The sequence below is a fragment of the Acinetobacter sp. WC-743 genome, from assembly GCF_000335555.1.
In the GTDB taxonomy this organism is placed as follows: domain Bacteria; phylum Pseudomonadota; class Gammaproteobacteria; order Pseudomonadales; family Moraxellaceae; genus Acinetobacter; species Acinetobacter bereziniae.
Genome location: NZ_AMFQ01000085.1, coordinates 1 through 111,428, shown reverse-complemented (window position 1 = coordinate 111,428; position 111,428 = coordinate 1). Strand labels below are relative to the sequence as shown.

Annotated in this window: 102 protein-coding genes, 9 tRNA genes, 1 other RNA gene and 1 riboswitch; of the genes, 54 read left to right on the top strand and 58 right to left on the bottom strand. The window is 37.5% G+C overall.

Annotated elements, in window-relative coordinates; translation table 11 throughout:
- Positions 1–67 precede the first annotated feature (67 nt).
- The 3 genes from ACINWC743_RS12185 to ACINWC743_RS24330 all read left to right on the top strand — a co-directional run bounded on the left by ACINWC743_RS12185 (position 68) and on the right by ACINWC743_RS24330 (position 3,851).
- A protein-coding gene (locus tag ACINWC743_RS12185) for an IS3-like element ISAba21 family transposase (RefSeq protein ID WP_085947548.1) occupies positions 68–1,233 on the top strand; the annotation gives its coding sequence in 2 pieces (ribosomal slippage) (positions 68–326 and positions 326–1,233; 1,167 coding nt in all).
- Positions 1,234–1,776: 543 nt separating this feature from the next.
- Positions 1,777–3,183 carry an antiviral reverse transcriptase Drt2 gene (drt2, locus tag ACINWC743_RS12180; protein ID WP_009585598.1) on the top strand — a complete coding sequence of 469 codons (1,407 nt, stop codon included), beginning with the start codon at positions 1,777–1,779 and terminating at the stop codon, positions 3,181–3,183.
- A 506-nt stretch (positions 3,184–3,689) separates the two neighbouring features.
- Complete coding sequence (locus ACINWC743_RS24330) at positions 3,690–3,851, top strand: hypothetical protein (protein ID WP_009585603.1); 162 nt, start codon at positions 3,690–3,692, stop codon at positions 3,849–3,851.
- A 90-nt stretch (positions 3,852–3,941) separates the two neighbouring features.
- Here ACINWC743_RS24330 and ACINWC743_RS12175 read toward each other — a convergent pair whose 3' ends face one another.
- Positions 3,942–4,571 (bottom strand): hypothetical protein, encoded by a 630-nt coding sequence (locus ACINWC743_RS12175; protein ID WP_009585597.1) that lies wholly within the window; start codon positions 4,569–4,571, stop codon positions 3,942–3,944.
- A gap of 730 nt (positions 4,572–5,301) precedes the next feature.
- On the opposite strand from ACINWC743_RS12175, the gene ACINWC743_RS12170 reads away from it, so the two are divergent.
- The 10 genes from ACINWC743_RS12170 (at position 5,302) to ACINWC743_RS12125 (ending at position 16,345) form a co-directional block, all read left to right on the top strand.
- Positions 5,302–5,586, top strand: coding sequence for a hypothetical protein (locus tag ACINWC743_RS12170; protein WP_009585578.1), 285 nt, complete (start codon positions 5,302–5,304; stop codon positions 5,584–5,586).
- Between the two features lie 4 nt (positions 5,587–5,590).
- Entirely contained in the window at positions 5,591–5,902 is a 312-nt protein-coding gene (locus ACINWC743_RS12165) for a hypothetical protein (protein ID WP_009585624.1), read from the top strand.
- A gap of 37 nt (positions 5,903–5,939) precedes the next feature.
- Positions 5,940–6,563, top strand: coding sequence for a hypothetical protein (locus ACINWC743_RS12160; RefSeq protein WP_009585585.1), 624 nt, complete (start codon positions 5,940–5,942; stop codon positions 6,561–6,563).
- 250 nt (positions 6,564–6,813) lie between these two features.
- Positions 6,814–7,857, top strand: coding sequence for a DUF932 domain-containing protein (locus ACINWC743_RS12155; RefSeq protein ID WP_009585605.1), 1,044 nt, complete (start codon positions 6,814–6,816; stop codon positions 7,855–7,857).
- 122 nt (positions 7,858–7,979) lie between these two features.
- Positions 7,980–9,029, top strand: coding sequence for a YqaJ viral recombinase family protein (locus tag ACINWC743_RS12150; protein ID WP_009585575.1), 1,050 nt, complete (start codon positions 7,980–7,982; stop codon positions 9,027–9,029).
- Positions 9,030–9,145: 116 nt separating this feature from the next.
- Positions 9,146–10,075: a hypothetical protein gene (locus ACINWC743_RS12145; RefSeq protein ID WP_009585589.1), complete on the top strand. Its 930-nt coding sequence runs from the start codon at positions 9,146–9,148 to the stop codon at positions 10,073–10,075.
- Positions 10,076–10,171: 96 nt separating this feature from the next.
- Entirely contained in the window at positions 10,172–10,399 is a 228-nt protein-coding gene (locus tag ACINWC743_RS12140; protein ID WP_009585612.1) for a helix-turn-helix transcriptional regulator, read from the top strand.
- Positions 10,400–10,673: 274 nt separating this feature from the next.
- Complete coding sequence (locus ACINWC743_RS12135; protein WP_009585634.1) at positions 10,674–13,049, top strand: ABC-three component system protein; 2,376 nt, start codon at positions 10,674–10,676, stop codon at positions 13,047–13,049.
- Positions 13,039–13,605, top strand: a complete 567-nt coding sequence (locus ACINWC743_RS24485; RefSeq protein ID WP_009585579.1) for an ABC-three component system middle component 1 — start codon at positions 13,039–13,041, stop codon at positions 13,603–13,605. The genes ACINWC743_RS12135 and ACINWC743_RS24485 overlap by 11 nt, the downstream gene beginning before the upstream one ends.
- Positions 13,598–16,345, top strand: coding sequence for an AAA family ATPase (locus tag ACINWC743_RS12125; RefSeq protein ID WP_009585625.1), 2,748 nt, complete (start codon positions 13,598–13,600; stop codon positions 16,343–16,345). Before ACINWC743_RS24485 ends, ACINWC743_RS12125 begins: the two co-directional genes overlap by 8 nt.
- Positions 16,346–16,429: 84 nt before the next feature.
- On the opposite strand, the gene ACINWC743_RS12120 is transcribed toward ACINWC743_RS12125, so the two are convergent.
- The 3 genes from ACINWC743_RS12120 to ACINWC743_RS12110 form a co-directional block, all read right to left on the bottom strand.
- Complete coding sequence (locus tag ACINWC743_RS12120; protein ID WP_035301082.1) at positions 16,430–17,638, bottom strand: tyrosine-type recombinase/integrase; 1,209 nt, start codon at positions 17,636–17,638, stop codon at positions 16,430–16,432.
- A gap of 174 nt (positions 17,639–17,812) precedes the next feature.
- Positions 17,813–17,888: transfer RNA gene (locus ACINWC743_RS12115), tRNA-Arg, on the bottom strand.
- Between the two features lie 72 nt (positions 17,889–17,960).
- Positions 17,961–19,331 (bottom strand): amino acid permease, encoded by a 1,371-nt coding sequence (locus tag ACINWC743_RS12110; protein ID WP_009585582.1) that lies wholly within the window; start codon positions 19,329–19,331, stop codon positions 17,961–17,963.
- Between the two features lie 319 nt (positions 19,332–19,650).
- Here ACINWC743_RS12110 and prpF point away from each other — a divergent pair, with 319 nt between their 5' ends.
- From prpF to ACINWC743_RS12095, 3 genes are all read left to right on the top strand, one after another.
- Complete coding sequence (prpF, locus tag ACINWC743_RS12105) at positions 19,651–20,838, top strand: 2-methylaconitate cis-trans isomerase PrpF (protein WP_009585620.1); 1,188 nt, start codon at positions 19,651–19,653, stop codon at positions 20,836–20,838.
- 256 nt (positions 20,839–21,094) lie between these two features.
- On the top strand, positions 21,095–22,057 hold the full coding sequence (locus tag ACINWC743_RS12100; RefSeq protein WP_004828151.1) for a diguanylate cyclase domain-containing protein: 963 nt from the start codon (positions 21,095–21,097) through the stop codon (positions 22,055–22,057).
- Positions 22,058–22,211: 154 nt separating this feature from the next.
- Positions 22,212–23,123, top strand: a complete 912-nt coding sequence (locus ACINWC743_RS12095; protein WP_035301094.1) for a polyprenyl synthetase family protein — start codon at positions 22,212–22,214, stop codon at positions 23,121–23,123.
- Positions 23,124–23,224: 101 nt separating this feature from the next.
- Here ACINWC743_RS12095 and putP read toward each other — a convergent pair whose 3' ends face one another.
- From putP to ACINWC743_RS12070, 5 genes are all read right to left on the bottom strand, one after another.
- Positions 23,225–24,721, bottom strand: a complete 1,497-nt coding sequence (gene putP / locus ACINWC743_RS12090; RefSeq protein WP_035301079.1) for a sodium/proline symporter PutP — start codon at positions 24,719–24,721, stop codon at positions 23,225–23,227.
- Positions 24,722–24,904: 183 nt separating this feature from the next.
- Positions 24,905–25,759, bottom strand: a complete 855-nt coding sequence (locus tag ACINWC743_RS12085) for an SPFH domain-containing protein (RefSeq protein ID WP_004828156.1) — start codon at positions 25,757–25,759, stop codon at positions 24,905–24,907.
- 23 nt (positions 25,760–25,782) lie between these two features.
- Entirely contained in the window at positions 25,783–26,247 is a 465-nt protein-coding gene (locus ACINWC743_RS12080) for an NfeD family protein (protein ID WP_009585638.1), read from the bottom strand.
- Positions 26,248–26,383: 136 nt separating this feature from the next.
- Positions 26,384–27,301, bottom strand: a complete 918-nt coding sequence (locus tag ACINWC743_RS12075; protein ID WP_010591294.1) for a patatin-like phospholipase family protein — start codon at positions 27,299–27,301, stop codon at positions 26,384–26,386.
- Between the two features lie 59 nt (positions 27,302–27,360).
- A complete protein-coding gene (locus tag ACINWC743_RS12070; RefSeq protein WP_009585628.1) occupies positions 27,361–27,987 on the bottom strand; it encodes a 1-acyl-sn-glycerol-3-phosphate acyltransferase in 627 nt (208 codons plus the stop codon).
- Between the two features lie 186 nt (positions 27,988–28,173).
- Here ACINWC743_RS12070 and ACINWC743_RS12065 point away from each other — a divergent pair, with 186 nt between their 5' ends.
- From ACINWC743_RS12065 to ACINWC743_RS12050, 4 genes are all read left to right on the top strand, one after another.
- Positions 28,174–29,424 carry an MFS transporter gene (locus ACINWC743_RS12065; RefSeq protein WP_009585644.1) on the top strand — a complete coding sequence of 417 codons (1,251 nt, stop codon included), beginning with the start codon at positions 28,174–28,176 and terminating at the stop codon, positions 29,422–29,424.
- Positions 29,425–29,889: 465 nt separating this feature from the next.
- Positions 29,890–31,551: a phosphoethanolamine transferase gene (locus ACINWC743_RS12060; protein ID WP_009585616.1), complete on the top strand. Its 1,662-nt coding sequence runs from the start codon at positions 29,890–29,892 to the stop codon at positions 31,549–31,551.
- A 17-nt stretch (positions 31,552–31,568) separates the two neighbouring features.
- Positions 31,569–32,261: a DNA-binding response regulator PmrA gene (locus ACINWC743_RS12055; RefSeq protein ID WP_009585623.1), complete on the top strand. Its 693-nt coding sequence runs from the start codon at positions 31,569–31,571 to the stop codon at positions 32,259–32,261.
- Between the two features lies 1 nt (position 32,262).
- Positions 32,263–33,600, top strand: a complete 1,338-nt coding sequence (locus tag ACINWC743_RS12050) for an ATP-binding protein (protein ID WP_009585607.1) — start codon at positions 32,263–32,265, stop codon at positions 33,598–33,600.
- A 33-nt stretch (positions 33,601–33,633) separates the two neighbouring features.
- Here the strand turns inward: ACINWC743_RS12050 and ACINWC743_RS12045 are convergent, their stop codons facing one another.
- Complete coding sequence (locus ACINWC743_RS12045) at positions 33,634–34,431, bottom strand: hypothetical protein (protein ID WP_009585595.1); 798 nt, start codon at positions 34,429–34,431, stop codon at positions 33,634–33,636.
- Positions 34,432–34,699: 268 nt separating this feature from the next.
- Between ACINWC743_RS12045 and ACINWC743_RS25095 the strand changes: the two genes are divergently transcribed.
- A complete protein-coding gene (locus ACINWC743_RS25095) occupies positions 34,700–34,834 on the top strand; it encodes a hypothetical protein (protein ID WP_009585599.1) in 135 nt (44 codons plus the stop codon).
- Between the two features lie 181 nt (positions 34,835–35,015).
- Here ACINWC743_RS25095 and ACINWC743_RS12040 read toward each other — a convergent pair whose 3' ends face one another.
- The 3 genes from ACINWC743_RS12040 to ACINWC743_RS12030 form a co-directional block, all read right to left on the bottom strand.
- A complete protein-coding gene (locus ACINWC743_RS12040) occupies positions 35,016–35,699 on the bottom strand; it encodes a phosphatase PAP2 family protein (RefSeq protein ID WP_035301077.1) in 684 nt (227 codons plus the stop codon).
- 315 nt (positions 35,700–36,014) lie between these two features.
- Positions 36,015–37,202 carry an ammonium transporter gene (locus ACINWC743_RS12035; RefSeq protein ID WP_005030789.1) on the bottom strand — a complete coding sequence of 396 codons (1,188 nt, stop codon included), beginning with the start codon at positions 37,200–37,202 and terminating at the stop codon, positions 36,015–36,017.
- Positions 37,203–37,514: 312 nt separating this feature from the next.
- Positions 37,515–38,000, bottom strand: coding sequence for a hypothetical protein (locus tag ACINWC743_RS12030; RefSeq protein WP_009585587.1), 486 nt, complete (start codon positions 37,998–38,000; stop codon positions 37,515–37,517).
- Between the two features lie 234 nt (positions 38,001–38,234).
- Between ACINWC743_RS12030 and ACINWC743_RS12025 the strand changes: the two genes are divergently transcribed.
- A complete protein-coding gene (locus ACINWC743_RS12025; protein WP_035301090.1) occupies positions 38,235–38,846 on the top strand; it encodes a hypothetical protein in 612 nt (203 codons plus the stop codon).
- Between the two features lie 2 nt (positions 38,847–38,848).
- On the opposite strand, the gene ACINWC743_RS12020 is transcribed toward ACINWC743_RS12025, so the two are convergent.
- A complete protein-coding gene (locus ACINWC743_RS12020; RefSeq protein WP_009585571.1) occupies positions 38,849–39,472 on the bottom strand; it encodes a hypothetical protein in 624 nt (207 codons plus the stop codon).
- A 149-nt stretch (positions 39,473–39,621) separates the two neighbouring features.
- Between ACINWC743_RS12020 and ACINWC743_RS12015 the strand changes: the two genes are divergently transcribed.
- Positions 39,622–40,464, top strand: a complete 843-nt coding sequence (locus tag ACINWC743_RS12015) for an SDR family NAD(P)-dependent oxidoreductase (protein ID WP_035301087.1) — start codon at positions 39,622–39,624, stop codon at positions 40,462–40,464.
- Positions 40,465–41,140: 676 nt separating this feature from the next.
- Entirely contained in the window at positions 41,141–42,538 is a 1,398-nt protein-coding gene (gene drt2, locus ACINWC743_RS12010) for an antiviral reverse transcriptase Drt2 (RefSeq protein ID WP_009585608.1), read from the top strand.
- Positions 42,539–42,577: 39 nt separating this feature from the next.
- Here drt2 (ACINWC743_RS12010) and ACINWC743_RS12005 read toward each other — a convergent pair whose 3' ends face one another.
- Positions 42,578–45,472 (bottom strand): valine--tRNA ligase, encoded by a 2,895-nt coding sequence (locus ACINWC743_RS12005; RefSeq protein ID WP_009585629.1) that lies wholly within the window; start codon positions 45,470–45,472, stop codon positions 42,578–42,580.
- 336 nt (positions 45,473–45,808) lie between these two features.
- Here ACINWC743_RS12005 and ACINWC743_RS12000 point away from each other — a divergent pair, with 336 nt between their 5' ends.
- The 3 genes from ACINWC743_RS12000 (at position 45,809) to ACINWC743_RS11990 (ending at position 48,223) form a co-directional block, all read left to right on the top strand.
- Positions 45,809–46,504: a hypothetical protein gene (locus ACINWC743_RS12000; protein WP_009585569.1), complete on the top strand. Its 696-nt coding sequence runs from the start codon at positions 45,809–45,811 to the stop codon at positions 46,502–46,504.
- A 79-nt stretch (positions 46,505–46,583) separates the two neighbouring features.
- Positions 46,584–47,381 (top strand): SDR family NAD(P)-dependent oxidoreductase, encoded by a 798-nt coding sequence (locus ACINWC743_RS11995; protein WP_004828191.1) that lies wholly within the window; start codon positions 46,584–46,586, stop codon positions 47,379–47,381.
- 86 nt (positions 47,382–47,467) lie between these two features.
- Positions 47,468–48,223, top strand: coding sequence for a hypothetical protein (locus tag ACINWC743_RS11990; RefSeq protein WP_009585646.1), 756 nt, complete (start codon positions 47,468–47,470; stop codon positions 48,221–48,223).
- Positions 48,224–48,268: 45 nt separating this feature from the next.
- Here ACINWC743_RS11990 and ACINWC743_RS11985 read toward each other — a convergent pair whose 3' ends face one another.
- From ACINWC743_RS11985 to sdsA, 9 genes are all read right to left on the bottom strand, one after another.
- Positions 48,269–49,300 (bottom strand): agmatine deiminase family protein, encoded by a 1,032-nt coding sequence (locus ACINWC743_RS11985; RefSeq protein WP_035301085.1) that lies wholly within the window; start codon positions 49,298–49,300, stop codon positions 48,269–48,271.
- A 174-nt stretch (positions 49,301–49,474) separates the two neighbouring features.
- Positions 49,475–49,903, bottom strand: coding sequence for a YbjQ family protein (locus ACINWC743_RS11980; RefSeq protein WP_009585573.1), 429 nt, complete (start codon positions 49,901–49,903; stop codon positions 49,475–49,477).
- Between the two features lie 9 nt (positions 49,904–49,912).
- Positions 49,913–50,263, bottom strand: coding sequence for a YbjQ family protein (locus ACINWC743_RS11975; RefSeq protein WP_004828198.1), 351 nt, complete (start codon positions 50,261–50,263; stop codon positions 49,913–49,915).
- Positions 50,264–50,374: 111 nt separating this feature from the next.
- Positions 50,375–51,829 (bottom strand): multidrug efflux RND transporter AdeIJK outer membrane channel subunit AdeK, encoded by a 1,455-nt coding sequence (gene adeK, locus ACINWC743_RS11970; RefSeq protein ID WP_004828201.1) that lies wholly within the window; start codon positions 51,827–51,829, stop codon positions 50,375–50,377.
- Positions 51,829–55,008 carry a multidrug efflux RND transporter permease subunit AdeJ gene (gene adeJ / locus ACINWC743_RS11965; protein WP_009585584.1) on the bottom strand — a complete coding sequence of 1,060 codons (3,180 nt, stop codon included), beginning with the start codon at positions 55,006–55,008 and terminating at the stop codon, positions 51,829–51,831. The genes adeK and adeJ overlap by 1 nt, the downstream gene beginning before the upstream one ends.
- 12 nt (positions 55,009–55,020) lie before the next feature.
- On the bottom strand, positions 55,021–56,286 hold the full coding sequence (locus ACINWC743_RS11960) for an efflux RND transporter periplasmic adaptor subunit (RefSeq protein ID WP_004828204.1): 1,266 nt from the start codon (positions 56,284–56,286) through the stop codon (positions 55,021–55,023).
- Entirely contained in the window at positions 56,286–56,924 is a 639-nt protein-coding gene (locus tag ACINWC743_RS11955) for a phosphatase PAP2 family protein (RefSeq protein WP_009585614.1), read from the bottom strand. Before ACINWC743_RS11955 ends, ACINWC743_RS11960 begins: the two co-directional genes overlap by 1 nt.
- Positions 56,925–57,082: 158 nt before the next feature.
- Positions 57,083–59,137 carry a site-specific recombinase gene (locus ACINWC743_RS11950; protein WP_035301073.1) on the bottom strand — a complete coding sequence of 685 codons (2,055 nt, stop codon included), beginning with the start codon at positions 59,135–59,137 and terminating at the stop codon, positions 57,083–57,085.
- 15 nt (positions 59,138–59,152) lie between these two features.
- On the bottom strand, positions 59,153–60,136 hold the full coding sequence (gene sdsA, locus ACINWC743_RS11945; protein WP_004828209.1) for an All-trans-nonaprenyl-diphosphate synthase: 984 nt from the start codon (positions 60,134–60,136) through the stop codon (positions 59,153–59,155).
- 420 nt (positions 60,137–60,556) lie between these two features.
- Here sdsA and rplU point away from each other — a divergent pair, with 420 nt between their 5' ends.
- From rplU to ACINWC743_RS11910, 7 genes are all read left to right on the top strand, one after another.
- A complete protein-coding gene (gene rplU / locus ACINWC743_RS11940) occupies positions 60,557–60,868 on the top strand; it encodes a 50S ribosomal protein L21 (RefSeq protein ID WP_004828211.1) in 312 nt (103 codons plus the stop codon).
- Positions 60,869–60,887: 19 nt separating this feature from the next.
- Positions 60,888–61,142 carry a 50S ribosomal protein L27 gene (gene rpmA, locus ACINWC743_RS11935; RefSeq protein ID WP_004828213.1) on the top strand — a complete coding sequence of 85 codons (255 nt, stop codon included), beginning with the start codon at positions 60,888–60,890 and terminating at the stop codon, positions 61,140–61,142.
- 230 nt (positions 61,143–61,372) lie between these two features.
- Positions 61,373–62,068, top strand: a complete 696-nt coding sequence (gene lolA, locus ACINWC743_RS11930; protein ID WP_009585602.1) for an outer membrane lipoprotein chaperone LolA — start codon at positions 61,373–61,375, stop codon at positions 62,066–62,068.
- 232 nt (positions 62,069–62,300) lie between these two features.
- A complete protein-coding gene (locus ACINWC743_RS11925) occupies positions 62,301–63,128 on the top strand; it encodes an RsiV family protein (protein ID WP_009585592.1) in 828 nt (275 codons plus the stop codon).
- Positions 63,129–63,237: 109 nt separating this feature from the next.
- A complete protein-coding gene (serS, locus tag ACINWC743_RS11920; protein ID WP_004828219.1) occupies positions 63,238–64,509 on the top strand; it encodes a serine--tRNA ligase in 1,272 nt (423 codons plus the stop codon).
- Between the two features lie 81 nt (positions 64,510–64,590).
- Positions 64,591–65,964 carry a siroheme synthase CysG gene (gene cysG, locus ACINWC743_RS11915; RefSeq protein WP_009585568.1) on the top strand — a complete coding sequence of 458 codons (1,374 nt, stop codon included), beginning with the start codon at positions 64,591–64,593 and terminating at the stop codon, positions 65,962–65,964.
- An 82-nt stretch (positions 65,965–66,046) separates the two neighbouring features.
- Entirely contained in the window at positions 66,047–66,526 is a 480-nt protein-coding gene (locus tag ACINWC743_RS11910) for a tRNA (cytidine(34)-2'-O)-methyltransferase (protein WP_004828225.1), read from the top strand.
- A gap of 27 nt (positions 66,527–66,553) precedes the next feature.
- Here the strand turns inward: ACINWC743_RS11910 and ACINWC743_RS11905 are convergent, their stop codons facing one another.
- From ACINWC743_RS11905 to ACINWC743_RS11895, 3 genes are all read right to left on the bottom strand, one after another.
- Positions 66,554–66,973, bottom strand: a complete 420-nt coding sequence (locus ACINWC743_RS11905; RefSeq protein WP_009585577.1) for a hypothetical protein — start codon at positions 66,971–66,973, stop codon at positions 66,554–66,556.
- Positions 66,974–67,124: 151 nt separating this feature from the next.
- Positions 67,125–67,502: a hypothetical protein gene (locus tag ACINWC743_RS11900; protein WP_009585615.1), complete on the bottom strand. Its 378-nt coding sequence runs from the start codon at positions 67,500–67,502 to the stop codon at positions 67,125–67,127.
- A gap of 125 nt (positions 67,503–67,627) precedes the next feature.
- Positions 67,628–68,020, bottom strand: coding sequence for a winged helix-turn-helix transcriptional regulator (locus ACINWC743_RS11895; protein ID WP_009585611.1), 393 nt, complete (start codon positions 68,018–68,020; stop codon positions 67,628–67,630).
- 154 nt (positions 68,021–68,174) lie between these two features.
- Between ACINWC743_RS11895 and ACINWC743_RS11890 the strand changes: the two genes are divergently transcribed.
- Together ACINWC743_RS11890 and ACINWC743_RS11885 are read left to right on the top strand one after the other, a co-directional pair.
- Entirely contained in the window at positions 68,175–68,891 is a 717-nt protein-coding gene (locus tag ACINWC743_RS11890; RefSeq protein WP_009585642.1) for an SDR family NAD(P)-dependent oxidoreductase, read from the top strand.
- 39 nt (positions 68,892–68,930) lie between these two features.
- Positions 68,931–69,485, top strand: a complete 555-nt coding sequence (locus ACINWC743_RS11885) for a flavodoxin family protein (RefSeq protein ID WP_009585627.1) — start codon at positions 68,931–68,933, stop codon at positions 69,483–69,485.
- 96 nt (positions 69,486–69,581) lie between these two features.
- Here the strand turns inward: ACINWC743_RS11885 and ACINWC743_RS11880 are convergent, their stop codons facing one another.
- The 6 genes from ACINWC743_RS11880 to rpoD all read right to left on the bottom strand — a co-directional run bounded on the left by ACINWC743_RS11880 (position 69,582) and on the right by rpoD (position 76,281).
- The gene (locus ACINWC743_RS11880; RefSeq protein WP_009585641.1) at positions 69,582–70,994 is read right to left on the bottom strand and encodes an APC family permease; all 1,413 of its coding nucleotides are present in this window, start codon (positions 70,992–70,994) and stop codon (positions 69,582–69,584) included.
- A 268-nt stretch (positions 70,995–71,262) separates the two neighbouring features.
- The gene (locus tag ACINWC743_RS11870; RefSeq protein ID WP_009585601.1) at positions 71,263–72,447 is read right to left on the bottom strand and encodes an iron-containing alcohol dehydrogenase; all 1,185 of its coding nucleotides are present in this window, start codon (positions 72,445–72,447) and stop codon (positions 71,263–71,265) included.
- A gap of 3 nt (positions 72,448–72,450) precedes the next feature.
- The gene (locus ACINWC743_RS11865; RefSeq protein WP_004828241.1) at positions 72,451–72,984 is read right to left on the bottom strand and encodes a hypothetical protein; all 534 of its coding nucleotides are present in this window, start codon (positions 72,982–72,984) and stop codon (positions 72,451–72,453) included.
- A 77-nt stretch (positions 72,985–73,061) separates the two neighbouring features.
- Positions 73,062–73,751: a lipoyl(octanoyl) transferase LipB gene (gene lipB, locus ACINWC743_RS11860; RefSeq protein WP_009585580.1), complete on the bottom strand. Its 690-nt coding sequence runs from the start codon at positions 73,749–73,751 to the stop codon at positions 73,062–73,064.
- A gap of 170 nt (positions 73,752–73,921) precedes the next feature.
- On the bottom strand, positions 73,922–74,209 hold the full coding sequence (locus ACINWC743_RS11855) for a YbeD family protein (RefSeq protein ID WP_005030752.1): 288 nt from the start codon (positions 74,207–74,209) through the stop codon (positions 73,922–73,924).
- Positions 74,210–74,334: 125 nt separating this feature from the next.
- On the bottom strand, positions 74,335–76,281 hold the full coding sequence (gene rpoD / locus ACINWC743_RS11850; protein ID WP_257790587.1) for an RNA polymerase sigma factor RpoD: 1,947 nt from the start codon (positions 76,279–76,281) through the stop codon (positions 74,335–74,337).
- 328 nt (positions 76,282–76,609) lie between these two features.
- Between rpoD and ACINWC743_RS11845 the strand changes: the two genes are divergently transcribed.
- Positions 76,610–76,816, top strand: a complete 207-nt coding sequence (locus tag ACINWC743_RS11845) for a PA3496 family putative envelope integrity protein (protein WP_004722524.1) — start codon at positions 76,610–76,612, stop codon at positions 76,814–76,816.
- A 66-nt stretch (positions 76,817–76,882) separates the two neighbouring features.
- Positions 76,883–77,407, top strand: a complete 525-nt coding sequence (locus ACINWC743_RS11840; RefSeq protein ID WP_005030750.1) for a YecA family protein — start codon at positions 76,883–76,885, stop codon at positions 77,405–77,407.
- A gap of 146 nt (positions 77,408–77,553) precedes the next feature.
- On the opposite strand, the gene ACINWC743_RS11835 is transcribed toward ACINWC743_RS11840, so the two are convergent.
- The 4 genes from ACINWC743_RS11835 to ACINWC743_RS11820 all read right to left on the bottom strand — a co-directional run bounded on the left by ACINWC743_RS11835 (position 77,554) and on the right by ACINWC743_RS11820 (position 81,029).
- A complete protein-coding gene (locus tag ACINWC743_RS11835; RefSeq protein ID WP_005030747.1) occupies positions 77,554–77,823 on the bottom strand; it encodes a DUF4282 domain-containing protein in 270 nt (89 codons plus the stop codon).
- 375 nt (positions 77,824–78,198) lie between these two features.
- Positions 78,199–78,807 carry a LysE family translocator gene (locus ACINWC743_RS11830; RefSeq protein ID WP_009585622.1) on the bottom strand — a complete coding sequence of 203 codons (609 nt, stop codon included), beginning with the start codon at positions 78,805–78,807 and terminating at the stop codon, positions 78,199–78,201.
- 462 nt (positions 78,808–79,269) lie between these two features.
- On the bottom strand, positions 79,270–79,854 hold the full coding sequence (locus tag ACINWC743_RS11825; protein ID WP_009585586.1) for a DedA family protein: 585 nt from the start codon (positions 79,852–79,854) through the stop codon (positions 79,270–79,272).
- 242 nt (positions 79,855–80,096) lie between these two features.
- Positions 80,097–81,029: a rhodanese-related sulfurtransferase gene (locus ACINWC743_RS11820; RefSeq protein ID WP_009585631.1), complete on the bottom strand. Its 933-nt coding sequence runs from the start codon at positions 81,027–81,029 to the stop codon at positions 80,097–80,099.
- A gap of 232 nt (positions 81,030–81,261) precedes the next feature.
- Between ACINWC743_RS11820 and ACINWC743_RS11815 the strand changes: the two genes are divergently transcribed.
- Positions 81,262–81,744 carry a DUF1289 domain-containing protein gene (locus ACINWC743_RS11815; protein WP_004828258.1) on the top strand — a complete coding sequence of 161 codons (483 nt, stop codon included), beginning with the start codon at positions 81,262–81,264 and terminating at the stop codon, positions 81,742–81,744.
- Between the two features lie 116 nt (positions 81,745–81,860).
- Here the strand turns inward: ACINWC743_RS11815 and ribB are convergent, their stop codons facing one another.
- Positions 81,861–82,520: a 3,4-dihydroxy-2-butanone-4-phosphate synthase gene (ribB, locus tag ACINWC743_RS11810; protein ID WP_004828260.1), complete on the bottom strand. Its 660-nt coding sequence runs from the start codon at positions 82,518–82,520 to the stop codon at positions 81,861–81,863.
- A 109-nt stretch (positions 82,521–82,629) separates the two neighbouring features.
- Positions 82,630–82,788, bottom strand: a riboswitch (FMN riboswitch).
- 172 nt (positions 82,789–82,960) lie between these two features.
- Between ribB and ACINWC743_RS11805 the strand changes: the two genes are divergently transcribed.
- Both ACINWC743_RS11805 and ACINWC743_RS11800 read left to right on the top strand, forming a co-directional pair.
- Positions 82,961–84,790 (top strand): DUF2157 domain-containing protein, encoded by a 1,830-nt coding sequence (locus tag ACINWC743_RS11805; RefSeq protein ID WP_009585636.1) that lies wholly within the window; start codon positions 82,961–82,963, stop codon positions 84,788–84,790.
- Positions 84,787–85,410 carry a GDYXXLXY domain-containing protein gene (locus ACINWC743_RS11800; RefSeq protein ID WP_009585632.1) on the top strand — a complete coding sequence of 208 codons (624 nt, stop codon included), beginning with the start codon at positions 84,787–84,789 and terminating at the stop codon, positions 85,408–85,410. The genes ACINWC743_RS11805 and ACINWC743_RS11800 overlap by 4 nt, the downstream gene beginning before the upstream one ends.
- 59 nt (positions 85,411–85,469) lie before the next feature.
- Here the strand turns inward: ACINWC743_RS11800 and panD are convergent, their stop codons facing one another.
- The 11 genes from panD to ACINWC743_RS11745 form a co-directional block, all read right to left on the bottom strand.
- The gene (gene panD / locus ACINWC743_RS11795) at positions 85,470–85,850 is read right to left on the bottom strand and encodes an aspartate 1-decarboxylase (RefSeq protein ID WP_004722504.1); all 381 of its coding nucleotides are present in this window, start codon (positions 85,848–85,850) and stop codon (positions 85,470–85,472) included.
- A gap of 156 nt (positions 85,851–86,006) precedes the next feature.
- Positions 86,007–86,585: an aminoacyl-tRNA hydrolase gene (pth, locus tag ACINWC743_RS11790; RefSeq protein ID WP_004828267.1), complete on the bottom strand. Its 579-nt coding sequence runs from the start codon at positions 86,583–86,585 to the stop codon at positions 86,007–86,009.
- Positions 86,586–86,605: 20 nt separating this feature from the next.
- On the bottom strand, positions 86,606–86,902 hold the full coding sequence (gene rplY / locus ACINWC743_RS11785) for a 50S ribosomal protein L25 (RefSeq protein ID WP_009585639.1): 297 nt from the start codon (positions 86,900–86,902) through the stop codon (positions 86,606–86,608).
- 97 nt (positions 86,903–86,999) lie between these two features.
- Positions 87,000–87,953, bottom strand: a complete 954-nt coding sequence (locus tag ACINWC743_RS11780) for a ribose-phosphate pyrophosphokinase (protein ID WP_004828271.1) — start codon at positions 87,951–87,953, stop codon at positions 87,000–87,002.
- A gap of 36 nt (positions 87,954–87,989) precedes the next feature.
- A tRNA-Gln gene (locus ACINWC743_RS11775) sits at positions 87,990–88,064 on the bottom strand.
- A gap of 90 nt (positions 88,065–88,154) precedes the next feature.
- Positions 88,155–88,229: transfer RNA gene (locus ACINWC743_RS11770), tRNA-Gln, on the bottom strand.
- A 19-nt stretch (positions 88,230–88,248) separates the two neighbouring features.
- Positions 88,249–88,323 (bottom strand) — tRNA-Gln (locus tag ACINWC743_RS11765).
- A 30-nt stretch (positions 88,324–88,353) separates the two neighbouring features.
- Positions 88,354–88,428 (bottom strand) — tRNA-Gln (locus ACINWC743_RS11760).
- A 4-nt stretch (positions 88,429–88,432) separates the two neighbouring features.
- Entirely contained in the window at positions 88,433–89,260 is an 828-nt protein-coding gene (gene ispE / locus ACINWC743_RS11755) for a 4-(cytidine 5'-diphospho)-2-C-methyl-D-erythritol kinase (RefSeq protein ID WP_009585604.1), read from the bottom strand.
- 25 nt (positions 89,261–89,285) lie between these two features.
- A complete protein-coding gene (lolB, locus tag ACINWC743_RS11750; RefSeq protein WP_009585588.1) occupies positions 89,286–89,885 on the bottom strand; it encodes a lipoprotein insertase outer membrane protein LolB in 600 nt (199 codons plus the stop codon).
- Between the two features lie 8 nt (positions 89,886–89,893).
- Positions 89,894–91,606, bottom strand: a complete 1,713-nt coding sequence (locus ACINWC743_RS11745) for a hypothetical protein (RefSeq protein WP_005030733.1) — start codon at positions 91,604–91,606, stop codon at positions 89,894–89,896.
- Positions 91,607–91,683: 77 nt separating this feature from the next.
- Between ACINWC743_RS11745 and hemA the strand changes: the two genes are divergently transcribed.
- Positions 91,684–92,970, top strand: coding sequence for a glutamyl-tRNA reductase (hemA, locus tag ACINWC743_RS11740; protein ID WP_009585630.1), 1,287 nt, complete (start codon positions 91,684–91,686; stop codon positions 92,968–92,970).
- 538 nt (positions 92,971–93,508) lie between these two features.
- Here hemA and ACINWC743_RS11730 read toward each other — a convergent pair.
- Both ACINWC743_RS11730 and ACINWC743_RS11725 read right to left on the bottom strand, forming a co-directional pair.
- Positions 93,509–95,422, bottom strand: a complete 1,914-nt coding sequence (locus ACINWC743_RS11730) for a DNA primase (protein WP_009585576.1) — start codon at positions 95,420–95,422, stop codon at positions 93,509–93,511.
- A 147-nt stretch (positions 95,423–95,569) separates the two neighbouring features.
- On the bottom strand, positions 95,570–96,592 hold the full coding sequence (locus tag ACINWC743_RS11725) for an outer membrane protein assembly factor BamD (RefSeq protein ID WP_009585643.1): 1,023 nt from the start codon (positions 96,590–96,592) through the stop codon (positions 95,570–95,572).
- Positions 96,593–96,663: 71 nt separating this feature from the next.
- Between ACINWC743_RS11725 and rluD the strand changes: the two genes are divergently transcribed.
- The 5 genes from rluD to ACINWC743_RS11700 all read left to right on the top strand — a co-directional run bounded on the left by rluD (position 96,664) and on the right by ACINWC743_RS11700 (position 102,548).
- The gene (gene rluD / locus ACINWC743_RS11720) at positions 96,664–97,716 is read left to right on the top strand and encodes a 23S rRNA pseudouridine(1911/1915/1917) synthase RluD (protein WP_009585617.1); all 1,053 of its coding nucleotides are present in this window, start codon (positions 96,664–96,666) and stop codon (positions 97,714–97,716) included.
- Between the two features lie 36 nt (positions 97,717–97,752).
- Positions 97,753–98,496 (top strand): peptidoglycan editing factor PgeF, encoded by a 744-nt coding sequence (gene pgeF / locus ACINWC743_RS11715; RefSeq protein WP_009585621.1) that lies wholly within the window; start codon positions 97,753–97,755, stop codon positions 98,494–98,496.
- A gap of 123 nt (positions 98,497–98,619) precedes the next feature.
- Positions 98,620–99,171, top strand: coding sequence for a flavodoxin family protein (locus ACINWC743_RS11710; RefSeq protein WP_009585635.1), 552 nt, complete (start codon positions 98,620–98,622; stop codon positions 99,169–99,171).
- Between the two features lie 159 nt (positions 99,172–99,330).
- A complete protein-coding gene (locus ACINWC743_RS11705; RefSeq protein ID WP_009585609.1) occupies positions 99,331–100,863 on the top strand; it encodes a hypothetical protein in 1,533 nt (510 codons plus the stop codon).
- 368 nt (positions 100,864–101,231) lie between these two features.
- Entirely contained in the window at positions 101,232–102,548 is a 1,317-nt protein-coding gene (locus tag ACINWC743_RS11700) for a hypothetical protein (RefSeq protein ID WP_009585570.1), read from the top strand.
- Between the two features lie 41 nt (positions 102,549–102,589).
- On the opposite strand, the gene smpB is transcribed toward ACINWC743_RS11700, so the two are convergent.
- Entirely contained in the window at positions 102,590–103,066 is a 477-nt protein-coding gene (gene smpB, locus ACINWC743_RS11695; RefSeq protein WP_004828309.1) for an SsrA-binding protein SmpB, read from the bottom strand.
- 160 nt (positions 103,067–103,226) lie between these two features.
- Here smpB and coaD point away from each other — a divergent pair, with 160 nt between their 5' ends.
- From coaD to ACINWC743_RS11680, 4 genes are all read left to right on the top strand, one after another.
- Entirely contained in the window at positions 103,227–103,718 is a 492-nt protein-coding gene (gene coaD / locus ACINWC743_RS11690) for a pantetheine-phosphate adenylyltransferase (protein ID WP_004828311.1), read from the top strand.
- Position 103,719: 1 nt separating this feature from the next.
- Positions 103,720–103,989, top strand: a complete 270-nt coding sequence (locus tag ACINWC743_RS11685; protein WP_035301057.1) for a YfhL family 4Fe-4S dicluster ferredoxin — start codon at positions 103,720–103,722, stop codon at positions 103,987–103,989.
- A 20-nt stretch (positions 103,990–104,009) separates the two neighbouring features.
- An RNA gene (rnpB, locus tag ACINWC743_RS23560) (RNase P RNA component class A) lies at positions 104,010–104,387 on the top strand.
- A 64-nt stretch (positions 104,388–104,451) separates the two neighbouring features.
- A tRNA-Met gene (locus ACINWC743_RS11680) sits at positions 104,452–104,528 on the top strand.
- 79 nt (positions 104,529–104,607) lie between these two features.
- Here the strand turns inward: ACINWC743_RS11680 and ACINWC743_RS11675 are convergent.
- A complete protein-coding gene (locus ACINWC743_RS11675; protein ID WP_009585583.1) occupies positions 104,608–105,564 on the bottom strand; it encodes an RDD family protein in 957 nt (318 codons plus the stop codon).
- A 207-nt stretch (positions 105,565–105,771) separates the two neighbouring features.
- Positions 105,772–105,857 (bottom strand) — tRNA-Leu (locus tag ACINWC743_RS11670).
- 217 nt (positions 105,858–106,074) lie between these two features.
- On the opposite strand from ACINWC743_RS11670, the gene ACINWC743_RS11665 reads away from it, so the two are divergent.
- Entirely contained in the window at positions 106,075–107,841 is a 1,767-nt protein-coding gene (locus tag ACINWC743_RS11665) for an alkaline phosphatase D family protein (protein WP_009585619.1), read from the top strand.
- A gap of 59 nt (positions 107,842–107,900) precedes the next feature.
- Here ACINWC743_RS11665 and ACINWC743_RS11660 read toward each other — a convergent pair whose 3' ends face one another.
- The 3 genes from ACINWC743_RS11660 to ACINWC743_RS11650 all read right to left on the bottom strand — a co-directional run bounded on the left by ACINWC743_RS11660 (position 107,901) and on the right by ACINWC743_RS11650 (position 108,926).
- Positions 107,901–108,632, bottom strand: coding sequence for a hypothetical protein (locus ACINWC743_RS11660; protein WP_004828320.1), 732 nt, complete (start codon positions 108,630–108,632; stop codon positions 107,901–107,903).
- A gap of 124 nt (positions 108,633–108,756) precedes the next feature.
- A tRNA-Leu gene (locus ACINWC743_RS11655) sits at positions 108,757–108,842 on the bottom strand.
- A 10-nt stretch (positions 108,843–108,852) separates the two neighbouring features.
- Positions 108,853–108,926 (bottom strand) — tRNA-Cys (locus ACINWC743_RS11650).
- A 152-nt stretch (positions 108,927–109,078) separates the two neighbouring features.
- Between ACINWC743_RS11650 and folD the strand changes: the two genes are divergently transcribed.
- Positions 109,079–109,927 carry a bifunctional methylenetetrahydrofolate dehydrogenase/methenyltetrahydrofolate cyclohydrolase FolD gene (folD, locus tag ACINWC743_RS11645; RefSeq protein WP_009585645.1) on the top strand — a complete coding sequence of 283 codons (849 nt, stop codon included), beginning with the start codon at positions 109,079–109,081 and terminating at the stop codon, positions 109,925–109,927.
- 223 nt (positions 109,928–110,150) lie between these two features.
- Positions 110,151–110,819 (top strand): class I SAM-dependent methyltransferase, encoded by a 669-nt coding sequence (locus tag ACINWC743_RS11640; RefSeq protein ID WP_004828323.1) that lies wholly within the window; start codon positions 110,151–110,153, stop codon positions 110,817–110,819.
- Positions 110,820–110,859: 40 nt separating this feature from the next.
- Here ACINWC743_RS11640 and ACINWC743_RS11635 read toward each other — a convergent pair whose 3' ends face one another.
- A complete protein-coding gene (locus tag ACINWC743_RS11635; RefSeq protein ID WP_009585606.1) occupies positions 110,860–111,285 on the bottom strand; it encodes a hypothetical protein in 426 nt (141 codons plus the stop codon).
- Positions 111,286–111,428: the final 143 nt, after the last annotated feature.

The following is a 111,428-nucleotide window of genomic DNA, read 5'->3' as shown; positions in this document are numbered from 1 at the left end:
CTGATGTGTGCTGAGAAAACAGGAGGTTTTAACTTGGTAAACTATAGACACTCATCAGGAGTTTACCATGAGCAAGAAACAGAAGACTTACACCGCAGAATTTAAAGTTGAAGCAATAAAATTGATTGAAGCCAATCAAGGCAATGTATCGGAAACAGCCAGACAACTTGGCATTTCAATGCAAACTCTTTCAAATTGGAATAATAAAGCAAAGACTGGCACCTTAGCAGGCACTAAACAATATTCACCTGATCTAAATGCCTTACTCGAAGAAAATAAAAAGCTCAAACAACAGCTCAAAACAGCTGAAATGGAACGTGAATTTCTAAAAAAGGCAGCAGCGTACTTTGCGAAAGAAAGTCAGTAAGGTACGCCTATATGAAACAGCAAAGATATTTATTCCCGATTAGCTTTATGGCTAGATTACTTCACGTTTCAGTGTCACGATTTTATGATTGGCTAAAACGAGGCATGAATAAAAGATTGGTTCAGCGAAATCAACAGACAATTTTGGTCAAAATAGCTCATGAGGAAACTAAACAAAGCTATGGCTATATTCGATTAACTAAGCATTTACAAGCGCAAGGTATCAAAATCAGTACGTATGCTGTACGTCAAATAAAAAAGCTCAACCAGCTGTATTGTAAGCGTCATAAGCGTTTCAAAAGAACTACGAAGAGTGATCATAATCGAGCGATCTACGCAAATTTACTAGAGCAACAGTTTTCAATGACTAAGCCCAATCTTGCATGGTCAAGCGATATTACATACATTTGGACTGCTGAAGGTTGGTTATACTTGGCAGCAGTAAAAGACCTGTACACGAAACAAGTGGTTGGCTATAGCTTAAATGAGCGTATGACCGCACAACTTGTTTGCAATGCACTGACTATGGCGATTCGTAATCAAAAACCAACGAAAGGCTTAATTATTCATTCGGACAGAGGCAGCCAATATTGCAGCCATGAATATCGAAAGATACTGGAAAAATGTGATTTTCAAGGTTCAATGAGCAAACGTGGGGACTGTTACGATAATGCACCGATTGAAAGTTTCTGGGGCATACTCAAGAATGAATTAGTGCATCATTGCAACTATAAAACCAGAGATGAAGCTAAAGCAGATATTACAGAATACATTGTGTTATTTTATAATCAGCGAAGAATTCAAAAGAGTTTGGATTTTAAAACGCCAAATCAAATAGCAGAGAACTTTTATCGGTTAGCTGCCTAGCATATCCCAAGTGAAAGTCTCCTGCTAATTCAGCACATATCAGACTTATACATTTTTAGCTAAAAATGCTGTGTCGGTATCATAAGGAATTGAGCCACTACTGGCTCAATTCCTACAGGTAAAATCTAGACTCTCTAATTTAGTTAGTATTTTATTTTTTATATGAAAGATTTATATGCTAAGAAAAGCAGGAGTTTGTCTTTAGCCTAAGTAGTCCTTTTTTAAACTAAGTTTTGAGGCTTTATTTTTTGCATCAATATTGTATTTTAAAGAAAATTCACATAAAATTTGATGGCCTTCGAACTGACGTTGCGGAGAGTTGGATGTTTAAGATGTCAAGTACTTTATCAAGTACTTGCAGCACAATGTAAATCTTCGTGAGAAGTTGTTGGTTTAGCTGTTTAACTTTATTGTTAGGTATCATTAGGTACTCCTTGAGTTTATACTAAGTTGTTATATGCGTTTTGGTTTTAACTTAGATTAAGTCGTTCCCCCAGATGGATTTTTATCGGCGCGAGATATTTGCTATCTGGGGTTTACTATATGAAATATGAAGATTATTACGACGAAATATATTCAAAGAAGCATGAAAAAGTAGTTAATAATGTTAAAAAGCCAAAGAGTTTATTACATTTTGATTATGCTCTTGGGCCTAAAGAGGCATTTAAATTAGTTTCTAATCCTGAGAATGTTGAAAAACATTGGTTCCTTCCAATGCTTGGGTTTAACTTATCAATTAGAAGAACCTACCTAGAAGAGAATAAACCAGGAAATGTAGTTAAAAAAAGAAAAAATAAAGATCGACCTATTAGATATGCCTCTAATAGGGATGCATATATTTATACTTATTATTCTTACATGTTTAATAAACAATATGAGGAGTACCTTAGTGATAAAAGTTTCTATCACTCTCCAATTGCATACCGATCACTAGAAAAAAATAATATTGATTTCGCTCACACGGTTTTTAATAAAATCAAAGAAATAGGAGAGTGTACTGTCATATGTATGGATCTAACAAGTTTCTTTGATACTTTGGATCACACTATCTTATATCAAAATACATTAAAAATATTAGGACAAACTAAATTTAGGCCAGATCAAGAAAAAGTTCTTAACTCTTTAACGAAATATTCATTTTTTGATAAAGATTCAGTAATTCGTGAATTAGGTTGGACTCTTCAGGAGTTTCGAGAAATAAGGAGTTCTATCCTTTATAAAAAGGGGCTAACCCCTGATGATTCTTTCTTTAGTTTTAAGCAGATCCGGAGTAATAAGGATAGTAATGGTGAATGGATTATTAAAAAAAATCCGAATAGAGATAATAAAAAAATGGTTGGAATCCCACAAGGAACCCCTATTTCGGCTCTACTATCTAATATATATATGATAGATTTTGATCAAGAAATATTTGAATATACTGCTTCTAAGAAAGGCTATTATGTAAGATATTGTGATGATGTCTTAGTTATATTACCAGGTCAAAATTGTTATCGAGATATTGTTACAACTATTAAGGAAATTTTAGTTAGAACTGCTGGAAATAGTTTAAAAATCAATGAAGGTAAAACTGAGGCTATTCAATTTTATGTAGCCAAAGAAGGGTTAGATTATACAAATCTACTTCATCCTGAAAAGAACTTTGAGTTGCAATATTTAGGCTTTAATTTTAATGGAAAAAGAACAGTCATTCGGCATAGCAGTATTGCTAGATACTATAGAAAACTTAAATCAAAGCTTAATACTGTAAAATATCGTGCATCTAAAAATGAAAAAAAATCAACGCCTTACTTAAGAGATATTTACCAAAAATATAGCCACGTTTCTAATAAAAAAACATTTATTAGTTACGTGAAATTAGCTTCTGATGTTATGGGGGAAAAGAAAATAATGCGACAGGTGAAAAATCATATGAAGTTTATTAAAAAGGTAGCATCTGAGAAAACTTAATAATATTAAAAAGCATTTTAATTTAATTTTAGGAACTCATTCTTGATTGGTTCAGTTGTATTGAGCAATTGATGAAAAAGGCTGTATGTATCTGCTAAATGCCTGTATTAATCATTGATGCTTATTTTTTATTTATTTTTAAGAGGGTGTAAAAAATTATGAGTAAATAGAGTATTAAAATACTTAATTACACGTTTTTCAAACATGATACTAAAGCGATTTATGGCAACTTTCCAAATGGCAAAGTCTCGCTTAGAATGGCTGGATAGTGTGTAATAAAGAACTTAATTTAGAATCAAGCAAAATTTTGAGACAGTCAGAAATTAAATATTCTGAAAAATTTAGATGCTTTATTTGGGGTTACTGTTTGAAATATCAAATGTTTTGTTTTTAAATTAATATAAGATATTAAAATATATAGATAAAAATAAAAAAATATAGGTATAATGTCAATGTATCTACACTTAGCAAATAATATCATTAAAAATTTTAAGAGGGGGAGCGAAATGTCAAAAACAGCGTATATTGTAAAATGGGTTGATTCAAAAGCACCATCTTCTGTTATCAGCACACCTATTCAAGCGAGTTCAGCGCAAGAAGCTAAAGCTCTGCTTGAAGCAAAGCAAAGAGGCAAATCAATAAAAATTATTTCTGCAAATCCACAGTAATTTTTACTAATACTGATTATGTGAAAGGCTCTAAAGAGCCTTTTTGTTTTAACCAATCTTTAGTTTTTTACATACTTAAAATATAGAAGATTACTTATTGATCATTCTTTTTTTTATTTTTTCTAAATTTTTGTTTAAATTGTATAACTCTTTTTCGTAATTTTTATAATTAGTATCAATATCTGAAATTTTTTGAATAATTAAGTTTTCTTCATCAATATTTTTAAAATTTTTAATAGATTGATTAAGCTCGAATTTATCTCTTCGTAAGTTTTTCATACGTTTAGTAACTGTTTTCTTTACGGCTTCTAAAGATGAAATTTTATTTTCAATAGATTCTTTATTTTCTTCCTTATTCTGCTCTTTTGTTTGCCTATCAGCATAATTAAAACTTTTTCTATAATTATCTAAACCTTGTTTCCTTTCATTTATGTCCGATTGTATATTTTCTATGTTATTTAGATAACTTTTTGCTTTCTGCTTATTTTCTATTGTTTCATTTGGATCATTTATTACTTCTTTTGCATTTTTTTTAATTTGATCATTATTAGCCTCAGCTAAATTAAGAAGAAGTGATGGGGCTTCTTGGGCTAATTTTGTTGCTCCAGCTACAACTGTTTTTCCAATTACTTCTGCTAAGCCTAAAGTTTTATCTTTTGTTGATTCTGAATTCTTGACTTTATCATTGAATGTATCTTTTATATTTTTCCAAGAAAACATATTCTATTCCTTAAATAAATTAGCTACGTATAAATATAATTTGTATTAAGTAACTCTACAATTCTTTAAGTGGCTAAAATGACAATTTGATTAAGAAATTTCCGTAAAGTTGGCATGACATGGTATATGGAGTTATTTTTGAAGATTTGAGGAACTTGCTTAGTGTTAGCTAATTGACTTTTCTGATGGTTTATTATATTTCCCCCGTTTTCTAATTAACCAATAGATATATTGAAATATAAAACAAGCCCTATTTCTAAACATCTGAATTGACTTAAATCCACCTCACCATTATTCTTAGCATGCTGACCTACATTGTCAGTTGGTTTTGACAGACCAAGCGTATAGCGTATCAGGTACTTATATTCTTCCTGAGTATAAGTCTTGTGCGAAACCTTCTCGTCCCCCTTTGCGGTAGAACGGGAGGGGGACGCGTTCGCGCGTGCTGGTTCTATATGCCCAGTCTGTCAACCCCTTTTCGTTCTGCCACCATAATCAATTGACAGTGATTCGGTAGAACTTCTTATGCATATAGGAGTCCATCATGGTCATTCAAAACATCCCCTTGCTGTACTGAATTCTATTTCAAGCAACTGACTTTTTACCAAGCAGTTGAAGGGATTTATTCGTCTCATTTTATTCAAATTCGCACATCTTCCTGACTCGGGAGCGTTCGTCGTTGTGTCTTAAATTTTGATTTCAATACAGAACAATATTAGAGGGGAGCTTTATGAAAATTCTAACATTCAGCATGCTTGCTGTATTCCTTTTACCTGTTTTATCTGCTTGTTCATCTACGGATAGCAAAGACCGTAAAGCCTATATCGAACAATGCATGTATCCAAACGCTGCCATTAAAACCGCAGTGGAAAGTGAAGAAGCTTGTGCCTGTCGCTATGACAGTATTCGTGAACAATACGGCAAGCCATTCTTTACTGTACCAATCACCAATGATGAAGACAGACGTCGTCTGGACTTTGCTAGAGGCTATACCGTGGGCAAATGCAGAGGATAGGAATATGCAAAACAAAAAAATATTTCTGATTATTGCTGTTGCTTTGCTTGCAGGTTGTACCTCCAAACAAGAGAAAGCTTGTCAGGAAGAAGCCAATGTGGCTGAAACTGTGATGCAGGCGCGCTTGACCTACGGTGGTTTTGCCGAAGCGACGTATATGCTTGCAGGCGATAACGATGAGCTGAGAGAACAACTTAGACCCATCATTCATGATGCCTTTGAATATAGTCGAGGTGGTACAGCGACATTCGAAAAAACCAAACAAGTCTTTAAAGATAAATACTACCAACAGTGCATGGATAGACCAGCACCTTGATGTGAATGCCTAAGCATAGAGGGGAGAGGGGGGAAAGATGAAAAAGATCATGATGTTGGCAACCATAGCTATGTTGACGGTCGGTTGTGAAAAGCAACCAGAAGCAGTACAAGCACAGAATAGCGCAGTTCAAACTGAGCAAGTCAAAACAAAGGCTCAAACAGACAAGTTGACTGAGAAAGAACTACAGGACTTGGAGTCCTTAGAAAAATCGCCAAGTGAAGAAACGGCAGCCACCGCAGGCTATTATTTGAGTAATTTGGAAGTGACACCCGTTGAAGAGATCCGCGAATTTATTGCTAAGGGCTGGGATGAATGGGAAACACTAAATAGACAGGAAGCGGAGAAGGACGCACAACAATCACCATCCGACCAAGGCGATGCTTCAATGCAATATCGTATTGAAATCAAGAATCAGGTCTTTGGTGGAAAGCATGAGGTTGAAACAGCCTACCTCCATTTAATCTCATTGTCCGACAGCATTACACTGGATCGAGTGGTGGTGAATCGGGGTAACTGTAAAGCAGATTATCGTGATGGTGCCAATCCAATTCTGTACGGCAAATCCATGCGTTTCTTCTTAAATTGTGATCCACGGAATGTTAGAGAGGTGGTTGCAGTACTCAAGGATGGACGTGAAATTGTGATGTCACCGCAGTAGGCTGAGGGCTGTATTTATTCTACATATGCACCACTCACTATACTGTTGAGTTGTTGAAGCTTTTGAGCGGATTGAAAGAAATTTCACTTATATAACATAAAGATGAATCAATAGACTGAATGTGTTCATTGAGCCTATTACACAGGATTTAATAAGCACATTCACAAGACCCATCTAAATCAGGCTGCTGGACTTCATTCCAATCAAGGGATGGGGTTCAGCAGCCTTTTTGTTTATAAGGACAAAACTCATGGCACATCAAATCGAACAAATGGCGTATGTAGGTGAAACCCCTTGGCATGGTTTAGGCAACCAACTCACGCAAAACCAACCGATTGAAGTCTGGGCACAACAGGCAGGCATGGACTGGCGCATTGAATCTTCCAATGTTAGCTACATGGCGCAGAATGAACGAGGACAAAGCATCATCATGCCCTATGAAGAACAACGAGTGTTATACCGTTCCGATACTCATGCACCACTTTCTGTGGTTAGCCAGCGCTATCAGGAAGTGCAACCCAAAGAGATTCTACACTTTTACAAAGATCTGACTGAACAATCGGGCTTTGAACTGGAAACCGCAGGGGTACTCAAAGGTGGCAAGAAGTTCTGGGCATTGGCACGTACAGGACAAACATCAGCCTTAAAGGGTAAAGATGTCAGCAATGGCTATATTCTCTTAGCAACTGCTTGTGATGGCACTCTAGCGACTACAGCGCAATTCACCTGTATTCGAGTGGTGTGTAATAACACCCTAGCCATCGCCCTGAAAGGACAAAGTTCAAGTGCAGGCGTGGTTAAAGTGCCACACAGCACCAAGTTTGATGCAGAGAAAATTAAACAGCAATTGGGTATTTCAGTGCGTGCATGGGAAGAGCACATGTATGAAATGAAACAACTCAGTCAACGAAAAGTCACTCAACAGGAAGCAGCAGCCTACTTTGATGCCGTGTTTAACAATACCAGTCTGAGTATTGCTGAACAGGATGACAGCATTATTCAGTTTTATCGCAATGTTGCAACACATGCAAACTCAACAGCTGAGACCACAAAAGCCGAACCCAATGGACGAGCAATGTCTAAAGTCATGACCATGTTTAACGGGCATGGACGTGGGGCAGAACTAAGTTCAGCCAAAGACACCGCGTATGGGCTGCTATGCAGTATCACCGAATTTGCTGACCATGAACGTCGAGCCATGAGTCAGGATCATCGACTCGATTCAGCTTGGTTTGGTGCAGGAGCAGGCTTAAAGCAACGTGGCTTAGAACAGGCTTTACGCATGATTGCCTGAGCTCAAACACTTAAGCCCAACTAACCCAACAAATCAATTAACCAATACATCTTAGATAACTCACAGCCACATCTTCGGATGTGGCTTTTTTATGCCCGAAATTTACAAAATAGGAAATCATTATGAATACAGCACTAAACACGCCTCTCAATGTAACACCGAATCCAATCGTTAATATCCATGCCAATCGTCCTAAACTTTTTACCGCCAAACGCTTTGTGGATACCAAGAAACTTAGCCAAGCCGAGTGGTTAGAAGTACGTCGGCAAGGCATCGGTAGTAGTGATTGCGCTGCTGCTTGTGGGCTGAATCCCTATATGTCGATGCTGGAACTGTGGATGATTAAAACAGGGCGGATTCAACAAAACATCGAAGATGAAAGCGAGGGACATGCACCCTTGTACTGGGGTAAACAGCTTGAACCTTTAGTGGCTGAATACTACAGCATGCACACCAACTATAAAGTTCGTCGAGTCAATGCCGTATTACAACACCCTGAACCTGATAAATATTTCATGTTAGCTAACTTGGATTATTCGGTGGTGGGTGATGCCGATGTGCAAATCTTGGAGTGTAAAACCGCAGGGGAATATGGCGCCAAACTATGGCGTGATGGTGTGCCTTTATACGTGTTGTGTCAGGTACAGCATCAATTGGCGGTGACAGGCAAACAAGCAGCCCATATTTGCGTCCTCATTTGTGGGCATGAAACCCGTATCTTTAAAGTAACTCGTTCAGAATCGGTGATTCAACACATCATCGATGCAGAGCGTTACTTCTGGGAATGTGTAGAAAAGGATACCCCACCTGAAGCGGATGCCAGTGAATCGGCAGCTAAAGCCTTACAGCTCCTCTATCCTGAACATGTACCACTCAGCACCATAGACCTCACTGAAGATACGCAAGCCAATCAACAGTTTGAGCAACTGCTTCAAGCACGCAACCAAATTGAAAAGCATCAGGAGCAATTCGATCTACTCAAACACCAGTTACAAGCCAAGATACAACAGGCTGAACGTGCAACATTCATCAATGGCTCGGTGACGTGGAAAAAGGCTAAAGATTCGATCAGCTTAGACAGTAAGGCATTACTGAAACAGCATCCTGAATATCTGAATCAGTTCCCTCAAAGCAAGCAAGGTTCACGGCGTTTCAATATTTATACCGATTAGCCTAAGCAAAACATTGCACCCCCAACAACTCAAATCCCATACATCAGCGTATGGGATTTTTTTATGCAAATTTTCTTTTAACTAAGCAACACATTTAAACGACAGAGGAAAACACAATGATCAAAGGTTTAGTCATCACACCGCCTATTTTAGGGCGAATCAGTATTGGTAAAGTGGTCGAAAAGAATGGCAAACGCCTACCTGAAAAAGATGACCAATTCACCATTACCAGTCAAATTCAAGGCAAAGAAGGCTGGATTAAACATCCATTGGATGAGCAACTTCGAGCCAAAGCGCAAAACCAAAAACTTAGAACCATACCAGTGCGGATGATCTTCAATGATCCTGAACTGAATTTACGCGCAGAGTACAGTTTATTTGATCGTCAAACGGGACGACCGATCTGTGTAGGTAATGGTGAAACATGTCAGCGAATGACCAATCAAGGGATTGAACAACACCCATGTCTTTCACCTGATCTCTGTCCTTTGGCACAAGGAGGTAAATGTAAACCTTATGGACGTTTGCATGTCAATTTGGATGAGTCGGATGAACTCGGCACATTCATCTTTAGAACCACAGGTTTTAATAGTATTCGGACTTTGGCAGCAAGACTTAGTTATTACCATGCTGCATCGAATGGTTTGCTGTCCTGCCTACCTTTACAACTCACACTTAGGGGAAAATCAACCACACAAAGCTATCGAACGCCTGTGTATTATGTGGATTTAACTTTGAGAGATGGGGTTAACCTTCAACAAGCCATTCAAATGGCACAAGACATTGATCAACAAAGCAAAGCTTCTGGATTTAATCAATATGCTTTAGATCAAACTGCACGGCAGGGGTATGGTAATGCTAAGTTTGAATTGAATGCTGAAGAAGGATTGGATTTGGTGGAGGAGTTTTATACGGATGAGGTTGTTGAATCTGAACAGGTACAGTCTGAGTCTAAAGCCAAGACAAAGCCTAAATTCAATCAAGGGGATGGGTTTGTGCAGGATATTCAGAAAGGCTTACAGCAGAATGTACAGGCTGTGAATTAGACAAGGGTGGACGAGATTGGACTCGGTAAAATTTTATTGGACTGCCTTATGATCTGAGCGAATACACGCTCGCATCAATGATCAGGAGTAAACATCATGAATGCGTTCACAGGTCAAACTTTTCAGATGAATCAAATTATCAATTTGAAAGAGGTTATGCGAATTACAGGGTTAAGTCGTGCAACGATTTATAACATTATGGATGAGCGTCATAAGCAATATGATCCAACATTTCCCAAACAGACAAATTTAACTGTTGGTCGTGTGGGTTGGTCTGCTTGGGAAATCAATCAATGGATTGAGACTAAGTTGGCCAATCGTTAATAATTGGGAGCTTCGGCTCCTTTTTTTTTGGAGTACATAAAACAATATTCTGATTGACTGGGGGTACTAAGTTGCCTTTAAGTTTTAATTGGAGTTAGATTAAAGTCGATAAGTGTTTTTATTTTTTAAGAAAATAATGATGTATTATTATGATAATAAATATGAAAGTTTGAATCCATGGGATAGTAATTTGTACTATTAGCTGAAAAGTATTAGTAGAACCAACTTTATAACTGAGTTGAAACTGAATTAGAAAGATGAGCTTGAGGCTAGTATGCAGATTTTTTTTACTGAAGAGCAAAATCAAAAAGTCAGAGATGATAAATCTGCTTCACCAGAAGTCTTTGGATTTGATTGCGGTCAGTTACCATTTGAAAGAATGGGAGATGATCACTTTGAATTATTACTTGCTGATGTTTTTAGGGCCCAAGCAGATGCAGGCGCAGAAACTTGGTATGATGATACTTGTAGATTAAACGGCGGGGCAGATAAAGGGCGTGATGTTATATTGTTTTTGGATTCAGCCCCTGTTGGCCTAGTTCAATGTAAAAGATATGGCTCTACTGCTGTAACCCTACAAATGGTAGCTGAAGAAATTTGTAAATTTTTTCTACATGCTGTAATTGATCCATCCATTGCCGCTCCAGTTGGAGCAGAGTTTTCGTATATAGTTGCTATTGCTGATAAAGTTCAAGGTGAATTAGTAAGTTTTTTACAAGATAAAGGGAAGGCCCGCTTTGAAAAAGAAAGAGCCCTTTTTGAAAAAAGTGCAAAAAAAGTTCGTAATAAATATGTGTCACTCAAAGAAAATATATTACTTAAGTCATTAAATGAAAAGGATTTATGTGACTTGGTGTGGAAGCGAATTGATACTTTAAAAACTGGAATATACAAAAAAGATAATCTTTCTAGTTTGGTTAATAAATATCCTGATGTTAAATCTGTATATTTTAAACTGGAAAATGATGGTCAAAATGTATTAAATGAATTAAGAAAAATTTTAGAATCTTGCGGTACAACAGTAGCAAGTAATGATGAAAAATCTCTTTTAGAGATAAAAACTGAATATTTTAATCGGTCTATTGGGAATGCCTCCAAATATAATCTGGCCTTAATTCAAGGGACAGATGCAGTTTTATTTCTAAAGGATTTTCTTTCTTCGGGCGATTCAATTTTATGTTCAAAATTTGGATCTAATCCAGTAATAATAACATCAGGTGCAAAGTCAGTTCAGCCAGATAATTGGTATGAATTGAATTGTTTAGTAAAAGAATATTCTTATCCTTTAGTACTTTTTTTGGGATGTGGTGAGGTAACAGGTCAGCAACTTAATGATTGGAGCAAATTAGATGAGATTATCTGTCCTGATTCTAATTGGATACCAGGAAGAGATGAGCGATTTAATGCAGGTTGGTGCTGGATTACTGATCCAGATAAAGAGGTTTGGAATTGTTATTTGATTGTTGAGAATGAGCCTGAAGACGTCAAGTTAGGGAGTGGAAGACTTACTCTTCGTTTAGCTTTTGAAGATGCGATTATTTGGCCAACATTAGGTAATGATTTTATATTACCAATTACACATCCTCGGGCACATATTCGAAGAATGATAGTTAGTCAAAGTGAAGATAAAAAAAAGAGACGTAATTTAGTTATTAATTCCCAACATCTTAAAAGTATTGATAAAATTATAGAACCGCTTTCTGCTTACTATGCGCAGCGCTATCGATCAAAAGTTGCAGTTGCAATTGCTAATAGTGATACTTTTAGCGATTGCAAGGCTAAATTATATAGTGCCACAGGTATCTTTCCTTCTTCAGATTCGGCTTATAAAACTAGATGTACCCCTATTACATTTCAACCTGAGAGTAGAGTGTTAAGAAGAAGTGGTAATGGAGCTATTACTGCTACGATAAATTGGAATGATGGTATCAAAATCGGAGCTATATGGAATTTTCACAAGTTTGGTGAAGATGTTATAGAGGATTTACCTCCTGTAGCATTGGAATTTGATGAGTTATTTAATCGTCATCCTCCTTTGAATGGTTATGTGCAGTTTGCTCAAGAGGAATTGAATCAATTGCAAAAACTGGTTCAAAGTCAAGATATAACTGATATTCAAAAATTTACTTATAGTGCTAGACATGGGGTTAAGGGGGGTGAGTCATTCACTATTGATGATCTAACTTCAAATGGTGAATCATTAATGCAAGTTGTTCATGCATTAAGTTATATAGCTTCACATTCAGCATCTTCATGGTTAGTTAATTCAGATACTGAAGGTCATATAGCATATGCAGATCCTTTGCATGGGCCTAGTAATATTTTAGGTTTAGCTAATGAAAAAGTTATGGTACGTGACATAGAAAGTTCATTGTATGAATGGTCAATGCAATTAACGGCCCCTCCTAATTTAGTAGTTTTTGCACAATGTAGGGGGACTGTAAAAGAAAAACGACTTGTAAATAATAGACATAATTTTAAAGAGCACCCTATAGAAGAGCGAACATTTACTGAGGCTCAGACTCCTCGTGGAATTTATATGTTTAGTCTTTCTGACATTGAATCAGAATATGTCGATTCAGAGTCTAGTTCGGCTGATCAGTTTATGGGGGATATATCACTACGTAGGAAATATTTAGATGCCGAATGAAATCTTTAATATCCTTAATGACCGTGCACAAGCTGCCAAATTTAAGGTGGTTAAGAATAACAAGTTAGAGTTTTACGATAAGGAATTATGGCCAAGTGAATCTATAGAATCTCAGCTTGGATATTGGGAAAGTAGTTTTGCTTCACTTTTACTAGTTCAAGTACCTTGTACAACTCCCGAAGATGCACGAGCATATGCAAAAAATGCTGAACTATATCTAGATGCATCATTAGTTCGACGGGAAGCAAAAGGTACGGTAATTGATGGTTATCTGATATTGGCTCTAACAGAATTTAATAATGATTTCATCAATTTCATATCTGAGATAGAAAGAGATACTAGGTTTGTTCGGAAACATGTTGTGTATAAAAATTCAGAGGGATGGCACCGTTATGAACGTATTACTTCGATAGGTTTAGGTAGTGAATTGAGCAAAGTTAAAAACTCAAATTTTGAACCAGATGATGACTCTAGTGAATTACTTGAAAAACTTTCAGAATTAGGTAGTAAAAAGCTTGCGGAGCTTCATGGAAAAGAATGGAATTTAAATGAATAATCAGCCTATAAAATTTATTTCTGTAAGGATCAGTAATTTTCGAGGTATTCCAGATGTACTTCAAGTACCACTAGATGCACCGCTTACCATTATTCATGCTGCGAATGGTACTGGAAAAAGTACTATTTGTTATGCTCTAGAATGGCTTCTAACAGGAAAAGTTGAAGATTTATTGGGGGTCACAGATTTCTCGTGCGAATGGGGTGTAGGAAATACTGAAGTTTCTGCTTCATGTAGAATAGGAGGTATCTTTTATGAGCTTAGTCGATCAAAAACAGGTTTGTATGGAAAAAAGGAAGGCGAGAAGAAAACTCGAATGAAGGAAGCTGATTTATTGGAGTTATTAACACCTCCTTCTGTTTCTGGTAATACAGTTCAAAGTAATGCAAAAGCTAAGCGTGGTTGGCTTAGAAATAGTCGATGGCTTTATTCTAATTCATTAGCATTGTTAGTAGATAATAATCAAGCTGAAGAAAGGCAAAAGATATTTGCGGATATTTTGGGACTTGGACACTACGCAAGTACGTTGCGAGAACTAAAAGAATATAGAGCTAGGTTGCCGAGTGTTAAAGGACTTGAGGAAGAGGTTTTAAAACTAACTAAAAAAATTAGCGAGTTGGAGGGAAATTTACTTGCTGCTTCTCCATGGAAAGTACAGGCAACAGAAAATATTTTGGGAATATTAACACACTTTAAATTGGAACCGCAGTCTAAAAATCTTAGTGATAATTTTAGGCTTGCTAAAATTCATGTTGATTTGTTAGGTCAGCATGTAAGTTATACTAATTCTTTAGTTTCTTTTCTTTCTGATAACTGGCATCTTTATACAGAAAATAAGAAGCAGCTAGATGATATAAAAGCTGACGTACTGAAATTATCACAATCAAATTTGGAATTGACTAAAAAGCAAACGGAATTTACAGGAACTTTTGAAAACCTAGATAGACAATTAAACAATAATTTAACTTCAGTTAATTGGTCAAATGATTGTTTAAGTTCCTTAAAACTTTGGGATAATTTATTAGCTAATAAAGATGTTTCTCGATTTTTAACAATTGAAAGTATAACAATTGAAAATTTACAATCATTTGTTGAATTTACATGGAGTGATGATAAAAAGTTTTCATGGCTAAATGCTGTTGATTACTTGATTGAAAATACAGAATTAGTTCTACATTTAGTGCGACGAAAACAACAGTTAGATTCAAATATAATATATCCGCCCACTGATCTTGCTGAAATTTCACGTATTTTGCAAGAAGCTCAACAGAGTCGTATAAAAGCTGAATCTGATTTTAATATTTTAGCTAGTGTGCTTGAGAGATTTAAGACGATAGCTAGAGAAGTTGTTCAACCAAACAGTTCAATATGTCCATTATGTCACCACGATTGGAAGCAATCTGAACACCTTCATGAAAAGCTATATAAAGAAGAGTTTACACCAGAACTTTTAAAAGCATCACAAAAATTGGATGAGGCTAGAAGTGTTGAGAATGAACATCAACTTAGGTTTCAAATCACAACTGTTCAGAAAGCATCTTATGAAAAGTACATTGAAGACGTTCGTTCTGTAGATTCTCAGCTTGCTCAAGTTGCACTCCATACAAAGTATTTGGAAACAATGGGTGTTTCCGATTTTTCTGGATTTAGTGCCGAAAATATAATTTATTTAAAACAACGTATTAGGGCTGCAATTGATTTGAAAAAATTAATTGATACGGTAATTATGCTAGAGCAGTTTTTTAAGTTTGAAACTAGTAATTCAATGATTGGATTGAGAGTTAATGCTGTAGTTTTAAGAATTGAAGAATATAAGAAAGATTGTGAAGAGTGTATAAAAGTAATTGGGGATAACCGACAGGATATTTCTTCTAAGCTTAGTAATATACTTAATGAAATTAAGGCTAAAGCTAATGAGATTGAAGAAAAGAATAAAACATCTTTTGCTCTAACTAAGACAGTTAGTCAGTTTGATGAGCATTGGAAATCGGTGGTGGGAGATCACCCTTTTTCATTACATGCTTATCATAAAGCTCTCGAAGATATTCGTGAACAAAGTATCATATTGGATAATTTTCAGCGTTGGTTAAGTGAATGTGAGTCTATTGTTTCGACTGAAAGTGACGAAAGCTACATGCTTAAGTTGAAGTCTGATTTAGAAGAATTAAACAAGAAACTTACGATTGGAAAAAATTACATTTCACAAGCTGAGTGCACAATTAAACATTATGAAGAGTTCGTGAGAGAGGAAACAAAAGAAAGTCTTTCCCCTCTACTTTCACCTGCAAGTGAATTCTTTTCTCGAATGCACGCTAATGAAGTTTACCGTAAGTTGAGTGTTTCTGATGGTGGAGATGCACTGAAATGGACTGTATTTGCTGATGGATTTAATAATGCCTTAGATGCTGAGGAAAAGTTTAGTCAAGGTCAACGGCAGGATTTAGCATTGTCTCTTTATTTGGCTAAAGCTTGTAGTACTGGTGGGAGCTTTTTTCTAGATGAACCAATTGCACATTTAGATGATCTTAACCGTGTAGCTATGTTGGATATTTTTAGACTTTTAGCGACTGCTAAATCTGATTTAAATCTAGTATTAACAACGGCTAGTGATGGATTAGCTCGTCATCTTATACAAAAATTTTCAGGCATTAAAGATCAACATTTACTCAATATTATTCATCTTGATGGAAACCCACGTAGCGGTGTTAAAGCAACAGTACGGAAAAATATTTCAGTTTGAATAACAGATAATGAGTGTTGAAATATCAACACTCATTTATTTAATTAAGGAATCTTATTGTAATTAAATATTCAACATGTTTAATTAAATTTTCAATTCATCACAATAATCCGCCCATCTCTGCATCATCTCTTTTCTCTTCTCTAAATGCTTGGTGCGGTTATACGCACGCCCATGCATGTCTTTTACTTGATGAGCAAGTTGTTGCTCAATTAGTTCAATTGGAAACTCCAAAACCTCTTCTAAAATTGTACGTGCAGAAGCACGGAAACCATGTCCACAGGCTTGCTCACTGGTATAGCCTAAGCGACGTAACGCTTGATTGATGGTGTTTTCTGACATAGGTTTTAAGCTAGATGTCGTTGCAGGGAATACATATTCACTTTTAGCTTTTGTTATTTGAGCGAGTTCAGAAAGTAAATGAATGACTTGAGTTGATAGCGGGACAATATGTTGAACGCCTGTCTTTGATTTTGTTTTTGGAGGGGTATAACTCCACAAACCTTTTTCAAGGTCGATATCTTGCCATTTAGCATGTCTTAATTCGCCTGGGCGAACAAAAACTAGAGGAGCAATACGTAGAGCATATCGTGTGATGATAGAACCCTCATAATGATCAATATCATTTAAGAGTAAGGCAAAATCTTTAGGTTCTACCAAAGCGGCCATATGTGTCACTTTGGGAGGGGTAATTGCCCCCTTTAAATCTTGAGTGACATCGCGTTCACAAAAACCAACAGAAACAGAATAACGTAAAATTTGACCACATTTCACTTTGACCTTTTTAGCTGTTTCTAATTTTCCTTCTTTTTCGTAAATCCGACAAACCTTAAGGATATCCATAGCTTTAATCTCATGTACTGGGATTTTTCCAATATGTTGATTAATCACTTCTAATAAGCGTTGTTGTCCTTTAATTGTTGATTCAGCAAAGTCTTGCTTTGCCATCCATTCATTTGCAATATTTTTGAAAGTATTATTGTTCGTATTTAGAATCTCATTCTCAATTCTAACTTTTTCAACATGTGGGTCGATATTTTGAGAGAGAAGTGTGCGGGCTTCTTCACGTCTAATTCTTGCATCTGCTAGGGAGACTGTAGGGTATGAACCAAAGCTTAGGGAATTTCTCTTTTTGGTATAAGGACGTGAGTAATCAAATCTCCAATTCTTATCACCAGTCTTAGAGATAATCAAAAATAATCCATTACCGTCAGCAAGCTTCTGAACTTTTGTAGAGTCAGCTTTGATAGTCTTAATCTTGCTATCTGTTAGGGGTATAACGATTTTTGGCATTTTTACGGTAAGAGTATTGGGGGTGATGTATCTTACCGCAAAAAATACCGTAAAAAAATATGTATTAAGATGAGGTGTTATAGATTGTTATAGATGTTAATTTTATTAAATTATTGAATTTAAATTATTTTATTTGTTGGTGTGGATCGCTTGAGATCAAAATAAACCATAAAATGGTGCGCCCTGCGGGACTCGAACCCACGTCGGTCGCTTAGGAGGCAACTGCTCTATCCAGTTAAGCTAAGGGCGCGATAAGTCAATAATTTACCGTATATGCCTATGAAAAAAAAGCTATTATCGAGATAATAGCTTTATGTTCGTTCTATTTTTCTTCTGGTTTTATTTCATTCGGATTCAAAATATCAAATAAAATTAACATCAATGTGATCCATACCGGAATCATCAATACCGATTCTTTAAAACCTTGATCCCACATGATATATAAAACCACACCAATAAAGATAATCACCACAAAGTTACTCATTGGAGCCCATAGAGCAGGGTATTTACTGGTTTGATTGGTCAAGCTTAATGCACGTTTAAATTTTAAGTGGGTCAAAGTGATCATTAACCAGTTGAGTACTAAGGCGCCTACAACCACATACATCAAATGACTTAATGCGTCTTCTGGCAAATAGTAATTTAACGGCACACAACCTAAAATCAAGAACGCAGAAAGTAGGACTGATGGAATAGGTACGCCGTGTTTATTGGTTTTGGTAAAGATTTTAGGTGCATTTCCTTGCTTGGCTAAGCCATAAAGCATACGGCTATTGGCATACATACCACTGTTATATACAGAAAGTGCTGCGGTCAAGATAATGAAATTCACCAAGTGGGCTGCCCATGCGATCCCAATCATACTGAAAACCATGACGAATGGACTTTTGTCTAAGCCACCAAAATTTAACTGATTCCAAGGCACCAATGATAAAAGAATAATCATTGAACCCACATAAAAAATCAAAATACGAGGCACAACTTGATTGATTGCTTTCGGAATGGTTTTTTCAGGATCTTTTGCTTCAGCCGCAGCCATACCAACTAATTCGATTCCGCCAAATCCAAACATGAGGAAAGCCAGCATGAAGAATAACCCTTCAAATCCATTGGGGAAGAAACCACCATGCGACCATAGATTTGAAAAAGCGATACCTGAAGTAACATCTGCGGTAAGTATCAGATAAATACCGAAAACAATCATGGCAATAATTGCAGTGACTTTAACAATAGATAACCAAAACTCTGATTCACCGTAGAATTTAACATTTCCTAAGTTGATGAGTGTAATCAGTACAAAGAAAAACAGTACCGAAATCCAATTGGGGATTTCAGGCCACCAGTAGTTGATATATTTACCTACAGCCGTAAGTTCTGTCATTGCGACCAGAACATAAAGCATCCAGTAATTCCAGCCCGTCAAAAATCCTGGAAATTTCCCCCAGTATTTATTGGCAAAATGACTAAAAGAACCCGCAACAGGTTCATGAACAATCATTTCCCCCAGTTGACGCATAATTAAAAAAACGATCAAACCGCCAATTGCATAACCCAAAATAATGGATGGCCCAGCTTTTTCGATGACATGTGCTGAACCCAAAAACAGTCCTGTTCCAATAGCGCCACCCATGGCAATCAATTGAATATGACGATTTTTAAGTCCACGTTGTAACTGTGTAGACTCGTTGCTCAATGTATATAGCTCTATTTATACGAATTTAAATATTGTAATAGATTGGTTACTTTTAGCCTAGTATCGGATTGATTTATAAAGGAGAACTGCAAAGTCAAAAAACAGTATCTCTAAGTTTTTGTTTAATTTTCAATGCAATAAGTTTTATTTTAGTTTTTTAAATTTATATTTAAACTGGTGGATATTTATTCAATTTTCATTTTTTTATTTCATACTTAAGTCAATCAATCCGTGTTTTTTCAAAAAAAAAGGGTAATATAAAACTGAATAATGATTCATTATTTTAGACAACAAAGATAATTGAAAGGAATGCGATAAAATGAGTTTTGCACCGCAAATCAAAATCCCTGCAACCTATATGCGTGGGGGGACCAGTAAAGGCGTGTTCTTTAGGTTGGAGGACTTGCCGGAACGCGCGCAAACAGCTGGACAAGCACGTGATCAATTGTTACTTCGAGTGATCGGTAGTCCAGATCCTTATGGAAAGCAAATTGATGGCATGGGTGGTGCAACATCAAGTACCAGTAAAACGGTGATTTTGTCAAAGAGTTCACAACCTGAGCATGATGTAGATTATCTTTTTGGACAAGTTTCAATTGATAAAGCATTTGTGGATTGGAGCGGTAATTGCGGAAATCTCACTGCTGCGGTAGGTTCCTTTGCAATAAGTAATGGTTTGGTCGCAGCAGATCGAATTCCTGAAAATGGTATTTGTACTGTTCGTATATGGCAGGCGAATATTCACAAAACGATTATTGCACATGTTCCTGTAAGTCATGGTCAAGTTCAAGAAACCGGAGACTTTGAGCTAGATGGTGTAACCTTTCCTGCGGCAGAGGTACAAATTGAATTTTTAGATCCTGCGGACGATGGCGAAGATGGCGGAGCAATGTTTCCAACAGGCAATGTGGTTGATACTTTAGATGTGCCAGAAATTGGTACATTCCAAGCCACTTTAATCAATGCAGGAATTCCAACAATTTTCTTAAATGCAGAAGAGATTGGTTATACAGGCACAGAACTACAAGATGATATTAATGCTGATAGTGCCGCTTTAGCGCGTTTTGAAAAAATTCGTGCTTATGGTGCATTGAAAATGGGCTTAATTCAGGACATTAGTGAAGCTGCAAATCGTCAACATACTCCGAAAGTGGCATTTGTGTCTAAGCCTAAAAGTTATACTTCTTCAAGTGGTAAACAAGTGACACAATCAGATACAGATTTACTGGTTCGTGCACTGTCAATGGGTAAACTTCATCACGCAATGATGGGAACAGCAGCGGTGGCAATTGGTACGGCGGCAGCTATTCCACAAACCTTGGTGAATTTGGCCGCTGGAGGTGGTGAGCGCGAGGCAGTACGCTTTGGTCATCCTTCAGGAACGCTTCGAGTGGGTGCACAAGCTTTAAATGAAAATGGTCAATGGGTTGTAAAAAAAGCCATCATGAGTCGTAGTGCACGAGTGCTTATGGAAGGTTGGGTACGTATTCCTGCGGATAGTTTCTAATCTCTTTTAAGATTTAAAGCTTTATCGATTGGTCTAATTCATTTCGACAAAAAACCTTGCTTATGCAAGGTTTTGTTATTTTGTGACGTTTGTCGTCAATTGCATTATTTTTGAGTGGTGTATTGCATAATATTAATTATATTATATAGAAACTTATTTTATTGAATGCTTTTTCGACGTATTCAATCTTGTATTTAGAGGTGAATTCAACGCTGATTTCACTTTATTCAAAAATAAATCAGCTTTGAGGTGGTGTATGGAACAAGAGCTTATAAAACTACAAGCTAGCCTTGAAAGTTTGAAAGTTTTTGAATATTTACAAGATATAGATAAATTGCATTTGGTTTCGTTTATCTCGCAGATTCCTTTACCGATCGCTTTGCTTGATCAAGAAGCACGCTTTTTAGGTGTGAATCAAAAGTTTGCGGATATTTATGAAAGTGATGCACTGTATTTGTTTGATAAGTTGTTAAATACATTTTCCACAGTGGTTTTTGCCCATTTTAATGAAGCAATGCGCCATTTTGCAAAAAATCAAAATGATTTTGAGCAGGAATTTTATGTCAAAGGAAAATTCTATCTCTCTTATTTTAAAGCAATTCGTAATCAAGATAATGAAATTGAAAGGGTTGTGGTGGTTTGCTCTGATATCACGCGGTTAAAACGACGTGAAAATGTTTTATTAAATAATAATCGAAAGTTACATAATCACCTTTATTTGGATTTAGTCACAGGCTTACAAAATGCTTTTGCTTTTGATCATTACTTAAGTGAAAAATGGAAAAAGAATCAGCAAACAACAATTTCGTTCATTAAAATTGATTTAGATGACTTTAAGCGTTTTAACCAACTCAACAGTTATACTGCTGGAGATGATATTTTAATTCGGTTGGGCGCTGTACTTAGCGAAGCCATCAGTCAAACTGAAGCACAGATTTTTCGTTTAAATTCAGCAAGTTTTGTCGTTGCGATAGCGCAGTTGACTGAGTGGGCAGTCATGACACTTGCTGAAAGATTTAGATTTGCCATTACTGAAGAAAAAATATTTTTTGGAAAAAACGATGAATATCTAACGGCATCTATTGGGATTGTGCATTTAGATCCAGAACATCAAAATGTAGAAGTTGATGTTAAAAAAGAACTCGATTTCGCTGTTCGTTACGCAAAGAAAAAAGGCAAAAACTCCTTATTTTTATTTAAAAATTTAGGTTTGGATTAAATAAAGCTTTAGTTCTGTATTTCGCATATATGTATGCCAATAAATGGGTGAGAATTATAATCACTCATAGTAGAATGTCTCTGACTCATCCAATATATCCATTTTTTTGAAACTTGATTTCTAGTTTTAAAAAATTGTGCAAAACGAGGCAGATGTGACTTCAATTCCCCATGTAAATGCAGAAATTTTACAACAGGCACAAGTGCAAATTCAGCAAGATTTACAAACAGCTTTAGATGCTTTTTCTTTGCCTGAACCATTAAAATCAGCTGTGCATCATACTGTGATGTTAGGGGGAAAACGGGTTAGACCTGCTTTAAGTTATGCAACATTTCAATTAAAAGCTGATAATCCAAACTTTGCAGCAGTGCGACGAGCAGCAGTGGCAATTGAATTTATACATTGCTATTCATTGGCACATGATGACTTACCTTGCATGGACAATGATTTATTACGTCGTGGACAACCGACATGTCACGTCGCTTTCGGTGAGGACACTGCATTATTGGCAGGTGATATATTGCAATCCATGGCATTCGAGGTTTTAGGGAGTCGGCTTTTCGATCAAGGACAAACAGTAGATCAAGCCATTATTCTCAAGCAAATGCAGATTTTGGCAACAGCCAGTTCAAAAATGGTGTGTGGGCAGGTTTTAGATTTACAGGCTGAAGGCAAACATGTTGATCAGGAACATCTGGAAAATATTCATCGTAATAAGACAGGTGCACTCATTCAGGCAGCAATTATGATGGCTGCTGTGACCATTTTTTCAGGAACGGATCAGGCGATTCCGCAACTGCGTCAGTATGGTCAAGCGATCGGTTTAGCCTTTCAAGTACAAGACGATATCTTAGACGTTATTTCGGATACTGAATCTTTAGGAAAAACGGCAGGCAAAGATGAGCAAGTGGATAAATCAACTTATCCTGCGTTAATGGGTTTGGAAAATGCTCAAATTTATGCGCAACAATTACATGATCAAGCATTTAAAGCACTCGCTTATTTTGGAGAAGATGCCAAAGAGCTCAACCAAATTTCACAATTCCTGCTGGCTCGAAAAAGCTAACGGAAATATTTAAAGAGCAAGATCCATCAATACTATAGTCGTGATAATTCAGCGCATATAAAGCATTAAAATTCCCCCTTTATGAAAAGGGGGCAATAGGCTTAAACAGATTCTTTGTAAATTGCATCCGCTTTTTCAAAACGTTCAATCATATCTGTTGAAGGTGCTTTGCTGATCAAGCTAAATAGAATAATAGTGATAAAAGAACAAATAAAGCCTGGAATAATTTCATAAATACCAGTTGTTGCAAATACTGGAATATTTTTCCAAAGGATCACTACAAGCGCACCCACAATCATACCTGTAAGAGCGCCAGATAAAGTCATCCGTTTCCAGAAAACAGAAAGAATAATCAATGGACCAAATGCAGCACCAAAACCAGCCCAAGCATAAGCGACTAATCCTAAAACCTTCGCCTCAGGATTACTAGCAAGAACAATAGCAAGAACAGCAATCAGTAAAACCATTAAACGACCTACCCAGACCAGTTCTTTTTGAGATGCAGTCTTACGAATAAATGCTTTGTAAAAATCTTCTGTCAAAGTGCTTGAACACACCAATAACTGGCAACTCAGGGTACTCATGACAGCAGCAAGAATAGCCGCTAAAACGATACCTGCAATCCATGGGTTAAATAGAATTTTAGTTAATTCCATAAATACCGTTTCAGGATTGGCATTGACCGTTGCCGCTAATTCAGGATGCATTTGGAAGTAGGCAATCCCAAAGAAACCGGCAGCAACTGCACCGCCTAGACAAAGTGTCATCCAAGTCATACCAATACGACGTGCATTTGGGATTGATTTCACCGAATCTGCTGCCATAAAGCGAACCAAAATATGAGGTTGCCCAAAATAGCCTAAGCCCCATGCCAAAAGTGAGATGACAGCAATACCACTCAAATCTGCAAATAAACTATAGGCTTGAGGGCGTGCTGCGTCTAATGCTGCATTTACTGTAGTCATGTCACCTAAACTGAGTATGGCGACAATCGGGGTCAGTAATAATGCAAAAATCATCAATCCTGCTTGAATGGTATCTGTCCAACTGACAGCAAGAAATCCGCCAATAAATACGTAACTGATTGTCGCAATGGCACTGATCCAAAGTGCCGTACTGTAAGACATGTTGAACATGCTTTCGAATAAACGCGCACCTGCCACCATGCCAGAAGCACAATAGATGGCAAAGAAAATAAGAATCACAACAGCAGACACAACCCTTAAAATCTTTTTATGATCATTAAAGCGATTTGAAAAATAATCGGGAAGTGTAAGTGAGTTATTTTGAATTTCAGTGTGGACACGCAAACGACCTGCAACCAGTAACCAGTTCAACCAAGCACCCATGATTAAACCAATGGCGATCCAGACTTCAGATAGACCTGATAAATAAATTGCACCAGGTAAACCCATCAGCAACCACCCGCTCATATCAGATGCACCTGCAGACAATGCAGTAACAAAACTGCCTAAACGACGTCCACCTAAAATATAATCATCAAAACTGGTTGTGGCGCGATAAGCGACTAAGCCAATGATGACCATTGCAACTATATAAAATAGAAAGGTAATTAACGTGGGGTTAAGGGAGCTCATACGATATCCATATACGTGGAAAGATTCAGATTCAAGGTGGAATCTAAAATAACGTGAAATTTAACCACAAATTACAAAAAAATGCTGATCATTTCTTAAACGTTAAAACAGAGTGCTAAATTTCAAAGGCAAAAAAAATAGGTAACCTTAAGATTACCTATTTTGACTTTGGGGATGAGGGAGTTAATTATTTCTGCCCATAACACCACGAATGGTATTCATAATGTCGGCTGGCAACACAACTGTTTTAGCATTATTAGATTTCGCCATATCTTGCATCGCTTTTACATATTGCTCACCAAGTAGATAGGCAACAGGAACTTCTTTGTCACCAACGGCAGAGGTGACCATTTCAATCGCACGTTGAGATGATTCAGCAAGAACAACTTGTGCTTCTGCATCACGACGAGATGCTTCTAAACGACCATCTGCTTCTAAAATAGCAGCTTGTTTTTCACCATCTGCTTTAGTCACTGTTGCTCGACGTTGACGTTCAGCAGCAGCTTGAGCCTCCATGGCAGCTTGCATGGTATGAGAGGGTTGAATATCCTGAATTTCTACAGTTTTGAGGGTAATTCCCCAATCTGAAATATCATCTGAAATCGCTGCTTTTAATTTTGCTTTGATGTGATCACGCGAAGACAAAGCATCATCTAAATCCATTTCACCAACGATTGAACGGAGTGAAGTTTGTACAAGATTTTGAATTGCCCATGTATAGTTTTCAATACCATAGACTGCTTTCTCAGGTGTCGTCAGGTTGATATATGCAACAGCATTCATCACCAAAACAGCATTATCACGAGTAATAACTTCTTGTGATGGGATATCTAAAACGATATCTTTGGTTGTGACTTTATAAGCAACTTCATCGACATAAGGGATGACGAAGTTTAAGCCAGGGCTTAAAGTAGAATGATATTTACCTAAACGTTGTACAATCCATTTGTAACCTTGAGGGACAATACGAACCCCCTTAAAAATGGTTACAGCAACGAATACAAATAAGACTAAAACAACAATAGAACCAAAACCCATTTAATTTTCCTCTTTATTCTTCATTATTGAGATGATGAATGTAGCTGTACAACTAAATCATTACCTAAAATATCTGTCACACGTACACGGTCACCCACTTGTACAGGTGATAGGGTACGGCAGTTCCATTCATCAGAACCTAAAACAGGCATCGGAAAGCGCACGCGAATCTGATCATGACTGAGTCCAGTTTGAATGACCATACCGGTTTGTCCAATCGTTGCTTCACGCGGAAGCCCAGCTTTGGTTTTATCTATAGAAAGTGGTTTGACGAATTTAAACCAAGCGACAGTACAGGTGATGGATAAGATAATCCAACACACGACTTGTAAGGCAAAGCTCATACTTGGAAACAGCCAAAACAAAATACTGACCACAACTGCAGCGATACCAAACCACAAGGCAGCAAATGCAGGTAGAATAAGTTCAGATAAGATCAGCAATATGCCAAGTACAAACCAATGCCACGGTTCAAAAATAAAGTCCATAATCTACCCTAGTGATTATCATTGGTATAGATGACGAATCATCTCTACCAATGTAGCAGATCATTTTAATACTGCATATAAAAACGTATTTATTCTTATATTCAATTAGGATGAAGCGAAGTATTTCATGTTCCAGTTAAAACTTTGCTCGTGGCGCAGGTTTTAAAGCAGCAGGGGATTTTTTAAAGTTTGAGATCGCATTCTGAATTGCAATAATTTTACCTTGTGCGGCTTTTTCACCTTCTAAAATTGCCTGATTACTTGATTTAAGGTCAAGTGTTCCTAAATGCCCAACTTTAGGTTGTATCACAATATTGGCTTGAGCCAATTCATTATTGATACTTTGTTGCCCCATGATATTAATGGTTTGATCTAATAATCCCCACATATTCATTGGCTGACTACCACTCGGTCGAGCAGAAATATCAACAGCGATGACAATATCCGCGCCCATATCACGCGCAGTTTGTACTGGAATTGGACTTACTAAGCCCCCATCAACATATTTGGTGTTTCCAATTGTCGCTGGCACAAATACATTGGGAATACTACAAGAAGCACGGACAGCCTGACCTGCATTGCCCTTAATAAACTCTGCTTTCTTGCCGTTGTCTAAACGAGTTGCGACAGCTGCAAAACGAATCGGAAACTGTTCGATCGGTTTATTGGCGACATTGCGATTAACATAATCTTGTAGTTTTTGACCAAGCACGATGCCTTGGCTATTTAAAGTTAAATCACGTAAATCAGATTCTTTTAATTGTTGGGCAATTTGTTGCATTTGATAAGGGGTTTTACCACTGGCATAGATGCTACCAACAAAGCTCCCTGCACTGGTGCCTGTTACAATTTTTGGCTTTATCCCATGAGATTCTAAAACCTTAAGTACACCAATATGAGCAAAACCTTTTGCACCGCCGCCGCCAAGTGCAATGGCAATAACAGGTTCACGAGCCTTAATTGCTGTGGTTTGGGTTGGAGTTTTTGCTGTCTTGTCACAGCCAACGAGGGCTAGACCCAATAAGCCTATAAAACCAAGTTGTTTAACACGCATGGGAATTACTTTTGTCAAAAATATATGCTGCACATCTGAACAGATTGCATCTTTTTTTTCTAGCCATTTTTCCATAGTTTTTGTAAAGGAAGTGATAATAAATGCGGACGTTTAGGCGAAAAGTTTCCTTTAAAACGCGCTAAAATATCATCTAAATCTTTGTCATAGTCACCTGTAGGCTGTAGTGTGCCTAAGCAATGAATACGTTTTTTCTCATAATCTAATGAAAAGACAGCAATTGGAATACCCGCACCCATGGCGATATGATAAAAACCGCTTTTAATCCTTTCTGCTCTTTTTCGGGTGCCCTCAGGCGCAATTGCAATCCAGATTTTTTCCTGTTGTTGAATCACTTTGATAATTTGCTGTGTCAGCCCATGTGGAGAGTCGCGATGAACGGGAATAACACCAATCCACTCAAAAAGAGATTTCAATGGCGTTTTAAACAGGCTGTCTTTGCCAAAAATGGTGACTTTAACACCAATCCCTAACATCGCAAGAAAGGCATATAAACCATCATAGTTTGATGTATGGGGAGCAATAAACACCACGGCTTTAGGTAAGTTCGGAAACTCACCCTCAAAACCCCAGCCTTGAACCAAGTAAAGGTTTTTAAATATATTGCGACTGGTGGTATTGCCACGCTGGGGCACTTGATCGGGTATATTTGGAAAATTCTGTGACATCGTATTTTTATGTGACTGCTCTTGTATTGGTATTCATTTTTTGCTTAATACAACATAGACATCCATCCATTGGATATCCGCAAAATGTAAATATTACAAAATTTGCAAATTAAAGCAATATATCAAATTTAAAGTGTTCAATCATTGCAGGTGAGTCAATGTTGATGATTCTTGAGTCGAGTTAGCATGCCATATCATTATTTATTGTTATTCTCTTTATACTGGGCTCAAGGTTTACCTGTGGGATTTATGACTCATGCGTTGCCAGTGATCTTACGTGCTCAAGGCGTGTCATTGGCTCATATTGGTGGTTTTGGACTGTTAATGGCACCATGGGCAATTAAAATTTTATGGGCACCTTTGGTGGATCGTTATGGACATCACCAAGCAGGGCATTATCGTAGTTGGATTATTCCCACCCAGATTTTAACCATTGTCATTCTGGTTATTTTATCTTTCTTACCGATTCAATCTTTAAATGAACCACGGTTTTTATTTCTGTTTTTTATTGCATTGCTGTGTATGAATAGCATCGGTGCAACTCAAGATATTGCTACTGACGGTTTGGCAGTAAGAATATTAAAAGAAGAACAGCAACATTTTGGTAATATGTTTCAGGTTATTGGTTCTCGCCTAGGGTTTATTGTAGGTGGTGGAGCAATTTTATGGGCAATGGATTGGCTCAGTTGGCAGATGACTTTTCTTATTTTGGCCGCTATCGTTGCTTGCAATACATTGCCAATTTGGTTTTATCAAGAACCTGAACATCTACGTATTGCCAGCAAAAAGACATCACATCAAACAAACATAGATCGCTTTGAATGGTTTAGAGATTATTTAAGGTATTTCTTTGAAAATAAAGAATTAACAGCATGGTTTTTTGTACTTTGCACAATCAAAGTTACAGATGGATTTGCAGGTCCAATCACTAAACCGTTATTGGTTGATTTGAAATTGAGCCTTTCTCAAATTGGTATTTACATTACAATGCTGGGCGCATTTTCTGCACTATGCGGCGCTGGGTTGGCAGGATTGTTTTTAAAGAAAATAAAACGTCATCAAGCCTTATTGTTATTTTCTGTCTTGAAATTAATCAGTTTAGCAGGTTTCGTTTGGTTGGCAGTTTTATATGAACAAGCCGTTCCTGTTGCGCCGTGGATAATTTATCTGATTAATGCTTTAGAAGACATGTTTGCTGCAATGTTATTGGTGGTGATTTTAACCTTGGTGATGCAGTATAGCCGAAGCGAATATGCTGGAACTGATTTTACTTTTCAAGTTTCAATCATGGCAAGCATCAGTGGAGTCCTATATACAGTAAGTGGAATGATTGGAGATCAACTGGGGTATTTAAAATTCTTAAGTTTAATTTTACTTGTAGGTATGTTTTGTTTAATTCCAATTATATATTGGATGAGAAATATGTATGAAAAGTAATATTATTTAGATAAACAGTATTATTCTCGATTAAGATATTGATTATTGTTTTAAATTTTCTTATTTTAAAATGAATTTAAATATCAACTTAAACAATAGCATTTTATTTATGATTTAGAGGTCATTATTTTACATTACATTTAGATAAGACAAAAATTACTTTTTTGTCAATTTTAAAAGTATAGAAATTAATTCCTGTATGATTTTTTTATTGGCTCATTCTTTTGACACCGAAGAATGAGCCAATCCAAATTGAATGGGCAGAATTGATTATCTATTAGGTTATAAAATAATATGTAACAACCATTATAAATATTTATTCTAGTTTGAATTTCTCAAATAATGAGAAATTTTAAGGGATTAAAATTTGAGATTAATGCTGTTAGGTACTCAAAGAATGCTTTTAAGTTCAATTTAAGCTTCATTTTTTAACTTAAGGTCATTGAAGAGAGTATTGCTACAGTAATGTCTAATTTAATACAACGTATCAAACAACGAGAAGTCTCCATTTCCCTCACTGCCTTTAATTTTATTGTTGCAGTCTGGTTAGGGCTATGCCTGAACTTTGGTTTTCTGGGCAAAGTTCAAGCGCTTACTCCTTATCAAGGTATAAAAGCCCAGCTCTTTTTGATTGCTACAGCTTTAGTATTGATTGCTTTATACAATCTATTACTACAGCTCTTAGATTGGAAATGGACCGCAAAATTCTTTGCAATCATTCTGGTATTTATTGGTGGTTTTAGTGCCTATTTTGTCAATTCATTGGGTGTGATAATTTCACCTGATCAAATTCAGAACATGGCACAAACTGATTCTGGTGAAGTTGCAGACTTGCTCTCTTTTCAATTTTTTGCATGGACCGTTAGTTTTGTTATTTTACCTATTCTTTTGATTTTATGGATCCGTATTAAACCAGAAAAAATAAGCAAGATTGTGCTTTTTAAAGGGCTTAATATTGTGGGTTCTTTAGCTGTTATTGGTGGATTATTATTTGTATTCTATGTCGATTATGCAGCTATTTTTCGTGAGCATCGTGATCTAAAAGGTATGATTTCACCTCAAAATACAGTGGCTTCAACGCTTTCATATTTCCATAAAAAAGCACCTAAAAAGAATTTGCCTTTGATTCGTTATGGTGAAGATGCACATATCGTTGAGGATATTGCTTTACAGCATAAACCCAAATTGATGGTTTTGGTGGTGGGTGAAACAGCACGCGCAGAAAGTTTCGCGTTAAACGGTTATGCTAAAAATACCAATCCCGAACTATCTAAGCAGGCGAATATTATTAATTTTTCTCAAGTTAGTTCATGTGGTACTGCAACAGCTGTATCAGTACCTTGTATGTTTTCAGGTATGCCACGTGTAAATTATGATGAGCAACTTGCGAGTCACCGAGAAGGATTATTGGATATTGCACAACGTGCAGGGTATAAGGTGACTTGGATTGATAATAATTCAGGCTGTAAAGGTACCTGTGATCGTGTTGAGAAGTTTGTTATTCCTCAAGAATTAGAAAAGAAATGGTGTCAAGGTGGTGAGTGTCTAGATGGTATTTTGGTTGATAGTTTAAATGTATATCTCAAGCAATTACCTAAAGATGACAAACAGCCTCATTTGATTGTTTTACACCAAATGGGCAGTCATGGACCAGCTTATTACAAGCGTGCGCCGAATGAATTTAAGAAATTTAAACCAACCTGTGAAAGCAATGCGATTCAAGGGTGCTCTTCAACTGAATTAATCAACACTTATGATAATTCGATTGTCTATACTGACCATATTTTGAATCAAGTGATTGAAAGCTTAAAGCAGCAAGACAACTATCGAACTGGTTTCTGGTATTTGTCTGATCATGGTGAGTCTACAGGTGAGCGTGGCATGTATTTGCATGGCGCACCTTATGCAATTGCGCCTACTCAACAGACTCATGTCCCGATGTTCATGTGGTTTTCAGAGAACTGGAAAGCTGCATCTGCAAAACAAATTAATTGTTTAACTCAACAAAAAGCAGCAAAATTGAGTCAAGATAATTTATTTCCAAGTCTTTTGAGTTTATTGAATATTCAAACTCAGGTGATTGATCAAAAGAACAATATGTTGCACCAATGTGCAGTGAACAGTTGATTGAAAGGACATAGAGCATGACCAAAATTTTAATGATAGAAGATGATTTTATGATCGCAGAATCATCGAAAACATTGTTGAAATACCAAGGCTTTGATGTTGAATGGGTCAATAATGGCTTAGATGGTTTAAAACTCATCTCAGAAAAACAATTTGATTTGGTTTTACTCGATTTAGGCTTACCAATGATGGACGGAATGCAAGTTTTAAAGCAAATTCGTCAACGTTCAGGTTTACCTGTACTGATTATTTCAGCACGTGATCAATTACAAAATCGTGTTGATGGTTTAAACCAAGGTGCAGATGATTACTTGATTAAACCTTATGAATTTGATGAGCTGGTAGCGCGTATTCATGCATTATTACGCCGTTCTGGAGATGCTACAAAAGAGGTGATGGGGCAGTCATCGAATCTGTTAAAGAATGGTGAGATTGTTTTAGATGTTGAACAACATATCGCAACATTGAAAGGTGAACCAGTTGAGCTGTCTAATCGAGAATGGGCAATTTTGATTCCACTGATGACGCATCCCAATAAAATATTTTCTAAAGCAAATTTAGAAGATAAATTGTATGCTTTTGATAGTGAAATCAACAGCAATACGATTGAAGTTTATGTTCATCACATCCGTTCAAAATTAGGTAAAGATATTATTCGTACAATTCGTGGTTTAGGCTATCGTTTGGGGCAAGCACATAAAGCAGAATAATATGGGAACTGCATTTTCTCTAAGAAAGCGTTTAATTCGTTATACCTCTATCTTTAGTATTTTATTGGGCTGCGTATTAATTTTTTCAGCTTATAAAATTTCTTTAGAAGAAATTAATGAAATTCTTGATGCACAAATGGTTTATTTGGCGGAGCGGGTTGAACTTAACCCTCGACCTATTCAAAGCCATTTTGATGAGCATAAGCGCTATCATGAGGAGGATCTATTTATAGATGTGTGGTCTTATGCAAACCCTCAACAGGTTCCAAACACCCCTCATCATGTGATTATTGAGCCTAAGCAGAAAGCTGGGTTTTATAGTCAAGAGACCGCAAATGGGACATGGATTACCTATATTTTACCGACAGCGAACTTTCAGATTCAAATTAGTCAACAGGAAAAAGTCAGAGAGCATTTGGCTTTAGAACTTGCAGGAAGCATGTTTTTGCCTTATTTGTTGATTATTCCATTTGCTTTATTGGGCTTGGTCTATATTATTCGCCGCAGCTTAAAGCCTTTAGAGGACTTTAAATCTGAATTGGCAAAGCGTGATTCTAACTCGTTGGTGGCGATTCAAAATGCACATTATCCAGAAGAATTATTGCCTACCATTCAGGAAATGAATCATTTATTTGAGCGGATTTCTGAAGCACAACAAGAGCAGCGGCAATTTGTAGCAGATGCTGCGCATGAACTGCGAACTCCCATAACAGCATTGAATTTACAAACTAAAATTTTAATGAGCCAATTTCCTGAAGAGGAAAATCTAAAAAACCTCAGTAAAGGTTTAGCACGTATGCAGCATTTAGTGACGCAGTTACTTGCTTTGGCGAAACAAGACGCTTCGCTGAATCATGAAGTGCAGGTCACACAATTTAAACTGAATGATGTTGCACTCAATTGCGTCGAGCAATTGATGAATCTAGCGATGGAAAAAGATATTGATTTGGGTTTTATACGTAATGAAACTGTTGTGTTAAAAAGTGTCGAACATAGCCTTCATTCAATTATTTTTAATTTAATTGATAATGCAATTAAATATACACCTGTCTCAGGAATGATTAATATTTCAGTCTTTGCTGATATCCATGATTTTGCTTATGTTTTAATTGAAGACAGTGGTCCAGGCATAGATACAGAGATGTATGATAAAGTGTTAAAACGTTTTTATCGTGTGCATCATCACTTAGAGGTGGGAAGTGGTTTAGGTTTGTCGATCGTAGATAAAGCCATACAGCATTTGGGTGGCGAGCTATTACTTTCTCGCAGCGAGGAATTAGGCGGTTTAAGTGTTTTGGTTAAAGTACCTGTTCAACTCAATATTAAACCTATCGAATAATCTCAAATTCCTCAATAAATGAACCATGTCCTTTTAAATCAAAGGAAGTGGTTCATTCTTTTTCATATACTGGAAAAATGTCAGGCATTTATGCATTCTTCGCCCATCACTCCCTAATTTTTCTAAACTAAAATTTGCAACCCAATTGAGTTTGTTCCCAATTCGACAGATTTCATTATATTTCGATTTGCATGGGTAGATTTCAGCAATAAAAATATCACACGCTTGTGCAATTTCATCATCATTGAAACGGAATGCTGTTGAAAAAATAAAACATAACCAATCACGAATTTGGCAAGTTTCTAGATCTAGCATTTCGCCTGGGTCTGTTTCAAAGTCGATAAAAGTAAATTCTTTGTGGTGATTGACTAAAATATTGCGCGCAAAAGCTTCGCTGAGATAACTTCCTTTCTGGTGAACTGCTTGAATTGCTGAAATTGCTTCACGAAAGAATTCTAATTTTTTCGCTGTATTGCCCTCCATTCTAATCAATGCTTGGTCAAGTTGCATGACCTGATCACCAGCGTCTTCAATCAATAGACCTTGAGAGCAATTCGCTAAAATCTGAGGTGTGGGAATACCTAATGACTGTAACTCAGTGAGACGATGAACTTCACAATAAATTGACTTACTTCCACCATAGTTAGGAATTGGAGTTAAAGCTTCAATATTAAGAATGTGTGCAACCCATTTTAATGGCATATAAATCCATGCAGAGTGTCGTTCTGAAGCTTTTTTAAGCCACACTTTGCTGTTATCCAATTGATAAGGTTGGATATTTGAGTCTTGAGCTTTAAGGGTATTACGGAGAAATTTAGAAAAATTACTCATATTTACACGCATAACATTACTAAATTGTTTTGAGTATAATCAAAATATATTAAATTGTAAAAATTAAGATTAGTTTAATAATTTAATATTTAAATTTTGTAAAATCTCAGCCTTTTGAATTATTCATTTGATCTCGTTCATTAATTAAAATGATCGTATCTAATGAACTTTATGGTTTTTATACAAATTACTAGAAACCTTAGGGAGTCTCTATTTTATATTGTTGAGTTATAGACGGTCTTTCTATAATGGTGATATGGATGTTGCTATGTTGAATAAGGAGCGTGAACAAAACAAAGTACTGTTTTGTTTGCAGCGCAAGAATGCCGTTGAACAAAAAATGGTTGAGAAAAGTGAAGCATCACCTACGCAAATTTATTTAAACTTTAGCTGTAAAGTGTGAAAATGAAAGTTTAAAATCTTTCAATAATATTTTTATCACATTGATTTTATTGATTAAGAAAAATTATATTTTACTCAATGCGTTTTAACAGATTGACTATAATGTATAAAGACTCAAATTTATGATGATTTAGAACAGCCAAAGAGTCATCCTGCGACCTTAAACCTATAACGAAAAGTTGTTATTGGATAGCGGTTCTAAATTTATTATAGAAAATACGATAGACCAATAAATTAAACGTATAAATAATCCAACCTGTCCAAAGATTATGGCTAAGGAAATGTGCTCCACGCATCATTTGTCCCCAACCTGTAATAAAGCCAAGAACAAGCCCTAAACATAAGAAAAAATAGGCGATTTTAGGATTCGATTTTCTAAAAACAAAAAATCCTGTGAGCAGTGAAAAACCTGTACTTGCATGACCACCTGGAAAACAATGACCTTGGGTTGCAGAAAAATCCCAAACATAACCAAATGCAGTAGATTCGGTCATCGACCATGGACATGCATGTGCTGAGTGTGATTTTAATAATCCAATCAAAACAGTAGATAAAACACTGACCCAAAATAAATAACCAAGTTGCCATTTAAAGGCTTTGAGTTGATCAAACTTAAAAGAAGCAATCCATGAGAGTAGGATAATGACAAAAAAACCAATGACCAAATGTTTAATCAATTTGTGATTGATTTCTACTAAAAACCAGTTATTTTTTAATGGAAAATTTCCAGCAGAATCTATCCAAGGGTAGATTAACTGCATATCAATTGCACCACCAACTGGGAACATGAATAATAATATTAAAAATAGTATTCCCAATAATAAACTGTTTTTTAAAAAGAATTTATGCGACTCTAAAAAAGGCATGAAAAGGATCACTCAGTTGAATCATTTTAATCGTTTGCTATTAGAAAAAAATAAACTTAAATCAGACTTAATTAACCAACTCATTAAAAGAACTGACGAGTTTGATGTCTGTTCATAATAAAAATGATTCAACTTTAAGTGATTATCATTCTACTTATTATTTCAGTAAAAAGTCTCGTAAAATAGCAATCCATCATAATGAAATATTGATGATAAATAATGGGCATGGAGATTAATTTATTGTCATTTAAATAAAATATAAAAAAGCGGCTGTGAAAGCCGCTAAAAATGAAAAATAGAATAAAATGTTAAATATTAAAACATCGCATCCTCAGAGTTTGCTGAAATTTTATGTATGGATAAATCTGCTCCACGAAATTCATCTTCTTGTGATAGGCGAATACCCATAGTGACTTTGAGTATACCATAGACAGCAAATCCACCTGCAAGCGCAAGCAAAATGGCAAGCAGTGTACCAATGATTTGTGAGATCATGGATACGCCTCCGATTCCTCCCAACCATTGTTGTCCGAATAGCCCAACAGCAATGCCACCAAAAGCACCGCATACCCCATGCAAAGGCCATACCCCTAAAACATCATCAACTTTAAGTTTGTTTTGTGTATAAGTGAACAATTTGACAAAAATAAAACCTGCACAGATACCAATGAGCAGCGCACCAATTGGATGAACGACATCTGAACCAGCACAGATTGCAACTAAGCCAGCCAATGGACCATTATGTAAAAAGCCAGGATCTTCTTTGCCAAAGAAATTTGCAGAAAGTGTACCGCCGACCATCGCCATCAGTGAATTAATCGCAACTAAACCTGAAATGGCATCAACACGTTGAGCACTCATCACGTTAAAGCCAAACCAACCAACAATTAAGATCCAAGAACCTAATGCCAGGAAGGGAATTGAAGATGGTGGGTGTGCACTGACACGTCCATCTTTTTTATAACGCCCATTGCGTGCACCGAGGAGTAAAACTGCTGCCAATGCAATCCATCCACCCATAGCATGAACAACCACTGAACCAGCAAAATCATGAAATCCTGCACCAAATGTATCTGCTAACCATTTTTGCAATCCAAGGTTGCCATTCCAAGCAATGCCTTCAAAGAAGGGATAAACCAAAGCGACAATAAAAAGCGTAGCAATGGCTTGAGAGCGCATTTTTGCACGCTCTGCAATACCACCTGAAACAATTGCAGGAATAGCAGCAGCAAAGGTTAGCAAGAAAAAACAACGCATCAAATTGTAGCCGTGTTCAGCGGATAGCGTGGTGCCTGTATGGAAAAAATGCTGCCCATAAGCAATATAATAGCCAATAAAAAAATAGGCGATTGCTGAGATTGAAAAGTCAGTAATGATTTTACTGAGTGCGTTGACTTGATTTTTATGACGAACTGTTCCCAATTCTAAAAAAGCAAATCCTGCATGCATAGCGAGTACAAGCACTGCGCCAAGCAAAAGAAAGAGAAGATCAACGTTTTGCATATACGATTCTTTTTGGTGCTATATGTCACAAATTGGTTCAAGTATAACCAAGCAAATCTATTCGTGAAGTATCTGACTGTATGAAAAAATAGATCAAAAAATTCAAAATATTATTAAGACTCGATATAAAGCAAAAGCCTGCACTAAATTGGAATTATTGCACTAAGTTGATGCAATAACACAACATGGCTTAATTTTTAAGACATTGATATTTATTAAGTTAATTTTTATGGTTGAATGTTGAGTGTTAAAAATAAAATTCGCACTTAAAAACAATCCGATCAGTTGTATCAATGAAATTCAAAAAAAGTCTTACTTTTGCACTGTAGGGCTTGAACATGCTTTGTTTTTGTATTCCAAACGATCCTTTTCAAATTTTTGTCCGTTCCATTTATACACGTTAAAACATTTTGATCCATCATTGATGGCAATATCTGGCCAACCATGTCTGCCTAAAGTTGAAAGAAATTCAGGTTGACCGCGACTATTAAAAATTCGAACCCATTTCCGATCAGTTTGTTGAGTAACAATATAAAATCCAATCCCTGTGTCGGCATAGCATCCAATACCACCATCTACCACAATTGCATCAGGGCGACCATCTTTATTCAAATCACCATAATATGAAATATTGCCTAAACTACAACGGCTTTCCCAACCTAGATTGGTTTTTTTAAATTTTGCACTTTTAAAAATCTCTATTTGGATCTCTTCAGGTATTTTGGGAAGTGTGGCGTGACTCATTTGAGCCAACAATATGGACAGCATGCTTGAAATAAAAATTATGATATCTTTCATCATTTTACCTAATTATTTTGTGATTTGTTTATCATTATTTTTAAAATATGTATTTTAATCAAGCTTTTGTTGTGTAATGACAGGATTAATATAGGCTGAAAATAATTTCAACACTCAGTTTAATTTTTATCATTAATAATTTCATGTGCTTAGGAGGGTTTAGTGATGTTTTTCAGAGTTGTAAGTAAATATTTGATATAGAATTAAAGAATGTTAATGATCAATATAAAAAGCATGATTTCTCATTTTTGCAGTTATTATTTTAAAACCGTAACCTGTTGCTTTGTACTCAGCTTTTTATCTCATTCACTTTTTGCTCAAACTACCCAATATAAAACTTATCGTTCTAAAGTACTGAACTGTGGTGATGCCACATTTCAAGTCATTTCACAATGTGATGATTCAATAGATGGAGCAGAATCAGGAAGTGCGGGGCAGATACGGGACTCTTGTTCATCCAGTCAATTGCTGATCAACTGGAAAGAACAACAGAAAGTTTTGAACTTCCCAATCACCACGCCACAACAGAAAAACTTCTTAGAACATAAAGGTTATCATTTTAACTCTGTTATTCAATTTGGTGATTGGGCACCACAGAGCTTGGCATGTGGTCAAGCACAAGGTATTACAGGTTATTTTGTGATTGTGAATCAAGTCACGACCAATGATATCAATCAAGAGTATCGTGGCAAAGGTTCATTGAGTGAAGCCCCTATTGTATTAAACCTGAATGGAAGTTTTACCAGCGATTCAATCAAACAAAAAATCTATATTTTGCAAGAACAAAATAAACTTAAAATTTCTAAAGTAGTTGGTGCAAATGCGATTTTTGCCGATGAGGAATAGGATTAACACAGATAAATCCGCTTGATTCTATTGTTGTCTAAGAAGAAAACAGATGCACCACAAGTTTCTTCAATCACATTCACCTGAACACCATCGCCTTTAAATTTTAGATAGTGTTTGGGATCAATTTGCTCATCAGCGATGATGTCTCCGTTTTCACCGAAGCGATATTCTTCATCAATATAGATACCTGTTTTAGGCGCAATTTCAAAGCGTCCAAAAATATCAAGATCTTCACCTTCTTCTTCACTTTTATAGTAATAAACCTTGTCGCTGTCGGAGATCCGAAATTCAAAAAGATATTTCATGCCTTTTTGATTTGGATTTTTCAATACACGAAAGGCATCTCGTTTGCCATCTCCATTAAGGTCAACGAATAAGGGGTGTTTTAAATAAGTCGTGTCTATGTGATAGCCTTGTGGCAGTGGTGTAGGATTATTGACCAGCTGCTCTGTTGCTGATTTGGTCGGTAATGTTTGAGCTGGAGTAACAGCAGGTTTAACTTGCTGTAGATTTTTTTGCACTGCCGTTAAGTCAGTTGCTTTATCTTCTATTGACGTGGCAGGCTTTTCATGACACCCAATAAGAAAAATGATTAAAGTTCCAAGAAAAAAATGATGATTCATGTGATTTAAGTAATTTATTTATTTTCGATACCTCAGATTCTATCTTAAAAATTGCTTTTGTGAGGTCAAATGTCCTAAATTGAGCTTAGATTGTATGGTTGTTAATTCACATTTACTTAGCTTGGTTGAACAGGTCAGTGGAGAATATTTTGATTGTTTCAAATTCTGATCAAATTTTATCTGTTGTGATTACCGGTGGAACTCGTGGAATTGGTTTAGGCTTAGCGGAAGCTTTTTTAAAGCTAGGTTGGTCAGTCATGATTTCAGCACGGAATAGTACTCAACTCAATCAAGTAGTTGCTGATTTAGGGGGACGTTATTCAGCTCAGCGAATTTGTGGCGTCTGTTGTGATGTGGCTCAGTATGAAGATCTCCAAAAATTATGGGATGAAACAATTTTAAAATTTGGTCAGGTCAATGTCTGGATCAATAATGCTGGTACGTGTAATGCAGCAAGAGCCTTTACAGACATTACTCATACTGACATAGAAAATGTGATTAAAACCAATATACTTGGTACGATGCTGGGTTCTCAAGTGGCGTTAAAAGGTATGGCTCAACAAGGTTTTGGGCAAATTTTTAATATGGAAGGTTGGGGCAGCCGTGGCGAATGGAGCGCAGGAATGACGCCTTATGCAACCAGTAAGCGGGCAGTTGCCTATCTAAATCATGCATTAAATAAAGAAGCCAAACAAAGCAATATTTTGATTGGTACCTTAAGCCCTGGAATGGTGGCAACAGATTTGTTGATTTCTTCTTGGCAACAAGGTGAAGTTAAAAACTGGCACAAAATGAAATGGCTATTTATGTTTGTGATCGACCCACCTGAGCAAGTGTGTGGTTATTTGGCAAAACGAGTAAGCCAAAATAATAAGCGCAATGCGCGTATCGTCTGGATGACACCGTGGCGTTTGTTGCTTCGTTTTTTTCAACCTTATTATTGGAAAAGAAATCCTGTGCAGGGGACAGCTTTGGATCAACTCAAGGAATAGTGATTTTGCTTTGATGCATTCTTGGAATGATATTGAAAGAGCATACTTCCACCCTCCCCTAAAAGGAGAGGGAACTCCATTGTGTATCAAATAACGATAAAATTAGTAATTAAAGTTTCCTATTCCAGTAGTACAGAAAGAATAATGTTCGTTAGTTGAGCATAGTTTGTCAGGTTTTTAAAGTATAAGAGACTTTCAATACGCATCGAATCTCCATTAAATTCTTAATGACACCCTCATTTCTTTTGGATAAATTGGGTGAATGGAGTGTTTTTAATAGTTAATTAATTTAAAAATAATACTTTGAAAGTTCTCAATAATTATTTAGAATTGACATGCTTCTAATTGTTGTTTGATTAGTGGCTTGCTCATTGGAATATACTTTTTATTGCTGATGAGGATGTAAATGTAAACCTCACTCTTAATGAATAGTTCGAACTATTCATCAAGATCTCGTATATTGGTGTTATATCGATACTATATCCAAGATAGTAGAGTATAAGATTAAGAATGATTAGTAACATATTACACATGCTCCTTTGAAATGTTTAGACTGCACTTATAAAGGAGGAGGGCATAAGTAGGCTTGAGCGTATGCCCTCGATAGACTTTGGGGGGATGTTCTTATTAAAGAGAATACAGATAGCAGTCATTCTAATCTCCCAAAGTTGGCAAAATGAATAGTATTGTTGATATCTCTTTTTTTGAAAAACGTAATAAAGTTCGTAATTATTTACATTTTGATAAGAAAATAAATAATGAGTTACTTTTTAAATATATTGTTGATCAAGATAAAATTGCATCACATTCTTTTTTTCCAACAATTTCTTATATCTTAAATGATAAGAAAATATCACGAAAGAATAAAAAGAGAATTCAAATTAAAGAAAGTAATGGCAATATTAAAAAAATGAAAACAAAAATAACTAAAAATGATTTTAAAGAAAAAGATAGATTAATAAATTATTCAAGTCATATAGATGGTAATATTTATGCTTATTATTCAAAGCTTCTTTCTGATAAATATGAATATTTTTTAAAGATCAATAACCTTAATGAGAATATTATTGCATTTAGAAAAGTGATAAAATATAAAGATCCTAACGAAACTTACTCTTTATGTAATATACATTTCGCAAAAAATGTTTTTGATTATATCAATACTAAAAAAAATTGTTTTGTTTTGTGTCTAGATATTTCTGGTTTTTTTGACAATTTAAATCATAAAATTTTAAAATATATGTGGTTGAAGTTATTAGATGAAAAAAAATTACCTAAAGATCATTATCAAGTCTTTAAATCAGTAACAAAATATGCATATGTTAATAAAAAGGATCTGTATAAAGAGTTAAAGTTATCATTGAACTCCCGTACGCTCCATAAACGTATGAATAGATTATGTGATATTCAACAATTTCGTAATCAAGTTCGTAACAAAGGGTTGATTAAAAAAAATTTAAAGACAAAGGGTATTCCTCAAGGCTCACCAATTAGTGGTATGTTATCAAATATTTACATGATGGATTTTGATAAAAAAATATTTTCAAAAGTAAGAAGCATCGATGGGCAATATTATAGATATTGTGATGATATGATTTTAATTATTGATGAAATTTACGCTGATGAAATTAAAGAATTTATTACTAATGAAATTGGTGTTTTAAAATTAAAAATTAATGATAACAAGACTCAAAATATATGTTTTAAAGATGGCTTGGTTAAAAAAAATTATCCTCCAAGCTTTAATTACCCATATAAACTTCAATATTTAGGTGTTTTGTATGATGGAAATAACGTGTTTTTAAGGGAAACAGGATTATCAAAATTTCATTATAAATTAAGAAAAGCTATTAGAATGCGGAGTGCTCATTATCATAAATTAGTTGAAAATGACAAGCATAATAACAATAAAATTTATATGAGAACTTTATATACAAGGTTCACGTATATTGGTAACAGAAATTATGTTAGTTATACTTTTAGAGTAGCAAATGAATTTCAATCTAAGAATATTAAAAGGCAAATAAAAGGGCACTTTAATATTTTTAATGAATATTTGAATAAAAAAATATAGAATCTCCTATCGAAGAGGAGATTCTATATTTTAACAGCATTAAAGCGCCGCAATTTGTTCCATATTGGCTTTAATTTTCACCAATTGATCAGCAAACTCAGCAAGCTTGGCTTTTTCACCTTCAACAACTGCAGCAGGTGCTTTCGCCACAAAACCTTCATTGGCAAGTTTAGATGCAATCTGATCATGTTGCTTTTGCACTTTATCCAAGTCTTTTTGCAAACGCCCAAGTTCAGCTTTAGGATCAATCAAACCTTTCATTGGAACAAATACAGAAATACGACCCACAACAGAGGATGATGACAATGGAGGTTGTTCAGCATCTGTTAGGAAAGTAATGCTTTCAACTTTAGCCAATGCTTTAAACAATGGTTCAATACGTGCAATCTGCGCTTTTTCGGCATCTGTTGTATTTTGTAGCAATACTGGCAATAAACGGGCATTACCTAAGCCCATCTCACCACGAATATTACGTACCGCACCAATCAAACCTTGTAATCCAAGCATATCTGCTTCAGCCTGTTCGTTGATACGTTCAGGATTTGGTACAGGATATGGTGCCAACATAATGGTTTCGCCTTGGAGACCAATCATTGGTGCAAGTGTTTGCCAGATTTCTTCAGTCAAGAATGGCATGATTGGATGGGCAAGACGCAAAGATGCTTCCATCACTGAAAGAAGAACACGGCGAACTTCAGCTTTACGCTCAGTCGATACATTTTCATCATTCAGAACAGGCTTAGTCAGTTCTACATACCAGTCACAGTATTCATTCCAGATGAACTCATAAATCGCTTGTGCAGCCAAATCTAAACGATAGGTCGCAAACGCTTGTTGAACAGCAGCTTCTGCTTTTTGTAAACGGCTGACAATCCACTGTTCAGGAAGTTCCCAAAGATCTTGACGGACTTCCTGACCAATCGGCTGTTGTTCACAGTTCATCATCACGAAACGTGTTGCGTTCCAGATTTTGTTGGCAAAGTTACGGTAGCCCTCAACACGTTTCATATCGAACTTGATGTCACGACCCGTATTGGCAAGTGCACAGAATGTGAAACGAACCGCATCTGTACCGTAAGCTTGGATACCTTCTGGGAATTCTTTACGAGTTGATTTTTCGATCTTGGCAGCTTGTTTAGGATTCATTAAACCTGTTGTACGTTTTTGTACTAAAGTTTCAAGATCTACACCATCTATCAAATCTAAAGGATCAAGTACGTTCCCCTTAGATTTAGACATTTTTTGACCTTCACCATCACGCACCAAACCGTGAACATACACAGTTTTAAATGGAACTTGTGGTGTACCATCTTCATTTTTCATGAAGTGCATGGTCATCATGATCATTCGGGCAACCCAGAAGAAAATGATGTCAAAACCTGTGACCAAAACATCTGTAGGATGGAACGTATTTAAGAAATAGTTTTCTTTATCTTTCGCTTCATCGCCGGTCCAGCCCAATGTTGAGAATGTCCAAAGACCTGAAGAGAACCATGTGTCGAGTACATCTTCATCTTGGTTTAATTCAACATCAGCCGCGATATTGTTTTTCGTACGAACTTCTTCTTCAGAACGACCAACATAAATGTTGCCTTCAGCATCATACCAAGCAGGAATACGGTGACCCCACCAGAGTTGACGTGAAATACACCAGTCTTGAATGTTGTTCATCCAAGCCATATACATGTTGCTGTATTGCTCTGGAACGAATTTGATTTCACCATCTTTTACTGCTTGGATTGCAGGTTCAGCCAAAGGTGCAATTTTTACATACCATTGGTCAGTTAAGAGAGGTTCAATGATTACGCCAGAACGATCACCACGAGGTGGCTTCAATGTATAAGGCTGAATTTGTTCTAACCAACCTTCCGCTTCAGCTTGCTCAACTAACTTTTTACGCGCAGCAAAACGTTCTAAACCGACATAGTCTGCTGGTGCAGGAATCGTTTTAGAAATCGCTTCGCCTGCTTTGGCAATATATTCAAACTCAGCCAAAATTTCGGCATTTTTGTTGAAAATATTGATGATTGCGAGTTCACAGCGTTTACCCACTTCATAGTCATTGAAGTCGTGTGCAGGGGTGATTTTTACACAGCCTGTACCGAATTCTTTGTCCACATATTCATCTTTAACAATCGCAACCGCACGACCTGTGATCGGTAAAATGATATTTTTACCAACAAGATGCGCATAACGTTCATCATCTGGTGCAACAGCAACGGCAGTATCACCAAGTAAAGTTTCTGGACGTGTTGTTGCAACGACGATGTAATTTTTACCATCGTGAGTTCGTAGTGATTGATCTTCAAAGAAATATTTGAAGTGCCACAATGAACCTTGTTCTTCCTTATCAGATTCAACTTCTAAATCAGAAAGCGCAGTTTGTAGTTTTGGATCCCAGTTAACAAGGCGTTTTCCACGATAAATCAAGCCTTGCTCATGCAGTTTTACAAATACTTCTTTAACTGCATTTGAAAGACCATCATCCATGGTAAAGCGTTCACGTGACCAGTCTACAGATGAACCAAGACGGCGAATTTGACGGGTAATTGTTCCGCCAGATTGTTCTTTCCATTCCCAGATTTTATCAATGAATTTCTCACGACCAAGGTCATGACGGCTGATGTCTTGGGCAGCCAATTGACGTTCAACCACCATCTGCGTCGCAATACCTGCATGGTCGGTACCTGGTTGCCAAAGGGTATTTTTACCAGACATACGGTTATAACGTGTCAAAGCATCCATGATGGCATTGTTAAAACCATGACCCATGTGCAAGCTACCTGTGACGTTCGGTGGCGGAATCATGATGCAGAATGAGTCGCCTTTACGAGAAGGTTGGAAATAACCTTTCTCTTCCCAAGTCTTGTACCATTTTTTCTCGATCTCGGTAGGATCGTAGGTCGTAGCAATGTTTTGCGCTGAATCAGTCATAGTAAAAACAGATCAAAAGTAAGTAAAAAATTGCATTCATTGTAGCAAATATTCTTCAGGAATGTTGAATCCTGTTGTGGAGTATTTACGTTGAATAAATTAAATATGAATAATCTTAGTTTTGATTGAATTTTTTGCTAAAAAATATGACAAATGTTGGAAAATAAAAGATTTTAACTTGGTCACATTTACAAATAGTTTTTTTAGATTATTGATTTATTGACATTATTTTATCGAGTTGCGATGTTGATGAGAGTATTTAAAGACAATGCAACATTTATATGGTTTTGTTAAGATCAAGTCTAGTCGGATAAAACAACAACAGGGCATAGTGCAATGCAATATAAAATTGATTTATTAATCAAACAACACACTTATCAAGAGTTGAAAAGTATTACTCAAAGTTTAAATAATGGGGAAAAGCGGGATTTGGCAAAACAATTGGGCAATGTGTTTACGGATATGTCTTGCCAAGTATTAGATCAAGTTTTTGGAGCTTTACTCGAAGAACAGCGTAATAACCCAACATTAGATGCAACTGGTCAAAAAAAGCTGAAAGAGGCTGAACAAATTTTTTCTCAAATCGAAGGAGCTTTTAAAAAATATATGCCTTGGTCGATTTCCTTTTTTAGTAATGATCGTTTAAAACCAGTAGCAAATCATATTCTTAAAAAATTTGAGGATTCAGAGGCAAGTGAGGTGGTGATGTATTACCAATTAGATCGCCATCTTGGAGAAGAAGCGAGCAGTAACATCCAGAAAGTGATTGCTGGTGACACGCATGCTTTACCAGCAACCTTAAAAAATTTAGTTAAAATTATTGATCTGGGCGTATCTGAGTTTATCCGTGATCCTAAGACATTGTTAAAATTTAATTTTGTCGTTGATAAGACTTTAAATGGAGTAATCAATATGATCACCAGTACGGGGTATAAGCGCTTAGAAAAAGTGGGTGAAGAATATAATCCAAGTCACCCTGAAAAAGCTCAACATTATGCGAAACATTTTAGTAAGTTTTTGGTTGAGGCTTAAAGTCAAAATAAAGATGCCTGATTGATTTGACCTGCCTCGTGGTCTAATATTTATTTGTCCTATTCAAGAGCGTATTTACATGGAAAGTTTAGATGGAAAGGTGGTTTGGATTACGGGTGCATCATCAGGTATTGGTAAAGCTCTAGCTGCGGAATGTGCATTGCAGGGTGCGCAGGTGATCTTAAGTGCAAGACGTTTGGAAGAGCTGGAAAAAGTTCGTGTGAGTTTGCTTCACCCTGATCATCATCTTTCCGTAGCAATGGATATTACTGATGAAGCACAAGTTCGTCATGCTTATGAACAGGTCCTTGATCAAAAAGGGCGTATAGATTTGTTGATCAATAATGCCGGTTTAAGTCAAAGAGCATTGATTACAGAAACCAGTATGCAGACCGAACGCGCAATCATGGAAATTGATTATTTTTCACAAGTTTTTTTGACTAAACTGGTATTACCTACATTTATTGCTCAAAAATCAGGACGAATTGCTTATATCTCAAGTGTTGCTGGGTTGTTAGGAACACAATATCGTGCAACATACTCCGCGGCAAAGGCGGCTATTCATATGTGGGCAAACAGTCTACGGGCTGAAGTGGCGCAGGATGGGGTAAAAGTTTCGGTGATTTTCCCTGGTTTTGTGAAAACCAACGTTTCATTTAATGCTTTAAATGGGGCAGGTAAGCCACAAGCACATCAAGATGAAGCAATTGAAAATGGCTTGGAAGCTGATGATTTTGCAAAGCAAACTGTTTCAGCACTTTTAAACGGTCAAGAATATATTGTAGTCGGTGGAGCTAAAGAAAAGTTGGGGGTGTGGGTATCACGTTTGTCTCCTACAACTTTGTATAAGATGATCCGCAAGATGAAAGTGAAGTAATTGAAGCTACTTTATTTAGATGCATCTAGTAGCTATTGATCTATCTATAAATATCTGTCCATACACTTATGTTATATGAGATACCCATGCAAAAAATTATATTTAAAATAAGTGGCTTATCTTTTGTTTTAAGTGGCGCTGCTTATGCTGGTCTGTGTGATGATCATCAAGTGGTCAACAAGGTCTTGAAACAAGCCAAAATTACGAAGGCTGAACAGTCATTGATTCACTGTAAATCTGATCCTGTTGATGATTCAACGATGATTATGGCTTATGCTCAGTGGATTTCTGTTAAAGATCGTCCACAAGAAGGTGAATATTATTTGGATTTAATCAAGTTTAAGCCTGAAAACTTAAAGGTTATAGATCATTATCGTGTTACTGAACCCATGGTTTCTGATGCAATCAGTTTGGATTCAATTGAGTTGGATACAGTAAATTATAAAGTCACTGAATCAAATCGTGCATTGGGATTGAGATTGAATTATTCAGGGCATTCACAGCCCAATCCATTTTCCATGCAACTTTTAAATTTATATGATCTGAAAAATAAAAAGCAAATTTTGGACAGTTTGATTGTCACCCGAGATCGTGCAGAAACAGATATGGATTGTAATGCGGATGCAGAAGAGCGTACTTCTACGCTAGTGATGCAGAAAAATCAAACCAAAAAATATACCGATATTCTGGTCAATAGCAAAATTAAACGTTATCAGATGCAAATAGTCGCTGAGGAATGCCAAGAGGTGAATCATCAATTCAACCAACAACGTTTCACATTAAAATTTGATGGCAATCAATATCGAATTCCTCAAAGTTATAAAGATGAATATCAATATTAACAACAAGGTAGATCTTGGTTTATGGTCTGTAGTCTTGGTTAAGCGTTAAGGTGCTTTGATTAAAAATTTAGACATCAATTCCGCATTTTTCCCTCTCAACTGCCATGACATACACCGAACACCACCACCCATTTTGCAGACTTGAGCGGATTGCACAGGAATAACGGTTCGTTTGGTCAGTCGGCGAATCTGTTGCAGTGCAACAGCATCCTGTTTGATCCCAAATTGTGGAAAATAAATCCGTTCAGGAGTTACCAGCATATTGGTATATAAGCCACAAGCGGAACCAAATTTTTCATCGTAAATTTGGCTGCCATCATAAGGCGTCACAATCTCGTGAATCTTGATATTGGGAATACCTCGTTGCAAATCTGCTTTGAGTTGTTTCGAATAGTCAGGATCTTCTGGATATGAGTTGATGACAACTGTTTCTTTTTCGATAAAGCTGACTACTCCATCTGCATGTTCTAAGCCACCTTGTTCATCTGCTTCAATAAATGCAATATGTTTTGCACCCGTCAGTTGAATTAGTTTTTGCCGTGCAGCAGTTTCAGATAAATGATTATCAGATAAAAATTTAGTGCTGATCACCACATTCCCATAACCATCTTCAACCCAATTACCGCCATCGTTCAGTAATGGAGTTTGGATAAATTGCAGTCCTGCTTTTTGACTATATGCTTTAAACTCTGCTTGAACATCATCGGAAATGGCTTGAGCTTTTTTGCCTCCACCTTGTCCTGCTGCTGTATAACGAAAAATAATAGGTTGATTGGGATTAGCACTACTAAAATCACGCATCCAAATATCTTGCATTGGCGCTATAGCAACATGCTGTTTTCCCAAAGCTTTGACATAATCTGGATAAAGCTTTTGATCGGTTAAAATTACAACATTATCACCATGTTGAATAATTTTTTTCGCATAATCGACATGAAAATCAAAAATGTCATCGATGACTTTTGAATAATATTTATCATGGCTTTGTGGAGAGGCAAGTACAATTAATTCTGCTTTTATGCTCAATGGAAGCATGGTGATCAATCCTATGCTAAGTTGCAGTGTTAAATTTTTCATTAAGCCAAGCCGATGTGCATCATTAAAAAGTTGTAGTTTTTTACAACCAAATCTAGGATATAACAGTTGAATCAATCCTGAGATTATCCATGATCTGGCTAGCTGAAGTAAATCAAGATCATTCATTTTTGTACAGAACAAAACGAATGATCGATGTTTAAACACATACAATTATTAGGTTGCCGTACCATAAGCAAACACTTCAACCATGCCGCCTTGCATGCCGAGTTCAGTTGTACTTAAACGTAAGCCCATAATATGGGTTGATCCTACTTTCTCAGCTTCTTGTTTTAAACGCACAATTGCTTCGCGCCGTGCACGATCAACTACAGTTTCATAAGTGGTTAAACGTCCGCCAAAAAAATTCTGAATTTGTGCAATGATGTATTTAAAGTAATCATGAGAAATGACCACATTACTACTGATCAATTGCCCTTGACGTTCAGAAGTCTGAAACTTATTGGTATCAATACGAATATGCGCAAGGCGTTGTTCTTTTTCCGCCAATTCCTTTAGATGCTTTTGTTCAATGAATCGCCCGAAGCCCCATCCAATAAAAAACAGAACCAGTGTTAATGCGATTTTAAAAATTAAACCATCCATTTACGTTGCCTAATTTGAAAATGGGTCGGGAAGTTGTGTTTGCTTTGGCTCAACAATTACTGCTGTACCATAAACAAAAAGTTCTGATGCCCCTTGTGCAATATTTGAGGTGGAAAAACGAATCCCCACAATAGCATTGGCACCCAAAGCTTGTGCTTTTTCAATCATTCGATTCATGGCTTCTTGGCGCGATTCTTCTAATAATTCGGTATAGCCTTTCAATTCACCGCCCACAATATTCTTTAAACCAGCCATCAAATCACGACCGACATGCTTGCTTCGAACAGTACTTCCGTAAACCACATCAAGTTGTTGCTTAATATTGTGGGCAGGAACAGTTTCCAAATTGCTTAATTTCATTGTTTTTCAATATTCAATAATGATGATTTGTTTCCAACATAGAAAATTCTGCTCCAAAATGCAATAAAAAAAGCCCACCGAAGTGAGCTTTTATGATCAATTTGATTTTACTTACTTTTTATCGTTTGGATGATATTTCAATTCAGACGAAGAAGCAGGCTGTGCAATTTGATCTGAAGTATTGGCTTTCAGACCACCACCTAAGGTTTTATACACTTCAATTTGATTGTTTAAATTGGCTTGTTCTAAAAGTAACAAACCTTGTTCAGCAGAATATGAAGTACGTTGCGCATCTAATACCGATAAGAAACTGTCAATACCTGCACGGAAACGGGCATTTGAAAGTTTATAGGTCGTATTGGTCGCATCAACCAAACGTTTCTGTGCAGATAGACGATCACCAATATTTTGACGTGTCGCTAAAGCATCATTCACTTCACGGAAAGCAGATTGAACAGATTTTTCATAATCAGACAACGCAATTTGTTGATCTGTTTCTGAAATTTTAATGTTCGCTTTACGAGTACCCCAATCCCATAGTGGAATATCAAGGCTAGGACCTAAAGACCATACGAATGAGCCAGATTTAAACAAATCACTTAAATCTGTCGACGCATAACCCGCAGAACCCGTCAAGCTAATAGTTGGGAATAAACGTGCTTTAGCAGCACCAATATTCGCACCCGCAGCTGAAAGTTTATATTCTGCTGCTTTAACATCAGGACGGTTGTTCAACAAGTCACTTGGCAAGCCAGCAGCAAATGCTGAATTTGTGGTAATACGTGTTACACGTTGTTTAGGCAGCAAATTATCAGGAACTGTTTGTCCAACAAGTAAGTTCAACAAGTTTTGAGCTTGAGCAATTTGTGTCTTATAGTTCGCAACATCATTTCGAGCAGTTTCAACGGAGATCTGTGCCTGACGAACAGGAACTTCACTGTCAATACCCACATCAAAACGTTTTTTGTTGAGGTTATAAGAATCGAGTTGCGCTTTGAGTGTTTGGTCAGCCAGTTTAAGTTGTGCTGTCGCAAAAGAATAATTTAACCAAGCCTGTGCAACTTGACCTATTAAGCTGATTTGCGTTGCATCACGTGCACTTGCAGTCGATAGATAAGTATCTAGTGCATTGTCTTTTAAACTTTTTACACGACCCCAAAAGTCCAACTCATAAGAAGTTACACCTAGACCAACGTTATAACGTGTCTGAGCACCCATGCCTTGGTCTTGACGTAAAACACCGCCGCTTGCACCAATCGTAGGTAACTGATTGTTTTCAGTGATTTGATAAGCTTGTTGTGCACGTTGAATATTCAATGTTGCTGTACGTAAATCACGGTTGTTGGCTAAAGCAAGATCGAGCACTTGAAGCAAGCGTTGATCTGCAAAAAACTCTTTATAGCCTTGTGAAGCAATGGACGTACCCGTGCCATTATCAATATAACTCGTAGGTATGTTCGCTTGAGCTACCGGTTCTGGGCCACGCATGCTTTGACAAGCTGTCAAAGCAAGCGCAAGTGCAGATACCGCAATGCTACGACCTGAAATAGACCATACGTTTTGCATCACGATTTATGCTCCTGAATATTTTGATTTTTAGGTTTGTACTTAAAGATACTACGAATCCATACGAAGAATACAGGAATAAAGAAGATACCTAAAAGTGTTGAACTAATCACACCACCCAATACACCATATCCGACTGAGTGTTGGCTACCAGCGCCTGCACCTGTTGACAGAGCAAGAGGGAGTACACCGAAACCAAACGCCAAAGTTGTCATAATGATTGGACGTAAACGCATTTTTGCAGCATGCAATGTAGCTTCAAACAGCTCTTCGCCTTTTTCTTGCAACTCTTTCGCAAATTCTACAATTAAAATCGCATTCTTCGCAGACAAACCGATGACTGCAATGAGTGCCACTTGGAAGTAAATGTTATTGGAAAGATTTGGATCTCCTTTAATGATCATACCGAAATATGTCAATAACACCGCACCCAATACACCTAATGGAACCACAAGTAATACTGAGAATGGAATCGACCAGCTTTCATAGAGTGCTGCAAGACACAAGAATACAATCAATAATGAAAGCGCATACAAGAATGGTGCTTGAGCGCCAGACTCACGTTCTTCTAATGATAAACCTGTCCATTCATAGTCATAACCTGACAAGCCCATAGATGGTAATTTGGCAATGATTTCTTCCATTGCTGCCATCGCATCACCAGAGCTGACACCAGGGGCTGGCGTACCTTGAATGTTGACTGAGGCAACACCATTGTAACGTTCTAGACGAGGTGAACCATAAGTCCATTTGCCTGTTGCAAAAGCAGAGAATGGAACCATTTCACCTTTGCTATTACGCACATACCATTTGTTTAAGTCCTCAGGCATCATACGAGCATTCGCATCACCTTGGACATAAACTTTCTTCACACGACCACGGTCAACGAAGTCATTGATATAAGAACCACCCCAAGCCATGCTCATGGTTGAGTTGATATCAGCAATGCTTACACCCATCGCACCTGCTTGCGCTTGGTCGATTGTGATTTGATACTGAGGCGTATCTTCTTGACCATTTGGTCGTACACCGACAAGACGTTTGTCTTGTGACGCCATGCCCAAGATCGCATTACGAGCAGCAATCAGTTTGTCATGACCTTGACCACCTGGATCTTTTAACTGCAAGTTAAAACCAGCAGTTACACCTAATTCAGGCATTGCAGGCAATTGCAGTGGCATAACATATGATGCATCTTTGATGATCATGTTGAGTGCCATACCACGTTGAATAACTGCACCAATCTGTTGTTCAGGTGTTGTACGTTCTTCCCAATCTTTCAAACGAATGAAAGCAAGCCCCGCATTTTGACCGACCCCAGTGAAGGAGAAACCAGCCACACTAAATACAGATTTAACCGAATCTTTTTCTTTATTTAAGAAGTAGTTGGTCATGGTATCAATGGTTTTACCAGTACGATCCAAAGTCGCATTTGGTGGTAATTGTACCAAGGTCATGACAATACCCTGATCTTCTTCAGGTAAGAATGAAGACGGCATTTTGATAAATACAGTGACCAATACACCGACTACAACAGCATAAATAATTCCTGAGAATATTTTATGGTGAGTCATGCGGTTTACACCATTTTGGTATTTTTCCGCAGTACGATCAAAAGCATTGTTAAACCAACGGAAGAAACGTGCAAAGATGTTATTGCTTTGTTCTTTGTTTGGATCATGCTGTTTCAAAATAGTCGCACACAGTGCAGGCGTAAATGTTAAAGCAACAATTAATGAAAGCACCATCGCAGTCACGAGCGTGATCGAGAATTGTCGATAAATTACACCTGTTGTACCCCCAAAGAATGCCATTGGAACGAATACAGCAGTCAATACTGAGGTAATACCTACTAATGCACCAGAGATCTGTTTCATTGAAAGTTCTGTGGCAGTGACTGGATCTAAATGATCTTCCTGCATGACCCGTTCAACGTTTTCGACCACAACGATGGCATCATCCACCAAGAGACCAATCGCCAGAACCATCGCAAACATGGTCAGTGTATTGATTGAGAATCCAAATAGATTGATGATGGCAAAGGTACCCAACACAACCACTGGAACAGCCATTGTTGGAATAATCGTTGCACGCCAGTTCTGTAAGAACAAGAACATGACAAAGAATACAAGAATAACCGCTTCGATTAAGGTATGAACCACACTTTCAATCGACAGTTGAATAAATGGCGTGGTATCAAATGCCAATTCATCTTTCATGCCAGCAGGGTAGTTCTTACGTAAATCAACCAAACGCGCTTCAACTGCTTTCGCTGTATCTAATGCATTGGCACCCGTCGCAAGTTTAATTGCAACACCGCCAGCAGGTTTACCATTGTACTTCGAGTCAAACTGATAGTTGTCCGCACCTAATTCAACACGAGCAACATCACCTAAACGTACTTGAGCACCGTCACTGGTGTTTTTCAAGAAGATGTTTTTAAACTGTTCAGGTGTGGTCAACATGCTTTGCGCATTAACCGTTGCGTTCAGCACTTGCCCATCAACAGATGGCGCACCACCTAATTGACCTACAGCAACCTGTGAGTTTTGTGCACGAATTGCTGCTGCAACATCACTCGGTGTAAGCCCTAAACTGGTTAATTTTGCAGGATCAAGCCAAATACGCATCGCATATGAACCACCAAACACTTGCACTTCACCCACACCCGCCACACGGCTTAATGGTTCTGAAATGTTTGAGTTTACATAGTCCTTAATGTCATTTGCAGAAAGGCTGTCTTGTGTAGAATAGAATGCAAGTACCTGTAAGAAACTTGCGCCAGACTTGGTCACTTTCACACCTTGACGTTGTACATCTTCAGGCAAAAGCGCAGTTGCTGACTGTAATTTGTTTTGTACTTGAACTTGGGCGATATCTGGATCGACACCTTGTTCAAAGTTTAATTGGATTGAAGCCTGACCGTTACCCGCACTGTTAGATGAGATGTAACGTAAGCCATCCAAGCCATTCATTTGTTGTTCGATAATCTGTGTAACTGTATTCTCAACAGTTTCAGCAGATGCACCTGGATATGTCGCAGAAATTGTGACAGTCGGTGGTGCAATCGTCGGATATTGTGCAATGGGCATTTTTGTCAGCGTGAGTACACCCGCTAACATAATGACTAATGCAATTACCCATGCAAAAATCGGACGATGAATAAAGAATTGAGCCATTCAGTCTACCCCTTAAGCATGTGAAGTAGATTTTTGTTCACTGTTTTTTTCTTGCTGAGCCGCAGGTTGAGCAGCTGTTGCTGGTTTAGGCGCAGCTTGTCCAGGTTGAGCTTCAGCTTGTGGTTGATAAGGTTTAGCAACCACTTCCTGTTCAGGTTTAACTTTCGCGATACCATCAACAATGACTTTATCACCTGTATTTAAACCTTGAGTGACGATCCAATCTTTGCCATGAACACCTGCAGTTGTGATTGGACGACTTTCAACAGCACCTTTTGCATTGACAATCATTGCAATGGCTTGACCTGTTGGCGTACGTGTAATCGCAGCTTGCGGAACCAAGTAAGCATTTGGAATCACACCCTGTACGATTTGCGCGTTGGCAAACATACCTGGCAATAACAAGTGATTCGGATTTGAGAACACAGCACGTAGGGTCACCGAACCTGTTTCTGGGTTTACACTTGCATCAGAAAATGCCAGATTTCCTTCGACAGGGTAGTAACTACCATCTTCAAGTTTTAAGCGTACTTTTGTGTTGTTACTGCGATCAATGCTACCTTGACTCAACTGTTGACGTAGACGTAACAACTCAGCACTTGATTGGCTGATGTCTACGTAAATTGGATCAAGTTGTTGAATTGTCACTAAAGCATTCGCCTGATTGGCTGTGACTAAAGCACCAGCAGTAACAGATGAACGACCTGATTGACCAGAAATAGGCGAACGAACAGTTGAATAGCCTAGGTCAATTTGTGCATTTTTAACAGTCGCATTTGAAGCAGCAATATCTGCTTCAGCAAGTTTTATTTGAGCAAGTAAGTCATCATATTCTTGTTTAGACACGGCGTTAATGCCAACAAGTTGGCGATAACGATTTGCTTTCACTTGTAATGAATTTAAATTCGCTTGCTGACGTACTAAAGCTGCTTTTGCATTGTCTAAGTTTGCACGGTTAACTCTCGAATCAATCTCGTAAAGAGGTTGACCTTCACGAACAAAACTACCTTCTGTAAACAAACGTTTTAAAATCACACCACTTGTTTGCGGACGAACTTCAGATATTTGATATGCTGAAGTACGACCAGAAAGTTCTACAGTTTGTTCAACGCTTTGTGGTTGAGCAACAATGACACCAACTTCAGTCGGCGGCATTTTTTGGGCAGCACCACCAGCTTCTTGTGCTGATTTAGGATCTTTGCTGCAACCTACAAGTGCAATACTTGTTGCGAGAGCACAAGCAGTAAGGGCAGGAGCCCAAAGCTTTGCCGACATCATTATTCCACCTCGTTTAGATTCTTATCTAAAAATAATTTGTTCTGACTTAACGTTTCTGGTGTCAATATGAACCATAAAATAGCAGCCCATATGAAACCTATACCCCATCCAGTGAGTACATCAGTTGGGAAATGTGCTCCCAGATAAATTCTAGAGACCCCCATGCTTAGAAACCATAAAAAGCCCGCCAAGCCAATCCATTTAACGTGGTGATGCTTTTGAAATATAAACATAATCGAACAACATACAATAGCAGCATAAATACTGTGAGCACTGGGAAATGAAGCACCATAGGTTTGCACCATCTGGTAGATTTCATCAGGTCGTGGGCGATTGACTAGATATTTAATTATCCAACCAATCGCTGAAGCACCAAGTAACCCAATACTGATCATCAGTATGTTTGCATACTGTTTTAGGCGTATGAAATATACATTACATAGCCCTGCAATCACGATCATTGACGGTAAGCCGCCTAGATAGGATAGGCTAAGCGCAATACCATTTAAAAAATCTAAACGGTGTGAACTCATCCATACAACACTTGATAAATCAAATAGTTGTACTTGGTTTATGGTTAAACCAATACTCCCAATAAGTAAACTTATACAGCCAATAAGGAGCAATACATAAGGCATAAAATGACCTAGAGTATAAAAACATGTACGTTAAGTTTATTTAATGCACTGAAGTGTACTCGCCAGTACACTTTTTTTCAAGTGAGTAAAATTAGGTAATTTATACTAATTTCTTTTTGTAAAATATTTGACATTTTGCACAAAAAATAACAAAAAGTTTAGTGATTTAGTTTGTTTTGTGGTGTTGCTTCGTCTTCAAGCTGTAACGGTTGCTTTGGTGGCCAGAAAAAATCAATTGGGCGCGTTGAAAAATGGGTAAATATAAGTTTTGCCAAAGGTTTCCATTGGGAAAAGCGCACTTGCCTTGCTCGGAGTGCAACGATAATTGTTAAAGTAAAACTTACAAATAAGTTGGTTAAACCGATACATAAAACACCCAGAAAAGAAACGATAATCAAACCGATATCTGGAGAGCCATTAATCGTCATTAAACCTTGAATAAAGTTTGCAGATGCAAAAGCAATATGGCGAATATCTAAAGGTAAACCCAAGATAAAACCAATGGTTCCCATGCTTCCAAGCATGATACCAAAGAGGAAATTACCTGCCAGTGCACCCAAATTGCGTTCAACATAATCCGCAAATTTATTGAGTCGTTCCTGTCCTAAAAGTTTCTTCCATTTGGTGTGAGCTTTCAGACGTGGTCCGACCTTGCGATAAACCGACATATTGTCGAAATATCCAGCAATTAATCCCGATAAAAATAAACAAACACCGGCAATTGCTGCATGTGGAATGGCAAGTGAGGTAAACGGATTCAAGCTATGCAGTAAAGTCGTGGCTTTGGCATGTGTGAGCAAAGGTTCATCCATTGCCAATTGCCATAAATAGGTGATGAGTGCAGCTGTTGGTATTGCAATCGAAATATTGCCTAAAATCGCAATAAACTGAGTGCGAATAATATTAATAATCAGACCTGCAAGTTCTGCAATTTGTGCCGTTTTTGATCCTTTTTGATGCTGTACTGTCGAGGCAAGTGCTGCAGCAGTCATTGCTGGTTGTTTGGTGGCAACCGTAAAGTGTAAAACATGAATCAGAATAAAACCCAGTGAATAATTCATGCTATACAGAAAAGCATGCATAAAAGGCGCGAGTACTAAACGTGCAGAGAGGATTTTAAGGGTTGCCATTGTGGCAATGATCACACCAGCACCTGCTGCTGCTTGATACATACCCAAGAAGCCTTTTTTATCAGTACTTACGTAATGTTCGCCTGTTTTGCTGGCATTTTCTGTAACTTGTAGAGCAATCAATTCACTATTGGTTTTGAGTAAATCACGAACACTCGTTTCACTATAATGCGCATCAACCAAGTCAGTCAGTAGTTCTCCACACAATGCATAACGAATCTGATCATCTTCTACCAACAGATTCAATAACAGTTCTATACGATCCAAACATTGTTCAAGCAGTGACAATAAATAGGTCAAACTTAGACTGACACCAATTCGCTTAATTGCTCGACGAACCTTGAACACCACATCACGACACTGTTCAATCATCACCAAGGCTTGATCTGCATCTGGTGGAACAGTGACAGCATACTGATTCTGATCGCGGTGTTGTTTTTTATAAGCTTCTATAAACTCAACGATTTCACGGTTTTGGACTAAAAATGGAGATTCATATTCCTGTAATTCAGGATAAGCATTGATAAACTCTGGATATAAACCAATACCACTAATACGGTAGGAGAGTACGGTAATAGCTTTAATAATATCGCGTTTAATACCAAGTTTATCATTGCTATAACGATGCCCTTGATTGAGAAGTTGAAATAACTGTTTCCAATGCGCTGAATCAATATTTTCAAGCCAATATTTATCACTGCGTTGATAAAAAACCTTACCGACTAAATCTTTTAGTTCTGTTTCATCAGGTAATAAAGGAAGAAAGTGAGCACCAATACGTTGCCCAAGCTGATTCCAGAAACCATCTAAGGATAATATGCCACTGTCCGCATATAGCCCGGCTTGTTTGTAATGATTGACTAGCTTGAGTAAGTAGCCTTGAAATGCTGAAGATGCATTAGGCGTAATGAGTAGAGATTGAATTAATGAATTGAATTTATTTTCAATTTCTTCTAGGTTACGTGTGTCATTGGGTCTGATCCGTTTGACTAGCTCGATTAAAATATCAGGATTTGGAACAACTTTGGGATCATCAAGTTGTTCCTGCATAAGGAGAAAAAGATCATTAAAATGTATATGCATAGGCCTTGTTAAATTCTATTGAATGCGATGTAAGGCAAGTTGCGCCAAGTTATACAATGCTTGACGGTATTTAGATTCAGGTAAATGACTCAGTGCTTGGATCGCAGCTTGTGTTTCTTCATTTGCACGGCGGCTACAATAATCTAAAGCACCAGAAGTTTGAACGATTTGAATCACACGTTCTAAATCTGCTGTCCCGCCAGTTGCAATACTCTTACGAATAATTTCGTGTTCTTCGCCTTGTGTATTCGCTAAAGCAGAGATTAAAGGTAAAGTTGGTTTTCCTTCCATCAAATCATCACCAATATTTTTACCTAATGTTTCAGCGTCAGAGGTATAGTCTAAAATATCATCGATGATTTGGAAGGCATTGCCAAAATGTCCAGCAAAAAGACGGAGTGGCTCACGATATTGAGGTTGACCAGCAAGAATAGCAGCCCCTTCTGTTGCTAATTCAAATAAACGTGAAGTTTTACCGTGAATAATATCTAAATATGTTTGTTCTGTGGTTTCAGGTTGATGTTGTGCCTGAAGTTGTAAAACTTCACCTTCAGCAATTTCACAGGTTCCTGTCGAAAAATCTTTTAACAACACCATATTGTCCAGATCAACCAGCAAGTCAAATGCACGTGAAATCAGGAAGTCACCTACTAAAACTGCCGTTTGGTTATTCCATGTTGCGTTTGCAGTTGGACGACCACGACGCAAACCTGACTCATCAACGACATCATCGTGAACCAATGTTGCCGTGTGCAACATTTCAATAATGGCAGCCAGTTTACGGTAGGGCTCCATTTGCGTGTCTGTTGCACCGCAAGCTTTTGCTGCAAGTAAACACATAATGGGGCGCATACGTTTTCCGCCAGCTTCAACCACATGCTTACTGACCGCCATCACCAAAGCAACTTTTGAGGTAATCCCTTCATTAATAAACTTGTCCATCGCAGCAAAGTCTGTTGCAACAGGAGCGAGAATATCTTGCTTAAAGTCGATGGTCATCGGGTGGGAGCCTCATGCAAATGCGTTATAAGTCGTTAGTGTAACAATGAATATGTCTGAATGTTGCTTTTGGAAGCAGACATCGTGCCTGAATCTTAATGATTTGTTCTTTAATTGTCCAAAAAAGCATAAAACATTAAATATTCTGCACGTTGTTGTTTTGAGCTACATAGTAGCGGATTTGTTTTAAAAATCTATTTCAATTTAATAAAAAAATTCACATATTCAAGGGCTAAACCTTAAAAAAAAGTGATTATTGCGATTAATTTGTAGGCAATGTTAATATTTCATGAAAATGACTTGTTGTTTAATTCATTATCACTTAAAATCTTTGCCCTTGTATAACCCCCCAGTGGCGTTCGTTTTAAGATCGATATATTCCTTTATCGGCACGACGACACGGGCAAGTTGGAGTACGTTATGTACGCAGTAATCCAAAGCGGTGGTAAACAGCACCGTGTTGTTGAGGGTGAAACCCTTAAAGTTGAATTGTTGAAAGCTGAAACAGGCGCAACGATTACATTTGATGATGTATTAATGGTTGTGAATGGCGAAAGCATTCAAATCGGTGCTCCAGTTGTAGCTGGCGCAAAAGTAACTGCAGAAGTGGTTGGTCACGGTCGTCATGACAAAATCCGTATTATTAAAATGCGTCGTCGTAAGCACTACCGTAAGCAACAAGGTCACCGTCAATGGTTTACCGAGTTGAAAATTACTGCGATCGCAGGTTAATCACTAGGAGTATAGAGACATGGCAACTAAAAAAGCCGGTGGTTCGACTAAAAACGGTCGTGATTCGAACCCTAAAATGTTAGGTGTTAAAATGTACGGTGGTCAAGCTGTGACTGCTGGGAACATTATTGTTCGTCAACGTGGTACAGAATTCCACGCTGGTGCAAACGTAGGTATGGGTCGTGACCATACTTTATTTGCTACTGCTGACGGCGTAATCAAATTTGAAGTGAAAGGTCAATTTGGCCGTCGCTATGTATCTGTTGAAGTGTAAGCTTTAATGGTTCGAAAAAGCCCGCTTAATTGCGGGCTTTTTTATGTTCAATTGTTGCTTTGCATTCAATTTATTCTTCATCATGATGAATAATTTTCTACATATTGCACTAATAACAATACAAAACTTCTTATTTTCTCAATTATTACTGACATGATTTAGTTTAAGATAGGTCATCTAAATAACATCCTGCATGCAGTTTTATATGCAGACATAGTAAAGGTGAACATATGAATATGCTTCGTAAAACGATGGGTGCAGTAGCCGTAGGTGCAGCTCTGCTTGCGCCAGTCATGAGCACAACAGTTTTTGCAGCGACTGCTGCGTCGGAGCAACAAGCGACAGCAAACCTTGTCAAACAGCTCAGTGGCGTAAAAAGCTTTACTGCTAATTTTGAACAAACCACCAAAGCAACTCAAGCGGGTAAAGCTGTACAGAAAAAAGGCTTAACTGCCCAGCATATGAACCAGACCTTTAAAGGGACGATGAAAGTCGAGCGCCCAGGAAAGTTCTATTGGGAAACAACAACGCCTGCAAAACAGACGATCGTGACTGCTGGACGTACTGTATGGATTTATGATCCTGATCTACAACAAGCCGTTAGACAGAGCTTAGATGAGCAAGTGGCAAATACGCCTGCATTGTTATTAAGTGGAAATACCCAGCAGATTCAAAAAGCGTATCGAATCACTCAGCCAGATGCAGGTAAAACCTATTACACGCTTTATCCGAAGCAAAAAGATGGGGCTTTCCAAAGCTTAACGATTAGTTTTGGGGCTAAAAATGCACCGACACTGATGATCTTGCAAGATTCATTGGGGCAAACCACTACTGTACGTTTTAACAACGTCAATGTGAATGTTGCAATTCCTGCTTCTACTTTTAACTTTGTGCCTCCTAAGGGTACGGATATTATTGATCAATAATATTTTTTCTAAAAAGCAACCTTTGGGTTGCTTTTTTATTTATGCGTGAAAAAAGTCAAAATAAATAAGCTGTGATGCCCATTGTAAAGTGAGATCTTAGAAATAATGACTTTTACCTAACTTGGATTGAGATCAAAAAAATAAAGCGATTTTTCGAGTAAAATGTGGGTCATTAACAATTATGAATATTAATTTGAAATTTCTAGTTTTATGATAAAAGAAATCTCTAATTATGCTTTATAACATGGTAATGCAAGTGAATTTAAAAACAGGATTGGTTGTATCAGCACTATTTTCAGTCTTACTGATCGCTACAGGTTGTCAAGAAAAGCCTGCTCCTCAGGCAGAACAAACTGGGGCAAGCACTGCAAAATCGACGCAAATTCCATTGATCCAAGCAAAAGTTCAACGTGTTGATGGTATTAAAAAGCAGTTCTGTGATGAAGCGGGCTGTACTCAATACGATTTGCAGAGCGTAAAAAGCAATGTACCTTGGATTGATGAGTATTTTCTAAATCGAATTAAAAAAGATGTACCTGGCGCGTTTGAAAAAGACCAAGGACATGTTTCAGCCGAAAGCGAAGCACAGACATCTCCAAAAGGGCTCAATCAAAATTCAATTTATGTTCGTTTTATCTCTCAACAAAATAATTTAGCCACTTTTGTGATTCAAACCTATACCTATGCAGCAGGAGCTGCGCATGGAATGTATCATAATGAATATGTGACCTTTGATTTAAGCACACAAAAGCGCTTGGCACTTACCGATATTTTAAAACCGAATGTCGAAGCCAAAGTTGCAGAGCAACTTTATGATGCTAACTCTAATTGGTTGATTCAAAAGGATATTACGCGTGATAAGTTGCAGTTGAGCGATAATTATTATTACGGTGTAAATGGAATTGTCTTTGTTTATCCATTGTATGAATTAACCTCTTATGCAGAAGGCATGCCAGAGTTAAAACTACCATATCAAACGGCGAAAGATTTGATTAAACCCGAATACTTACCAAGTTTACCTCAGGTTGAAGCAGAGACAGATAAACCAGCAACATCATAAATATGTTGTCAAATCATACAATTCACAATGCTAACACGCTCTGTCACTGTATTTTTTGCAGTGAAGAGCTTACACTATAGCCAGTTTTTTTCTTAACTTTAGATTGACTATGATCGACCCAAAATTAATCCGAAATAATATCGAGGCAGTTAATTTAGCCTTGGCAAAACGTGGTGTGCAACTGAATGTTGAAGAATGGGCATCACTAGAAGCTCGCCGTAAAGAAATTCAGTCTAGAACTGAAAACTTACAAGCGGAACGTAATTCGGGTGCGAAACAAGTTGGTCAAATCAAAAAATCCGGCGGGGATGCTTCTGAAATCATGGCACGTATGGGTGCGATTGGTGATGAAATCAAAGCAGCTGAAGTAGAGTTAAATGAACTTCAGGCTGAGCTTGAAGCAAAATTGATGTCTATTCCAAATTTACCACATGAGTCTGTACCAGAAGGTAAAGATGAAAGTGATAATGTCGAAATCCTGAAATGGGGAACGCCACGTCAATTTGATTTCGAGATTAAAGATCATACTGATCTTGGCGAAATGATGGGCGGCTTAGAGTTTGAAACTGCGACAAAACTGACAGGTACACGTTTTAGTGTGCTCAAAGGTCCTTTGGCGCGTTTACAACGTGCGTTAACCCAATTTATGTTGGATACTCATACACTTAAAAATGGTTATACCGAAGCTTATGTCCCTTATCTTGTTAATGCTGATTCATTGCGTGGAACAGGGCAATTACCTAAATTTGAAGAAGACTTATTCAAATTACAAGGTGAGAAAGAATACTATTTGATTCCGACGGCTGAGGTTCCTGTAACCAACTTTGTTCGTAATGAGATTATTGATGCTGATCGTTTACCTCTGAAGTATGCAGCACATACACCATGTTTCCGTAGTGAAGCAGGTTCATATGGTCGTGATACTCGTGGTTTGATTCGTCAGCACCAATTTGACAAAGTTGAAATGGTTCAAATCGTTAAGCCTGAAGACTCAATGGATGCTTTGGAAGCCTTGACTGGACATGCCGAAGGTATTTTACAAGCACTGGGCTTACCGTATCGTAAAATCGTTTTATGTGGCGGAGATATGGGCTTTGGCGCATGTAAAACTTATGACTTAGAAGTTTGGGTACCAAGTCAAAACACTTACCGTGAGATCTCTTCTTGTTCAAATATGTGGGACTTCCAAGCACGTCGTATGATGGCTCGTTATCGTGCAGACCAAAAGAAAACTGAACTGGTGCATACCTTGAATGGTTCTGGTTTGGCTGTGGGGCGTACCTTGTTGGCGGTGATGGAAAATTATCAACGTGCGGATGGCTCTATCGAAGTACCAGAAGTATTACGTCCGTACATGGCTGGTGCAACATTCATCGATTAAGCAATGATTTGTTGATCAATGTGTGAGTTATGTGCATAAATATTGCTTAGTACAATCAGATTTGAACTTTTGAGGAACACTGTGGAAATTTTCCCAATTTCATTAAAATTGCAAGGGCAACCTTGTCTGATTGTTGGTGGTGGGCATATTGCCTACCGCAAAGCGGTATTATTGGCTAAATCAGGTGCAGTTATTTATGTGATTGCCCCTGACATAGAAGCAGAGCTTTTAGCGCTTGTACATTCGACGCATGGGCAATATTATCCAGAAAAATTTAATGTACAACTCAGCCTAAGTCATTATCGCTTGGTGATTGCGGCAACCAATGATAAAGCTGTAAACCAAGCTGTTTTTGAGCGTTGTGAAGATCTCAATATATTGGTCAATAGTGTAGATGATCCTCCGCATTGTCGTTTTATGGTGCCTGCCATTATTGATCGCTCACCGTTGGTTATTTCAATTGCGACTAATGGTGCTTCTCCAGTTCTTTCCAGACAAATTCGCACTCAACTTGAAGCTGCTATTCCACATGGGATGGGGAAGCTTGCTGATTTTTCTGGAAAATGGCGTAAAGCAGTGAAAGAACAGATCATCAATCCAGATGAGCGTCGTATTTTTTGGGAAGACTTATATGCCAGCCCTTTAAAAGAGCAGGTGTTTAATGACAACTTGATCGAGGCAGATCGCCTGATTGAGCAAGCCTTGGGTAAATGGCAAAAGCCAAAAGGTGAAGTGTATTTGGTCGGAGCAGGACCAGGTGATCCTGAGCTTTTAACATTAAAAGCATTGAGACTCATGCAACAAGCAGATGTGATTATTTACGACCGCTTGGTTTCACCGCCCATATTAGAGTTATGTCGCCGTGATGCTGAAAAGATATATGTCGGTAAAGCACGATCAAATCATTCAGTACCTCAAGATGGAATCAACGCTTTGCTGGTCAAATATGCTGCTGAAGGTAAGCGTGTATGCCGTTTGAAAGGTGGTGATCCATTTATTTTTGGGCGTGGTGGTGAAGAAATCCAAGAGCTTTTCGCTGCAAATATAGCCTTTCAGGTCGTACCTGGTGTAACAGCAGCATCGGGGTGTTCTGCTTATGCAGGAATTCCACTGACACACCGAGATTATGCACAGAGTGTGCGGTTTTTGACAGGGCATCTCAAAGAAGGTTCACCTGAGTTACCATGGCGTGAGTTGGTCTATGAAAATCAAACACTGGTTTTATATATGGGCTTGGTTGGATTGGAAAAAATTTGTGAAAATTTGATTGCACATGGTCAACGTCCAAATATGCCAGTGGCTTTAATTTCTAAAGGTACGACACCTGATCAAAAAGTCGTGGTGGGAACTTTGGCCGACATTGCATCAAAAGTTGAAGAAAACCATATACAAGCGCCTACTTTGACCATTATCGGTGAAGTGGTACGTTTGCGTGAACAGTTACAGTGGCAATAGAATCTTTCTAATCTTTTGTTGATGAAAGAGTTATTCTCTTTTTTAGGTATTTAGGTTGGATTTTGAAAAGTAGAGATCTCCCGTGATTCATGTTGTTTTATACGAACCTGAAATTCCTGCAAATACAGGGAATATCATTCGTTTATGCGCCAATACTGGTGCACAATTACATCTTGTCAAACCTTTGGGTTTTGAACTAGATGATAAGAAGTTGCGTCGTGCTGGTTTGGATTATCATGAATGGGCACATATGAAAGTTTGGGAAAACTTTGCAGAATGTTTGGTTCATTTAAAGGATCAAGGGATTGACCTTGATGCGATTTATCCTTTGACAACCAAAGGCACTGAGACACCACATACCTCGGATTTAAATCGTCCTGTTGCTTTGCTAATGGGACCAGAAACACGTGGTTTACCTGAAGATGTCAGAATGATGTTTCCTCAGCAACATTGGATTCGTTTACCTATGGCACCGAATTCACGCAGTTTAAATTTATCTAATGCAACTGCGGTGATTCTTTATGAAGCATGGCGTCAGCAAGATTTTAAAGAGCTTCAGTGAAATTTTACTTGTTCTATAGAGGGCTTATCAAAAGATAATCTTTGTTTTACTTTTTGGTTCGAGTAATGTGATTAAAATTGAATATGTTACCTGATCGGATTTAGAGGTTTCTCTAAAATCTTTGATTAGCACATTTATTTTAATCTTTTGCCCTTTCTTTGCCTTAAAAGATGCATGGGGATAGAAAAAACTATTTTTCAAGACTGTGCCCATATAGTGTTGACAATCGCTGTCTGCACGATCTGCCACACTTGCTTTTTTAACAAGACCTTTAAAGGAAATAAGATGTTTTTCATCCACATTGGGAATGAAGCCTTCTTTGTAGACTTGAAAAGATTTTACTGTAGTATCTTCTAAAAGTTTCACCACTAAATCGCAAGAGTTGATGTAAGAAGCATATGTACTATGAGTGATTATGCTCAACATCAATAGCAATACTATTTTCATAATTTTCTCATTTTAAAAGTATCTTTTCGTTTGATTGATTTTAATTGCTATAGTCAAACCGCCTGATTATCCATACAAGTGATTCGATTTCAATCACTCATATCCAATAAACTTTATGCTTTTATACAAATTATGAGAAGCTTTTGGAGATTTATTTATTTGTTTCTAAATAGGTGATAGTTTCAGATTTAGACATTCCTTTGTAATCTGTGATTAAGATATTCAGTTTAATTTTCTCTCCCTTTTTAAGTTCTGAGCGATTTGGATAATTTGTTAAATTCTCTTCTATAACTTGACCAATATAGTGTTGGCAGCCTTGATCCGCACGCCCAGCTGCTTGCGCTTTTTTGACAACACCTTTGATATGCATTGATGTTTCCTCTATTTCACCAAGTCCATCTCTATTGATGTAAAGTGTACGCGTTGAAGTATTTTCTAAAAGTTTAACAATAAGATCACATGAGTTTTCATAAGATGCAAAAGTGAGATTGCTCATCGTGATCAAGATAGAGAAAAATATAATCTTCATTGTTGTTATTCCATTCAGTCTGTAATGTTGGAATTCTATTTAGGTTATGTTCCCGCGATGATGCAGCTTAGGGATATATTGGTGGTATTTAAGTGCATCATGTCTGTTTTTGCAATATAAGTGACTTATATTATCGCTGGCTCAGTTTTTGCTTGAACTAAATCAAATTGCCTCTGCGCGCGTATCACATGTTGCATATTTCCTTCTGCCCAGATTTTAAATGATAGTGCGGTTTGGGCAAATTCATGTCCCAGTGTTGTTAAAGCATATTTAACTCGAATGACATTATTTTCATGAATAGTACGAGAAATAAAGCCATCTCTTTCAAGAATTTTTAATTTCTGAGAAAGCACTTTGGGAGAGATGCCCATCAAGTTTTTTTTGAGTTCATTGAAGTGCTGTGAGTGCTGATCGAGTTGATAAATAATCAATAAAATCCATTTATCTGCAAATTTTTCAAAAAAAGATCGTGCCGGGCAATCAGGATGAAAAATATTAAAATTGAATGCATTAGTCATAAAATCAACCTCTGTGTAGGCATTTTAGAACAAAAAATTGACCAGTTACCAAGTAGTAACTAATTGATACTAGATTTCAAAAGTATATCATAAATTTATTGAGTTGAAACATCGCATCACTAAGTCAGTTGTTTTGACTGACCATAGGGTATGAATGGATATTGTTGCAATGAAAGTTTCAGATGCAGTCATTTTTATAACAGGTGCAAATCGTGGTTTAGGTTTGGCATTGGCACAAGAAGCGGTACGACGTGGTGCTCAAAAAGTATATGCAGGAATGCGTAATATTGCTGATTTTAATCAACAGGGCATTATTCCAGTTATTGCGGATGTAACAGATCCTATTTCTATTCAAAATGCAGTAGCGCAATGTGGTGACGTTAATATTTTGGTGAACAATGCAGGTATTGCTCGTCTTAATCAAAGTCCTGTTGAAGCCAATATAGTGGCAACAACTCAAACTATTTTAGAGACCAATTTATATGGTGTGGTCCATACAACGCAGTATTTTTCTCCCATTTTAGAAAACAAATCTGAAAGTTATATCGTCAATATTCTTTCTGATGTGTCTTGGGAGCCAAGCACACTTTTGGCTAGTTATGCAATTTCTAAAGCTGCAGCTTGGTCATTTACCAATTCAACACGTCAATGGTTATCTAAGTTTAATGTGCATGTGATGGGCGTACATGTGGGATTCATTGATACAGACTTAACCCAAACACTCGATATTCCTAAAATTTCTCCATCAACTGTTGCGCAACAGGTATTTGAGGGAATTGAAAACAATGCATTTGAAGTACTGGTGGGAGCATCCACGCAAGTACTCAAAAAAGGTTTAACCGCAACATTACCTAGTTATATCAAATATTAGATTTTTAATTCAAAAGTAACGTATACACGAGGACTTAACATGTCAAAAATTGCTGTCGTTTATTATTCAGGTTATGGTCATACTAAAGTGATTGCAGAAACTTTCGCGGCTGAAATTGATGCAACATTGATCCAAATTGATCAAGATGGAAACATCCAAGATCAAGATTGGGACACTTTAGATGCTGCTGATGCAATTGTATTTGGTGCACCCACTTATATGGCAAATGCGCCGTGGCAATTTAAAAAGTTTGCTGATACATCTTCAAAGCGTTGGTTTACACGTGCTTGGACTGACAAGATCTTCGGTGGCTTTACCAACAGCGCAAGTTTAAATGGTGATAAGCAAGTGACCTTGATTTCATTGCAAACACTTGCATCTCAACATGGCGGTATATGGGTGAGCCTAGGTTTATTGCCAGCAAATACCAAAGATGCAACACGTCAGGATGTGAATAATTTAGGTGGTTCTGTGGGCTTATTGGTTCAATCGCCATCTGATGCCAGTGTTGAGGAAATTCCAAGTGGCGATTTGGAAACAGCAAAAGCCTACGCAAAACGTATCCAAGCCATCACTGACAAATTTATTGCATAATTCATGATCCATGTTTTAAAAGCATTGCTTGAATCTATGAAAACAACAAAGGCGCACTCAGCGCCTGTGTTGTTCTAGAACTTTTCAAATCATAGATTATTCATGTTCATTATGTTGTGGGGCTGGATAGCGGAAACCGCGTGTTTTATAGGCTAAATAAGCAACACCGAGTACAGCCCATGCTAAACCAAGCTTTAATGCCATTTCATCAATTTCTAGCCACATTAAAAATACGCTGGCAAAACCAAGTGAAGGAATAACCACATAGTTGATGATTTCTTTTAGAGATTTCGTTCTGCCATCTCGTAGTGCGTAACGTGAAATCACGGAGAAATTCACAAAGCTAAATGCAGTCAAAGCACCAAAACTAATTAAGTTAACGATATGCTCAAGGTCTAAGAAACCAGCAGAGAGTGCAACAATACCAACAATCAAAATATTATAAGTCGGTGTATGTAGTTTCGGGCTGATATGACCAAATACTTTTTTGTTGATCACGCCATCACGTCCCATGACATACATCAAACGTGATACACCCGCATGCGCTGAAATCCCTGATGCAAGTACCGCAATCACCGCAAAATAAAGCACCAGCTTTTTAAACGCAATTCCCGTAATCGCGGTGAGAAGCGTTGCATTACCAAGCGCTTCCAACATTACAGGCTGAGACTCATCCAGTGGATTGAAATAAAGCGTTGCATTACTTGGGAAAAATAACTGAATAAAGTAAGTGCTTACAATAAAGATGATCCCTGCAATTAAAGCAGTTGAAAAAATTGCTTTTGGCAATGTTTTTTCAGCATCTTTAGTTTCTTCAGCTAGTGATGAAAGTGCATCAAAACCAGTGAATGAGAAACACAGAATCGTTGCACCACCAATTAATGCACCAATGGTTGTCATTTCACTCCAAAAAGGAGCAAGTGACCATAATTCTGCTTTGTCAGGATTTAATGTGCCATCTGCATAAACGCCTTGAGTCAGTAAAATATAAACCTCATAGACAAAATAGAAGATGATACCCAGTTGAACAACGACGATGGTGCTATTAAATCGTGCAACAAAACGTGAACCAAATAAGTTAATCACTGTCATAATAGCAGTCAACGCAATAACCCATATCCAGTTATTGACGTCTGGGAATAAAGCCCTTAGGTAGATATCCGCCAGAATAATATTGACTAGTGGTGATAATAAATAATCTAACCAAGATGACCAGCCGACCATAAAGCCGACGTTGGGATGGATTGATTTTTGCGCATAAGTATAAGCAGAACCTGATGAAGGATAACGCTTAATCATATGACCATAGCTGATAGAGGTTAAAAGAATGGCAACAAGCGCAAAAATATATGAAGTTGGAACATGTCCGTGACTTCCGTCTGATACTAAACCAAAGGTATCAAATAAGGTAAGTGGCTGAATATACGCTAGACCAATAATGATAATATGCCACAACACAAGATTTTTTTTCAATTTGGCTGTGGATTGGGTCCCAGTGATATCTGTCAACGGCGTTATCCTCTTAATCGTTGATCAAGGATCAGTCATATTGAATAAGGATCGTTTGAGACGAACGATCCCCCCTAAGAATAAAACAAAAGTGCGCCAATCTACTCTAAAAAGGTCGCCTTTGTCAGTAACTTTGTTTGCTTTTTTAGCAGAAAACATGCCATCTTGATTAAAAAATAGCTGACTGACCATTCTGCAAGATAAAAGCCCGATGTTTAGAAAAACATCAGGCCAGTTCATAAGCGTATATTGTCTTAATTTTAAACAATTACCAAGCTTTTTCTAAGATAGATTTTAAATCTTTAAATGTTGCTTCTTTCGGGTTGAAAATAATTGATCCGTCATTTAAAGCTTTTTCAGCGATTTCATCGAACTGAGCTTGCGTGACTTTACCTGTTTCACTGAGCGTACGTGGCAATTTAGTCAGACTGTTAATGTGATCACGCATAGTCATTAACATTTCAATTGCTTTATCAGCACGTTGATTGGCAGGTGTTTGTGCATAAATATCTGCACCAGCAAGTGGCAATAATAAATCTGCAATTTTATTGCCATTTACGTCCTTGTTATATTCCAATACATAAGGAAGGAACAAGTTCATACATAAACCATGTGGTAAGTGAGCAACTGCACCTAAAGCATGACCCAATGAGTGAACAATCCCGACCATAGAATTCGAAAATGCGATTCCAGCCATCGTAGATGCTTGTGCAAGTTCTAGGCGTCCATTGGCATCACTTGGATTGTCGAGCACATCAAATAAGCTCTTGCTGATTTTTTTGATTGCTGCAGTGGCATAAGCATCAGAAATCGGATTGGCGGCAATACATGTATATGCTTCAATCGCATGTGTCATTGCATCCATTGCCGTCATTGCTGTCAAATGCGGTGGCAACGTTTGTGTCATTCTCGGATCAAGAATGGCAGCATGTGGCATTAAGTAGTTTGAGGCGAAAGCCAGTTTTACATTTTTTTGGTTATCTGAGACAACAGCTGCCAATGTTACCTCTGAACCCGTACCAGATGTCGTCGGAATCACGAAAAAAGGTTTAAGTGGGCGAGGCAGGTTATGTGCACCTGAGTATTTTAGTAAATCATCACCGCCTTCAGATACCAGAATATTGGCTGTCTTAGACGTGTCAATGACTGAACCACCACCAACTGCAATGATCGCATCACAATTATTTTCGCGATAAGCTTGAGCCGCTGCACGCACAGTTTCTAGGCTAGAGTCTGGCGGAACGTCATCAAAGATTACGCCAATTTCAATGTCAGTGGATTCAAATGCGGCTTCAATTGGTGCTAAAAGCTGATTTGCGCGAACACCTTTGTCAGTAATGATCATCGGGCGTTTAGCGCCTAATGCTGCCAGTTCAAATGGAATATGTTCGAGTGCAGCATGACCAGCAATCACTTTTACAGGACAGAAAAATTCGTAATATGGTTTAGCCATGGGTTAAGCACTCCCTTTTAAATATGATTGGGCAACTTTGAGATAAATATTCGCAGCACCAGCTAATTTTTCTTTTAAGGTTAACTCTGAAGGGTATTCCTTTACTGCAAGTTCCGCGACGAGTTTTGGTAAGATCAATGCTTCCATTTTGTTTAGGCAACGCACTAAACGAATCGCATAAGACACGTCACCATCTGCAATCATGCGATCATTGGCAAAAGCTTGTGCTGTACTTTCTTGGAATGAAAACACCAAGAATGCGTGATGAACATGCTTAAAAATAATTGAAAGATCAGGTTTATGGTCTAATGACTTAACCAATTCAAGCTGTTGCTTTTGATTCACCTTGGCAATAAATGAAGCGCCATTTGGAAAAACTTTCATCGATAATGTAAAACCAACAGGGAGTACAGATACTTCATGTTTAATTTCATCATCAACTTGACTCGCCATTACTAAACCTCTGCCAATCACATCCATCATGAGTTTGACGTAAGCTTGTTCTAAAGCGGGTTTGATAGATTTACTTGAAATCACTCGCTTGTCCCTTTATGCAGTTGTATTTTGTTTTAGAGTAATTACTCTAATTTGTTTTTAGAGAAAAAGAAAGTGATTTATTTGCATGTGACTTGATCGTCATTTGAGTTTTTGTCAATGACCTCAATCTCACTAAAGTAATTGCTTTGTTGAAAATACTCAACCACATCTTGAGACAATTGGTTGTAATCTGGATAATTTTGGACTAAATCACAAACCCGTACCATTTCTAAACCTGAATATCCACAAGGGTTGATGGTGTGGAAACCCTCTAAATTACAGTCAATATTTAAAGCTAAACCGTGATAGCTACGACCTCTACGGATTTTAAAACCTAAAGAACCAATTTTACGTTCATTGACATATACCCCTGGCGCATCGGGTTTGGCATATGCTTCAACTTGATATTTCTTGAGTAAATCTATCATGAGATTTTCTGCATAAGTCACGAGTGTGCGGACATTCCATTTCAAGCGATTCAAGTCAAACATAAAATAAATCACCATTTGACCAGGACCATGCCAAGTGACTTGCCCTCCACGATCAGATTGCACCACTGGAATATCGGTATGCATTAAGATGTGTTCTGGTTTACCCGCTTGTCCCTGAGTGAGTACATCAGGATGTTGTAGAATCCAAAGCTGATCAGGTGAATGTTCATCACGTTGCTCAGTAAAAGATTTCATTTCTTGAAAACGATTTGAGTAGGATGTCAAATCTTGATATTGGCGAATAATCAGTTTGGGTTTTAGAACAGCATCACTCACTATCATGTGTCCTTGAAAATAGGGGAGTTGGTTAATTATAAGGAAATTGACGACTAAAGGTGAAAACAGTTGTTATCGGTTTAAAAATAACAGGGTAATTAAGATTGAGGTGGGGCTGAGCTGGCATAAAAAAACACGCCATATAGGCGTGTTCCTTATTTATTGCAAAATTACAATGCTGTACGAATATGTTCGCAAGCTGCAAGGTCAGCATATAACGCATGAACTTGTTCAAGCTCATCAAAACGCAATTGAGCAGTAATTGAATGATATTTACCTGTACGTGATGGTTGTACAACTAGCGTTGTTTCATCAAACTCTGGAAAATGTTTAACCAAAATTTCGACGACAGCACCACGTAATTCTTCACCCGCATTACCAATCAATTTGATTGGGTAATCCATTGGAAAAACCCAAAGATGTTCTTGTAATTCGCGAGATGGAGTGCGGTCTAACATTTTTTCACCTCTAATTTATCAACAATGCCTGCAACAGTGCAGGCATTGTGTTTCTCTTAAATACTTAATGGGGTTACTCGATTAATTTTCAAGTCCCAAAAGTATTCATAGATTAAGCATGGAAATTAGTCATTTTCAAGGAATGAACGCAAATGCTCAGAACGTGAAGGATGACGAAGTTTACGTAATGCTTTTGCTTCAATCTGACGGATACGTTCACGTGTCACGTCAAATTGTTTGCCAACTTCTTCCAAAGTATGGTCTGTTGGCATATCAATACCAAAACGCATTTTCAACACTTTGGCTTCACGTTCAGTCAAGTTTTCAAGCACTTCACGCGTTGCTTCTTTTAAGCCTTCTGAAGTTGCAGCATCAACAGGTGAGGTGATGTTGCTGTCTTCAATGAAATCTCCAAGATGCGAATCTTCATCATCACCAATCGGCGTTTCCATAGAAATCGGTTCTTTGGCGATTTTGAGCACTTTACGAACTTTAACTTCGTCCATCTCTAAACGTTCACCCAATTCTTCAGGTGTTGGTTCACGCCCCATTTCTTGAAGCAATTGACGAGATACGCGGTTGATCTTGTTAATTGTTTCGATCATGTGGACTGGAATACGAATTGTACGTGCTTGGTCAGCAATAGAACGAGTAATCGCCTGACGAATCCACCAAGTTGCATAGGTCGAGAATTTATAACCACGACGATATTCAAACTTGTCTACTGCTTTCATCAAGCCAATATTACCTTCTTGAATCAAGTCGAGGAATTGTAGACCACGGTTGGTATATTTTTTCGCAATCGAAATTACCAAACGTAAGTTTGCTTCCACCATTTCTTTTTTGGCACGACGAGCTTTCGCTTCACCAATCGCCATACGTTTAGAAATATCTTTAATTTCTTTCACGTTTAGATTAAGTTCTTTTTCGATGTCTGCAATTTTTTGTTGAAATGCCAATACATCTGGGCGAACTTTTTCTAAATAGCCTTTCATCTCCGCTGGTGCTTTAGCAATCTGCTCGTCCAACCATGCTGGATTTGATTCTTGACCTGGGAATGATGTACGGAATTGCGTACGGTCCATACGTCCACGACGAACTGCATAACGCATCACTTCACGTTCAGAAGTACGAATTTGCTCGTGTGTACCACGAATCATTTCAGAAATAATGTCAAACAAACGTGGAGTGAATTTGAACATCATAAATACAGTTGCAAGCGCTTCCATCGCTTCAACACCTTGAGCGCTGTTGCGACCATGTTGAGCAATCGTTTCTTTCGCTGCATTCCAAACCGCTTCTAATTCATCGAAACGAACTTTGGCGATTTCAGGATCTGGACCAGACTCACCTTCAGAATCATCATCACTTTCTGACTCTTCATCTTCGTCATCATCATCCAATTTAACGTCTTTGGCAGGTTTAGTTGATGAACTAGTTTCATCTTCATCTAAATCTTCTGATTCGTCTTCTAATACTTCAGGAATTGCTTCATCTGTTTCAGGATCTAAATAACCTGAAAGAATATCAGCAAGGCGACGTTCACCAGCTTCATAATCTTTGTATTCTTGTAGTACAACTTCTACAGCATTTGGCCAGTAAGCGATTGAATGTAAAACGTCACGAATACCTTCTTCAATACGTTTAGCGATACTAATCTCGCCTTCACGTGTAAGAAGTTCAACAGTACCCATTTCACGCATATACATACGTACAGGGTCAGTGGTACGACCAGGTTCATTTTCTACAGAGGCAAGTACAGCAGCAGCTTCTTCTTCTGCAACTTCATCGCCAGCTTCGCTATTCCCATCAAACATTGCATCATCAGTTTCTGGTGCGCGTTCGTGTACAGGAATACCCACGTCTTGAAGCATTTGAATAATGTCTTCAATCTGTTCGCTTTCTGTGATTGAGTCTGGGAGATGATCGTTAACCTCAGCGTAGGTTAAGTAACCTTGTTCTTTGCCTCGGCTAATAAGAGCCGCTACTTGTGAAGTAGGGGAATGCATTTCGCTCATCTTTACTCTCTTCTCGTTGAATCTGTGGCAGTGAAAAACCGTGCATAATAGCACAATCTGTTAATTTATAGATGTGAATAGCTCAGCTATCCCATCAGAAAACCAGTTAAAACGGTCTGATAGAATATTTAGAATTCAAATTCAATCAATTAGGTGGGGGCTGAAATTGTTATTTTCAAGATCATCCCGTGCGTTTTTTGTTCAAATTTATCGAAAAACAACAAGACGCAGGGTGGATTATATCATTACATAAAATAGGGCTTAAAAAAAGCCTAATTTGGTCTATAAATACAAAAAAAATAAAAAAAACTTGACAAGTTTTCTGAAGACAGATAAATAGCGCCTAGACCCATTCACTTTTTTTCATTATGAGGTAGTTTTAGTGTCTTCTACAGATTTTGAACTAGATGATAACTACGGTGATGATGATGTTAGTTTTGATGAGTCATCAAGCAAAATTAGCGCCAAAGAATCTTTAGAAAAGCGACGTTTGATCGATGATTTACTTGCACAGCGTCGTTTAGAGAAAGATTTAAAAGATTTTGATTATGACATTGATGACGACGATGATTTTGATGATGAAGATTAAAAATTCATTGGGCATAGCCTTGGAAAATGCTATGCTTAAAGCTGATCAAAGTTTATTGGAAACAAAATGAGTGCTTTAGATTTAGACCTACTGAGCGATTATCTAGATGGTGACCAAAATGAATTTGGTCTAGATTTCGCAGCGACTCATGGTTTCTTATGTGCAACTGCAGTTGGTCCTCGTTTTGATCAATGGCTAGATGAGTTGTTTGATAACAATCAAAAGAAAGTTCCTGCTGAAATTATTGCACAAATCAAAGCATGGCTTGAAGCGATTCGTCAGAACTTAGCCAACGAAGAAGGAATTGAGTTTCCTTTTGAAATTGAAGAAGCAGACGTAGAGTCTAGTTTAGGAGATTGGAGTGTTGGTTTCGTAGACGCAATGTTCCTGAATGAAGATGCTTGGTTTGCACCAGAATATGAAGAGCAAATTGTAGATCTAACACTGCCAATGATGGTGTTTAGTGGTGTAGATGATGAAGATCCTCAAATGGAATCATTCCGCCGTAATGGTCAATTGATGGATGAGATCGCCGAAGAAATTCCTGAAAATCTGAATGAAATTTACTTGATGTACCATACACCAAACTAATCGACTCAGATAAAAAGCCTGCTTTCTCCAGTGAAAGCAGGCTTTTTTTTGTTTTGCTATCTGCGATAACAACACCAATACCAAGAGGCTTGATCTTGATCATATAAATCTGAATAATATTTTCTTATTTACATCCTATTTTGATATTAAGGTTGGCGATCTGCAATTTTCTTTAAATTTTCATGAATTTTGAAAATCACAATCAGCAGTTCTGAGTAAACTCGAACAGCCAAGCCACCAAACACAATAATCAATATGGCAGAGAACAAGCGACTAAAGAATCCTGAGTATGCGCCATAACCAAACCCAAACAATGTGGTTAAAGCAGCAATCACGACACCGATTAATCCGAGCCAATATAAAACAGTGACAATTTTTGGGGTAAGCATGTCATTGAGTGTCAGTAAGTTATTCATGTATTAAGTACCTGTTATATTCTTCATTTAGTGATATATGTGCATGGGGTTGTAAGTGATTAAAATTTGCACTCAAAAATTTTAAATGAGATTTATTACATAATCAATCTTGCAAATGAAACAGGTTGAACTCAACCCAAATTCAATCGGGCTTCTTTCATAAGTTCTTTATAAACTATAAATCGACAAAAATCCCCTCAGCTTTGCCTTTTGTTGAAGGAAAGAGGGCACTTTCAGTATCCATTTGATTCGTTCAATATGATCGTTTTCTGATGTATAAAAGAGCTCTATTGTTCACACACAAATAAGCTTTAAGGAATTTAAAATTTACCAATTTCCTCAAAGATTAAAAATAACAGCATGATATTTCGAAATTTAGAACTTCGCGAAAAGTAAGCTGCACCCTAAAATAAACAGTAAAACCCCAATAATTCGATTGATGATAATTTCATTGTCTAAAATTTTATTGCGGATTGTGGGATGTGCACAAAATAGTGCAATGAGTGCGAACCAAATAAAATGGCTGATTGAAATGAAAGCGCCGTATGACACTAATTTTAGTGTGGAATTCCCAGCTGTAGTAATCAATTGCGCAAATAAACTGACGACAAATAGGGTTGTTTTGGGGTTCAGACTATTGGTTAAAAAACCATGTCGAAATGCTTGCCAAGCAGTGATACCCACACCATTTTCATTTAACTGTACTTTGTTTTGGGTGAACGTTTTGTATCCCAAGTAAATCAAATAAGCTGCGCCAACATATTGAATCGTTTGTAGGAGATAAGGCATATGGTTTTTTAAAAAACCGAGTCCAAGCAGACTATAAGCCACATGTATCCACACACCGCCTGCAATTCCCAATGCTGTACTGAGTCCAATTTGACGACCATATAGATAACTATTACGGGTTACAATGGCAAAGTCAGCACCTGGGCTAATGACAGCCAAACAAGTGATTAAGATGACAGCAATCATTTCATTCACTCATGCATTCCTTTTTTTAAAAATAAATTATTGTGTATATTTTTCATATATTTGATATAAAATAAATCGAGAATATTTTTTGGGTATACATGAGTTTTTGGAATATATTTAAGAGTGGTTGAATTTCTTCAAGTTTATTTACCAATTGCTAAATTTATCTTTGTTGTTGCTATAAATCTTGAGATCAAATGAGTAAATCATATGCATAAATATGATGAGACAAAGTGAAGTGGGAAAAATTTTTAGCAGGAAATATAGAAATTTTATTTTAACATTGAATTCGACTATTTTATGACATTCGATAATGAATAAAGGGGATGATGAATTTTATTGTTAGTGGCTGTTGTATATTTTCAAAATAGAAAACTCGGTGATCTCATGCAATTAAATGGACGGGGATCAGCTTCGTGATGACCTATCCATCAGCTTTCAGCTTTAAAATTTTCAGGGGGATGCTTTTGATTACATTGACTTGGCTTTTTTGAATCTTCGATACACCCAATAAGCAATGAAAATAAAGACGATGAAAATAATGACATAGCTCACTTGACTGAAAATTTTTTGCATTAATGCAGTATTGTTTCCAAAGTAATAGCCGACTGCGGCAAGAAAGCTGGTCCAGATGACTGTTCCTAAGCTGCTATACAGCATAAATTTCCAAAAGGGCATATGACTCATTCCTGCTGGAATACTAATCAAAGAGCGTACAGCTGGAATCATTCGCCCAAAAAAGACCACATTGTGACCATATTTCTCAAACCAATCTAAAGCTTTTTTAACATCTTCTGTTTTGATAAAAAGATATTTTCCGTAGCGATCTACCCATTCAAAAATTTTTTGGTTGGGAATCTTACGCCCAACCCAGTACAACAATGCTGCTGCAACAAGTGAGCCTATACTTCCTGCAATAATTACACCCGATAACAGCAATTGTCCTTGAGATGCGGTAAAGCCTGCAGATGGCATAATAATTTCAGAGGGAATAGGGGGGAAAACATTGTCTAAAAACATGAGCAGAGCAATACCGAAGTAACCCAATTGCTCCATGATCGCAATAATCCAATCAGTCATTTTGTATATAAAAATAGGCAGTTATCAACATAGTATTGTGTACATTTTAGAAAATATAGTAGGGATTTGTTGTGCTTTAAAACGTTTTGATTGAATGACTAAACACTTTAGAAAAATTCTTTGTTTTATTAATTTTGAATCTGATATTGAGCATGCAATGGGTATTACAGTAAAAAGCCGTAGTGGATGAACTACGGCTTTTTATCGGATCTGTAGAATTAAAGGCGTTTGCGCTTTGCCGCAACAATTTGAGATTGGCGCATACGGAAACCTTCTTTTTGTTGCTCGGTTGTTTTATCAATACAATATTTACAAGAAACACCATGTTCATAACTTGGAAGAGCAACTTCTTCTGGAATCAATGGCCAACCGCAAGCGTGACATTTAATATTTTCACCTTCTTGCATGCCATGCGTGACCGCAGTACGTCCATCAAATACGAAGCATTCACCTTCCCACATGCTTTCATCAGCAGGGGTTTCTTCAAGATATTTTAAAATACCGCCTTTAAGATGATATACCTCGTTAAAACCTTCTTGTAAAAGTAAAGAAGTCGATTTTTCACAACGAATACCACCTGTACAGAACATCGCAATTTTTTTGTCTTTATGCTGTTCTAACTCTTTTTTTACATAGTCTGGAAACTCTCGGAAAGTCTCTGTCTTTGGATCTATGGCACCTTTGAATGTACCTGCTTTGTACTCGTAATCATTGCGTGTATCAATTAAAATGACGTCATCACGAGCAATCAATTCGTTCCATTCTTTAGGGTCTAAATAGTGACCTACCAGATCACGTGGTTTGACTTCAACGCCGAGTGTTACAATTTCTTTTTTAAGTTTAATTTTCATTTTTCGGAACGGTTTTTCGGCACTATGAGATTCTTTGTATTCCATTGTGCTGAAGCCTTGATCTAACAAGAATTGATGAATCGTATCAATTGCTTGGCGATCACCTGCCACTGTTCCGTTGATTCCTTCATTCGCTACAATAAGAGTACCACAAAGGTTGATTGTTTTTACCAAGTCTAAGAGACGTTGTTGAAGATCAGCAGGATATTGAACTTCTTTGAATTGATAAAGTGCGGCAACAACCCAACCAGAGGTCGCTTGCTGTTCTACAGGTGCAAGCTGTTCTACAGTAGCGTTCATGGAGTACTCCAAATATAAAATAGGACAAAATTAAAGGCGGCTATTTTAACGTGATTTGCAAGAATATGCGAGAAAACCCTAGTGTTTGTAGTGCTTTTTTATTCCATGAGAAAAATATGGTTTTTTATACTAAATCTAGTGCTTTAAAATAATTTATATACAATATATAGTATTGCGAAATGATATTTTATGCTAAAAATCCGTGTGGTTTTGTGGATGTAAGGAGTCTATTTTGAGTAATGAGCGTCGAATACCAACTTTAACACCATGCGCTGGTCGTTGCTCAACGGTATTTGGTGATTCTGTGTGTCGTGGCTGTCGCCGCTTTAATCACGAAGTCATTCAATGGAACACTTATAATTCAGATCAACGTTTGGCGGTTTGGAAACGCTTAGATGCGCAGTTAGATCAAATTTTGGTTCCAATGCTTCCACTTGCAGATTTAAGACATATAGAAGGCTTTATTCAAGGCAAGCGTATTCGTGTACTGGATTCGGCATCAAAAGGTCGCAAGCTTTATCATGCCTTAAAACTTTGTGAAAAAAATAAGCATTTGGCAGAAGAAAGTGGTTTGGGGATTCAGTCGAAACAAGTGAAACCTTTATGGGATGAGTTTGAGCGTCGTGTTTTGGCTTTGGCAACAGCAAGTTATGATTTTGCATGGTTACGCGCAGATGGTATTCGACAGAGTATTTTGCATTTGGAAGATGTTTAGATCTTAACAAAAATACATATTTTAAAAATAAATTAAAGCGACAAAAAATCCCAATTCAACCATTTGAATTGGGATTTTATTATGAAGCACCACAATCTAAATTGTGAACTAGATTTTTAAATATTGTGTTTGAGGCGGTACTGCACCAATTCTTCGATGGTAATGACGGTTAAATGGTGTGTCTGCGCATAAGCAAGCACTTGAATACCAGCTGCCATTGTTCCATCAGGATTGGTGATTTCACAAAGCACACCCGCTGGTTTTAAACCTGCCATACGAGCCAAATCAATTGAACCCTCTGTATGACCACGACGTGTTAATACGCCACCAGCACGACCACGTAATGGGAAAACATGACCAGGACGGTTTAAGTCACTTGCTACAGCACCAGTTTTAATAGCAGCATGAATCGTAGTGGTACGATCTTTTGCTGAAACGCCTGTTGTAACCCCTTGGGCAGCTTCAATGGTCACGGTAAATGCTGTTTTAAATTGACTCGAATTGTCTTGTACCATAGGTGGTAATTCAAGATGGTCAGCGAGTTCATCGGTAAGTGTCAAACAGACAATACCAGAACCATCACGAATCATACGCGCCATGGTTTCAACATTGAGTGTTTCCGCAGCAACAATTAGATCAGCTTCGTTTTCACGATCAAAATCGTCCATGACCAAAACAGGTTTGCCTTGGCGCATATCTTCTAAAGCTTGCTGGATACGTTGTTCTGCTGGAGATAATGCAGAAAAGAAAATTTCAGGTTGAATTAAACTAGACATTGAAACGCTCTCGTAAAAGTGAAAATACGGTTGAACATTTCAGGACATTTGAAATAGTGGCGTTACAAAACATTTTCCAATAACGAATATTGAAATTTTTAAGCTGTGACGTCGTCTTCTTTCATCCGGACTATACCGTCGGCTTTGGTATTTCACCAAATCTGCGAATCACTGATTTCAAGTGATAGGCTCGTGGGCTTTTGGTTCATGATTAAAAATCAGTCCAATTTACCACCGGTGGGGAATTACACCCCGCCCTGAAGCGATGTAAAGTCATTATAGCCAGTTTTTCTTGGAATGGATGCTTTTTTTTAGAATGATGAGTACTATGGTTAGAACAATATTTGCTATAGAAAATAATCAAATTTATACATTATTCAACAGTATCTATCTTCATAGTGATATTCATAAACAACAAACAATAAGTAGGGGGGAGTGCATTGATTAATATACAGCAAGATATATATTCATGGCGGAATGATCATTTCGTTCAACATTTGCAGGTTTTGGGATTTACGCTCATTGCTGTCAGTATTTTGTATTTAACCGCAGCGAATTGGTTTATGTTGCCACAAGCTTTGCAGTTGGCAATTCCGCAAGTCTTATTATTGTTGAGTGCATGCTCAAGTCTGTTCTTTGTTCGACATGATTATTTAGTGCAATGTTTACATACGATTAGTGGCTTAATGATCGGTTTAAGTTTGGCGGTCATCGGTCAAATTTACCAAACGGGAGCGGACAGTTATTTACTGTTTTTGATCTGGTCTATTTTATTGCTTCCTTGGTTATATCGTCACAATATTGGTATTTTTACCTTACTGTGTATCACTAGCCAACTCACTTTATTTTTGTTTTTTAAACAAACATTTTGGGCTGATGAATATCCTGTCACATTCATTTTTAGTTTAAATCTTCTTTTATTGTTTCAGTTTTATTTTTGTCTTCGTTATTATCAAAAATTACGTTATCTCTTTATCTTAGGGTTTAGCATTCTTTCGATTTGGCATATGGGTTTATTTTTATATGGTGATGGTGAGTTAGCATATGCCACAGCTATGATTTTTACCTTATTAAACGTCAAAATCGCCTATTTGATTTCGTCTTTTTTTCTGCTTTCTGTCGCATTTATTTATTTTTATCGAAAAAAAGATCAACTGTGTAGTGTACTTTCAGCCGTTGGTTTGGGGATTACTTTTACACTGGTGATTTTCAAGTGGATGAATGGCTTTTTTCGAGAATCAGAGGTGCTCGGTTTATTTTTAATCGCATTACTGGTTTTTGCATGGTTTGCACTGATTACTGTTTTATTGATTAAGTTTATTCCTCAAAACAGATTTAATAACATTCCAATCGCTGTAGGCGCATGGATTGCTGGTATTGTATTGGCATCATTGATGCTGACTTTTTGGGGTAATTTTTCCTTAATTATGGGAGCCGTTTTTGTGGTGCTGGCTGCCTTTATTTTAAAAAATAAACACGCTTTATTTTTAAGACAGTTTGCATATTGTATATGGATTGCGGGGCAAAATGCTGTAATTTTCCATAGCTTTGAATTAACAGATCAATTCTTTCCTATTTTCTTTATTCAGCTGGTTATGCTGTCTCTCAGTTATTTTATTCGCAGCCATTGGTTTTTTATTTTTATTCAAATTTTTGTTTTGTACTTATCTGGTATTGCACTGATCTGGGATTTAAGCACGCTATTTGGCGTACATCGTTTCATTGAAAATTTTTCATATTTGACCTTATTGAGTTATGGATTTTATTTGGCAATGATTTGGGTACAGCGTGTTCAACCTAGTCAATACCAACGAAGTTTAGCTTTGGCTAATTTACTGATTATTCTGTCATCTTTAGGCTTCTATACACTATTTGGGCAATATGAATTAGAAAAAATCAAATATCTTCCTATCCTGAATTTGGGCTTACCTATTTTATGGTTGGCTTTGTTTATGATGTTGCGGATTCGCAATCAATTTAGCGTGGTTGCACAAGTCATATTGTTGGCTTTTGCTGCAGTATTGATATTTTATGGTTATTTTGAAATTTTTATCTGTATGGCGATACTTTCATGGGCATTGTCACAACACGATAAGATCGTCTACGGATTAGCTTTGGTCACTTTGGCTTTGACCTTATGGTTTATTTACTACGCTTTAAATGTCAGCTTCCTGATTAAAAGTCTAAGTATTTTTAGCTCAGGATTATTGTTGTTGGCATTGACTTGGGTGTTACATAAGTTTCAATCAGTAGAGAGGGAAAATACATGAAAAAAATCATTCCTCTTTGTCTTGCTTTAATGAGCATAGTTCTCTTTCTGGGAATTATTTTTAAGAATGAACAGCATTTGAAGAATAGTCAGAGTATCTATGTTCGTTTACAGCCTGTAGATCCACGTTCCTTTATTCAAGGGGATTACATGGCACTTCGCTATCAGCTTTATTTAGTGCCTCAGGACACAAAACTTCAAACTGGGAATCCTACAAAACCTACTAATGAAACTACTGAGACAGTCGGTCAGGTGTTTTCAGGGCATTATTATGATGAACGTATAAAAAATAACTCTTCGGTTTTGACCTTTGTAGAATTAGATCAACAGCGTCGAGTGATTCATACTTATTTTGATCCGCCGAAAAATGTAAAAACTACTCGGTTAATATTAAAAAACCCAGATAATCGATATACATCATTATATCCAGCATCAAAAAGTTTCTTGTTCGCTGAAGGTTTAGGGAAATGTTATCAAGCTGCGCAGTATGCAGAATTTAAAGTTGATCAACAGGGTAATACAATCCTTGCATCTCTAAGAGGAGCGCAGTTACAAGATTTGGACTGCGAAAATAAACAATATTGGCGAGATGGATTTAGTCCAGCAAATAAAGCGTTATAAGTTGGTTGGGCAAAAAAAAACCCGCATTATTGTGCGGGTTCTTAATGCTCTGTTGTTGCTTAAGCAACTTGAACAGGGATACAGTTTGCTGTGTGATTCACCGTATTATCTGGGTTTGCATAAACAAGGCGAGGTTTATGCGCATCTGCTTCAGCGTTGGTAAAGTCACCAAAGGTTGCAATAATCATTAAATCACCCACATCAGCTTGAAGTGCAGCACCACCATTGACAGAAATAATGCCTGAGCCTTCTTCACCACGAATCGCATAAGTTGTAAAACGTTTACCATTGGTCACGTTCCACATATGAATTTCTTCATATTCACGAATACCAGCCAAATCCAAGAGAATACCGTCGATTGCACAAGAGCCTTCATAATGTAGTTCTGCTTGTGTTACAACACAACGATGGATTTTTGCTTTTAATAAACGAGATAGCATGATGCGCGTCTCCAGAGTTGCCCTTACGATTGTTATCTTGCGATGGATCAACAATTTTCAATAGGGGGGGATACATTTGAAAGCGCATTTTGCTCTTAAAAATGAATCATAGCAAGAAAAATTGTTGAACAAAGAATGTAAAAATTGAGCTTTGAATTATGGTTTATAAGCATTGATTTGATTCATTGCTTGCTGAATCTCACCATTGACCAATAATTTCGTTCTCGCTAAAGCATGATGTATAGCATCGTCCATCAGTGTCTGTTCACTACTTGGTGCTTTGCCAAGTACATGTCCTGATACTTTTTCTTTTGCGCCAGGATGACCAATACCTATACGAAGACGATGAAAATTAGAACCGATATGTGGAACAATGTCACGTAGACCATTGTGACCACCATGTCCGCCGCCAGTTTTTAAACGAATTACACCTGGATCCATATCCAGTTCGTCGTGGGCGATGAGAATTTCTTCTGGTTTAATTTGATAGAATTTTGCGAAAGGAACAACGCTTTGACCAGAAAGGTTCATAAATGTTGTTGGCAGTAACAGACGAACATCTTGTCCTTCTATATTGCCGCGACCACTGATTCCTTTATATTTTGAATCAGTTTTTAAAGTTATGCCATATTGCTCTGCAAGGCGTTCAACAAACCAGAAGCCTGCATTATGGCGGGTTTGGGCATATTCAGAACCTGGATTACCCAAACCAACAATCAGTGAAAGTTTACTCACTCATTTACACCATTAAACACTTATGCGCGTTTGAAGTCAGCGTGCATAGGAGTGTTTTTAGATGGGTGACGTTGTAACGCTTGGATTTTAACGCTTTCAACTTTACCATCGATGTTGATTTCAATAACTTCTTCAAAGAAAGCATTGTTTTCTAAAACTTTAACAAGCTCACGAAGTTCTAAAGTTACTGCTACAGGTTCAGCAGCACCACCGTAGATGATTGCTGGAACTTTGTTTTGAAGACGAAGGCGGCGGCTCGAACCTTTCCCTTGAACTGCTTCTTCACGTGCTACTGCATTTAATACGAAGTTTGCCATGATGACATTTCCTCATTGAGTTTAATTGACTGAACTTTCGACCAGTCCAGTGATAGAAAGCCCCACCTAAGGGCAGGGCTTTGAAAATTTTGCGCTATTATAGATAAGAATCAAACATTGCGCTAATAGATTCTTCGTTGTTAATACGACGAATTGTTTCAGCAACCATACTTGCTACTGAAACTTGGCGAATCTTACCAAGTTTTAATGCTTCTTCTGAAAGTGGAATTGTGTCAGTAACAACCAATTCATCAATCACAGATTTGCTTAAATTTTCAAGTGCTTTACCTGAAAGTACAGGGTGTGTTGCATAAGCAACCACTTTACGTGCACCAAAAGTTTTTAATGCATCGGCAGCTTTACACAATGTACCAGCTGTATCCACCATGTCATCCACGATAACACAGTCACGATCACGTACATCACCAATCAAATGCATCACTTGTGATTCATTGGCTTTTTGACGACGTTTATCGATGATTGCAAGATCAATATCACCCATTTGCTTTGCAACAGCACGTGCACGCACAACACCACCAACGTCAGGTGAAACCACCATCAGGTTATGATGCTGTTGTTGACGCAAGTCAGCAAGTAAAGCAGGTGTACCGTAGATGTTATCTACAGGAATATCGAAGAAACCTTGGATTTGGTCAGCATGCAAATCGATCATGACAACACGGTCAATACCAACAGTCGTCAGCATATCTGCGACAACTTTTGCTGTAATTGGAACACGAGTTGAACGTGGACGACGGTCTTGACGAGCATAACCAAAGTAGGGAATTACAGCAGTAATACGACCAGCACTTGCGCGACGCAATGCATCAGCCATTACCAGGATTTCCATAAGGTTATCATTGGTAGGGGCACAAGTGGGCTGTACGATAAATACGTCTTTACCACGCACATTTTCAGTAATTTCGACAGTGATTTCACCATCAGAAAATTTACCTACAGCAGCAGCTCCAAGAGGAATGTGCAGATGGCTAACGACTTTTTGGGCGAATTGTGGATGCGCAGTTCCACTAAAAACGACAAGATTGGGCATGAAGCACCCTTGGCGGTTGGCAGATTTGAAATTAGATGGCAGGGGCGGCTGGATTCGAACCAACGGATGCCGAGATCAAAACCCGGTGCCTTACCACTTGGCGACGCCCCTAATGCGGCAGAATTTTAGTGTTTTTGCATGTTTCTGTCAAGGTAAATCAACATTAAATGCAAATACCATGTTCTGTCTTTTTTGAGAAAATGGCAGGGGCGGCTGGATTCGAACCAACGGATGCCGAGATCAAAACCCGGTGCCTTACCACTTGGCGACGCCCCTAATTCGATGTTGTATTTAATGGCAGGGGCGGCTGGATTCGAACCAACGGATGCCGAGATCAAAACCCGGTGCCTTACCACTTGGCGACGCCCCTAAAATACAACGATCTACAGGTGAAAAATGATGGCAGGGGCGGCTGGATTCGAACCAACGGATGCCGAGATCAAAACCCGGTGCCTTACCACTTGGCGACGCCCCTATCATTACACTTTAAAATGAATGAGTGGTGATTCATTCAAACTGTTGACCAAAAAGGCTTTGCAGGGTGAATGATTTAAAATATCATCAATCTTCATTTGTTCAGTGACTTCAACAAAAACACAAGCACCTGTACCTGTAAGCTTTGCTGTACCGAACTGATCTAAATACTGCATTGCTTCATCAACTTCAGGGTATAAACTTCTTGCCAATGGCTCAAAGCTATTTCTGAAATCAGATGGCTTTAGCTGATAGGCGCAAAATTTAGTAGGCTTCGTATCTCTTGTCAATGTTTTTTGCGAAAAAAGTCGTTGAGTGCTGATAAAACAATCAGGTTTTAACACAATGTATTGTTTTTGATCTAAGTCTATGAATGTTAAGTGTTCACCAATACCTTCTGCCCAAGCATTACGACCATGCACAAAGATAGGAACATCTGCACCCAATTTAACGCCAAATGCTGCCAGTTGTTCAGTATTTAACCCACATTGCCACAATTGATTGACCACGATCAATGTGGTTGCCGCATTTGATGAGCCACCACCTAAGCCAGCACCCATTGGAATATTTTTTTCAATACGAATACTTAAGCCACTTGCATGTTTCGCATAAGGAAGCAGCATTTGTGTAGCTTTGTAGATCAGATTGTGTTGCAGATCGACACTCTCCAATCCCTCAATCACGATTTGATCGGAATCTGTTTGGCTAAATTCTAGCCAATCATATAAATCAATGAGCTGAAAAATACTTTGCAACTCGTGATAACCGTTTTCACGGCGACCAGTAATATGCAAAAACAGATTCAATTTTGCAGGTGAGGGAACACGAAGCATAGATTTGATTGCCTGATGTTGAGATTTAACGGTTTTGAATCACCATTGTAATACGGTTTTCCTGACCTGATTCAAGTTGTTGCTTTAAAATTAGTTTGTTGGGTAAAGTCGCCTGATGATTATAACTAAAATCTACGGTCCAACCATCTTCAATAATTTGAGTAATACGTTGTGCTGAGTCATGTGCAACTTGTGCATTTTCAGTGGCAGGATAGCCCTGTACCCAGTCAACAATATGCGTGATGGGAGCGACCCAACCGGTGGCTTTTTCAAGCAGTTCTTCTGGGCTTTCAGCTGAAATTAACCCAGTCTTAGAACTGTTTAAAGTCACTTCACCTGATTTTCCTTCAATAATGGTTTTACCAATACCTAAGATACCATTGAGCTGAATATTGAAATCTTGTTGATTTTGCGACCACGTATAGAAAGCACTGCCAGATTGTTTTGGGGTTTTTACCCCAATTTTTCCCTCTAAATTGAATTGATTTGATGGCTTTTGAGTTGAACCATCTGTAGGTACCTGTGTTGGTGTGGTTGGGGCAGGCTTAACGACTTGCTGACACCCAGTAAAAGCAAGCGTTGCTGTTGCAGTAAGGGCGAAGATGATCTGCTGAATGTGACGCATATAGGCGATTAACTCTTTTTAATATGTTGCGGTAATATTAGTGAATCTAATTGATTTAATTGAGGATCATTTGGATGATTTTGTTTGAGTTGTTGTAACACTTCATTAAATTGTGGCAATGCACCTTGCATATACAAAGACTTCGCATAACGAATCCCAATATTAATACTATGACTCAAACTATAAGCTTTAGAGAGAATATTAGAGGCTGCATCAAAATCATTCTGCAAAAAGGTAATATAGCCCAAAGTATCTAAGATAGATGCTTGATCGGGTGCATATTCTAAAGCATGTTCAGCATAGCGACGTGCTTCGTCTAGACGTCGATTTTGCAAAGCCAAAGTATAAGCATAAGCATTTAGATAAGCTGGATTATTAGGTTCTAAATTCAATAGCTGTTTAAGTGCTTTGTCCAGAATATCGCGATTTTCAAAAGGGTCTAGCAATAAAATTTCAGAGTATAAAATTTCGGGATCGTCGGGCAGATTCTTGACAGCTTCATTAAGCAAACTTAAAGCTGCTTTTTTATTGCCCATACGTTTTAAAATTTCAGCTTGCGCTTGATATAAGAAACTTGCATGTTGCGGATAATTTACACGTTCCTGAGTTAAAAAGCGTAGCGCATCATTCATTTTATTTTGTCTTTCAAAAATCGAGACGAGATTACGACGTGAAACCGTATATAAATTTCCATCTACTAAACGATAATAGGCTTTTGCCGTTTCATCATTTTGCTTACGCTCAGCATTAACTGCTAAATAAAAATAAGCTTCATTTTGATAGCGCGAGGAATAACGTAATTCCACCAAATACTGTTCAGCTTGATCAAATTTTTTTAAATCAATTGCTGTTAAACCTGCAATAAACAAAGCTTCTTCAGCATCTGGCCAAGTTTGAATGATGGTTTCTAATTTATCTAATGCCAGTTCAGATTGATGGGTTTTAATCAAATATTTAACTTCTGCCAATCGAATGTCATAGTTATATTTATTTTTGCGACTACTACGATTATACCATTTTAAGGTTTCTTCCTGATCGCCTAATGCCTCCAGTAGATTGGCTTTCATAAGAATAAAACCAGTCACTTTCGGGCGTTTTTTCAATGCCTTATTGACTGTTTTAAGGGCTTGTTCAATCTCGTCACTTTGCGCTTCTAAACCGGCAATTAAGATTAATACGGAAGGGTTATTTTTTTCTTTGCTTGCTCTGAGTGTGCTGAGTAGATTTTGACGGTCAACTTCAGACTCAGGGGCAATTCCTTCTAGAATTTTTTCTAAATCCGCGTTTGGATCGATTGTGAGAATACTGTCGAGCGTTTCAGCAGCCAGTTCATATTCATGTGACTTGAGTGCAATATGTGCCAAATAAAATTTTGCAGGAACATCTTCAGGTTCTTGTACAACCCAATGTGTTGCAATATCTAATGCTGCTTTTAAATCGTTTTGCTCAATAGCTACATTGAGCGCACGTTGTTTAATGGTGGTGGAATTACTGCGAATTGCCAACACCGTATAATTGTGTAAAGCAGTTGCTGTATCATTATATGCCAGTGAAAATTCAGCAATGATGCTTTGTTTTAATGCATTTGTATTATATTTTGCATGATAAAATTCTCCAGATGCTCTAATATGAGCACTAGAAGCCATGCTACCAACCAGTAAGAATGTGGTAGAATATTGCTTAATTGTCATGCCGCTTAAGCGGTTGTTTATTTGACGCAAGTTTTCCGAATCCAAGTATGCTTTTTATGACACCGTTATTGCACAATAGCATAAATTTAGCGAAATGATGATCTGATATGTCTTTCTTTGCATTGGGTGTCAACCATCAAACTGCCTCTGTTGAGCTTCGTGAGCAGATCGCTTTTAATCCAGAACGATTAAAAGATTTGCTGACGGAGCAAAGCCACTGCCAAAATTTGAATGATATGGTGGTGGTCTCAACATGTAACCGCACTGAAGTCTACGCCATGGCTGAAAATGCCGATATGGTATTAAATTGGCTTGCCCAAACCAATGGTATTGATGTAAAGCAATTGTCAAATCATGTATATCGTTATGAAAATACTGATGCTGTTTCGCATCTAATGCGTGTAGCAAGTGGCTTAGATTCTCTTATGTTGGGTGAGCCTCAGATTCTTGGGCAGGTCAAATCCGCATTATCGATTGCTAAAAATGCAGAAATCGTTTCACAAAATCTCAATCAAATTTTTGAATATGCTTTTTATGCAGCAAAACGTGTTCGCTCTGAAACTGCTGTGGGAAGTCATGCCGTATCGATGGGTTATGCCGTTGCACAGCTTGCTTTACAGGTATTTAGCAAACCTGAAAAACTGACAGTGATGGTGGTTGCTGCAGGTGAAATGAATAGTTTGGTTGCTAAGCATTTGGCTGAAATGGGTGTGGCAAAAATTCTCATTTGTAATCGAAGTCGTGAACGTGCAGAAAAGTTAGCACAAGAAATTGCCCATCGTGTTGAAGTAGAAATCATCCCTTTTGATGAGCTTGCAACACAACTTTATCGTGCCGATGTGATTTCAAGTTGTACTGGGAGCTTACATCAAGTGATTGCTTATACTGATGTAAAAGCGGCATTAAAAAAACGACGTTATCAACAGATGCTTATGGTCGATTTAGCTGTTCCTCGTGATATAGATCCGAAAGTTGAAAGTTTGGATGGTGTGTATCTGTATGGTGTGGATGATTTACAGAGTGTGATTGATGAAAATCTCGCTCAACGTCGCCAAGCTGCGGTTGAAGCAGAGGTGATGGTCAATCAACTGGTCACTCAACTTGTTACACACCAGAAAGTCAAAGATGCTGGTAGTACGATTCAGCAATTCCGCGAGCATGGCGAAGAGCAACGTCAAGCAGAACTTGCACATGCACTAGAGCGTATTCAAGCAGGTGAAGATACCCAACATGTATTAGAAGATTTTGCCCACCGCTTAACCCAAAAACTGTTACATCCTGCCTCAATTCTACTGCGTCAAGCAGCTCAGGATGAAGATCCATCACATTTTGAATGGATGAAAGAAAATATTCAGGATATTTTTGAGCAAGAACGAAAACCTAAAGCAAAATAATGATTTAAGAAAGTAGTGATTTAAGAAAGTAATGTAGTGAAGCTTTTTGCTTCAACAAATATTGTTCATATATACTCGTGTTATCAAATTAGAATACAGAAATTAAAATGCTTAAGACTTTATATTTATTCATATTATTGCTTATCTCAATTGAATGTTTCGCAAAGCCTGTAAAAGATAGTGACATGCTATTGAAACAAGCAATCCATGATCTACATAACATTTATACTCAGGGAGGAATTTTGGAGGTTATTGATTCTGTCGATCAATGTTATAAGGATCTTCAAAAACCTAAACTGTACTGTTTTTATTTAGACTATTCAGCACGAATATGGGATGTGATTATGATCGAAAGTTTAAATTCACAAACAAATTCTCTGTATTCAACAAATGAGTTTTTTAAAGATGAAAACTTTCAAGAACGTATATATCTAAATGTTTATAAACCTTATGATTCCTCTATGGAAGAGGCGAACAGTCACATGAATTTTTTGTATTACAAAATAATTGATATGATCAATGAAGAGTTTATAAAAAATTAACTATGAACTAACTTTAAACTAATTTGCTTGGTTAATTCATTGAGTTGTTTGCGTAAATTACGAGATTCACTTAATGAGGCTGGTGCTTTAAGTTTTTGCTTTAAATACTTTTCTTGTAATGCAAGAGAGTAGTCCGAAGCCAATTTATCCGCCATTTCTGGAGCTTCGGTTAAAGCTTGGATATTGGTTCGTTGCATAATTTCAGACAACTCTAAGTGATATGCACTGCAAGCACCTAAAATATAATAGGTCGCTAGTTCTTGATCATCGGGTAAATCATCAAAAATACGATCAAATACAGCGAGCACTTTTGCTAACAACTCATCTGGTTGAATAAATGCACGCAACACTTCAAAGTGAATATATAAAAATGGATGTTGCATTAAAATCGCCACTGCAAAATCCTCATCTTTGGTGCGAATATTAAATGAGAGCGATGCATCCAAGCTGACTTGTGGTTGCCATTTACGATTAAAACCTAACTTTTCTTTAAAAAACTGTCTTAACAGATAACGATATGAACCTTGTTTAGGCAATAATTCAGTCAATTGATTCAGTTCTGCCATGACCTGACTTTTACCCTCAGGGGTGGTGACATCATAATTTTGGCTTAATAGGGCAAAGACAAAGTCTGATAATAGCGGTGACTGTTGCCAGATCCGTTGAAAAGTCTCTAAGCCTTCTTTACGAATCAAAGAATCAGGATCATGTTCTTTAGGAAGCACAAAAAATTTAAGTTCACGTCCATCATTCAATAAAGGCAAAGCAATTTCTAAAGTTCGACGAGCAGCCTTTTGACCTGCGGCATCACCATCAAAGGCAATCGTAATTTGATTGTTCTGTTTAAATAAAATGCTTAAATGGTCTGCATTACTCGCCGTGCCCAGTGTTGCTGTTGCTCCCGAGATCCCATTTTGCTGTAAAGCAATAACATCCATATAGCCTTCAACCATGAGCCAGTTTTGGGCACGATCTTTACGTCCTTCATATAATCCATACAGCAGTTGATTTTTATGAAAGACTTCAGAGTCAGGAGAGTTAATATATTTGGGTTTGATTTCGTCATTTAACGCACGACCACCAAAACCAACGACTCGACCTTTACTGTCTCGGATAGGAAATATTACTCGATCACGAAGTAAGTCAAAGTCACGTCCACTATCACTGGTACGAATCAGTCCTAATAATTTTAGACCTTCAATATCTTGAGGAAATGCTTTTTCAAGATGTTGCCAATCTTCAGGTGCATAACCCAAACGCCAATATTGAATCGTCTCGGTGCTTAAACCGCGATGTCTGAAGTAATTCTGTGCAACTTTACTATGTGGTAACTGACGTTCATAAAATTGAGCAATATTTTCAAGCAGGTCGTAAAGATTCCCATCTTGAGGTGCTTGTACAAATCCGGTTTGATCAAATTGTGTCGGATCGAAATGTTCGGGGTCTGGATACTGGCTAAACGCTTCAAAAGGGTCAATCTCAAAAGAAGGAGTAGCTTCGGTATTTTTTTCCTGTGTTTTTGACGCTGTATTTTTATCCTCTTGCGTTTGGGCTTGAGGCTTAACATGTGGTTTTACAGTTTCGCGTTTATAAGAAAGTTTTTTATTGTCTTGATTATCTTTAGGGAGTTCGATTCCAGCTTGGATAGAAAGCTCTTTCATGACATCGATAAAGTTTCGATTATCAATATCCATGAGAAAACGAATGGCATTACCATTTGCCTGGCAACCGAAGCAATGATAGTACTGTTTATCACGATATACATGAAAAGAAGGAGACTTTTCCTGATGAAAAGGGCAGCAACCTGAATAGGTACGACCTGTTTTTTTCAATTTCACACGTTGACCAATCAGATCGACAATATCGGTACGATCTAAAATTTGATCTATCGTGTGCTGAGGAATAGCCATAAAATTTAAGTCATATATCGTTTGAAGTCATTTAAAGTTTAACGCAGTTTTAACCTTAAAAATATCCATGAATAAAAAAGACGGGTAAAAACCCGTCTTGAATTGTCGCGGTGAAGTCATATCAAAGATGATATTTCTTAACACACCTTATTTGCGTTGACCGTCATAAAGGCTTTCATCTGCACGAGCAGGTTCTTTTGAAACTTCACGATTTGGACGATCAAGCAAGCCAAAGCTAACTTTATTCAATAAGCTCGACTGCTGTTTTGAGTTTGAAGATGTTTCAGTATTTGTATCTTTTGATACTTCTGCTTTTTCACCACGACCTAAAATACCAAGGGTCGCACGGTTCCACCAACTGCCTTCTTTGCGTGCAGCACGAATATTCACTTCACCATTTGATTTAACAAGGTTTGGATAGTTCAGCTTAAGCACGTCTTTGTATTGTTGTGCAGTATCTTTGTCGCCCAGTTTGTCATAGCCATAAGCCATCGTTGCTAAAGCTTCAGGAATTTGTGGGGTTTGTGGATAATGTTCAATGACCCATTGCGAGCGTTCAATTGCAGCCAAATAAGCCTTACGTTTAAGATTGAAACGGGCAGTATTCATCTCACTTTCAGCCAATTCTTGACCGATATACTTCATACGTTGTGCAGCATCAACCGAATATTGGCTTGATGGATAACGACGAATCAAATCTACAAAGTTTTGATAAGCGATTTTTAAATAACCTACATCACGATGTGCTTGTTTCAACGAAGTATAACGAAGCAAACTGTCATAATTTTGCTCCATGTTTGCCACACCACGGACATAATAAGCGTAGTCTAAATTTGGGTGCTGAGGATTTAAGCGAATGAAACGATCTGCCAGTGCGATTGTACCTTCATAATCTTTTTGCTTAAACTTGGTATAAAGCAGTTCAAGTTGAGCTTGCTGTGCATATTGTCCCGTTGGGAAGTATGTATCCATAGCTTCCAACGCTTTTGCAGCATCACCGTATTGCCCGCGGTCTAGTGATTTTATCGCATTATTGTAATAAGTCTGCTCATTTGATTTTGGACCTGTATCGACAACCTCCTTCTTGGGATTGCTGCTACAACCTACAAATACAGTTGCTAAGCCTACAGTTAAAGCAAGCATTGTGACTTTATAACGTGGTAGCGACATAAAAATTCCTCTGTTGATACGGGCAATAGGCTACAATTGCGCTATTAAACCACTTTTGTCCGAATGAGCAAATGACTTCAGCACACTCTTCTAATTCTAATTTCTCAGAAAATGATTTCAATTTACTTGAAGATTCTGAGGATGCAGATAATCATAATTCTGCGCCAACTGCAACACGTTTATCGTTGCAATTTCAACTGGATGAAAGCTATTTAGGGCAACGTATCGACCAAGTTGCTGCACTTGTTTGGAGCGAGTTTTCTCGTGAAAAACTTAAGCAGTGGATGAAAGACGGTCATTTGTTGGTAAATGGTAACACGGTCAAGCCTAAGTATAAATGTGAAGGCAATGAACAGTTAAGTCTCAATGTTGAACTCGAAACTCAAACAACTGCGCAGCCTGAGAATATTGCTTTAAATATCGTTTATGAAGATGACGATATTATGGTGATCAATAAACCTGTGGGTATGGTTGTACATCCTGGTGCGGGTAATCCGAATGGTACATTGGTCAATGCTTTACTTTATCATTATCCTAAATCCTCGGAATTATCCCGCGCGGGTTTAGTACATCGTATCGATAAAGATACCAGTGGCTTATTGGTTGTTGCTAAAAACTTAGAAGCACAATTTTCGTTAAGTAAACAATTGGCTAAAAAATCAGTCTATCGTGTTTATGACTTAGTTTGTTATGGTCATATCATAGCGGGTGGAACCATTGATGAACCGATCAAACGACATCCTGTTGATCGTGTCAAAATGGCGATCTTACCTGGCGGTCGTGATGCTGTGACGCATTATAATGTTAAGGAACGTTTTCAGCATTTTACTCGTGTACAGGCGCAATTAGAGACGGGGCGTACACATCAGATTCGTATTCACTTTACTTATATTGGTTATCCATTGGTTGGTGATCCTGTTTATGTGAGTCGCGTTAAAGTACCTGCTGGGGCTTCGGAAAAGTTAAGCAGCACTTTGCGTAACTTTAAACGTCAAGCTCTACATGCATCTAAATTAGGACTTATTCATCCACGTACTCAAGAGGAAATGATGTTTGAAGCGCCTTGGCCTGAAGATTTTACCAACTTGGTTGACGTTTTGCGTTCTGAAAATAAAGCGTATTAATTTATTTAAAATAATTGATGGTTAATGGAGAGTCACATGCAATTTGTTCAGGGATTACCTCAAGGCGTATATGTTGGTCAAACACATATACAACATCCAATGGCTTTACCATCTGTACAGCCAGAGTTGGGAGGTTTCAATTTAGCATTGCATGTGAATGATGATCCACAGCGTGTACAGCAACATCGGATGATTTTATTGGATGAGTTCGCTGTACATGGTGTCAACAAGATTACATGGATGACACAAACACATAGCACGATTTGTAACACCATCAATGAAGAAATTACATTTAATGCCTTAGTGGGGGATGGGTTGGTAACGCAAACACAAGGTCATGCCTTGATGATGATGACTGCGGATTGTTTACCTGTGGTTTTGGGAAATGCAGATGGTACTGAAGTTGCTAATTTACATGCAGGTTGGAGAGGTTTAGCAGGTGGAATTATTGAAAATACCATTTCAGAAATGACATCTCAACCTACATGGGCATGGCTAGGGGCTGCAATTAGTCAATCTTGTTTTGAAATTGGTCAGGAAGTAAAAACTGCTTTTTGTACTCAATATGCTGAATTGGAAACAGCTTTTATTGCGGGTGAACAAGACGGTAAATACTATGCAGACTTGTATGCGATTGCACGTTATATCCTTAAACAGCAGGGTGTTAAAATTGTCACGGGTGGTGATCAGTGTACTTATCGTCAGTCCGAGGACTTTTATTCCTACCGCCGTCACCCTAAAACAGGTCGTATGGCAACTTTTGTATTTATGCAGAACTAAATATATTTTGAGATATTGCTCGAAATTTTATAGATTGAGTAAAAGTAATTTTAACACTTGACAAGAATTGTTTAAAAATGAATTGATGTTAAACTTGACTAAATTTGTTTGTTTTCAATTGATATGTCTTTATCTGCTAAATCTATCGCGATCGTTTATCACAGCCCTTTTGGTCATACTGCTAAAGTCGCGAGCTATATTGCGCAAGGCATTGAGAAGGTTGGATTGACTGTCCATAAAATGGATATTGAGCATATAGATTGGGATATTTTGGACCAAGCCGATGCAATTGTATTTGGTTCACCTACTTATATGGGCAGTGTAACAGGTCCATTTAAAATGTTTATGGACTCAACCTCTAAGCGTTGGAAAAATCGTGATTGGCAAGGGAAGCTCGCTGCTGCATTTACTAACTCAGGTGGTTTAAGCGGAGACAAATTATCCGTATTACAGCAGATTAATATCTTTGCGATGCAACATGGCATGCTTTGGTCTGGTTTGCCTTTAATGCCAACAGGAATCAAGCCCACAGATTTAAACCGTATGGCGGGTTATTTGGGTTTAATGACGCAATCAGACAATGCACCTGTTGACTTAACACCGCCATCTGGTGATTTACAAACAGCCTTGTGGTTTGGTGAGTATCTTGCACTATTATTAAATAAATTTAGGTAATCTAATTAGAAAATTAGGTAAAACGTCTAATATTTATTTTTTGTTTAAATTAATGCGATCATTGTCGCAAAATGCTAAGTAATTTGTCGTTGTAAGCTAATATTTTTATGCTTCATTGCACTATGTTTGATTAGAAAAATAAAAACATGTGTGGATGATATGGATATCAATGCTCAAAAAGCAATTCAAAGGACAAGAATAGTTTTAATCTCAAGTGCAATAGTTTTATCAATGAATTGTTTTGCCGAAAATGAAAAAATCACGTCTTTAATTCAGTTAAATGACTCAGAGTTGTCTGAAGTGAAAGGGCAAGCTTTGATGAGTCTTTCATATTTAGCACCAACTGATGCAACCAACCCAATGAGGAATATTACTTCAAATAATATAGGATTTTATAAATTAGGTTTAGAAGCAGAGTTGGAACTTAATGCAAATATCAGAAACCTTCAGCTTGGTTGTGGTGGAGTCAATGGTGCTGGTGCCTGTGATATAGACATTAAAAATTTATCATTGAGTGGATTGCCTAATACTTATGATAGCAATGGGAATCCAGTTTATTTAACTGGGCGCCCCTCGACAAGTGGAAAGATAACTAACCCTTTTTTAGAGTTTGCAATTAGTAATCCTAATAGCTCATCTATAAGAGAAGTGAAAGGAATACGATTTAGTGCAGAAAAAATTAATGCTTTGTTAACAGCGGGATTAGATAATTTATCTACAGCTTCACAAACTGATGGAATTCAAAGATTAAGTGGATTTATGCAAATCGCTAAAACAAGTGGAACTGCAAGCACAAAACCTATTATTTTCGGGAAAAATGCTAGTGATCAAACTTTGACTGGGGTTGCAAATATTAGTGGGCTAGTAAATGTAAATTTTACGAGTAATCCTTTTAACAATGGAACTACGGGGATAACAATTCCGAGTGTTAGTACTTCTTTTGATATTAATCCTTTTACAATTAATGGAGTGAGAAATACCATAGCAAATGTTAAAGATATTCGTACAACTATCGCTACTATTCCTATTGCATCTGATGGAACTTCAAGATATCCAGAATCGATGTTTATAAATGATGCCTTAAAAGTTAATTTGAGTTGTGAAAGTGCTGGAATTTTATCATTATGTCCAATTGTCAAGGCGCTAGTACCTGTAGCAACTTTTAAAATGGCGAATGGTTCAAATATTCAGAATATAAACATGTCTATCGATTTCATGCAATCTTTAAGTATGATTCATAATATTCCGTTAACTGGTACAGGCGGTTATTTGTCTGTACAAAGTGAGGCTTTATTGTGGCCAGGTGCAACTATTGCAGACATAGATAAAGCTAAAAACAATTTGCAACAAATGGGAAGAAATACCGATGTTGCGCAAAAAGGATGGTGGATGTCTTTCGCAGATCCTGTACAACTAGGTAAACTCAATGTGAGTAATCAAGTTGATATTGGGGCAGTTTTACCTCAAGTCGCGACTTTAGTTTCACAATATTTAAATAAAAGAGAAAATTTTCCCTATTTAAATATTGGACAAGCTTGGCAGGCTTTAACCAATCAACCAATAACACAGAAATTAAATGTAGACCTGAGAAGTTATACAGAAAATAATCCTGCTAAATTGGTTCTGACTAATCAAAAACTAACAAATCAAAATGTTGTAGCAAACTGTTATGGCTCATTGAAATTCTGTTAAATTCCTTTTAACGACAAAATGCTATTTAAGAGACTTTGTTGCAAACTTAACCTCTTTTGATCTCCCAATAAAATTATTCATCATTCCACAACTAGGAAAGTTTTCATTTCAGGAATACAAACTCTGTAATGATTTTTTATAAAATACTTGATAGGTTGATAAAAAATTATCCAAAATAAAATATGTATTTCATTGTTATTTAAATAAATTAACAAAATAAATTTATATAAAAAATATTAAAAATCATTATCTTATTTAGGTGAAAAAGACTATTGTTAAATTAGACAAAATATTTGTCCTGATCGGCTATTTTGTTATTGATCATTTTCCTATATTTTTGACCAATAATAAAAATCTGAGCAGGTGATATGGAAGTTATTGTAGGAAAGTTAATTAAAATCAGTAAGATGATTTTAATTTGTGGTGGATTTTTTATTTCGATTGATAGTTTTGCTAATTTGCCTCAATCGAAGGGTTTGGTTGAGTTAAATGATACTGAGCTTTCAAAAGTTCAAGGTCAAGCATTGATGAGTCTTGGTTATATTGCTCCAAATGATGCTGCCAATAAAATGCAAGGGCAGGGGGTTGGCTTTTATAAGCTTGGGATGGAAGCTGAACTTGAGCTGAATGCCAACATAAAAAAATTACAACTAGGATGTGGCGGTATCAATGGTGCAGGTGGCTGTGATATTGATATTGATAACCTCAGCTTATCTGGTTTAGCAGATACCCGTGAGGGAAGAGCTGGTTCAAGTGCCAAATTAACCAATCCTTTTTTAGAGTTCGCAATAAAAAACCCTGATGCAGCGTCAACAAGAGAAGTCGTGGGTTTACGTTTAAGTGCTGAAAAAGTTTTAGGGATGTTAACCGCAGGAACTGAAAATTCAGAAACTCCGAATGGTATTAATTCACTTAGTGGTTTTTTAAAGACAAAAGCGACGACAGGTTTAGGTTATACAAATAGTCGAGGTATGAGTTATACCGATACTCAAATGCCAATCACTGGAAATGTAGATGTTTGTGTACTATTTTTTTGTGGGCGATTGCCTTTATCTTCAACAGATTATAATTTAACTTTGCAAAGTACTACAGCACCCATTCAAGTTGATTCAGCAACAATTAATGGGATGCGACAAAGTAGTGTGAACTTAACAGGCAAAGCTTATATTGACCGTTTAAACTTTGGTGGGCGATTAAAAGCGGGTGTAAAAGTTCCTTTATTGGGCACATTAAATTTAGAGAAACAGGTTAATGGTGATATTACAGGGTTAACAGCAAATCTATCGATCAGTGAAAGTTTGGGCTATATCCATAAAATTCCTTTAAATAATCCATTTTCTTTATCATTGCAAAGTCAAAATGTATGGTGGCCAAATGCTGAGGTGACCGCTCAAAGAGGTTGGTGGATGGCATTTGAGGATGCTGTTGATATTGGGAATGTGACTCCATCTAAAGGGATCGATATCACCAATGATGTACTTAAGCAAGTCGTTGGTCCATTAAGTAATGCATTAGCGACGACAGCTGTACCATCCTGCCAAGCTTTAGATTGTTTATTGGGCAGCTCATTAGAAATTGGTAATATTAATTTACCGAATACATCAGTCAATTTCCCATTGCAAGATTTACAGCTTAAAAACCAAGATTTTGCACCTAACTGCTATGGTTCATTAAAGTTCTGTTGAGTATTCTTTCTAAAAGAAAAACCTCCATTCAGAGGTTTTTCTTATTTGTGCATAATTCGAGCTTTATCTCGTTGCCAATCACGGTCTTTTTCAGTAGCACGTTTGTCATGCAACTGTTTACCTTTTACTAGAGCAATCTCTAGTTTTGCCAAGTGACCTTTCCAGTAACATGCCAATGGTACACACGTATAGCCCTTTTGATTGACTGCGCCCATTAACTTTTCTAATTCACGGCGGGAAAGCAGTAGCTTGCGCGTGCGTGTTGCTTCAGGTACTACATGTGTTGATGCAGATAACAAAGGTTGAATCTGAGCGCCGAACAGAAACGCTTCATTATTTTTAAAGGTAATATAGCTTTCTGTAATGGTCATACGTCCAGCACGTAATGACTTTACTTCCCAGCCTTGCAACGAAAGCCCAGCTTCAAATTTTTCTTCAATAAAATAATCGTGACGCGCACGTTTATTTTGTGCAATCGTCCCGCCATTATTTTTTTTTACGACAATATTTTTCGACATAGTACAAATAATTCCAAGAATAGCCTTATTCTGCCTTAAACTTGGCTTGAGGTGAAGTCATTTCACAATTAAAGCAAAGGCTAAATGCGCAGAGGTTATTCGCTAAGATTTAAGTTTTTGTTAAACTATAGCCCTACATAACAAACTTGAGTACAAATGGATGTCTAAAACTCGTGTCATCTATCCAGGAACTTTTGATCCAATTACCAATGGCCATGTGGATTTGGTTGCCCGCGCTTCACGGATGTTTGATGAAGTCGTCGTTGCAATTGCGATTGGACATCATAAAAATCCAGTATTCAGTTTAGAAGAGCGTGTAGAGTTAGCAAAAATATCACTCAAACATCTACCTAATGTTGAGTTTGTTGGCTTTGATGGCTTATTGGTAAATTTTGCCCGTGAGCAAAATGCGACTGCTGTTTTACGTGGATTAAGAGCTGTGTCAGATTTTGAATATGAATTTCAGCTTGCCAATATGAACCGTCAATTGGATCATGATTTTGAAACAGTATTTTTAACACCTTCAGAGCAATTTTCATTTATTTCTTCAACGATGGTTCGGGAAATTGCGCGATTAAAAGGTGATGTTGCTAAGTTTGTGCCACAATGTGTGGTTGAAGCTTTTCACCGTAAACATCAACAAGGTTGGTAATGTGTCTTTAATAATCACTGATGAATGCATCAATTGTGATGTATGTGAACCGGTATGCCCCAATGAAGCCATTTTTATGGGGGAGGAGATTTATGAAATCTATCCAAACCTCTGTACAGAATGTGTGGGGCATTTTGATGAGCCGCAGTGTGCACTTTTCTGTCCAGTAGATTGTATTCCTCTTGATCCAAATCATGTAGAAAGCCAAGAAGACTTGATGGAGAAGTATAAAAGTTTAATTGCTCAAAAAAGCGCAAGCAATTCCCAGTAAAATTTGTTAGCATACGCCCCGAAGTGAGCCAGACGATCGCTGCTGTGGAGATCTCCGTGATTGAAGCAGGGGAGGAAAGTCCGGGCTTCATCGGGCAAGGTGCCAGGTAACGCCTGGGCGGTGTAAACCGACGGAAAGTGCAGCAGAGAGTAGACCGCCTTCAATAACGTTTCTTTTCGGAGAAATGGAAGGTAAGGGTGAAAGGGTGCGGTAAGAGCGCACCGCATGACTGGTAACAGTTCATGGCATGGTAAACCCCACCGGAAGCAAGACCAAATAGGGATCCTATAGGCATGGCCCATGCTGGATCCGGGTAGGTCGCTTGAGCGTATGAGTGATTGTGCGCCTAGAGGAATGATCGTTCTAGACAGAACCCGGCTTATCGGCTCACTTCAATGAATTTTATTGCAATTATTACTTGACGTAACGTGAGTTACAGCAGATAATGCGCGCACAGTTTTAGGCTATGTAGCTCAGTTGGTTAGAGCACCGCACTCATAATGCGGGGGTCACAGGTTCAAGTCCCGTCATAGCCACCATTTTTATAGACCACGTTTCCAAAAACGTGGTCTTTTTTTATCTTTCAATCATGCATATTAAAACCATTTAAATGCTCTTTTAAAAACCAAGCTTCACGGATGTATTCTCACCGATATGGGTGAGCTGAGTCGTTGTGGCAGTCTTTTTATAATCATAAATGGTTGCTTTTGATAATTTTGCTAGACCGAATTGATAGGAAAAATTAAATTGCACTTGATTGATTTTATATTGGGCTAAAATATTGCTGTCTTGTTGAAGCCTTTGAATTAATGTTTCAGCAGTATCAACCTGATCAAGATAAGCAGGTTGACTAACATTTAAAATGAGAACTTGATTTGTTGATTCAGTTTCGCCAATAAAAGTATAACGATTTTCGATCTGAATATTTTGAATATCATCAGAGATTGAAGTCAAATCATGAGTTGTTGAATTTTGATTTTGAACATAATGCCAGACATTGATTGAAAAAATGATCATTGTGATCAAAGTGAGAATGTAATAATGCACTTTCCATATTGCCTGATGAGGCATATTGGATTGTGTATTTCTGAGAATTTGTGTACGTGTCAGTACATCATGAAGGGATTGTTGGCTGTTTCCATTAAAAACTGCCAAGTAGAAACATGCAAAAACAATACTTTGAAAAAAGGCGATGATTAAAATAAGTGAAAGGGGCGGATGTGCAAAGGATTGTAAATAACCGATAAAGCAAAATGGAATAATGAAAATGCTTGATCGAATTAAAGCGTGGGTTGGTGAAATTGAAGCACCGGTAAAGTCTTTTACACGAATTTTACAGAGTATTTTTCCAATCGTTTTACCATCTCCAATCGAACTGTTAAAAGCAGAGAAATAAAACAAACATAGCAAAGTGCCAAGACATTGAAAAATAAATGGAGAGTTTTCAAAATAGGGATATAGCACTTTCCCCATTACCAAACATGCAACACCGACAATCAAACAGTCGATGATAAATGCAAAAAATCGAGGAAATATTGGAGCAATCGTTTTTACTGGATTTTGAATTTCAGTCATAGTTTTTAATTAAATTGAATTTATGAATGTATTAAGTAAATATCAATATCATCAAATATTTAAGTGAGATATTAAAAATGATGTATTTGATATTTTGAAATAGATGTTAATTTTAAATTTAATGATTTAAAGAGATTAAATTTTTGGCATAAAAAAACCAGCAGTTGCTGGGTTCTTTAATTGCACCATTTTAATATCAATTTAAAATGGTGCCCGAGGCCAGACTCGAACTGGCACGCTTTGTGGGCGGGGGATTTTAAATCCCCTGTGTCTACCGATTTCACCACTCGGGCATGTGCGCAATAATAAAGGACAGTTTTTCTCTTGGCAAGCGTATTTAGCACGATTTGCTTTCTTTTCAATCAACTCGGATGTTTATGGCTGAAAATAAAGCGTTTTAAGCCAATATATTGATTTTATTGTCATGAATTTTTCATTAACTTGAGATTAAAGTGAAATATTTCCTGATTAAAGTGATGAGATAAAAAAACTTAGAGGAAATCGATTTCAATGCCAAGCTCAATTTCACGCCGTGAACTTATTCAAAAGTCATTAGCCAGTTTTGGGGCACTATCTATACCAGTTTCTTTGACAGCTTGTGGTAGCGACAATAATGATTCAACAACGTCAGCCACTAAAGTTGAATTTTTACATGGGGTGGCGAGTGGTGATCCGCTTAAGGACCGTGTGATTTTATGGACACGTGTAACTCCCCAAGATACTACTTTACGTATTGAAGTTGTATGGGAAATTGCGACAGACGAAAAATTTGTACAAATCATCAACACAGGGAAAGTACAAACAACACAAGCACAAGATTTTACGGTTAAAGTTGATGCTGATAAGTTGAAGTCTGGGCAAACTTATTATTATCGTTTTAAATTCGGTTCAGTGATTTCACCCGTCGGTCGTACCAAAACATTACCAGAAACGACCAATGCTGTTCAATTTGCAGTATGTTCGTGTTCGAATTATCCAGCGGGATATTTCTATGTTTATCGAGAAATGGCAAAACAAGATGTCGATGCGATTATCCATCTTGGTGATTATATTTATGAATATGGCAAAGATGGCTATGCAACTGAAGATGCGGCTAAATTAGGACGTACGCTTCCTGCGGACAATGATAAAGAAATTATCAAATTGGACGACTATCGCAAACGTTATGCGCTTTATCATAAGGATACTGATTTACAAGCTGCACATGCACGTCATCCGTTTATTGTGATTTGGGATGATCATGAGTTAGCCAATGATGCATGGAAAGCGGGTGCTGAAAACCATCAACCCAATGAAGGGAGCTTTTCTGATCGCAAGTTAGCGGCATTACAGGCGTATTTTGAATGGATGCCAATTCGACCTGTGAATCAAACAGATCATTTGAATATTTATCGACAATTTGACTTTGGTTCATTGGTGCAATTGACGATGTTGGATACACGTATCTTGGCTCGTGATAAGCAATTGGATTATGCGGATTATATGACGGCTTCTGGGTTGGATATTGCCAAGTTTCAGTCAGATTTGATCAGTACTTCTCGTACGTTGATGGGGTATACACAACGAGACTGGTTACAGAAAAAACTGGCACAATCTACAGCGACATGGAATGTATTGGGTCAGCAAGTCTTGATGGCAAAAATGCTAATTCCAGCTGAATTACTGCTTTCATTGGCTGCAATTACCAGTGGTAATGTTACTCCAGAGACATTGGTAAAAATGAATCAACAGATTACTGAATTAGTGACCTTAAAACTTCGTTTAAAAGCGGGTGATCCATCTTTAACAGCTACAGAAAAAGCACGTGTGACGACGGTAGCTCCATATAATCTCGATGCGTGGGATGGATACTATGCTGAGCGTGAAATTTTATATGGAACACTAAAAGCACTGAATAAGAAAGTCGTTGTTTTGGCAGGGGATACACATAATGCTTGGTCTGCGGACTTGCATACACAAACAGGTGATTTTGTGGGTGTTGAATTGGCAACTAGCTCTGTGTCTTCGCCTGGAATGGAAAAGTACCTCAGTATTCCTTTAGCGCAGTTACAGCAATTTGAAATGGCGTTTACCACACTGATTGATGAATTGAATTATACTAACTTAAATCAACGTGGTTATTTGAAAGTGAGTTTTACCGCGCAACAGGTTCAAGCGGATTGGATTTTTGTGAGTACCATTAAGGAAAATACATATACTGTGGATGCTACTCGTGGGCATCAAGTGGTGTTAAATAACAATTTGATTGATGTGAAAAGCATTCAAAAAAGCGCATAAATTTTCAAGCATAAAAAAACCGAGTTCATCATATTGACTCGGTTTTTTATGAAAATAAATTACATCATGCTGTCCATATAGGCATCTAAATCTTCATATTTATATGTTTTGCACATTTCATTTTCATACTTTAATAACTGTAAATGCAATTCTAAGTATTGGGTAAGTTGCTGCTGTTGAAACTGATATTGCTCCGAATTTTTATTATAAAATCTCATTTTAAATCTGGCTTTTTTGGCTTGCTTATACGCCCAAAAGCAAGTTCTCCGAATTTGTTGTAATTGATAAAATTCAGTATCTTTGGTGCTGTCTCGAAATAGATTTTCTTTATAAAACTTCACAAAACCAAAGCTCATTGCAAAGAAAAATAGCAAACCTTGTAAAAGTGTACTTTCAATAAAATATAGGTTCAGTGCTTGTAGAATAATCAATGCGGCAAGTTTAAATGGCGTATTGTTAAGTTGCTGATAAAGATGGGTAGAGCTGTGTTTGATTTGGTTGATAATAATGGGAACAATCAACATAAAAAATAACATAACCGCCAAGGCTGCGATGGCATTGGCTTGAAAAGCATCAAATTGAACAAAATGAATTGAAATATAATGACCTAAGCTGAAGTAAATACTGCAAAAAATCATGATTGATAAAATCCAAGGAATAAACTCCTTGGCTTCATCTAAAAGCCCTTTGGTTTTAATTTGGCTATAAAATAAAAAATTGTATTTAAATGCTTTTGGATATTGTTGTTGTAACTGATTTAAATAGAAGGAAACTTGCTTGTTTTGAATCATATAGGCTTCACTTATTTAAACTGCAATTTAGAGATTAACATAAAAAGCTAATATAAAATTTTAGACATAAAAAAACCAGCTTATCGCTGGGTTTTTTATTACACCATTTTAATGTTGACTAAAATGGTGCCCGAGGCCAGACTCGAACTGGCACGCTTTGTGGGCGGGGGATTTTAAATCCCCTGTGTCTACCGATTTCACCACTCGGGCTTTACAAGATTGGAGGCGGAGGTCGGAATCGAACCGGCGTACACGGAGTTGCAGTCCGCTGCATGACCACTCTGCCACCCCGCCATGTCTTGGTGATGCACATATTAGCAACCTTTGAAAAAAAAACAATACTATATTTCATGCATATGCACATAAATTCAGCATACGAAAGAAAATTGTCTAAATAATCATGTATTATTTGCAAAATTGATTCATATCTACTTTGGAGATGTGCCGTGGCATTGGTATTGGATGGTCGCGCATTAGCGAAACAAATTGAAGCAGACTTGTTGACTCGTGTTGAAGCTTTAAAGGCAAAAACAGGTCGTACCCCAATTTTAGCGACTATTTTAGTGGGTGATGATGGCGCATCTGCGACTTATGTTCGTATGAAAGGAAATGCATGTCGTCGTGTAGGTATGGACTCTTTGAAAGTTGAGTTAGGCAAAGAAACCACGACTGAACAATTATTGGCTGAAATTGAAAAATTAAATGCCAATCCTGATGTACATGGTATTTTGTTACAGCATCCAGTACCTGAACAGATTGACGAACGTGCTTGTTTTGATGCGATCGCTTTAGAAAAAGATGTTGATGGTGTGACGTGTCTTGGTTTTGGTCGTATGGCAATGGGTGAAGCAGCATATGGTTCTGCAACTCCTGCGGGCATCATGACTATTCTTAAAGAAAATAAGATTGAGATTGCCGGTAAGCATGCTGTAGTGGTTGGTCGTTCAGCAATTTTAGGCAAGCCGATGGCAATGATGTTACTTCAAGCCAATGCTACAGTGACAATCTGTCATTCACGTACCCAAAACCTTGCTGAATTAATCAAACAAGCGGATATCGTTGTGGGTGCAGTAGGTAAAGCAGAGTTGATTCAAAAAGACTGGATCAAACAAGGTGCTGTTGTGGTAGATGCAGGTTTCCATCCTCGTGAAGGTGGTGGTGTTGGTGATATTCAATTGGTTGGAATTGAAGAAGTTGCTTCAGCATATACGCCAGTTCCAGGTGGTGTAGGACCTATGACGATTACTACATTGATTCGTCAAACTGTAGAAGCAGCAGAAAAAGCGTTAGCTTAATCAAATATTGAGAGCAATGCCTTCACCATTGTTTGTAGATGGTGAAGGCTTCTCGAAAATGTCATTTTTGTTTTGGTAAAAGTTGCTTTAATAATAGACTTTGTGACAATCATGTATTCAATATGATGCGATCTGCAATAACAGCAAATTATCGAAGTATATAAGCGTCAACAACCTTAGTGTATTTGCGAAGTATTAGAATAATCATTTTGGTTATACATTTATGAGTTGTACTTTACAATTTCCTAAAGCCCCATCACATTTACTCAAAGCCTTGCATGAGGTGATTCCTCAATGCCAGCTACTCGCTCAGCAGTTACCTGAGACTCCGATTTCATTGTGGTTGATTCCACCGGTTTTTCCGACTGATCGTTTAGATGATGAAGTGATTCGTCGTATTTGGAATGACACGCCTTATTGGATCTTTTGTTGGGCATCTGGTTTGGCGATGGCACAATGGTTATTGGCTGAGCCACATCATGTTAAAGATAAGGTGGTTCTCGATTTTGGCGCTGGGTCAGGTGTGGTCGCGATTGCTGCCAAATTAGCGGGTGCCAAGCGTGTGATTTGTTGTGACATTGACCAAGTGAGTTTAGATGCTTGTCGTGAAAATGCCGCACTAAATGAGGTAGAGCTGGAATATCTGGATGATTTATATAAAGCAGAACAGGTGGATGTATTGCTCGCCGCAGATGTTTTATATGATCAATCTAATCGCTTTTTCTTAGATGAATTTTTAAAGTTTGCCCCTGAAGTATGGGTAGCGGACAGTCGGGTCAAAAACTTTAGTCATCCGAATTATCAAAAATTGGATGAACGAAGTGCAACGACATGGCCTGATTTAGATGAAGCCAAAGAGTTTCGAAATGTGAGTTTTTATAAGACGCTATAAAAGCGTCTTATTTTTTGAAAATTTATTATGATTGGGTGTATTAAGAACAGGTATAACGTACAACATGCAATGTGCTTGGACGAGTTTCAAGTGCTTGACGCGTTGCATAATCCTCACTGTTGTTTAGATTAGGAGTATTTGAAAGTCCAAAAGAGGTTCGACTATGCCCAAGTTGAACACCGGCTTGATTTTGTGCAGTTTGCGGGTTGATGATTTCATTGATACTAAGAACAGAAATTTTATAGGTTTTATTTGCACCTAAAACTTTTTGACATGCACGTTGTAATTTACTGGCATCTAAATCACGGTCAGCGCGACCAGAAAGTGTATATGCCAATGTTGCGCTATTGCTTGACTGACTTTCGATTTGGTAGCCTGTCATCCCATTATATTGACGCGGTGTTGTTTGGCACGCCGATAAAGCTAAAACCAGTAATCCTAAACCTGCACAGGTGATTATTTTCATCTTTTAAAGTCCCAGCTTTTTGAATTATTTTTAGTATGCCATAGCTTTGTGATCCTAGACACTATCGTGGACAGTACTTCCCTCTAAATTCTTAAAATATTTCTGCTCAAAAGCTTCAGGGCTTAACCAACCATTTGCAGAAT

Coding starts and splice junctions, on each gene's coding strand:
- sdsA (WP_004828209.1), bottom strand. CDS start 60,136: ATGACCATCGACTTTAAGCAAGATATTCTCGCTCCTGTTGCAACAGAC.
- ACINWC743_RS11905 (WP_009585577.1), bottom strand. CDS start 66,973: ATGAAAATAGTATTGCTATTGATGTTGAGCATAATCACTCATAGTACA.
- panD (WP_004722504.1), bottom strand. CDS start 85,850: ATGCTATCTCGTTTATTAAAAGCAAAAATCCATCGTTGTGTTGTAACA.
- ACINWC743_RS11870 (WP_009585601.1), bottom strand. CDS start 72,447: ATGGCTAAACCATATTACGAATTTTTCTGTCCTGTAAAAGTGATTGCT.
- rplY (WP_009585639.1), bottom strand. CDS start 86,902: ATGGCAAACTTCGTATTAAATGCAGTAGCACGTGAAGAAGCAGTTCAA.
- ACINWC743_RS12030 (WP_009585587.1), bottom strand. CDS start 38,000: ATGAAAGATATCATAATTTTTATTTCAAGCATGCTGTCCATATTGTTG.
- ACINWC743_RS12065 (WP_009585644.1), top strand. CDS start 28,174: ATGCCATATCATTATTTATTGTTATTCTCTTTATACTGGGCTCAAGGT.
- ACINWC743_RS12060 (WP_009585616.1), top strand. CDS start 29,890: ATGTCTAATTTAATACAACGTATCAAACAACGAGAAGTCTCCATTTCC.
- ACINWC743_RS11975 (WP_004828198.1), bottom strand. CDS start 50,263: ATGAAATTAAGCAATTTGGAAACTGTTCCTGCCCACAATATTAAGCAA.
- ACINWC743_RS11665 (WP_009585619.1), top strand. CDS start 106,075: ATGCCAAGCTCAATTTCACGCCGTGAACTTATTCAAAAGTCATTAGCC.
- ACINWC743_RS11895 (WP_009585611.1), bottom strand. CDS start 68,020: ATGACTAATGCATTCAATTTTAATATTTTTCATCCTGATTGCCCGGCA.
- ACINWC743_RS11675 (WP_009585583.1), bottom strand. CDS start 105,564: ATGACTGAAATTCAAAATCCAGTAAAAACGATTGCTCCAATATTTCCT.
- smpB (WP_004828309.1), bottom strand. CDS start 103,066: ATGTCGAAAAATATTGTCGTAAAAAAAAATAATGGCGGGACGATTGCA.
- ACINWC743_RS12135 (WP_009585634.1), top strand. CDS start 10,674: ATGCAGATTTTTTTTACTGAAGAGCAAAATCAAAAAGTCAGAGATGAT.
- ispE (WP_009585604.1), bottom strand. CDS start 89,260: ATGCTTCGTGTTCCCTCACCTGCAAAATTGAATCTGTTTTTGCATATT.
- ACINWC743_RS11980 (WP_009585573.1), bottom strand. CDS start 49,903: ATGGATGGTTTAATTTTTAAAATCGCATTAACACTGGTTCTGTTTTTT.
- ACINWC743_RS11660 (WP_004828320.1), bottom strand. CDS start 108,632: ATGATTCAAAACAAGCAAGTTTCCTTCTATTTAAATCAGTTACAACAA.
- ACINWC743_RS11960 (WP_004828204.1), bottom strand. CDS start 56,286: ATGATGTCGGCAAAGCTTTGGGCTCCTGCCCTTACTGCTTGTGCTCTC.
- ACINWC743_RS11900 (WP_009585615.1), bottom strand. CDS start 67,502: ATGAAGATTATATTTTTCTCTATCTTGATCACGATGAGCAATCTCACT.
- ACINWC743_RS12170 (WP_009585578.1), top strand. CDS start 5,302: ATGAAAATTCTAACATTCAGCATGCTTGCTGTATTCCTTTTACCTGTT.
- ACINWC743_RS24485 (WP_009585579.1), top strand. CDS start 13,039: ATGCCGAATGAAATCTTTAATATCCTTAATGACCGTGCACAAGCTGCC.
- serS (WP_004828219.1), top strand. CDS start 63,238: ATGATCGACCCAAAATTAATCCGAAATAATATCGAGGCAGTTAATTTA.
- lolB (WP_009585588.1), bottom strand. CDS start 89,885: ATGCGTCACATTCAGCAGATCATCTTCGCCCTTACTGCAACAGCAACG.
- ACINWC743_RS12145 (WP_009585589.1), top strand. CDS start 9,146: ATGATCAAAGGTTTAGTCATCACACCGCCTATTTTAGGGCGAATCAGT.
- ACINWC743_RS12085 (WP_004828156.1), bottom strand. CDS start 25,759: ATGGGTTTTGGTTCTATTGTTGTTTTAGTCTTATTTGTATTCGTTGCT.
- ACINWC743_RS11855 (WP_005030752.1), bottom strand. CDS start 74,209: ATGTTAGACCGCACTCCATCTCGCGAATTACAAGAACATCTTTGGGTT.
- ACINWC743_RS11710 (WP_009585635.1), top strand. CDS start 98,620: ATGTCTTTATCTGCTAAATCTATCGCGATCGTTTATCACAGCCCTTTT.
- ACINWC743_RS12165 (WP_009585624.1), top strand. CDS start 5,591: ATGCAAAACAAAAAAATATTTCTGATTATTGCTGTTGCTTTGCTTGCA.
- ACINWC743_RS11825 (WP_009585586.1), bottom strand. CDS start 79,854: ATGGAGCAATTGGGTTACTTCGGTATTGCTCTGCTCATGTTTTTAGAC.
- putP (WP_035301079.1), bottom strand. CDS start 24,721: ATGAGCTCCCTTAACCCCACGTTAATTACCTTTCTATTTTATATAGTT.
- ACINWC743_RS12120 (WP_035301082.1), bottom strand. CDS start 17,638: ATGCCAAAAATCGTTATACCCCTAACAGATAGCAAGATTAAGACTATC.
- drt2 (WP_009585598.1), top strand. CDS start 1,777: ATGAAATATGAAGATTATTACGACGAAATATATTCAAAGAAGCATGAA.
- ACINWC743_RS12150 (WP_009585575.1), top strand. CDS start 7,980: ATGAATACAGCACTAAACACGCCTCTCAATGTAACACCGAATCCAATC.
- pgeF (WP_009585621.1), top strand. CDS start 97,753: ATGCAATTTGTTCAGGGATTACCTCAAGGCGTATATGTTGGTCAAACA.
- ACINWC743_RS12050 (WP_009585607.1), top strand. CDS start 32,263: ATGGGAACTGCATTTTCTCTAAGAAAGCGTTTAATTCGTTATACCTCT.
- ACINWC743_RS12055 (WP_009585623.1), top strand. CDS start 31,569: ATGACCAAAATTTTAATGATAGAAGATGATTTTATGATCGCAGAATCA.
- ACINWC743_RS11950 (WP_035301073.1), bottom strand. CDS start 59,137: ATGCATATACATTTTAATGATCTTTTTCTCCTTATGCAGGAACAACTT.
- ACINWC743_RS11890 (WP_009585642.1), top strand. CDS start 68,175: ATGGATATTGTTGCAATGAAAGTTTCAGATGCAGTCATTTTTATAACA.
- ACINWC743_RS11985 (WP_035301085.1), bottom strand. CDS start 49,300: ATGAAAAATTTAACACTGCAACTTAGCATAGGATTGATCACCATGCTT.
- ACINWC743_RS12005 (WP_009585629.1), bottom strand. CDS start 45,472: ATGACTGATTCAGCGCAAAACATTGCTACGACCTACGATCCTACCGAG.
- adeJ (WP_009585584.1), bottom strand. CDS start 55,008: ATGGCTCAATTCTTTATTCATCGTCCGATTTTTGCATGGGTAATTGCA.
- ACINWC743_RS25095 (WP_009585599.1), top strand. CDS start 34,700: ATGTTGAATAAGGAGCGTGAACAAAACAAAGTACTGTTTTGTTTGCAG.
- ACINWC743_RS11800 (WP_009585632.1), top strand. CDS start 84,787: ATGAAAAAAATCATTCCTCTTTGTCTTGCTTTAATGAGCATAGTTCTC.
- ACINWC743_RS11705 (WP_009585609.1), top strand. CDS start 99,331: ATGGATATCAATGCTCAAAAAGCAATTCAAAGGACAAGAATAGTTTTA.
- ACINWC743_RS11990 (WP_009585646.1), top strand. CDS start 47,468: ATGCAAAAAATTATATTTAAAATAAGTGGCTTATCTTTTGTTTTAAGT.
- ACINWC743_RS11725 (WP_009585643.1), bottom strand. CDS start 96,592: ATGTCGCTACCACGTTATAAAGTCACAATGCTTGCTTTAACTGTAGGC.
- ACINWC743_RS11955 (WP_009585614.1), bottom strand. CDS start 56,924: ATGCCTTATGTATTGCTCCTTATTGGCTGTATAAGTTTACTTATTGGG.
- ACINWC743_RS12175 (WP_009585597.1), bottom strand. CDS start 4,571: ATGTTTTCTTGGAAAAATATAAAAGATACATTCAATGATAAAGTCAAG.
- ACINWC743_RS12035 (WP_005030789.1), bottom strand. CDS start 37,202: ATGCAAAACGTTGATCTTCTCTTTCTTTTGCTTGGCGCAGTGCTTGTA.
- prpF (WP_009585620.1), top strand. CDS start 19,651: ATGAGTTTTGCACCGCAAATCAAAATCCCTGCAACCTATATGCGTGGG.
- coaD (WP_004828311.1), top strand. CDS start 103,227: ATGTCTAAAACTCGTGTCATCTATCCAGGAACTTTTGATCCAATTACC.
- ACINWC743_RS11780 (WP_004828271.1), bottom strand. CDS start 87,953: ATGCCCAATCTTGTCGTTTTTAGTGGAACTGCGCATCCACAATTCGCC.
- ACINWC743_RS11730 (WP_009585576.1), bottom strand. CDS start 95,422: ATGGCTATTCCTCAGCACACGATAGATCAAATTTTAGATCGTACCGAT.
- ACINWC743_RS11885 (WP_009585627.1), top strand. CDS start 68,931: ATGTCAAAAATTGCTGTCGTTTATTATTCAGGTTATGGTCATACTAAA.
- ACINWC743_RS11640 (WP_004828323.1), top strand. CDS start 110,151: ATGAGTTGTACTTTACAATTTCCTAAAGCCCCATCACATTTACTCAAA.
- drt2 (WP_009585608.1), top strand. CDS start 41,141: ATGAATAGTATTGTTGATATCTCTTTTTTTGAAAAACGTAATAAAGTT.
- ACINWC743_RS11820 (WP_009585631.1), bottom strand. CDS start 81,029: ATGAACGCTACTGTAGAACAGCTTGCACCTGTAGAACAGCAAGCGACC.
- ACINWC743_RS12160 (WP_009585585.1), top strand. CDS start 5,940: ATGAAAAAGATCATGATGTTGGCAACCATAGCTATGTTGACGGTCGGT.
- ACINWC743_RS12155 (WP_009585605.1), top strand. CDS start 6,814: ATGGCACATCAAATCGAACAAATGGCGTATGTAGGTGAAACCCCTTGG.
- hemA (WP_009585630.1), top strand. CDS start 91,684: ATGTCTTTCTTTGCATTGGGTGTCAACCATCAAACTGCCTCTGTTGAG.
- ACINWC743_RS12045 (WP_009585595.1), bottom strand. CDS start 34,431: ATGAGTAATTTTTCTAAATTTCTCCGTAATACCCTTAAAGCTCAAGAC.
- ACINWC743_RS11995 (WP_004828191.1), top strand. CDS start 46,584: ATGGAAAGTTTAGATGGAAAGGTGGTTTGGATTACGGGTGCATCATCA.
- ACINWC743_RS12040 (WP_035301077.1), bottom strand. CDS start 35,699: ATGCCTTTTTTAGAGTCGCATAAATTCTTTTTAAAAAACAGTTTATTA.
- ACINWC743_RS12080 (WP_009585638.1), bottom strand. CDS start 26,247: ATGGACTTTATTTTTGAACCGTGGCATTGGTTTGTACTTGGCATATTG.
- rluD (WP_009585617.1), top strand. CDS start 96,664: ATGACTTCAGCACACTCTTCTAATTCTAATTTCTCAGAAAATGATTTC.
- ACINWC743_RS12025 (WP_035301090.1), top strand. CDS start 38,235: ATGATTTCTCATTTTTGCAGTTATTATTTTAAAACCGTAACCTGTTGC.
- lolA (WP_009585602.1), top strand. CDS start 61,373: ATGAATATGCTTCGTAAAACGATGGGTGCAGTAGCCGTAGGTGCAGCT.
- ACINWC743_RS11635 (WP_009585606.1), bottom strand. CDS start 111,285: ATGAAAATAATCACCTGTGCAGGTTTAGGATTACTGGTTTTAGCTTTA.
- ACINWC743_RS12140 (WP_009585612.1), top strand. CDS start 10,172: ATGAATGCGTTCACAGGTCAAACTTTTCAGATGAATCAAATTATCAAT.
- rpmA (WP_004828213.1), top strand. CDS start 60,888: ATGGCAACTAAAAAAGCCGGTGGTTCGACTAAAAACGGTCGTGATTCG.
- ACINWC743_RS11840 (WP_005030750.1), top strand. CDS start 76,883: ATGAGTGCTTTAGATTTAGACCTACTGAGCGATTATCTAGATGGTGAC.
- ACINWC743_RS12100 (WP_004828151.1), top strand. CDS start 21,095: ATGGAACAAGAGCTTATAAAACTACAAGCTAGCCTTGAAAGTTTGAAA.
- ACINWC743_RS11835 (WP_005030747.1), bottom strand. CDS start 77,823: ATGAATAACTTACTGACACTCAATGACATGCTTACCCCAAAAATTGTC.
- adeK (WP_004828201.1), bottom strand. CDS start 51,829: ATGCAAAACGTATGGTCTATTTCAGGTCGTAGCATTGCGGTATCTGCA.
- rplU (WP_004828211.1), top strand. CDS start 60,557: ATGTACGCAGTAATCCAAAGCGGTGGTAAACAGCACCGTGTTGTTGAG.
- ACINWC743_RS24330 (WP_009585603.1), top strand. CDS start 3,690: ATGTCAAAAACAGCGTATATTGTAAAATGGGTTGATTCAAAAGCACCA.
- ACINWC743_RS12070 (WP_009585628.1), bottom strand. CDS start 27,987: ATGTCACAGAATTTTCCAAATATACCCGATCAAGTGCCCCAGCGTGGC.
- ACINWC743_RS12125 (WP_009585625.1), top strand. CDS start 13,598: ATGAATAATCAGCCTATAAAATTTATTTCTGTAAGGATCAGTAATTTT.
- ACINWC743_RS11925 (WP_009585592.1), top strand. CDS start 62,301: ATGCTTTATAACATGGTAATGCAAGTGAATTTAAAAACAGGATTGGTT.
- ACINWC743_RS12075 (WP_010591294.1), bottom strand. CDS start 27,301: ATGCGTGTTAAACAACTTGGTTTTATAGGCTTATTGGGTCTAGCCCTC.
- ACINWC743_RS12000 (WP_009585569.1), top strand. CDS start 45,809: ATGCAATATAAAATTGATTTATTAATCAAACAACACACTTATCAAGAG.
- ACINWC743_RS12020 (WP_009585571.1), bottom strand. CDS start 39,472: ATGAATCATCATTTTTTTCTTGGAACTTTAATCATTTTTCTTATTGGG.
- ribB (WP_004828260.1), bottom strand. CDS start 82,520: ATGTCTAGTTTAATTCAACCTGAAATTTTCTTTTCTGCATTATCTCCA.
- ACINWC743_RS11700 (WP_009585570.1), top strand. CDS start 101,232: ATGGAAGTTATTGTAGGAAAGTTAATTAAAATCAGTAAGATGATTTTA.